Annotated in this window: 80 protein-coding genes, 1 tRNA gene, 1 pseudogene and 1 riboswitch (2 of these 83 only partly in view); of the genes and pseudogenes, 30 read left to right on the top strand and 52 right to left on the bottom strand. The window is 62.9% G+C overall.

What is annotated here, in order from left to right; translation table 11 throughout:
• The 4 genes from EKO19_RS25770 to EKO19_RS25755 form a co-directional block, all read right to left on the bottom strand.
• Positions 1-1770, bottom strand: partial view of a bifunctional aspartate kinase/diaminopimelate decarboxylase gene (locus EKO19_RS25770; protein ID WP_217705586.1) — the 5' portion only. The gene continues 849 nt to the left of window position 1, outside the view; the window shows 1770 of its 2619 coding nt (coding positions 1-1770); its start codon is at positions 1768-1770; the stop codon falls past the left edge of the window.
• Positions 1771-1911: 141 nt separating this feature from the next.
• Positions 1912-2133, bottom strand: a complete 222-nt coding sequence (locus EKO19_RS25765; protein ID WP_129779919.1) for a hypothetical protein — start codon at positions 2131-2133, stop codon at positions 1912-1914.
• 163 nt (positions 2134-2296) lie between these two features.
• Positions 2297-3100 carry an SAM hydrolase/SAM-dependent halogenase family protein gene (locus EKO19_RS25760; protein ID WP_129779917.1) on the bottom strand — a complete coding sequence of 268 codons (804 nt, stop codon included), beginning with the start codon at positions 3098-3100 and terminating at the stop codon, positions 2297-2299.
• A gap of 20 nt (positions 3101-3120) precedes the next feature.
• A complete protein-coding gene (locus EKO19_RS25755) occupies positions 3121-4005 on the bottom strand; it encodes a MaoC/PaaZ C-terminal domain-containing protein (protein WP_217705585.1) in 885 nt (294 codons plus the stop codon).
• Positions 4006-4098: 93 nt separating this feature from the next.
• A riboswitch (ZMP/ZTP riboswitch) is annotated at positions 4099-4191 on the top strand.
• A 24-nt stretch (positions 4192-4215) separates the two neighbouring features.
• Between EKO19_RS25755 and EKO19_RS25750 the strand changes: the two genes are divergently transcribed.
• Complete coding sequence (locus EKO19_RS25750) at positions 4216-5478, top strand: serine hydroxymethyltransferase (protein WP_129779915.1); 1263 nt, start codon at positions 4216-4218, stop codon at positions 5476-5478.
• Positions 5479-5699: 221 nt separating this feature from the next.
• Here the strand turns inward: EKO19_RS25750 and EKO19_RS25745 are convergent, their stop codons facing one another.
• On the bottom strand, positions 5700-6773 hold the full coding sequence (locus EKO19_RS25745; protein ID WP_129779913.1) for an ABC transporter ATP-binding protein: 1074 nt from the start codon (positions 6771-6773) through the stop codon (positions 5700-5702).
• 29 nt (positions 6774-6802) lie between these two features.
• Between EKO19_RS25745 and EKO19_RS25740 the strand changes: the two genes are divergently transcribed.
• A complete protein-coding gene (locus EKO19_RS25740) occupies positions 6803-8158 on the top strand; it encodes a GH1 family beta-glucosidase (RefSeq protein ID WP_129779911.1) in 1356 nt (451 codons plus the stop codon).
• 5 nt (positions 8159-8163) lie between these two features.
• Here EKO19_RS25740 and EKO19_RS25735 read toward each other — a convergent pair whose 3' ends face one another.
• From EKO19_RS25735 to EKO19_RS25680, 11 genes are all read right to left on the bottom strand, one after another.
• The gene (locus EKO19_RS25735; RefSeq protein WP_129779909.1) at positions 8164-11331 is read right to left on the bottom strand and encodes a discoidin domain-containing protein; all 3168 of its coding nucleotides are present in this window, start codon (positions 11329-11331) and stop codon (positions 8164-8166) included.
• Positions 11328-12149, bottom strand: a complete 822-nt coding sequence (locus EKO19_RS25730; protein ID WP_129779907.1) for a carbohydrate ABC transporter permease — start codon at positions 12147-12149, stop codon at positions 11328-11330. Before EKO19_RS25730 ends, EKO19_RS25735 begins: the two co-directional genes overlap by 4 nt.
• Positions 12146-13024 (bottom strand): carbohydrate ABC transporter permease, encoded by an 879-nt coding sequence (locus EKO19_RS25725; protein ID WP_129779905.1) that lies wholly within the window; start codon positions 13022-13024, stop codon positions 12146-12148. The genes EKO19_RS25730 and EKO19_RS25725 overlap by 4 nt, the downstream gene beginning before the upstream one ends.
• Positions 13025-13174: 150 nt before the next feature.
• On the bottom strand, positions 13175-14482 hold the full coding sequence (locus EKO19_RS25720; protein WP_217705584.1) for a sugar ABC transporter substrate-binding protein: 1308 nt from the start codon (positions 14480-14482) through the stop codon (positions 13175-13177).
• A gap of 10 nt (positions 14483-14492) precedes the next feature.
• Complete coding sequence (locus tag EKO19_RS25715; protein WP_217705583.1) at positions 14493-15938, bottom strand: glucoamylase family protein; 1446 nt, start codon at positions 15936-15938, stop codon at positions 14493-14495.
• A gap of 95 nt (positions 15939-16033) precedes the next feature.
• Complete coding sequence (locus tag EKO19_RS25710; RefSeq protein ID WP_129779901.1) at positions 16034-18931, bottom strand: TonB-dependent receptor; 2898 nt, start codon at positions 18929-18931, stop codon at positions 16034-16036.
• Between the two features lie 106 nt (positions 18932-19037).
• A complete protein-coding gene (locus tag EKO19_RS25705) occupies positions 19038-20285 on the bottom strand; it encodes an MFS transporter (protein WP_217705582.1) in 1248 nt (415 codons plus the stop codon).
• Positions 20286-20304: 19 nt separating this feature from the next.
• A complete protein-coding gene (locus EKO19_RS38930) occupies positions 20305-24312 on the bottom strand; it encodes a hydantoinase B/oxoprolinase family protein (RefSeq protein WP_217705581.1) in 4008 nt (1335 codons plus the stop codon).
• Between the two features lies 1 nt (position 24313).
• A complete protein-coding gene (locus EKO19_RS25690) occupies positions 24314-25531 on the bottom strand; it encodes a dipeptidase (protein ID WP_217705580.1) in 1218 nt (405 codons plus the stop codon).
• A 19-nt stretch (positions 25532-25550) separates the two neighbouring features.
• The gene (locus tag EKO19_RS25685) at positions 25551-27461 is read right to left on the bottom strand and encodes a diguanylate cyclase (RefSeq protein ID WP_129779899.1); all 1911 of its coding nucleotides are present in this window, start codon (positions 27459-27461) and stop codon (positions 25551-25553) included.
• A 206-nt stretch (positions 27462-27667) separates the two neighbouring features.
• Entirely contained in the window at positions 27668-30526 is a 2859-nt protein-coding gene (locus EKO19_RS25680) for a hypothetical protein (protein ID WP_217705579.1), read from the bottom strand.
• A gap of 166 nt (positions 30527-30692) precedes the next feature.
• On the opposite strand from EKO19_RS25680, the gene EKO19_RS25675 reads away from it, so the two are divergent.
• Positions 30693-33443, top strand: coding sequence for a LuxR C-terminal-related transcriptional regulator (locus EKO19_RS25675; protein ID WP_217705578.1), 2751 nt, complete (start codon positions 30693-30695; stop codon positions 33441-33443).
• 15 nt (positions 33444-33458) lie between these two features.
• On the opposite strand, the gene EKO19_RS25670 is transcribed toward EKO19_RS25675, so the two are convergent.
• The 4 genes from EKO19_RS25670 to dgcN all read right to left on the bottom strand — a co-directional run bounded on the left by EKO19_RS25670 (position 33459) and on the right by dgcN (position 36108).
• A complete protein-coding gene (locus tag EKO19_RS25670; protein ID WP_129779897.1) occupies positions 33459-33884 on the bottom strand; it encodes a hypothetical protein in 426 nt (141 codons plus the stop codon).
• A 257-nt stretch (positions 33885-34141) separates the two neighbouring features.
• Entirely contained in the window at positions 34142-34516 is a 375-nt protein-coding gene (locus EKO19_RS25665) for a hypothetical protein (protein WP_129779895.1), read from the bottom strand.
• A 42-nt stretch (positions 34517-34558) separates the two neighbouring features.
• Positions 34559-34918 carry a hypothetical protein gene (locus EKO19_RS25660; RefSeq protein WP_129779893.1) on the bottom strand — a complete coding sequence of 120 codons (360 nt, stop codon included), beginning with the start codon at positions 34916-34918 and terminating at the stop codon, positions 34559-34561.
• A gap of 182 nt (positions 34919-35100) precedes the next feature.
• Entirely contained in the window at positions 35101-36108 is a 1008-nt protein-coding gene (dgcN, locus tag EKO19_RS25655; protein ID WP_129779891.1) for an N-acetyltransferase DgcN, read from the bottom strand.
• A gap of 203 nt (positions 36109-36311) precedes the next feature.
• Here dgcN and EKO19_RS25650 point away from each other — a divergent pair, with 203 nt between their 5' ends.
• The 6 genes from EKO19_RS25650 (at position 36312) to EKO19_RS25625 (ending at position 45126) form a co-directional block, all read left to right on the top strand.
• Positions 36312-37415: a YkvI family membrane protein gene (locus EKO19_RS25650; RefSeq protein WP_129779889.1), complete on the top strand. Its 1104-nt coding sequence runs from the start codon at positions 36312-36314 to the stop codon at positions 37413-37415.
• A gap of 50 nt (positions 37416-37465) precedes the next feature.
• Positions 37466-38995 (top strand): N-acyl-D-amino-acid deacylase family protein, encoded by a 1530-nt coding sequence (locus EKO19_RS25645; RefSeq protein ID WP_129779887.1) that lies wholly within the window; start codon positions 37466-37468, stop codon positions 38993-38995.
• A 5-nt stretch (positions 38996-39000) separates the two neighbouring features.
• Positions 39001-40533 (top strand): alpha/beta hydrolase family protein, encoded by a 1533-nt coding sequence (locus tag EKO19_RS25640; RefSeq protein ID WP_129779885.1) that lies wholly within the window; start codon positions 39001-39003, stop codon positions 40531-40533.
• A 132-nt stretch (positions 40534-40665) separates the two neighbouring features.
• Positions 40666-42951 carry a TonB-dependent receptor gene (locus tag EKO19_RS25635; RefSeq protein WP_129779883.1) on the top strand — a complete coding sequence of 762 codons (2286 nt, stop codon included), beginning with the start codon at positions 40666-40668 and terminating at the stop codon, positions 42949-42951.
• 4 nt (positions 42952-42955) lie between these two features.
• Positions 42956-44365: an amidase family protein gene (locus tag EKO19_RS25630; protein ID WP_157995438.1), complete on the top strand. Its 1410-nt coding sequence runs from the start codon at positions 42956-42958 to the stop codon at positions 44363-44365.
• Between the two features lie 119 nt (positions 44366-44484).
• On the top strand, positions 44485-45126 hold the full coding sequence (locus EKO19_RS25625) for an FMN-binding negative transcriptional regulator (protein WP_129779879.1): 642 nt from the start codon (positions 44485-44487) through the stop codon (positions 45124-45126).
• Here EKO19_RS25625 and EKO19_RS25620 read toward each other — a convergent pair.
• The 5 genes from EKO19_RS25620 to EKO19_RS25600 form a co-directional block, all read right to left on the bottom strand.
• On the bottom strand, positions 45101-45802 hold the full coding sequence (locus EKO19_RS25620) for an aspartate/glutamate racemase family protein (RefSeq protein WP_129779877.1): 702 nt from the start codon (positions 45800-45802) through the stop codon (positions 45101-45103). The two genes, EKO19_RS25625 and EKO19_RS25620, sit on opposite strands and share 26 nt — an antisense overlap.
• 4 nt (positions 45803-45806) lie before the next feature.
• Positions 45807-46181, bottom strand: coding sequence for a nuclear transport factor 2 family protein (locus EKO19_RS25615; RefSeq protein WP_129779875.1), 375 nt, complete (start codon positions 46179-46181; stop codon positions 45807-45809).
• A 5-nt stretch (positions 46182-46186) separates the two neighbouring features.
• Positions 46187-47101 carry a 3-hydroxyacyl-CoA dehydrogenase NAD-binding domain-containing protein gene (locus EKO19_RS25610; protein WP_217705577.1) on the bottom strand — a complete coding sequence of 305 codons (915 nt, stop codon included), beginning with the start codon at positions 47099-47101 and terminating at the stop codon, positions 46187-46189.
• 10 nt (positions 47102-47111) lie between these two features.
• On the bottom strand, positions 47112-48539 hold the full coding sequence (locus EKO19_RS25605; protein WP_129779871.1) for an aldehyde dehydrogenase family protein: 1428 nt from the start codon (positions 48537-48539) through the stop codon (positions 47112-47114).
• A 108-nt stretch (positions 48540-48647) separates the two neighbouring features.
• The gene (locus tag EKO19_RS25600) at positions 48648-49769 is read right to left on the bottom strand and encodes a helix-turn-helix domain-containing protein (protein ID WP_157995437.1); all 1122 of its coding nucleotides are present in this window, start codon (positions 49767-49769) and stop codon (positions 48648-48650) included.
• A 316-nt stretch (positions 49770-50085) separates the two neighbouring features.
• Here EKO19_RS25600 and EKO19_RS25595 point away from each other — a divergent pair, with 316 nt between their 5' ends.
• Genes EKO19_RS25595 through EKO19_RS25585 form a run of 3 tightly spaced genes read left to right on the top strand, consistent with a single transcriptional unit; the run spans position 50086 to position 52512 of the window.
• Positions 50086-51027: a 2-dehydro-3-deoxygalactonokinase gene (locus EKO19_RS25595; RefSeq protein ID WP_129779867.1), complete on the top strand. Its 942-nt coding sequence runs from the start codon at positions 50086-50088 to the stop codon at positions 51025-51027.
• Positions 51028-51032: 5 nt separating this feature from the next.
• The gene (locus tag EKO19_RS25590) at positions 51033-51662 is read left to right on the top strand and encodes a 2-dehydro-3-deoxy-6-phosphogalactonate aldolase (RefSeq protein ID WP_217705576.1); all 630 of its coding nucleotides are present in this window, start codon (positions 51033-51035) and stop codon (positions 51660-51662) included.
• Positions 51663-51711: 49 nt separating this feature from the next.
• On the top strand, positions 51712-52512 hold the full coding sequence (locus tag EKO19_RS25585) for a FadR/GntR family transcriptional regulator (protein ID WP_129779865.1): 801 nt from the start codon (positions 51712-51714) through the stop codon (positions 52510-52512).
• Between the two features lie 67 nt (positions 52513-52579).
• Here the strand turns inward: EKO19_RS25585 and EKO19_RS25580 are convergent, their stop codons facing one another.
• Positions 52580-54940: a DNA polymerase II gene (locus EKO19_RS25580; RefSeq protein ID WP_157995436.1), complete on the bottom strand. Its 2361-nt coding sequence runs from the start codon at positions 54938-54940 to the stop codon at positions 52580-52582.
• A gap of 122 nt (positions 54941-55062) precedes the next feature.
• Here EKO19_RS25580 and EKO19_RS25575 point away from each other — a divergent pair, with 122 nt between their 5' ends.
• The 3 genes from EKO19_RS25575 (at position 55063) to glgX (ending at position 58651) form a co-directional block, all read left to right on the top strand.
• Positions 55063-55992, top strand: a complete 930-nt coding sequence (locus EKO19_RS25575; RefSeq protein WP_129779861.1) for a bifunctional helix-turn-helix transcriptional regulator/GNAT family N-acetyltransferase — start codon at positions 55063-55065, stop codon at positions 55990-55992.
• 43 nt (positions 55993-56035) lie between these two features.
• Positions 56036-56398, top strand: a complete 363-nt coding sequence (locus tag EKO19_RS25570) for a DUF3175 domain-containing protein (protein WP_129779859.1) — start codon at positions 56036-56038, stop codon at positions 56396-56398.
• Positions 56399-56461: 63 nt separating this feature from the next.
• Positions 56462-58651, top strand: coding sequence for a glycogen debranching protein GlgX (gene glgX / locus EKO19_RS25565; RefSeq protein WP_129779857.1), 2190 nt, complete (start codon positions 56462-56464; stop codon positions 58649-58651).
• 7 nt (positions 58652-58658) lie between these two features.
• Here glgX and EKO19_RS25560 read toward each other — a convergent pair whose 3' ends face one another.
• A complete protein-coding gene (locus tag EKO19_RS25560) occupies positions 58659-59921 on the bottom strand; it encodes a GAF domain-containing sensor histidine kinase (RefSeq protein ID WP_217705575.1) in 1263 nt (420 codons plus the stop codon).
• Between the two features lie 94 nt (positions 59922-60015).
• Between EKO19_RS25560 and EKO19_RS25555 the strand changes: the two genes are divergently transcribed.
• Positions 60016-60369, top strand: a complete 354-nt coding sequence (locus EKO19_RS25555) for a RidA family protein (RefSeq protein WP_129779855.1) — start codon at positions 60016-60018, stop codon at positions 60367-60369.
• 22 nt (positions 60370-60391) lie between these two features.
• Here the strand turns inward: EKO19_RS25555 and EKO19_RS25550 are convergent, their stop codons facing one another.
• On the bottom strand, positions 60392-61477 hold the full coding sequence (locus EKO19_RS25550) for a serine hydrolase domain-containing protein (protein ID WP_157995435.1): 1086 nt from the start codon (positions 61475-61477) through the stop codon (positions 60392-60394).
• 108 nt (positions 61478-61585) lie between these two features.
• On the opposite strand from EKO19_RS25550, the gene EKO19_RS25545 reads away from it, so the two are divergent.
• From EKO19_RS25545 to EKO19_RS25535, 3 genes are read left to right on the top strand one after another with little or no spacing between them, the layout of a single operon-like run.
• The gene (locus tag EKO19_RS25545) at positions 61586-63247 is read left to right on the top strand and encodes an MFS transporter (protein ID WP_129779851.1); all 1662 of its coding nucleotides are present in this window, start codon (positions 61586-61588) and stop codon (positions 63245-63247) included.
• A 31-nt stretch (positions 63248-63278) separates the two neighbouring features.
• Complete coding sequence (locus EKO19_RS25540) at positions 63279-64412, top strand: HlyD family secretion protein (RefSeq protein ID WP_129779849.1); 1134 nt, start codon at positions 63279-63281, stop codon at positions 64410-64412.
• A complete protein-coding gene (locus EKO19_RS25535) occupies positions 64409-65794 on the top strand; it encodes an efflux transporter outer membrane subunit (protein WP_129779847.1) in 1386 nt (461 codons plus the stop codon). The genes EKO19_RS25540 and EKO19_RS25535 overlap by 4 nt, the downstream gene beginning before the upstream one ends.
• Before the next feature lie 100 nt (positions 65795-65894).
• Here the strand turns inward: EKO19_RS25535 and EKO19_RS25530 are convergent, their stop codons facing one another.
• The 7 genes from EKO19_RS25530 to EKO19_RS25500 all read right to left on the bottom strand — a co-directional run bounded on the left by EKO19_RS25530 (position 65895) and on the right by EKO19_RS25500 (position 76513).
• Positions 65895-68465, bottom strand: a complete 2571-nt coding sequence (locus EKO19_RS25530) for a S9 family peptidase (protein ID WP_129779844.1) — start codon at positions 68463-68465, stop codon at positions 65895-65897.
• Positions 68466-68488: 23 nt separating this feature from the next.
• The gene (locus EKO19_RS25525) at positions 68489-70636 is read right to left on the bottom strand and encodes a S9 family peptidase (protein ID WP_129779842.1); all 2148 of its coding nucleotides are present in this window, start codon (positions 70634-70636) and stop codon (positions 68489-68491) included.
• 10 nt (positions 70637-70646) lie between these two features.
• On the bottom strand, positions 70647-73580 hold the full coding sequence (locus EKO19_RS25520; protein ID WP_129779840.1) for a TonB-dependent receptor: 2934 nt from the start codon (positions 73578-73580) through the stop codon (positions 70647-70649).
• Positions 73581-73711: 131 nt separating this feature from the next.
• On the bottom strand, positions 73712-74716 hold the full coding sequence (locus EKO19_RS25515) for a FecR family protein (RefSeq protein WP_175597189.1): 1005 nt from the start codon (positions 74714-74716) through the stop codon (positions 73712-73714).
• Positions 74717-74718: 2 nt separating this feature from the next.
• Positions 74719-75207: an RNA polymerase sigma factor gene (locus EKO19_RS25510; protein ID WP_157995434.1), complete on the bottom strand. Its 489-nt coding sequence runs from the start codon at positions 75205-75207 to the stop codon at positions 74719-74721.
• Positions 75208-75364: 157 nt separating this feature from the next.
• A complete protein-coding gene (locus EKO19_RS25505) occupies positions 75365-75952 on the bottom strand; it encodes a hypothetical protein (RefSeq protein WP_129779834.1) in 588 nt (195 codons plus the stop codon).
• Between the two features lie 111 nt (positions 75953-76063).
• Complete coding sequence (locus EKO19_RS25500) at positions 76064-76513, bottom strand: winged helix-turn-helix transcriptional regulator (RefSeq protein ID WP_246038970.1); 450 nt, start codon at positions 76511-76513, stop codon at positions 76064-76066.
• 177 nt (positions 76514-76690) lie between these two features.
• Between EKO19_RS25500 and EKO19_RS25495 the strand changes: the two genes are divergently transcribed.
• From EKO19_RS25495 to EKO19_RS25485, 3 genes are all read left to right on the top strand, one after another.
• Complete coding sequence (locus EKO19_RS25495) at positions 76691-77410, top strand: hypothetical protein (protein ID WP_129779830.1); 720 nt, start codon at positions 76691-76693, stop codon at positions 77408-77410.
• Positions 77411-77534: 124 nt separating this feature from the next.
• Positions 77535-78242, top strand: coding sequence for an SDR family oxidoreductase (locus EKO19_RS25490; RefSeq protein WP_129779828.1), 708 nt, complete (start codon positions 77535-77537; stop codon positions 78240-78242).
• A 399-nt stretch (positions 78243-78641) separates the two neighbouring features.
• Positions 78642-79097 (top strand): carboxymuconolactone decarboxylase family protein, encoded by a 456-nt coding sequence (locus EKO19_RS25485; RefSeq protein ID WP_129780303.1) that lies wholly within the window; start codon positions 78642-78644, stop codon positions 79095-79097.
• Positions 79098-79276: 179 nt separating this feature from the next.
• Here the strand turns inward: EKO19_RS25485 and EKO19_RS25480 are convergent.
• Both EKO19_RS25480 and EKO19_RS25475 read right to left on the bottom strand, forming a co-directional pair.
• A tRNA-Pro gene (locus EKO19_RS25480) sits at positions 79277-79353 on the bottom strand.
• A gap of 173 nt (positions 79354-79526) precedes the next feature.
• Positions 79527-81815 (bottom strand): DUF349 domain-containing protein, encoded by a 2289-nt coding sequence (locus EKO19_RS25475; RefSeq protein ID WP_129779826.1) that lies wholly within the window; start codon positions 81813-81815, stop codon positions 79527-79529.
• A gap of 94 nt (positions 81816-81909) precedes the next feature.
• On the opposite strand from EKO19_RS25475, the gene EKO19_RS25470 reads away from it, so the two are divergent.
• Positions 81910-82239 (top strand): hypothetical protein, encoded by a 330-nt coding sequence (locus EKO19_RS25470; protein ID WP_129779824.1) that lies wholly within the window; start codon positions 81910-81912, stop codon positions 82237-82239.
• A gap of 337 nt (positions 82240-82576) precedes the next feature.
• Positions 82577-84550: an acyltransferase family protein gene (locus EKO19_RS25465; protein WP_129779822.1), complete on the top strand. Its 1974-nt coding sequence runs from the start codon at positions 82577-82579 to the stop codon at positions 84548-84550.
• A gap of 24 nt (positions 84551-84574) precedes the next feature.
• On the opposite strand, the gene ppk2 is transcribed toward EKO19_RS25465, so the two are convergent.
• From ppk2 to EKO19_RS25440, 5 genes are all read right to left on the bottom strand, one after another.
• Positions 84575-85498: a polyphosphate kinase 2 gene (ppk2, locus tag EKO19_RS25460; RefSeq protein ID WP_129779820.1), complete on the bottom strand. Its 924-nt coding sequence runs from the start codon at positions 85496-85498 to the stop codon at positions 84575-84577.
• A 179-nt stretch (positions 85499-85677) separates the two neighbouring features.
• Positions 85678-86766, bottom strand: a complete 1089-nt coding sequence (locus tag EKO19_RS25455) for an alpha/beta hydrolase (RefSeq protein WP_129779818.1) — start codon at positions 86764-86766, stop codon at positions 85678-85680.
• A 10-nt stretch (positions 86767-86776) separates the two neighbouring features.
• The gene (locus EKO19_RS25450) at positions 86777-89215 is read right to left on the bottom strand and encodes a M20/M25/M40 family metallo-hydrolase (RefSeq protein ID WP_129779816.1); all 2439 of its coding nucleotides are present in this window, start codon (positions 89213-89215) and stop codon (positions 86777-86779) included.
• A gap of 2 nt (positions 89216-89217) precedes the next feature.
• Positions 89218-90804, bottom strand: a complete 1587-nt coding sequence (locus EKO19_RS25445) for an alpha/beta fold hydrolase (protein WP_129779814.1) — start codon at positions 90802-90804, stop codon at positions 89218-89220.
• A gap of 127 nt (positions 90805-90931) precedes the next feature.
• Entirely contained in the window at positions 90932-94012 is a 3081-nt protein-coding gene (locus EKO19_RS25440) for a TonB-dependent receptor (protein WP_175597188.1), read from the bottom strand.
• A gap of 139 nt (positions 94013-94151) precedes the next feature.
• Between EKO19_RS25440 and EKO19_RS25435 the strand changes: the two genes are divergently transcribed.
• The gene (locus EKO19_RS25435) at positions 94152-94718 is read left to right on the top strand and encodes an RNA polymerase sigma factor (protein ID WP_129779810.1); all 567 of its coding nucleotides are present in this window, start codon (positions 94152-94154) and stop codon (positions 94716-94718) included.
• Positions 94715-95746 (top strand): FecR family protein, encoded by a 1032-nt coding sequence (locus EKO19_RS25430; RefSeq protein WP_129779808.1) that lies wholly within the window; start codon positions 94715-94717, stop codon positions 95744-95746. The genes EKO19_RS25435 and EKO19_RS25430 overlap by 4 nt, the downstream gene beginning before the upstream one ends.
• A gap of 12 nt (positions 95747-95758) precedes the next feature.
• On the opposite strand, the gene EKO19_RS25425 is transcribed toward EKO19_RS25430, so the two are convergent.
• Complete coding sequence (locus EKO19_RS25425) at positions 95759-97885, bottom strand: TonB-dependent siderophore receptor (protein ID WP_129779806.1); 2127 nt, start codon at positions 97883-97885, stop codon at positions 95759-95761.
• 413 nt (positions 97886-98298) lie between these two features.
• Here EKO19_RS25425 and EKO19_RS25420 point away from each other — a divergent pair, with 413 nt between their 5' ends.
• Complete coding sequence (locus EKO19_RS25420) at positions 98299-99201, top strand: LysR substrate-binding domain-containing protein (protein ID WP_175597187.1); 903 nt, start codon at positions 98299-98301, stop codon at positions 99199-99201.
• Here the strand turns inward: EKO19_RS25420 and EKO19_RS25415 are convergent.
• The 6 genes and pseudogenes from EKO19_RS25415 to EKO19_RS25390 form a co-directional block, all read right to left on the bottom strand.
• The gene (locus EKO19_RS25415; protein WP_129779802.1) at positions 99187-100320 is read right to left on the bottom strand and encodes a threonine synthase; all 1134 of its coding nucleotides are present in this window, start codon (positions 100318-100320) and stop codon (positions 99187-99189) included. The two genes, EKO19_RS25420 and EKO19_RS25415, sit on opposite strands and share 15 nt — an antisense overlap.
• A gap of 98 nt (positions 100321-100418) precedes the next feature.
• A pseudogene (locus EKO19_RS39310) lies at positions 100419-100598 on the bottom strand (penicillin acylase family protein); the annotation flags it as partial.
• Positions 100599-100665: 67 nt separating this feature from the next.
• On the bottom strand, positions 100666-103809 hold the full coding sequence (locus tag EKO19_RS25405) for an amidohydrolase family protein (protein ID WP_129779799.1): 3144 nt from the start codon (positions 103807-103809) through the stop codon (positions 100666-100668).
• Entirely contained in the window at positions 103809-107042 is a 3234-nt protein-coding gene (locus tag EKO19_RS25400) for a TonB-dependent receptor (RefSeq protein WP_129779797.1), read from the bottom strand. The genes EKO19_RS25405 and EKO19_RS25400 overlap by 1 nt, the downstream gene beginning before the upstream one ends.
• A gap of 127 nt (positions 107043-107169) precedes the next feature.
• On the bottom strand, positions 107170-108174 hold the full coding sequence (locus EKO19_RS25395; RefSeq protein ID WP_175597186.1) for a FecR family protein: 1005 nt from the start codon (positions 108172-108174) through the stop codon (positions 107170-107172).
• A complete protein-coding gene (locus tag EKO19_RS25390) occupies positions 108167-108715 on the bottom strand; it encodes an RNA polymerase sigma factor (RefSeq protein ID WP_129779793.1) in 549 nt (182 codons plus the stop codon). Before EKO19_RS25390 ends, EKO19_RS25395 begins: the two co-directional genes overlap by 8 nt.
• Before the next feature lie 208 nt (positions 108716-108923).
• Here EKO19_RS25390 and EKO19_RS25385 point away from each other — a divergent pair, with 208 nt between their 5' ends.
• The 3 genes from EKO19_RS25385 (at position 108924) to EKO19_RS25375 (ending at position 113166) form a co-directional block, all read left to right on the top strand.
• Positions 108924-111809 (top strand): ATP-binding protein, encoded by a 2886-nt coding sequence (locus tag EKO19_RS25385; RefSeq protein WP_129779791.1) that lies wholly within the window; start codon positions 108924-108926, stop codon positions 111807-111809.
• A 406-nt stretch (positions 111810-112215) separates the two neighbouring features.
• Positions 112216-112509 carry a glycine zipper domain-containing protein gene (locus EKO19_RS25380; RefSeq protein WP_129779789.1) on the top strand — a complete coding sequence of 98 codons (294 nt, stop codon included), beginning with the start codon at positions 112216-112218 and terminating at the stop codon, positions 112507-112509.
• An 18-nt stretch (positions 112510-112527) separates the two neighbouring features.
• On the top strand, positions 112528-113166 hold the full coding sequence (locus EKO19_RS25375) for a DUF6515 family protein (protein ID WP_175597185.1): 639 nt from the start codon (positions 112528-112530) through the stop codon (positions 113164-113166).
• An 89-nt stretch (positions 113167-113255) separates the two neighbouring features.
• On the opposite strand, the gene EKO19_RS25370 is transcribed toward EKO19_RS25375, so the two are convergent.
• The 3 genes in view from EKO19_RS25370 to EKO19_RS25360 are tightly spaced (at most 17 nt apart) and all read right to left on the bottom strand, a layout consistent with a single transcriptional unit that may run on beyond the window.
• The gene (locus tag EKO19_RS25370; protein ID WP_129779787.1) at positions 113256-113978 is read right to left on the bottom strand and encodes an oxygen-binding di-iron domain-containing protein; all 723 of its coding nucleotides are present in this window, start codon (positions 113976-113978) and stop codon (positions 113256-113258) included.
• On the bottom strand, positions 113975-114931 hold the full coding sequence (locus EKO19_RS25365) for an NmrA/HSCARG family protein (protein WP_217705574.1): 957 nt from the start codon (positions 114929-114931) through the stop codon (positions 113975-113977). The genes EKO19_RS25370 and EKO19_RS25365 overlap by 4 nt, the downstream gene beginning before the upstream one ends.
• Before the next feature lie 17 nt (positions 114932-114948).
• Positions 114949-115343 carry the 3' portion of a c-type cytochrome gene (locus EKO19_RS25360; protein ID WP_129779783.1) on the bottom strand. The gene runs 172 nt beyond the window's last position, so 395 of the gene's 567 nt are visible here — the last part of the coding sequence; its start codon lies beyond the right edge, outside the window; its stop codon occupies positions 114949-114951.

Raw genomic sequence — 115343 nt, 5'->3', positions numbered from 1 at the left:
GAACAGAATCTTCTTCTTGTCGAGCGTCGGCAGCGTCTTCATGACGTGCTCGACTTCGAACTGCGACACGCACTCGAAGCCCAGCCCCTGCTCGGCGAACAGCTTCAGGATTTCCGGATGCCAGTTGGCCTTGAGCGCATAGAACACCCCTGCGATGCCCGGCAGCGCGCGCAGCGCCTTGGCCTTGGCAGTCAGCGTCGCACGGTCGTAAACGAATGCCGCGCCATGCTCACGTCCGAGCGCCAGCAGATCGTCGCGACGGCCATGCCACCACTGCTTCAAATCGAGCGCTGCCTTGTCCTTCGGGCCATACAGCTCTTCCCAGGTCGGGCCGAGCACCCGATCGGCGGTCATCTTCTGGATCGCGATGTCGTGCAGGCGCGAGACCAGGCGATCGCCCTGCTCCTCTTCCACCACGAACGTGATGTTCAGGTCGTTGGCGGCCTGAGTCACCAGATAGATCTTCTGTTCTTCGAACAGCTCGAGCGCCTCTCCCAGCCGATGCAGGATGGCGCGAATGTTTCTTCCGACCAGGCTGACTGCCGCGCACGGACCGATGACCTCGACCCGGCACAGCTTGCCGAGATCGACGACCAGCGCTTCGAGCGTGGCCTTATCCAGGGTATTCGCGGCCGGGTCGAGCGACACGGTGACGCTGGTTTCCGAGGTCGACACCAGATCGATCGACAACCCGTGATCCTTGAACACCTGGAAGGCATCGGCGAGGAAGCCCACCGAATGCCACATGCCGACGGTCTCCATCGACACCAGCGTGATGTTCTTCTTGATCGTGACCGCTTTCACCTGCGCGGCAACGTTGCCACCGTGCGTGGTGATGACGGTGCCTTCGAGCTTCGGCGTCTGCGTCGCATAGACGTAGAGCGGAATGCCGTACTGCTTCACCGGCATGATGCAGCGAGGATGCAGAACCTTCGCACCGCTGCTCGCAATTTCCTGCGCCTCATCGTATTCGAGCGCACGAAGCAGACGAGCCGTCGGCACGGAGCGCGGGTTCGCGCTGAACATGCCGGGAACGTCGGTCCAGATCTCCAGACGACGTGCGCCCAACTTCGCGGCGAAGTAGCTGCCCGACGTATCGGAGCCACCGCGCCCCAGCAGCACCGTGTCGCCCTGCTCATCGCTGGCGATGAAGCCCTGCGAGATGAACACCGTGCCCTGCGACGACCAGCGACGCTGCAGTTCCAGATCGGGCTCGAAGTTACAGGTGGCGGACAGATAGCTCGAACGCAGATTCGCGTTACGACGCTGCTCGGCCTTCAGCACCGTGCGAGCATCGACCCACTGCACATCCAGACCTTGCGCGGCAAGGAACGCAGCGCCGAGGCGCGTAGCCATCAATTCGCCCTGCGCCATCACGCGAGCCCGCAGACGCTCGCTCACTTCGCCGACCAGCGCGATGCCGGCAGCGATCTGTCGCAGACGTTTGAACTGTTCTTCCAGATCCGGGCTGGGCGTGACGCCGAGATCGCGCGCCAGATCGCGATGACGCTGCTCGATCTGATTCATCACTGCCTGCGCTTCGTTGCCGAGCGTGTTGTGACTGTCGAGCGAGACCGCGAGCAGTTGTTCGAGCCGGTCGGTAATGCCGGAGAGCGCGGAGTGAACGATCACCGGGCGCAGCCCTTCAGCGAGCCGGTCGCGGACCACTGCCGCGATGTTTTTCCAGTTGGCGACCGAGGAAACACTGGTGCCGCCGAACTTGAGCACTACCCACGGCGACGCCGCGGGCGTGGAATCAGCCATCGTCATTTGTGAGCTCTTCCAGGGTGTGTTGAAAGGATCGGGGTCGCGGGCCAGCGCGCACCATCCTGACTCCGGGCCTCGAGAGCTTGGCCGGAGTGGCGTTCAGCTGCAGGGGCGCGGTAGCCAGTGGCTTCGCGCGGCACCTTACTATTCTTCTTCGAAATCGTTCAGTTCTTTCTTCAGGCGCCGGTCGGCCAAGACATCCTCGAGTTTGCTCCAGGCTGCTTTACCTTTTTTCGCCGCGGCGTTGGCGTTGGGTCGGGCTCGTCGGGCGCCCGAATCGATAAACTTCTCGTAATTCGAGTCTTCGTCGCTCTCGGCGACGAAGTCATCATCGATATCGAAGTGATCGTCGTCTCTCTCCACCATGGCCTTTCCTGGAAAATCCAGCTAAATCAACTAGATCGGTAACCGGCGGGGCCGGAAGCCTGCGGACTATATACGAGTCGCGGCGGTTTTCAATGGCTTGGAGGACAGGCACTTCAAATAGTTCGTCCGGGATGGTACCGGGGTGCGCCGCGTTGGACTGAGGTTAAACGCCGTCGCTGACCACGACCGGCGCCCCCCGCCCCAGACCCAGCGCCTCGGCCGCGCTCTGCTCGGCTCGGGCGATTTCGACCACGCCGAAGGAGTTGACGAGGGCCAGGAACTCGCCCGGGCTCACGTCCCCATAGGTGCGTCTGAGGGCAAAGCTGTGACCGCCGGTCTTGACCATGGGACGGCGGAAGGACTCGATCAGGCTGGCGTCGATGTTGGTGATCAGATTGCCGAAATGATCGGTGGTGATGACCACCCCGGCCACCTGGTCGGCGGCGACGCTGGGTTCATCCACCCAGGAAGGCACGATGTCGTGAGTCTCCGGACCCAGGTCGGCCGGACTGGCTCGCCGGCCGGCGATCTCGGCCGCCAGCGGCGCGAAAATGTCCCGGCCGTGGAAGGTGGCGCTGGCCTGCGGCAGCTTGAATCGGATACCGGCCTGGGCCGCATCGAACCGATAGATCTTCGCCGCCGGCACCTTGGTCACGATGGGCGCCAGCAGTCCGTTGTCCGGCGCGAGAAAGGCATGTCCGTTGGCGACGACGGCCACGATGTCCCGTTTCGTGCCGACGCCCGGGTCGACGACCGCGACATGCACCGAGCCTTCCGGAAAGTAACCGTAGGCCCGCGCCAGCCAGAAGCCCGCCTCCGCCGGCCAGTACACCGGCACGTCGTGAGTCACGTCGATGATCCGCGCCTCCGGCAGCCGTGCCAGGATGCGTCCCTTCATGGTGGCGACGAACGGCCCCTGGGGACCGAAGTCGGTGGTGAGCGTGATGACGCCGCAGGCTGAGAACATGGTGATGAGGGATCTCGGGTTCAGGTGCGATATTCGCAGCGACCGAAGTCTTGCACGACGACGTTGCGTTCGCTCGCGACTACCCGGAATGACGCGTCACCGCCACTGATGTTCCAGAGGTCCACGCGCAACGCTTCGCCCGGATAGACCGGACTGGTGAAGCGGGTATCGAGTCTCAGCAAGCGCGACGGATCGTCGCCGCACAACGTCTTGATCAAGGCGCGCCCGGCCATACCGTAATGACACAGCCCGTGCAGGATGGGTCGGTCGAAGCCAGCGACGGCGGCGATCTCCGGATCGCTGTGCAAGGGGTTGTAGTCGCCCGACAAGCGATAGAGCAGCGCCTGGTTGCGTGGATTCGCCATCACGATCGAATGATCGGGCTCGCGATCGGCAGGCACCGGCCGCGGCTTCGGTGCCCCCTCGCTCTTGCCGCCGAATCCGCCATCGCCGCGCAGGAACGCGACGTTCCCCATGGTCGCGAGCAGATCGCCGGAGGCGGTATCGAAGATCTTGCGCGTCATGTACATGATCGCGCCCTTCTCGCCCTTGTCGTATATCTCGTCGATGCTGAACTCGCCACTGACCGTGCCTTCGGTCGGCAGCGGCTTGTGAACGATGAGTGTCTGCTCGGCGTGCAACAACAATTTGTAGTTGATGCCGAACGACGGATCGGCCAGCAACATCGGCACCGCCGCGAGCGTCACCGCCTGCATCGGCAGCGCCACCAGCGATTTCTCATAAACATATTTGAGATCGCCCGCATCCGTCGGATCGTCCGCGCCCACGCCCAAGCCCAGCGCATACAGCATCGTGTCGCGCCGCGTGTAGGTGTGGCGCACGGGTTCGAACCGCATGCCCGTCAGCCTGGCGTAGTCGATCGGCATGGTTGCTCCCTGACTCATCGAAGTTCATTGCTTGCCGGGATTGTCACCGAAACATTCGCACGGCGCCACGGTGCCAGCTTGCACAAGACGAAAACGTTGGCGTAGCATCGGCTCCGCGCATGTGACTGGCGTAGATGGAACAACCATCGGGAAGCATGCGTGCAGGGATCCTCCCTGCCGCGGCCGCTCGCCTGGGCAACCAAGTCCCCCCTTCACAGGAGCGCCGCCATGCAGATCTCATTCGACTTGCTGCGATCGTCCGACCCCGACGTGTTCGATGCCGTGCTCGGCGAGGAACGCCGGCAACGCCAGGGCCTCGAGCTGATTCCGTCCGAGAACTACGCCTTCCCCGAGGTTTACGCCACCAACGGCTCGGTATTCGCCAACAAATACGCCGAAGGCTACCCGGGCCGCCGCTACTACGGCGGCCAACGCTTCACCGACCGCATCGAATCGCTCGCCATCGAACGCGCCAAAGGTTTGTTTCGTGCCGAGCATGCCAACGTTCAGCCGCTCAGCGGCTCGCCGATGAATCAAGCGGTGTATTTCGCTTGCCTCACGCCGGGCGATACGGTGCTGGCGATGGATCTGTCCCACGGCGGGCATCTCACGCATGGCGCGCCGGTGTCGTGCATGGGGCGCATCTTCAATTTCGTTCGCTATAAAACGGTCGGATCGGAGGGTCACATCGACTACGACGCCGTGCTCGCGACTGCGCGCGAAGTGAAACCGAAGATCGTTCTTTGCGGACACTCGTCGTATCCCCGCGAAGTCGACTATGCGCGCTTTCGCGCGATTGGCGATGATGTAGGCGCGCTGTGCATGGCGGACGTTTCGCACGTCGGTGGCCTGATCGCAGGCGGCGCCTTGAAGAATCCCCTCGACGCCGGCTTCGACGTGATGACGACCACGACGCACAAGTCGCTTCGCGGCCCGCGCGGCGGAATGATCTTGAGCAAGGCGTCGCTTGCGCAGAAAATCGACTCGGCGGTTTTCCCTGGCATGCAGGGCGGACCGCACATGAATGCGGTCGCCGGCATCGCGGTGACCCTGAAGCTCGCGGCCGAACCGGCGTTCAAAGCCTACGCTTCGCAGGTGCTGCGCAATGCGCGTGTCTTGGCAGAGGAACTGCTGAATCAAGGCTGCACGCTGGTTACCGGCGGCACGGAGAATCATCTGATCGTCATCGACACCGTGCAGTCGTTCGATATCGATGGCCGCGTCGCGGAGACCGCGCTCGATCACGCCGGACTCACGGTGAATAAACAAGTGATCCCGGATGATCCGCGTCCGCCGCTGAAGCCGAGCGGCGTTCGGCTAGGCACGCCGGCGCTGACTACGCGCGGGATGAAAGAGCCGCAGATGAAACAAGTTGCTGCATGGATCGTTCAGGCACTGCGCGCGTCCGCCGATGAGAAGAAGCTGCAGGCCATTCACGACGAGGTGAAAGTGTTGTGCGAGGAGTTTCCGGTACCTGGGCTCGACGAATAACACACCAGCAGTTTCACTCTCGACCGCCACCGCCGTGTCGGCGGCGGCTGGCGGGGGAAGTGTTCTCCCGGCAACGTGGATCCGACATGGATGTCGGTCCCCGTAGCAGCCACAGGGATGTGCAGCAACGGCGCCCGCGTCAGCGGGAGCGAAGCGCAGCGCCGGCGTGTGTCGCGGTGCCGGGAGGACACTTCCCCCGCCAGACGCCGCTAACCACCGGCTCAAAGACGAACGCCGCTCTCCGCATCGAAAAAATGCAACCGCTCCGGTGCGACCTGAAGCGTGATCGTCGAGCCGAGCGGCGGCAGATGATATGGCGAGGATCTCACGATGATCCGCCACGTGCCGGCGCTGGCGTGAATGAACGATTCATTGCCCACCGTCTCGATCAGATCGACCAGTACGGACAACCTGATATTCCCTGGCGGGCTCGCGCCATCGACTCGTTGCAGATCTTCCGGCCGGATGCCGACCACGATCGACCGCCCCGTGGGCAAGCCGGGAGGCACGGAAAGCTCCGCCCCCTCGCCTCTCAGCACCGTCCCGCCCGCGTCCAACGACCCGCGGAAGAAATTCATCGCCGGATTCCCCAGGAAGCCCGCCACGAACAGATTCACCGGCCGCTCATAGATATTCATCGGCGTATCGATCTGCTGCACGATGCCCCGATCGAGCACCACGATGCGCTGGCCCAAGGTCATCGCCTCGACCTGATCGTGGGTCACATAGACCATCGTCGTTTTCAGCGAACGATGCAGCCGGGCAATCTCCGTCCGCATCGCCGAGCGCAGCTTCGCATCGAGGTTCGACAGCGGCTCATCCAGCAGGAACACTTTGGGATGCCGGACCAACGCCCGCCCCAACGCCACGCGCTGACGCTGACCGCCGGACAATTGCTTGGGCAGTCGATCCAGCATCGATTCCAATTCGAGCCGATCCGCCGCCGCCTTCACCCGCTCCGCAACCTCCGCATCCGAATGACCGCGCAGCTTCAAGCCGAACCCGAGGTTCTCCCGCACCGTCATGTGCGGATAGAGGGCATAGCTCTGGAACACCATCGCGATGTCCCGATCGCGCGGCTCCAGATAAGTCACATCGCGCTCGCCGATATGGATGGTGCCGCTGGTCGCCTCCTCGAGCCCCGCAATCAGACGCAACAGCGTGCTCTTGCCGCAGCCGGAGGGCCCGACCAGCACCAGCAACTCGCCATCGGCGATGTCGAAGGTGGCGCTGTCGACACCGACATGACCGTTGCTGTAAACCTTACGTACGGCTCTTAGTTTTACTGCTGCCACGCCCGCCCGCGCTCCTCTACACTCCCGCCATGACCAAGCCCAGCATTTATTTCCCCAAGGATTTCCTGTGGGGCTGCGCCACTTCCGCGTATCAAATCGAAGGCTCGCCGCTCGCCGACGGCGCGGGGCCGAGTGTATGGCACCGCTTCTCGCACACACCCGGTCGCGTGCAGGACGGCGATACCGGCGATGTTACCTGCGATCATTATCGGCGGTGGGAAAGCGACGTCGATCTGATGCAGTCGCTGGGCTTGAACTCGTACCGTTTCAGCATTGCCTGGGGCCGCGTGCTGCCCGAGGGCACCGGGCGCGTCAACGCCGCCGGCCTCGATTTCTACGAGCGCCTGGTCGACCGTCTCCTGTCGCGCGGCATTCAGCCCATGGTGACCTTGTTTCACTGGGACCTGCCGGCCGCATTGGACGATCGCGGCGGCTGGTTGAATCGCGACATCGCGCACTGGTTCGCCGAGTACGCCGACGTGGTGTTTCGCCGCCTCGACGATCGCGTCAACTACTGGACGACCCTGAACGAGCCCTGGGTGGTGGCCGATGGCGGCTACATGCATGGCGTGCTCGCGCCGGGTCATCGCAATATTTTTGAAGCACCACGGGCCGCGCATCATCTCATGATGGCGCATGGCGCGGCGGTGCAGGCGTACCGTGCGGTCGGACGCAACAACATCGGCCTGGTCGTGAACATCGAGCCCAAGTATCCCGCGTCTCAATCCGACGCGGACCTGGCGGCGACGCGCCGTGCCGAGGCGTACATGAACCGGCAGTATCTCGACCCGGCCCTGCTCGGCGCCTATCCCGAAGAGCTGCACGAAGTGTTCGGCGATGCGTGCCCCAAGTGGCCGGATGCCGATCTCAAACTGATCAAACAGCCGCTCGACTACATCGGCGTCAACTACTACACCCGTGCCGTCGTTCGCTCCGATCCCACCGCGTGGCCGCTCAAGTCCACCACGGTGAAACAGAAGCAGCACACGCACATGGAGACCGGCTGGGAAGTGTATCCCCAGGGCCTCATCGACACGCTGCTCTGGATCCGGGACAAGTACGGCAATCCGCCCGTATACATCACCGAGAACGGCGCGTGTTTCTTCGACCCGCCGCAAGTCGAAGGCCCGGTGCTCGAAGATCCGCTGCGCGTCGACTATCTGCGCAAGCACATCACCGCCGTCCACACCGCCATCCAGCACGGCGCGGACATTCGTGGTTACTTCGCGTGGTCCCTGTTCGACAACTTCGAATGGGCGTTCGGCTTCTCCAAGCGCTTCGGTCTGGTGCACATGAACTACGAGACGCTGAAACGAACGCTCAAGACGAGCGCGCACTTCTACTCGAAAGTGATCGCCACCAACGGCGCGGCGCTGGCGGAGTAGCGGCCTCATCGTGGGAAGACGATGGTGAACGGCAGCTCGCTGATACGCAGGTCCGTGCCGAGCCAGCGCGCAAAGCCCTTCTTGATCGAATGACTCTTGGGCGGTGCCTCGCCCGGCCAGGAGACCGCGACGCCGCCCACCGGCATCTGCTTCAACGGCTCGATGTGCAGCGTGGTCTCATCGTCGTCGATCTTCAGCGAGTAACTGAGCAGGCCGAACGGGGTGCGCAGGTTGCGCACCTCGAAGCCTTCCTTCTTGGTCCAGGCTTCGGGCACGCCGGCCATCAGCACCAGCGTCTCATCGGCCGGACGCTCATACGCAAACATATCGAGCAGTGAGCGTCCATAGTCGGAGGCGACCCAGCCATGCGGCATGTCGCCGATGAACCGGCTCTTGCGCGGCTCGCGGCCGATGACTTCCGCCCACTGATTCCATTCCTTCGGGCGGCGATCGTTCATGAAGAACTCGATCAGCTCCCCGCCGCGCTCACGCCAGCGCAGACGAATGAACGCGCCGAGATTGCGCCACTCATAGGGCGTGTATGCATCCCAGCCGGTGTCGGTGCGACGTTCGACGAACTGCTTCCAGTAGCGCTCGAAGGTCGCCTGCAATTCGGTCGGCGGCAGCATCTGCGTCTCGCCCACCGGGGCGAGCGCAATCGTGGTCGACGTCGCATCGAAATCGCCGAGCTCGGCCGAGCCCGGCAGATAGTCGATCTTGTGCTGGCGCATGGCGACGTGCAGCGAGCGATACAGATCCGAGCGGAACTGATCGCGCGACTCGATGAACGAGACCATCTGTTTCTTTTCCTTGAGCGCGCGGGCGATGCGGATCGACGCCTCATAGCCGCCGAGTGCCCAGAAGTTGTCCCAGTACGAATGCATGGGCTTGGCCGAGTAGCCTTCGTGACTGATCGAGGCCGGCATCACGCCGTAGAACGCCGCGCGCTCGCCTGTCTGATTCTCCGGCGTGCGCTCGGAGAGGCGCAGCTTGTCCATGTATTCCACTGCTTTGACGACGGCCGGCCACATGGAGCGCAGCAGCTCTTCATCGCCGGTGTAGCGGTAGATCTCATCGATCAGGAACAGGAACTCGCCGCCACTGTCGTTCTCCGGCACGGGGTCGGCGCCGCGACGATCCACGCAACACGGCACCTTGCCGTTCGCGAACTGATAGGGCGCGTACCACGCCAGGAATTCCTTCGCGGCGTCCTCGTGCCCCATGCGCAGGAGCATTTCCGAGGTCATCGCGCCGTCACGAATCCACGAGCGCTCATACGAGCGGGAACCAGGCTGAATCGCCGGGCCGTCTCGATTGATGAGTACGTGAGCCAGCGCCGTTCGGAGCGTGTCGTACAGCTCCTGATTGGCCTTCGGCAGAATCAGCTCGACTCGATTGAGCTTCTCGCGCCACTGCTGCTCGACCTCTGCCTTCGACTGGGTCGACTGCGAGCTGGTCGCGAGCTTCGTCTGCCGCTCGCCGATACTGCCTTCGCCTCGCGGATCGCCGACGTGCTGTGGCAGATCCAGAATGATGTCCCGGCTCTCACCGGCCGCAAGATCCAGCGTGTACAGCAACGCACCGGACGCGAAGCCTGCCTCGTCGATGATCTTCGTCGGACCGGCCGGCGCCGCGAGCCAGTCGCATGGTGTGTCCGCCCCGAGCGTCACCGCACGGAACGATTGCGGAGCCGTTCGCGGGAACACAGATGCAATCTTGTCGACACTGACCGCGCCATTCTCAAACGCCAGCTCTCGAATCGGACTGACGCCACCGGCCGTGTTCAGGAACTGCGCCGGTGGATTCACCTGAAACGGCCGCACCGTGAGCGCGAGCGTGTACTGACGCCGGCTCTTGGTGGGATTGCGAACCGTGTAGACGGCTTCGGTGCGCCCTTTGCCCGGCGTGCCGACGCTATAGGCCGTCGTCGACAACAGGACGTCGGAATGCTTCCAGTCCACGCTCGGGATGGGCAGATAATCCTCCGCCAGCGAGTGCTTGATCGAGACGTCCGCCCAGGTGATCCACTTGTCGCGCACCCGGACGAAGGGCTCGATGGAGAAACTGCCTTTGCGTACTTCGAGTGCGCCATCCTCGGAGAGCATGCTCTCCTCGGTGTCGCCATCGACGCCGATGATCGTCCAATACGTTTGCTCGTTGTAGTACGCACGCGGATAACAACCGCGTCGCGAGTCCTTCGCCAGCGACTCGATGAATGCATTCGGCGAGGCGCCGAATTGCAGATCACGAACGTGCAGTTCCGAGATGCCGACCGCGCGCCCGGGCTTCGGCATGGTCAGTCGAATGTATCGTGCCTCCGACTCGGGCAGCAGATGCGAGTCGCGGCCGCCGTTGCCGGCTTCGATGGTCCGAACCTTGTTCCAGGTCTTGCCGTCGAGCGAGAACTCGATGCTGTAACGCTGCGCGTACAGCTGCGGCGCCCAGTCGATCTCCAGCCCCCCGAATTCCTGCACGGCCTGCAGATCGAGCACCAGCGTCTGATCGTTGCCGCTCGCGTCACTCTGCCAGGCCGTTCTCGCCTGACCATCGAGAACGCGCGCGGCAACGTTGTCGCCCTCTTGTGAGGACGCAGTCACCGTGGGTTTGGCGACTTGAGACGGCTTCTGGATGGGCTTGAGCGCCAGTCGATCGAACCACAGATTGCCCTGGCCGCCATCCTTACCGGCCGCGACCACGAATTCGATGCCGGCAAAGGATTTGAGGGTGCGATCGCTGCTCGGCCCCCAGGCGAACTCGATCTGGCGACGTTTGATCCGGATCTGTTGCCAATCGCCGGACACCTCGAAATTCGGGCGCCGGAACCACCAGACGTTGTCGCCCGAGGCATCGACGAATTTCACCTCGAAGTGATTGCGACCCGCCTCGCCGCGCATCCAGAACGAGATCTCGTAGTCCTCCGGCAGCTCCACCGGCAACTTGCGAGTCGCCACGGCGTAGCCGGCGGTGTTGTTGAGGTTGTACTCCAACACCAGCGCATTGCCCTCGACACCCTTCGCGTTGTGCACGGAGGCGTCGACGCCGTCGGACGCCAGCGACTGCCACTCGGCCGCGTTCTCCATCTCATCGAGATAGCGCATTTGCAATTGAGGAACCTCCTCCGCCGCGAACGCGAGCATCGGCAACAACAGCAATGCCCAGCGCAGAAACCTCATCCCTTCACACTCCCCGCCAGAATGCCGGCGATGTAGTACCGCTGCAGCGCGAGGAACAGGGCCAGCACCGGCAACACCGTGATCACCGCACCCGCCATCATCAATTCGTTGTCCTGCACGTGCTCTCGTGACAACCCCGCGAGCGCCACGGGCAGCGTGTGCAGCTTCTGGTCCGTCAGCACGATCAGCGGCCACATGAAGTCATTCCAGGTCGCGAGGAACGTGAGAATCGCCAGCGTCACCAGGATGGGTTGCAGCAGCGGCACGACCAGCGACCAGAAAATCTTCCCTTCGCTCGCGCCATCGATGCGCGCCGCCTCGAGCAGCTCATCCGGCAGCGACAACGCGTACTGGCGAATCAGGAAGATGCCGAACACACTCGCGAGCGACGGCACGATCACCCCGCCATAGGTGCTGATCAGCCCCATCTGCTTCACCAGCGCAAACAATGGAATCATCGTGACCTGGGCCGGAATCACCAGCGCGCCGAGCAACGTCTGGAAGATGCGCTCGCGCCCCTTGAACCTGAGCTTGGCGAACGCGTAGCCCGCCATCGTGTTGAGCACCAGCGCGATCACCGTCGCGAGGCTCGCGACGATGGCACTGTTCAACATGTAACGGCCGGCATTGTGATTGGCGAACAGCTGCCGATAGTTATCCAGCGTGGGCGCCGCCGGCAGCAACGGCGGCGGATACGTGCTCGCCGCCCCTGTCGGCATGAACGACACCGACAGCATCCACAACAGCGGAAACGCCGTCAGCACGGCGCCCACGATGAGCAGCGTATTGACGATGATCGCCGGTCCTTTGCGCCTCATCGATCCCCCCGCTGCCGTCCGAGCCGCAACTGGAACGCCGTCACCAGGAACATCAGCACGAACAACAGGAACGCCACCGCCGAGGCGCGGCCGAGGCTCCACCACTTGAAGCCCTCTTCGTACATGAAATACAGCACGCTGAGCGTACTCTGCAGCGGCCCGCCCTCGGTCATCACATAAGGTTCGGCGAACAGCTGGAAGTAACCCGTCATGGTCAGGATGCTGACCAGCAACAGCACCGGCGCGATGCCTGGAATCGTGATGTGCCGGAACACCTGCCAGCCCGACGCGCCGTCGATGCGCGCGGCCTCGTAGAGATCCTCGGGAATGTTCTGGAGCGCCGCCAGCAGGATGATCATGTTGTAACCGAAGTTCTTCCACACCGCGAGAATGACGATCGCGGGCATGGCCCAGTGCGGATCGCCCATCCAGTCGATGGGACTGATGCCGAGGCCGCTCAGGCCATAGTTCAGAAAGCCGTAGCGCGTGTGAAAAATGTAGCGCCACACGACGGCCACCGCCACCAGTGTGGTCACGACCGGTGCGAAATAGACCGTGCGAAAGAAGCCGCGGAACCGTGCCAGCTTGGAATTCACCAGCAACGCCGCGCCCAGCGACGTGCCGATCGACAGCGGCACGCCGAGCACGACGAAGTACAACGTGTTCCACAGCGACTTCCAGAACAACGGGTCCTGCAGCAACGTCACATAGTTGTGGAAGCCGATGAACCGCAGATTGCGCCAGTCACTGAGCGCGTACAGATCGAAATCGGTCAGGCTCATGAACAGCGCGCCGATCACCGGCACGAAAAAGAACACGCCCAGCACGATCAGTGCCGGCCCGACGAACCACCACGCCGCCATGGAGCGCTTCATCGAGCCACCGCCACACAAAACGCTGGTGGATTTGCGTGCCGCACGACCAGCCACGTGACGCCGGCTGAGTGATTCATGTTGCCCCCGGCAGCGGGTGGAGCGCAAACGCCCAACGTCGTATCGCAAGCCCTGCAAGGTCAAGCGCGCGGCTCATGTCGCCCCCGGCAACGTATTGCGCTCGAGCATCCAGCGCCGTTTGGCCAGGATCTCATCCGTCTTGCGGTCGAGCGCCACGACCGCCTCATCGACGGTCTGCACCCGCTGCACGACCCGCTCGCCCGTCAGTCGCATCTCCTGAGCGATGCGCTCCCACTCCGGCACTTTCGGCGGCGAGCGCACTCGATCCAGTTGTTCCAGAAATGCCTTCGCATACGGAGACTCCAGCAGCGCCGGCAGTTGCCATGCGCTGCGTCGCGACGGCATGTCGCCGGTGAGCTCGTAGAAGCGCTGCTGTGTGCCGGGTTGCGACAAATACTCCGCGAGCAACCACGCCTCGGGTTTCACTTTCGACGACTTGAACACGACGAGGCTGGAGCCACCGGCGCTGGACAGCCCCGGCCCGTCCGGCCCGGGCATGGTCGCCGTCATCCATTCGTTCTGCACGGCCGGCGGCAGGCGTCGCTTGAACTCGGCGATGTTCCACGGCCCCGAGATATAGAACGAAAAGAAGCCGCGCCCGAACTCGTCCCAGACGTTCGAGATCTGGGTATTGGTCATGCGGGGCGCCCAACCGTGCTCGAACAGGCTGTTGTAGAACGTGAGCGCCTTGCGAAAATCCTGGCCGCGAAAATTGCCGTAGCGCCCGCCATCGCGCAGCAGTTCAGCCGGCAGCTGCAGCGCCAGCACCAGCAACGGCTCGAATTCATTCAACGGCAGCAGCACCGAGTACCGATCGGGCCCGACCATTTGCTTGATCGCGGCCAGCATGTCGCTCCACTGCTGCCAGCTCTGCGGAGGCGCATCGAAGCCGGCCTGCTTCAGCAAGTCACGGCGGTAATAGAGCAATCGCGTGTCGACATACCAGGGAATGCCAAACAACGTCTCATCGACCCGGTTGGAGGCGAGGATGCCATCGAAGTAATCGTCGAGCTTCACTTCGCTGGAGCCGGCGACGTAGCTGTCCAGCGGCTCGAGCGCGTCGAGCGCCGCGAACTCCGGAATCCAGGTGTTACCGAGCTGACACAGATCCGGCAACGTGTCGCCCGCGTACGCGGTCAGCAACTTCTCGTGCGCGACCGTGAACGGCATCTTCTGCACGTTCACGCTGATGTCGGGATGCTCCTGCTCGAACCCGCGAATGAGCTCGGCCGCGATGTCGCCCTCGCGGCCGGCGCCCCAGAACGTGATCTCTTTCCGGTTCGTCGAACGGCCACAGCCCGCAAGCGCGAGCGCCGCGCCCGAGAGCGTGGCGATCGCCTCGCGACGATTCATCCCGGCGACGAACGGCGTCGATGCCATGACGGCTTTTTTATGAGCTGGGTGGTGACGGCGCGGGTACATCGAGCCAGCCGCCCGTGAAGCCTGCCCGCTGCAGACCCCGGCGGATGTGCGGATTGGTGCGCATGATGCTCCAGATCAGACCGCTGCGATAGTTCTCGATCATGGCCACGATGGGACCCTGGTCGATGCCCAGATAATCGTCGGCGATCCAGCCGATGCCCTCGATGATCCGGCCATGGCGCAACGGCACGTCGCTGAACGTGAAGCTCGGGTTCACCGAATCCAGGAACCCGTACTTCTGATAGAGATGTTCGCCGAAGCGCGCCCGGAACGCACGAATCGCCGGGATCGCGATCTCCGGTGCAAAGGCAATCGAGGCCACCGACGCGGTCGGCGCGATCGTGCCGTCGTCGAGGATGTGAATCGACGCCGTGCTGCGAGCCGCGTAGGTGAAGAAGCCGCGCTCCTCGTTGTTATAGATCTGCACCGTATCTGCCGGGCCGTCGCAGGCGGTCAGGCCCCAGATTTCGCTGTCGTAACCGCGCCAGCGCATCGGGTTGGTTCGCGCATACTCGCGCTGAGCGTAGGACGCCCGACGGCTGTTCTCGAAATAGTCGTAGCCTTTCTCGCGATTCCACTCATCCATGATGCCGCGGAAGTCGATCCAGACATGCGAATACTGATGCCCGAACTGCGGGCCGAATGACAGGAACTCCTGCCCGTTGAACTTGCCGTACGTGTCTTTGTACGTGCGCATCCATTCGGTCCACGCTTCAGGCTCGATGGCATGCGTCGGCGAGCCCAGCGCGAGGATGTACATCAACATGCCTTCGTTGTAACCGCGCCAGTCGAAACGTAGAAAGCCACTTTCCGGTCGCCAGCCGTGCGACAGGATCGGCGGCCGGTTCTGTGCCCACTGCCAGTCGACGCGCGAGTAAATCTTCTCCGCCAGCTCACGAATCTCACGCTCGGAGCTGGTGTCCCGATCGAAGTAGCTTTGTGACAGCAACACCCCACCGAGCAGCAGCGCGGTGTCGACGGTCGACAGCTCCGAGGTACCGAAGCGCTGACCGTTGTGCATGTGAACGAAGTGATAGTAGAAGCCCTTGTAGCCGCCCATGCCGGTTTCATCCGGGCCTTGCGGCATCGACTCCAGGAATCGCAACGTGCGCAACGTCCGCAAACGCGCCTGCGAGCGCGACACGAAGCCCCGCTCCGATCCGACCACATAGGCCGTGAGCGCAAAGCCCACGGCCGCCGTGCTCGCGAACGACGGCGACGGAAAGCGATCCGGAGCGAGACCGTTTTGCTTGTTGGTCGTGTCCCAGAAGAAGCGGAAGGTGCGGCGCTGCAGATTGTTGATGACCGGATCGCCATCGCGCTCCGGATCGAATACGCGCGAGCGCTCCACCACCACTCCCGGCACCTTGGGCTTGGTCGGCTTCTGTTCGGCGGCGCCCGCTGCGCCTACCAACAATGCCGCCGCAAGGAGCCAAACGAGCCTGGGCCAGGAGAAGGAGTCATGCAACCTCATCGTGTACGAATGCCATGGTATTCCTGGTGGACGACTCAGAAACTATACGTCATCCCGACCTGAAAGCGGCGACCGGGCTCAATCAGCTCCGTGGGTTTGCCGAAGGCCTCGTTGACCCCGCCGCCGAAGGGGATGTTACCGTTGTACGAGCGCGGATCGTAGTTCTCGTAGTCGAACACGTTGAAGACCTCGCCCACCAGGCTGAATGCCTGCGAGCCGCCGAATTCGAAGCTCTTTTCCAGGCGGAAATCCAGGCTGCGATAGCCCCACGCATCCACGCCCGGAATCAGGAACGAGTGCTTCGCCGGCCGGGCCGTGTAGTAGCGATACTGGATCTCGCCGGGGCCCGTGCCCTGCGATTGATCGACGATCGTGTAACCGGTGCCCGAGCCCAGCGTCAGCGTCGAGGACAACTTCATGTCCCACGGCAGCGCCATGATGCCGGTCATCACGATGCGATGACGCTCATCGCCGCTGGTGGGATGCCGGGGATAATCGGAGACCTTCGGGTAGTCGAGGCTGAACAGATCGCCGCCCGTTTCCTCCGCCTCGCTGTAGGTGTACGCCAGCGTCATGCCCCACCGGGACGCTTCGCTGTAGGCCTTCTCCAAGGTCACGTACACGCCGTTGTACCAGGTCTGCTTGGCATCGCTGGACACCAGGATGTTACCGAACCCCCCGCTGACCGGCGCGCAGCAGCCTTCATCGGGCAGCGGACCGTTCAAGCCATCGGGATTGCGATTGCCGAAGATGTACGTGAAGCCGTGACGGCTGCGATTGCGCGCGAACGTGAGTGAGGTGAGCCAGTCGTCGCCGAGGCGCTGCCGAATGCCGAGGCTCGCCTGAACGGTTTCGGGAATGCGTGTCTTGCTGTCGATCAGGAAGATCTCCGGATTCGGCGCGACGCCCGAGGCGATCAGCTGATTCAGGCCATCGACACTGAGATAAGCATCGTTCCACACGATGGTGGGCTGACCGTTGCGCGGCAGCCCGTCCTGCGAGAACTGGAACTTGCGCACGCCCCACTGCAGACGGAAGCGCTCATCGAGAATCTCGTTGTACAGCACGCGATCGAAGTAACGGCCCACGCCGCCGAAGAGCACCGTGCGATTGTCGTCGAACATGTCGAACGAGAAGCCCAGACGCGGCTGGAACAGGTCGGTCGGGCTGTCGCGATCGTTACCATCGGTGAAGTAACGATCCGGCACGTACTGAGAGGCGGCCGCACGGATCCCGGCTGGCGTCACATAGTCCTTGCCGAGCAGATCGGTGTCGTAATCCCAACGCACGCCCAGATTCAACGTGAGCTTGGGCGTGACCGACCAGTCGTCCTGAACATAGAGCCCGTACTGCGTGGTCTTGCCCGACAGGTCCGGATCGCCGGTGCCGTATTCCGCTTCGGCCGGGAACGCGTAATTGCCGATCTCGGGACGGTAACGAAAGATTGGATTGGAGACCTGGTACTTCTCGACCTCGTAGTCGACCTTGCTGATGCGCAGGCCGGTCTTGACCGAATGCCCGCCCAGCCAGTCGAACTCCGTGAAGGTCACATCGTCCTTGAACGTCCACACTTCCTGACCGATGTTCTGCTTGGTCGAGCCGCCACCGATGCGAATGATGCCGACGTATTCGCGCCCGATCAGATCGTAGTTGACCGGCGTCGGATGCCACTCGTACTTCATGTACAGCAGCGTCGCTTCGTTGGTGAAGCTTTCCGCATCGTACGTGTGGCCGAACTTGAGGGTGCGCACCGTGTTCTTGATGTCGTTGGCGGCCTCGTAGCTGTTCTGGCCGCTGAAATCCTTGATGTCCGACTCCTCACGCAGGCTGAAGGACAGATCCATCGTCTGGTTGTAGGAGGGCTGGAAGTCGAGCTTGCCGAAGAACAGATCCTCGCGGAACGGCTGCACGAACGAGCCTTCATACTGACCGAAGATCGGCTGCGCCGCCGGATTGCCCAGCGTCACCCGCTCGGCCCGATCCTGATCGTTGCCCTCGTAGGCGACGAAGAAATGCAATTTGTCCCTGATGATGGGACCGCCGAACGACAGGCCGTACTGCTTGCGCTCGTACTGGGCCTTCGGCTCGCCGGGGCGCGCGAAGTCATCGTCCGCGACCAGGCTCTTGTCCTGGTAGTAAATGAACGTGTCGCCATGAAACTCGTTGGTGCCCGACTTCGTCTTGGCCGTGATGATGGCGCTCGACGCCTGCTCGTACTCGGCCTTGAAGTTCTGCGTGATCACGCGGAACTCCTGCACGGCGTTCTGCGGAAACGGATTGCCGCGACTGGAATCCTGACCGACCACGCCGCCGTTGATCACCTGGTTCTTGTAACTGACACCATCGATGTACACGTTCACGGCATTGGCGGTGAGCGCGCCGGCCTGGAATGTTTTCTCGGTGTCGCGATCGTTGATGCGCACGCCGGGGGCGAGCGCGGCGAAGTTCAGGAAGTTGCGATTGCCTTGAGGCAGCGATTCGATCTGCTCGACGCTGATGTTGGTCGACACCTCCGAGGTGCGCATGTCGACGAGCCGCTCGGCGGTCACGACCACTTCGTCACTGACCGTCGTCGCCGCTTCGGTCATCGCATTCAAGTCCAGATCGATCACTTGACCGATCGACACACGCACGGCGCGCGCCGTGGGCTGGTAGCCCTCGCCCTGAATCCTGAGTTGATACGTCCCCGGCACCAGACCGATCAACGCATAGGAGCCATTCTCCTGCGTCGTCGACTGTTTGGTGAAGCCCGTCTCCGCGTTGGTCGCAATTACTTGCACGCCCGCGGGCACGGGGTTGCCATTTGCCAACACATGGCCGCGTACCACGGCGCTGGTGACTTGAGCTTCGACGACGGTCGGCGCGATCGCCGAGCCCACCGCGACCACGGTCAAGCCCAGGGCCTGGAGAATCCCCCATCGCAACGTGTTCATTGTGTCTCGTCCTTTCGTCAGCAATCTTCTGCAAACGAATCTGAGACAAAAGAGTTCCGACGTGTTGTCGGAGTGCAACGGCGGGCACGAATGCGCTATCGAATTTTCAATTGAGTTGATCGCGCGCACGCTCGCGTACGAGCAGCAATATCACGCACGTGATCAACAGGGCGAGCGCTGCGTACGAAGAAACCGCAAGGGTTGTTCCGTAGTTTTGTAACAATGCGGTGGAGAGCATCGGCGCGATGCCACCACCGACGATACCGGCCAATGTATAGGCCAGCGATGCGCCGGCGTATCGCACGCGTGTGGGAAATTGTTCAGCAATGAATGCGGCCTGCGGCCCATACATCATCGCATGCACGGTCAACGCGACGACAATCGCCAGTATGATGAACGCCGATTGCTGCGTTTCGAGCAACGGAAAGAACGCAAACATCCAGATCAAGCCGAGCACGGCGCCCGCGCCGTACACGATGCGCCGACCGTAACGATCCGACAATCCGCCGAACAGCGGAATAGTGAATGCGTTGACGGCGCCACCTAGCGACAGTGCCGTCAATGCCAGCGTTCGTGACAGGCCGAGCACCGTCGTCAGGTAGCTCAGCGAGAACGCGACCGACAACGAGTACAGCACATCGGGCCCGATGCGCACGCCGCCCGCCACGACCAGGCTGCGCCAATGGCCGCGCATCACTTCGCTGATCGGCGCCTGCGCTTTGGACTGCTGCCGCTCGATCTGCTTGAACAGGGGCGTCTCGTCCACGCCGATGCGAATCCACAAGCCAAATCCGACCAGCACGACGCTCGCGAAGAACGGCACGCGCCAGCCCCAGGCGATGAACTCCTCGGGCGACAGGAGCCACGTGATCAAGGCGATCGAGCCGGTCGCGAGCAACGTGCCGAGCGACGGCCCCATCTGCGCCCAGGAAGCATTGCGTCCGCGACGCTGTGGGTCGCCGTGCTCGACACTCAACAACACCGCCCCCGCCCACTCGCCGCCTAATGCCGCCCCCTGAACGAATCTCAACAGGACGAGCATGATGGGGCTGGCGATGCCCGCGGTCGTGTAGGTCGGCAGCAATCCCATCAGCGCGGTGGTCACGCCCATCAATAGCAGCGTCGCCACGAGGACGAAGCGTCGGCCATAGCGATCGCCGAGATGACCGAAGATCACGCCGCCTACCGGTCGCGACAGATAACCGACCGCAAACGTCGAGAACGCGAGCAAGGTACCCGACAGCGGATCGAACGAAGGAAAGAACAGTTTGTTGAAGACCAGCGCGGCCAGCATGTTGTAGACCGCGAAGTCGTAATATTCGAGCGTCGTACCGACGATGCTCGCCGTCGCCAACCGGCCTGCTGCCGGCCGCTCAGCCAAAGCCGCCGCCTCCCGGCGTCTGAATGACGAACACGTCGTCTGTGTCGAGCTGCCCCGTGTAGGTGGCGCCGAAATGCTCGATGGTGCCGTTGGCGCGTTCGATCCAGTTCTTGCCGACCTGCGCGGGCTGTCCACCGTTCACGCCGAAAGGCGCGACGATTCGATGATTCGCGAGCAGGTTGGCGGTCATCGGCCTCAGAAAGCGGACGCGACGATCGACGCCATCGCCCCCTTTGTGCCTGCCTGCACCGCCCGAGCCGCGCCGGATGCTGAACGCGTCCAGCCGCACGGGGAAGCGCCATTCGAGCACTTCCGGATCGGTGAGGCGCGAGTTGGTCATGTGCGTTTGAACTGCATCCGTGCCATCGAAGTCCGGCCCGGCACCGGAGCCACCCGCGATGGTTTCGTAGTACTGATGCTGACCGTCGCCGAACGTGAAGTTGTTCATCGTGCCCTGGCTCGCGGCCAGCACCCCGAGCGCCCCATACAAACAATCGGTGACGACCTGCGAGGTCTCGACGTTGCCTGCGACCACCGCCGCGGGCGCCTGGGGATTCAGCATCGAGCCCGTCGGCACGACGATTTTCAGCGGCTTCAGGCAGCCGGCGTTCATTGGAATCTCGTCGTCCACCAGAGTGCGGAAGACATACAACACCGCGGCGCGCGTGACTGACACGGGTGCGTTGAAGTTGTTCTTTTGTTGTGGGCTCGTGCCGGTAAAGTCGATGGTGGCCGAGCGTGACTGCGTATCGATACGAATCGTCGCTTTCACGCTTGCGCCGTTGTCCATTGCGTACGTGAACTCGCCGTCGTGGAGCGCATCGATGACTCTTCGCACCGCTTCCTCGGCGTTGTTCTGGACGTGCTGCATGTAGGCCTGCACGACCGGCAAGCTGAAGTGCGTGACCATGGCTTCGAGCTCGGCGGCGCCCTTCTGGCAGGCGGCCACTTGAGCTCGGAGGTCGGCCAGGTTCTGCTCGACATTTCTCGCCGGATACCTTCCTGCCGTGAGCAGCTTGCGCATGTCCGCTTCCAGGAACACGCCGTTCGCGACCAGCGGCACGTTGTCGAGCAGCACGCCCTCCTCTTCGATGTGCGTCGAGTTCGCGGGCATCGAGCCTGGCGTCGAGCCGCCGATGTCGGCGTGGTGACCTCTTGCCGCGACGAAGAACGTGGGTTGCTTCGATTCGGCAATGAAGACGGGCATCACGACGGTGACGTCCGGCAGGTGCGTGCCGCCGGCATAGGGTGCGTTCAAGACGAACACGTCGCCTCGGCGCATCGTGCTCGCTCGACGCCGCAGGATCTCCTGCACGGACTCGCCCATCGAGCCCAGGTGCACGGGCATGTGCGGGGCGTTCGCGATCAGATGACCGGCTTCGTCGAACAGCGCGCAGGAAAAGTCGAGGCGCTCCTTGATGTTCACCGAGGTTGCGGTGTTGGCGAGCGTGACGCCCATCTGTTCGGCGATCGCCATGAAGAGGTTGTTGAAGACCTCGAGCAGGACGGGATCGGCCTGGGTACCGATCGCGTGCTCTCTGCGTAGCGGTTGCACCCGCCGCAGCACCAGATGATTGAGCGGCGTGACTTCGGCTTGCCAGCCGGGCTCGATCACGATGGTCGTGTTACGTTCGCGGATCACTGCCGGCCCGGGCAGCTTCGCGCCCGGCTGCAGAGAGGTGCGATCGAAGAACGGTGTCGAATGCCAGGTGGTCTCGAAGTAGACCGGGCGTGAGTCGATCGGCACTGGCAGCGCCGCCGCCTTCACTGCCGCCGTCGTTTGAGCCACGCTCTCATGCGACGCACCGATCGCCTCGACACTGATGGATTCGATCACGAGCGCTCGGCCGGACATCAGGAATCCGTAACGCTGCCGATACTCATCGTAGAAGCGTGCCGCCAGCTGTGAACTCGGCGACTGACTTGTTTCCTCAGCAGCGGAGTTTATTTTTTCAGTCGACGCTGGCCCGGACCGGAATGATCCGCTCGCTGTCGCCGGCGATATAGAGTCTTTGCCTGCAGTCGGCGCTGGCCCGGACCGGAATGATCCGCTCGCTGTCGTTGGCGAGATGGAGTCTTTGCCTGCAGTCGGCGCGGAAACGCTCGGGCTCGGTGACAGCTGCAAGGTACTATCAGTGCCCGCGTACTTGATCGCGAGCTTGCGCTCGACGCGAATGCGTTCGAGCGGCACGCCCTGCGTCAGCAGGGCCTCGCGGGCAGCGGTTTCCAGTGTGGCGAAGGCTGGCTGCAGGCCCGCGAGCACATCATCGCGCAACTCTGCTTCGACGGCCTGCTGTTTCATCGAGGTCACATCCGCAAGGCCGATGCCGTACGCGGACAACACACCCGCGAGCGGATGGATATAAACCGTCTGCATCCCGAGCGCGTCAGCGACCAAACACGCGTGCTGCCCGGCCGCACCACCGAAGCAGACGAGCGTGTACTCGGTGACATCGTGACCGCGCTGGACGGAGATCTTCTTGATGGCGTTCGCCATGTTCTCGACCGCGACACGGATGCAGCCAGCGGCGATGCTCTCTTCGGTGTGAGCCGCCGCGCCAGACTTATCCGTAGTGCCCGCACCGGGCTGAATCGAGCCTGCCTCCTCCGCGCCAGACTTATCCGTAGTACCCGCGCCGAACTGAATCGAGCCCGTCTTCTCCGCGCCAGACTTATCCGTAGTGCCCGCGCCGAACTGAATCGAGCCCGCCTGCTCCGAGCCAGCGCGCTTGCCGGCCTTCTCTAGCGACGTCGTAACCTGCGCTGCCAAGGCTACAAATTTCGCTTTGACGACCGCGGCATCGAGCCGCTCATCCCCACCGGCACCGAACACCGCAGGAAAAAACTCCGGCTGTATCCTTCCCAGCAACACATTCGCATCCGTCACCGTCAGCGGCCCGCCGCGACGATAGGCAGCCGGGCCCGGGTCCGCGCCAGCGGACTCGGGACCCACCCTCAACCGAACTCCATCGAAGCGACAGATCGACCCGCCACCCGCCGCAACGGTATGAATCTGCATGATCGGCGCCCGCAGCCGCACGCCAGCGACTTCGGTATCGAACGCACGCTCGTATTCACCCGCATAGTGAGCAACGTCCGTCGACGTTCCACCCATATCGAATCCAATGATCTTCCCAAACCCCGCCTCGTTGGCGGCGCGCACGGCGCCGACGATGCCGCCGGCCGGCCCCGACAAAATCGCATCCTTGCCTTGAAACTGATGCGCATCGGTCAACCCACCAGACGACTGCATGAACTGCAATCGCACGCCCGGCAACTGCGCAGCCACCTGCTCCACATATCGCCTCAGCACCGGCGACAGATAGGCATCGACCACCGTCGTATCGCCGCGTGACACCAGCTTCATCAACGGGCTGACTTCGTGCGACACGGACACTTGCGAGAACCCAACACGCCGTGCCAGCGCACCGAGCTGGCGTTCGTGCTCTGGAAAGCGATAGCCATGCATCAACACGATTGCACAGCTTCGAACGCCACGCGCGAAGACGGCACGCAGCGACTGCTCGGCGGCAACGAGATCCAACGGACGAACGACGGCACCATCCGCACCGACGCGCTCATCGATCTCCACGACCTCTTCGTAGAGCAGCGACGGCAACTCGATGTGCCGGACGAACAGCTTGGGACGATGCTGATAGGCAATGCGTAACGCATCGGCGAAGCCGCGCGTGATGAGCAGCACGGTGCGATCCCCCTTGCGTTCGAGCAAGGCATTGGTCGCGACCGTCGTCCCCATCTTCACGGCAGCGATGCGTTCCGAAGGAATCGGCGCATCGGCGGCGAGTTGCAGCAACTCGCGAATTCCCTGAACCGCAGCGTCACGATAACGCTGCGGGTTTTCGGAGAGCAGTTTGAGAGTGCGCAGCTCGCCGTCGGGACGGCGGCCGATCACATCAGTGAACGTGCCGCCGCGATCGATCCAGAACTGCCATCGACCGATGAGCCGGTCGTCGGGCCCGCGTTCCTTCGCGGCGCTCACTTTATTTCTTGCTGAGCTGCCGTGACACGGTCTCGGCCTGAGCCAGAGCACGCAGCACGTTCTCGCCGGCGAGCAGCGTCAGGTCCTCATCGCTCCACCCGCGGCGGATCAGCTCGGCGAACAGGTAAGGATACTTGGACACATCCTCCAGCCCCTTCGGCCACTGGGAATTGCCATCGTAGTCGCCGCCCAGGCCGATGTTCTTGACGCCGGCGACTTTGCGGATGTGCTCGATGTGATCGGCCACCATGGCGATGCTGGTCTCGGGCATCTTCAGCTTGCCCATCACCTCTTCGGAGATCTTCTCGGCCTCTTCGACCGACTTGCCCTGGCTGCGACGGCCGATTTCGGCGATGGCCGGGATCTGCACCTTGGCGACGGCCGGATCGATGAAGCCGGCGACGAACGTCACCATCACCACGCCGCCGTTCGCCGGCAGACGCTTCAGGATGCTGTCGGGCACGTTACGAGGCACATCGCACAGGGCGCGCGCGGATGAGTGCGAGAAGATCACCGGCGCCTTCGATACGCGCAGCGCGTCGTCCATCGTGTCATCGGACACGTGCGCCAGATCGACCAGCATGCCGATCTTGTTCATCTCGAGCACGACCTCTTCACCGAACTTGGTGAGACCGCCATGCTCCGGCGGCTTGGCGGCCGAGTCCGCCCAATCCAGATTCACATTATGGGTGAGCGTCATGTAACGCACGCCGAGATCGTAATAGGCGCGCAAGGCACCCAACGAGTTCTCGATGGCGTGACCGCCTTCCATGCCCATCAGCGACGCGATGCGCCCCTGACTGTGAGCGGCGCGAATGTCGGCGACCGTGGTGGCGAACTGGAGCTTCGGATAGCGCGCGATCACCTGGCGGGCAATGTCGATCTGCTCCAGCTGCGTGCGGGCGTAACCGGTGCCGATTTCGCCCGGAATATAGACCGACCAGAACTGGGCGCCGATGCCCCCCTGCTCCATGCGCTTCAGATCGGTCTGGAACGGCACCTTGCCGTTCAGATCGAAGGCGGCCACGTCGCTGGGATGATTCTTGTCGGTGCGGATGGCCCACGGCAGATCGTTGTGGCCGTCGACCAGAATCACTTTCTTGAGCAGCTGACGGGCGTGTACCAGCGCCTTGTCCTCATCGGCCTGGGCCGTGCTCAACGCCGCAAATGTCATCAAGCCACAAGCGGCCAGCAAGGCCCGTCGCAGTGTCGTCATCATGTCCCCTAATCGTTGTGGGTCAGGCGAATTCCACTTGCGCCGCTTTGAGCGGCGCGGGTATCTCACTCTCTGCCGCGGGCAACTGCACTTTCACGCAATTGCGACCCGCGCGTTTGGCGTCATACAACGCCGCGTCCGCCCGTTGCAACATGGTGCTGGGCGTATCGCCGCTCGGCTTCGACATGGTCAAGCCGATGCTGACGGTAATGCGACGATCGCTCAGCCATCGTCGCGTATCGATGCTCATCACGCCTTCACGGAAGCGCTCGGCGATGCGGTTGGCCCGGTCGAAGTCCGAGCCCGGGATCACCACCACGAACTCCTCGCCGCCGAGCCGACCGATGAACGCCGGTTCGTGCACGTCCTCGCGCAACTCCCGGGCCACCGCCTTCAGCGCCTCATCGCCTTCAGCATGGCCATGCTGATCGTTGATGCTCTTGAAGTGGTCGATGTCGATGATCAGCATCGCACAGCTGGGCGGATTTGGCTGTTGCAACAGTGGCGCGAGTCGCGACAGCACGGCGCGCCGGTTCGGCACCCCGGTCAGCTCGTCCGTCATCGCAAGCGTGTGCATGCGGCGGGTCGAACGCCATTGATGCCAGGCCAATGTTGCCAGCAACAGGGCCAATATGACGGTCAAAAAGATCACTGCTCTTTGCAGATTGCGCGCGCGCTGACCTTGCGCCAGGGCCAGCTGATTGGCGGCGTTCTCACGCACCAGCAAGGCATTCTCTTTTTCCTTGGAGACGGTGTCGAACTCCACCTTCAAGGTCGAGAAGCGCTGATCGACCTGATTGCGGAACATGCGCTCGGACGTTTCCTGGGCGTTCAGCAGCTGCGCGTAGCCTTCGCGCCAGTTGCCCATGTCCGAAAGCACGGCGGCCAGCTCGCCATAGGTGGCGCGCAGCTCGCTGAGCGAGTCGGCCTGACGAAATACTTCGAGCGCCGTTTCCAACGCATCGACACTCGCCGGCAACTGCCGCAGTCGATGCAGCGCCACGCCGCGCGCCAGCTGGATTTGCGCGTTGAGACGCGCATCCGGAGTCTGACGTTGCAGAGCCGCTGCTTGTTCGAGCGTCTGCAGGGCGCCTCTCGGATCGCCCTTCGCGTTTTTGACTGCCGCCAGACCTCGCAGCGCATACGCCTCACCGCGCACATAATTCAGCTGACGACTGATTTCGTACGACTCTTGAAACGCCGCTTGCGACGCATCCCACTCGCGCAGGTTTTCGTGGACCCGGCCGAGGTTGTGCAAGGTCACGCTCTGCTCGCGATACATGCCCGCGTCGCGCTGACGCTTGAGCGCCTGGTCGTACATGTGCCCGGCCTGGACGTAATCGCCCATGCGGTTGTAGAGAATGGCAATGCCATTCATCGCGGTGAGCGCGTGATCGGGCAGCTTCAGATCTTCGTAGAGCGTCTGGCCGCGCTTGAGATCGGCGAGGCCCGTGGCGAACTGGCCCTGCAGGCCCAGCAAATAACCGCGGGCGAACAGCGCCGCGGCCAGCATCTCGTCATCCCGGGCGCGGGTCGCGACAGCCACGGCCTGCTCATACAACCCGCGAGCTCGGGCATTCTCGCCGGCGGTCTCGAGGATGGTGCCTTCGCAATCGAGCACGCCGGCTTCCAGACCTCGACGGGTTGCCTGCGGCAGCAACGCACGAGCCTTGGCCACTTCAGCTTCGGCCGCCGCCTTGTCGCGTTCGGAGAGATGATCACAGAGCAACAGCCGGGCGCGGATTTCCAGATCCACATTGGGCTGCCCGACCAGGATCTTGAGCGCAGCTTCGGCGTCCCGGACGCTGTCCTCGGGGCTGCTGCGAACCGCGGCGGCGGCACGATCGATATAGCTCTGCGCCGGATGCGCCGTTTTGGACTCCGTTTCTCCAGGGCGCGACTCGGCCGCCCGCGCCGTCCCTGCCACAGTCATAAAGGCAACGGCCAACAGCAGGCACGCCGTTCGAGTGAGAGTGAGGAGTCGCAAGCCTGTGAATTTCGTCGAATAGTCCTGAGGCGAGCCGCGATGGTATCGGCTTCCCCGCCCCGGGACCACCTTCACCCTCACAGGGGCCAAAAGAAAAGCCCGTGCGCCGGTCCGGGGGCGCACGGGCTGGCAGGATTAAGTCACTTCGGCGGCTACAGCCCCAGGCCGATGCGCCGGCCCGAGCCCGGCGGCACACAGGTATATGTCACCTCCTGCCCGGTCGTCGCGGCCAGCGCCCGCAATGAGGCGTCGGTCCGACGAGTGCCGTCGGCGGCCACGAAGTCACCCGCCGCCGTATCCAGCAGATAGCCGGTCAAGCTGCCACCCACCGCCACCCTGGCCACCAGGTCGCACTCCTTGGTCGCGCCCCCCAGCTCCTTCGAGACGAAACCGGTCTTGGCCCGCGCAATCAACAGATTGATTCGCGGGTTCACCGCGCTGGCGTTGCCGTTCGTCAAGGTCACCTGCTGGCCCACGACGGGCGCAAGGTCGCTGTCGAACGCGAGCATGAACTGCACCACGTCGCGACGGGTCGCGTCCGGATTGAGGATGGGGAAGCCGGCATTCAACTGCGGATTGAACACCACCGCCGTGAAGAACCGGAACAACGTGTCGACCGAGCCGTCGTTGACGAAGCCGAAGCCCCGGATCTGATCGCCCATCGCGCCCGTGTCGGCGGCACCGAAGAAGTTCACTTTCGGCGCGCCGAACATGCCGACCTTTGCATACATGTTCCGCAGGTGGGGAATCTTGACGATCTGCGTGATGCCTTCGAAGCTCGCCGAGCCACCGGTGCCGAAGTAGCCTTGCGCCGGGTCGAGACGATGACAGCCTTCGCAGTTGAACGCGGTGTCGCCCGGAATGATGCCGCCGAGAATGGGAATCTCGATTCCGTCGGACGGACGCGAGCCGGTGTAGAAGCTCTTGCCGCGTGTCTGCGCGGCGTTGAGCGAGTTATCGAGCGCACGCACCGGATTCGGCGGCGGCAGTACTTTGAGCTGGAAGTTGGTGAAGCGCTGCATGTCCGCGTCGCTGGGCATGCCGTCGCGTCCCATCAAGCCTTCGAACGCCACGATGAAATTGTTGAAGGACAGATTGGCATCGAGCGGATCGCTGCCGAAATGCCCCGTGGCCCGGTCGCCGCGCCAGTGCATGGCGCCGGAGTTCCGCAGTCCCCGCAGCGTCTGCGTCGTCATCGGTCCCTTCATCGGATGGAATTCTTCGACGTCGTCGCTGCCGTTGATGGGCGTGCGGACCCCGAACAGCGTTTTGCCGATGGCGAGCTCCAGAGCGCTGGTCAGGTTCTTCGACAACGGATTGTGGGTGACGACGTCGTCGGGATTGCCCAGATCCCACGCCAGATCGTCCATGTCGCCGAAGATGTGACAGCTCGCGCACGACGCCTCGCCGTTCGCCGATAGCGTGGTCGCGTCGTAAAGCATCGGCCGGCCTTGCACGATCGCGGCTGGCTCGGGATTCGGCAATGTCACAGCCGCGACCTGCGCGCGAGTCGCGGTATCGATGACTTTCACCGAGTTGTCGAAGCGCGTCGTTACATACAACCGGCCACGAGTTTCATCCAACACCAGGCCGCTCGGACCACCGCCGCTCACACTGATGTAATTGGCGCTGGCCGTGCGCGGATTGAATGTATCCGCCTCGAGCGCGGCAGTACTGAAAACACCGATACGACTGGAGCCAAAGGCGGCGACGTAGAGCGTCTGGCCATTGCTGGTCACCGCCATGTCGAGCGGCGTCGACAAGCTGTGATTGCGCGCGGTCGGATCGAACCCCGACTCGTTGGCAAGCCTGGTGTAATCCAGATGTTTGTTCAGGTGCCGCGGCGTGACCGTCGAGGCTGAGATCACCGTGATGCGAGTCTCGGCCAGATGACCCTGCACGGTCGAGCCGCCGAACTGGCCGGGGCCTTCGAATCGCGTCAGGTTGAATGCCTCGGTGTTGGAAACATACAGCTTGCCGGTCGCCGGATTGGTGACCATGTTGAACAGCGTCGTGCCGACATGTGCGAAGCTCGCTGTCTGCGCGAGCGTGCGCGCGTCCACGGCGAACACGTCGAGATCCGGCAAGCGGAATCGCACGGCGTTGTTCCAGTTACGGCCGAGCTCGTCTTCCCAGCGATTGGTCGTGTTATTGAATTTCACGATCAGCCCCGTCTCCGGCGCGCGCTTGCCTTCGAAGTTCGTGCCCGGACCCGGGTTGCCGCCCGGCATGATGGAGAGGTTGTCGACGATACAGGGCACATTGGGCTTGAAGCCGTCGCACACCATGGGCTCCAGCACGGTCGTCGTTTGATTGCCCGACTTGAACGCGGCCACGTACACCGTGTTTTTATCCGGGCTCACCGCCAGCGCGCGCGGCGTATCGCTGAAGAAGTTCAGGATTCGCACCGGTGTCCCGCCGACGGTGTTGCCCAACGTGGACGGATCGAACACCCACACGTCATTGCGACCGACGCTCGGCGTGATCAGCTGAGGATCACCGGCGCCCGGCACGCTGCTGATGGATGCATCGGTCCGCTGTTGTCCGCGATGCGCGGTCGTGATGAATGCCCTCACAGGCGAGCCTGCGAACACGATGTCGCGAGGCTCGTCGCCGACGAGCAGCGTCCGTGTAACTCTGGGAGTTCCACTCAACGTGACCACACTGACGCTGTCGGAAAGATGATTGACGACCCAGACTTCGGAGTCGTTGCGGGCCGCGACCGCGACCGGTTCCAGGCCCACCGGCACCCGGGCCCGCAAGGCCAGCCCGGTCAAGGTGATATCGAAGACTTCGAGCGTGTTGTCGGGCGTGTTCGTGACGAACAGTCGAGTGCGATCGGGCGACATGGCGATGGGTCGCACCGGCCCCGACTCGAAGCCCACGAAACCGGGCGCCTGCGCGAGCGCCCCGAAGCTGACAAAAAGTGTTGCGCAGAACAGAACTACTGGTGCATACGCGCGCGCCCACACGCTCGAGGCGTGATGGGAGCACATGGCTTTGCTGCACATGGCTGGTGACTCCCCCTTCGATGGCGTCGTGATGTGATCGACCGCTGTGGTTCAGCGGATGACGCGGATGCTAGGCAGCTGCATAATCGGAGCGCCCCCTTCGATCGGAGGGGCGGCGCCGATGTTTTCCGGCCAATATCTAGAAACGGATGGTTCGGGGGAGCGCGTGGCACACCAGCTCACCAGCAGCGGCAAGGATCGAGCCGAGCGCATGACGCTTCGTTCAGCGTCACACGCCGTCAGCGATATCGCTCCGCACTACCTCATTCACGGCAAGTTGCAGCCCCCGCAATCCGCGACGACTTGTATCGAGCGAGGCGCCTTGCTCGCACGCCTGGATGCTGCTGCCAGACAGAAATTGACGTTGCTCGCCGCGCCCATCGGATCGGGCAAGACCACCCTGCTCGCTCAGTGGCACGAGCGCTCGCATGCGACGCACGCGGTGGCGTGGCTCTCGCTGGATGAGCAGGACAACGAGCCGGTGCGGTTCTTCTCTTATTTGATCGCCGCGGTCAGATCGGTTTGCCCGGCGTTCGATGCCTATCTTCCACATCAGCGCCGCGAGGACGAATCGCTCGACGCCGCCATCGCGGTGTTCATCGCAGGCCTCGCCCGGCTGAGCCGGCCCGTCTGTATCGTGCTGGATGATTTGCAATTGCTGAGCACGCCGGTGCTGGTGCGCGCGGTGGATGGGCTGCTGTTGCAATCGCCGGCCAGCATTCGATGGATCCTGTCCGGTCGCGGCCTGCCGGCTCTGCACATGAGTCAGCTGCGATTGAACGATCAGCTCATGACCCTCGCTGCCGTCGATCTGAACTTCGATCCGGCGGCCATCGTGCAGTTGGGCGAGCAGCTTTGCCATCGAACGCTGACGAGCGACGAGGTGAATGGCATCTGGCGCAGCACCGAGGGCTGGGTGGCGGGCGTCAAACTCGCTTTGCTGGCCGCCGCCGAATCACGCGATGGCATCGGCGACTTCAATGGCTCTCACTACGAAGTCGCGCGTTATCTTGGCAGCTCGGTACTGCAAGAGCAGGCACCGCACCTGCGCGAGTTCCTGATCGCCAGCAGCGTCGTGGACCGCATGACCGCCGAGCTTTGCAATGCCTTGCTCGGCAAGGCTCACAGCCAGTCGTTGCTCGAACAGCTGGAGCGCTCGCAACTGTTCATTCAACCGCTCGACAGCCACGGTCACTGGTACAGATATCACACGCTGTTTCTGGATTTTCTGCGCAGCCACTTGCGGCACGACACGCTCCGGCTGTCGCAATTGAATGAGCGCGCGAGCCGCTGGTACGCGGAACATCAACTCTACGACGAAGCGCTTCAGCATGCATTCGCCGCGACCAACGACGAATGGCGCCTGGAGCTGCTGGAACGATGCACGACCAACTGGCTGCGCGCCGGTGAGACCATCGCGGTGATTCATTGGGCCAGCAAGCTGCCTCACAACGTGATTCTCGGTCACGCGGGCATCTGCCGAGTCTATATCGCGAGCCTGATTCTCTCTCGACGTTTCAATGAGGCGGCAGCAACGCTGCGAGAGGTTGAGGGGAACGTCAGCACCCAGCGCGCACTCGGGTCGGCCCACCTTCGGCTGTTGCACGCCATGCTCACTGTCCTGGCCGATAGCAGCGGACAAATTGGCATTTCTTCTCCCGAGGCGTTGCGTGACCGCGGTGCCGACAGCTTTTTAATCGGCACGCTACTGACGTTGCAGGCTTACACCATGCTTCGCCTGAATCAGTTCGACAAGGCGTGGCGCCTCGCCATGCGGGCGCGTGACACGTTCGACTCGATCAGTTTGTACAGCCTCGGCTACGCAGAGGCGGTCGCGCTGCTGGCCGATCGCGCTCAGGGCGACATGAAGGCTGCCGCTGATCGATGCGAACGCATGTTTGCAATGGTCCGCGGCGGCCATCGCACGCCCGCGTGGGTGAATGCGGCGAATGCCCTCGCCTACATGCGCTACGAAGAAAATCGCCTCGATGAGGCGGAGGCGCTTTGCACGGAGGTGCTGCCCCTGCTGTGCGTCCAATCCACGGTCGAGAATGTCTCCACGGCGTATGTGACGCTGTCGCGGGTCAAGGCGATCAACGGCCGGCACCACGAGGCGTTTCAACTGCTCGACTACTTGCACAGCATGCTGGAGAGCGGCTCCCACGCCCGCTTTCTTGCTCAGGTGTGCGCGGAGAAGATTCGTCTCTTGTTATCTCAAGACAACTTGCAGCGTGCCCGAGCCGTGGCTCTGGAGTTCGGACTGCAACGGCGGGCACGATCCGGCGAGTGGCGTCGCTCGCGCACTTACGATGAAGCGTGGGAACGCTTCGGCTCCGGCTACGCAGCCCTGCTCATCAAGCAACGCCAATATGATGAGGCTCGTGCCATTCTGCTCGTGTTGCGCGATAGTGCTCACGAAGTCGGATTCGTATATCGCGAGGCGCCGCTCGAGGCTGCCCTGGCCTGCTGCTACTGGCACTCCGGCGACATCGAATCCGCCTTCGATTGCCTGAACCGCGGCTTCGCCTTGACCCGCGGCCATGGCTTCACTCGCGGCGTCTTCGACGAAGCCCCCTCGATGATCCAAGTCATCTCCGCCGCCCTCGCCAGCGGCCGCCTCCACACCCCGCTTCCGACCCACTACTTCGGCAAGTTCGAGAATGTTTTCTCCCAAGCCGACCCCGTCGTACCCCCCTCACCTCGCAAGCCCGCGCTGCCCTTGGAGCCCTTGACCGAGCGGGAGATCGATATGCTTCGGCTGCTCGCGTTAGGCCTGAGCAATCACGAGATCAGCGCGCGGTCGCAGATTGCCCTGTCCACGGCGAAGTGGCATTTGAAGAATGTGTTTGCGAAGTTGGATGTGAGTACCAGGACGGGGGCGATTGCACGGGCGCGGGAGATGAGGTTGATTGAGTGAATCGACGCCCATCCGTCATTCGACGGAGACCTTGGCGCTCCAGTCGACCTCCAGCGCAAAGTATCGACTTGCCCAAGTCCCTCCAGCAAGCGCCGGACACTTGCCATCGTAGGTGTGGCTCACCAGATAGTCATACTCGATGAACTTGAATTCCAAGGCTTCGAGCGAGCCCAGAATTCTGGAAAGCAGATCTGAATCGACACAGTCTTGAACCGTCGCCAGATCTCCAAAATGAGAGAGCACGATCCAAGCCAGGGCAGCATCATCGCTCGTCGAAGCGATGCGACAGTGAGCCAACCCGGTGCTGTCCTGGTATAGCGCGGGGGGATGCAATAGTCGCTCGTGCAATGCCCTTACGCGAGCCTCTGCAACAGCGTCGTCATAGCCCTCCGGAGCCAACGCTTGTATGGAATCAGCGCCGACCAACCATTCTTCTACCACTGTGGCATCAGTGAATCGACTGATGGGTCAGTGCGTGCCTCACATCCTCGATGATCTTCCGGAGCTGAGCTTTGGCCTCGAGACTGATTTTGCTTTCATCGCTTCTCCCGCAAAACCGGCAATGGTCTGTATTCCGCCCCCACATCCTGCGATGTCGGACCTAAGATCACGATTTTCATAAGAAGCAGAATGGAACAGAGACGATTGCGCTGACGGTGGCTGTCGCTCGTCCTCTTCGACTGCCGCCCGAACTAGTATTAAAAACACTGCCCCGAATATCCCCCCACGGAAACGATCTGCGCCGAGCAACTGGTTGCCGGGTCGTAGAAGACCATCACGCGAGTCCCGCTGGCCTGTGCGGTCAGCAGCTGCGCAAGAAATGTCTTCAGCGCATCGACCGTGGACCCGGGCGCCAGCTGCTGTAAGGCAAAGGACACGCCACCGGGCGCATCGCTCACGCACCCTGGAATACCGGGTGACAACGCGACACTGATGGAAGGATTGGTGGTGTTGAAACCGAGATAGTTGGTCACACCCGTCACGGTTTGACAGCCCGACCACTGGCCGGCGCCGAAGCTGAGGGAGGGAACGCTGCACGCGAGCAGCAGGGTTGCAAACTTGATGAGTCTCATGAGCCTGTCCTTGCTTGATTTGCGAACTAACGAATCGTTACATCAGCTCTCGACGACGATGTATTGCAATGTTTCGTAATTGGTATGCAGCAGACAGGTGCCGGTGCCGACGACCTGAAGCAGAGTTTGCGTGTACTGGGCCGCCAGCAGCTGCGCATAGATCGCCTTGCCGGTGGACTGGCTGATATCCAGCACAAAATCCCAGCTGGAGACGCTCGCACTACAGGTGGGCTCCTGCGAATAGGCGCCATCGATTTTGAGGAAGACCTTGTCGACGTGCTGTTGCGCCAGGTGCACGGAAGTGATGCGGCCGGTTTTTTCCCCAGCGCTCGCCGTTGCTGAGGCGATCATCGACAGCGCGCAGCTCGTCCTCAGGAGAGCAGTCATCCATTTCGAGCTCATGCGACTCTTCCCTGACTCGACTCGGTTGTTTGTTATTCAGTCAGGCGCAAAATTGCATTCGCGGCAAGCGACTGTCAACTGGTTTCACCGACCTTATATTTCGAATCAGGGTTTCACCCAACGCCTCGCGTTGACAATGAAACCCGTTCAACCGCCGGGGAGCGGAGACTCAGCCAGTGGCGTCAGGCTGGCCAGATCGTCTGAATGTGATCGACGATGCGGTCCATGCCATGACGGATCGGATCGCGACAAGGCAGGCCCGTCTGGCTCTCGATCTGGGCGATCGATTCCTGGATCTGCGCTTCGGTCATGCGCGATGTATTGATCGCTACGCCGACGGCGCGAGCCTTGGGGTTGGTCAAGCGAGCAGCGCGCACCGTGGCGGCGATGCACTCCTCGAGATCCGCGACCGGGTAGTGATCGAAGCCGACGAGCTGACGACGCACCGGCTCGTGACACACGACCAGCGCATCCGGCTGGCTGCCGTGGATCAAGCCGAGCGTGACACCGGCGTACGCCGGATGAAACAACGTGCCCTGCCCCTCGATCACATCCCAATGATCCGGGTCATTCGCCGGTGACAGCCACTCGGCCGCGCCGGAAATGAAATCGGCGACCACCGAATCGACCGCCACGCCGCGGCCTGAAATGAAGATGCCGGTCTGACCGGTGGCGCGGAAGTCCGCCTTCATGCCGCGGGCACGCATCGACTTCTCGATGGCGAGCGCGGTGTACTTCTTGCCGACGGCGCAGTCGGTGCCGACCGTGAGCAGACGAAGCCCGGGACGTTTGCGGCCATTGCCGGGCGGAAACGTTTGAGTGGGCTGACGCACGTCATGCAGCGTGCGGCCGAGACGCTTCGCGGTATCGCGAATGACCGGCATATCCGCCAGCCGCGTGTGCATGCCGGCGGCGATATCGAGCCCCGCCTCGAGTGCGGCGACGATGGTCGGAATCCAGCTGTCCGGAATGAAGCCGCCGGCATTCGCGATGCCGATGATCATGGTCTTCGCGCCCTTCTCCGCGGCGACTTGCGGAGTCATCTCCGGCAGCCCCAGATCCACAGTGCCGCCGGCCACGCGAATCTGGCCAACGCAGAATTCCGGCCGCCACTGCAGGATGCCGGCGGCCGTTTTCGCTGCGGCCAGCTCGACGACATCCCCCAAGAACAGCAAATATGGACTCAACATGCGATGCCCCTCCTAGTGGGCTCTCGATACAGATGCGCTACAGTAACCTGCCGCGAGCCACGAAACTTCTCCCCACGGCGCGGGCGCTTAGCAGATTGGCAGGCGGGTGGCGCCGATGTGCGAAGTGACCCATCCTGGCCGCCAAGCGAATCCAGCAACGGCACGCGCACGCTTGAACGCTACACAGTGGGGAGCTGCAGACTTTGTCGTTACGTCACTTTCTCGAGCGCTACATCGTCCCGGGCCTGGTCATCCAGGCGGTCATCGTCGGCGGCGGTTACGCCACCGGCCGCGAGCTGGTGGAATTCTTCGTCAGCAAGGGACCCGCCACCGGTCTGCTCGGCATGATCATCACGGCGGCACTGTTCAGCGCCGGTTCGATGATCGCGTTCGAGCTGGCGCGCCGCCATCGCACCTTCGACTACAAGAGCTTCTGCGCCGTCTATCTCGGCCGCTTCGGCTCGACGATTTTCGAGCTCGGCTACTTCTGCTCGCTGCTGCTGGTGCTGGCCGTGATCTCGGCTGCGGCCGCCAAGCTGCTCGCTGAAATGTTCGGCTCGCCCGAGCTCATGAACGCCACGGTGTTCCTGATCGTGGTCGCGGCGCTGGTGTTCTTCGGCAACCGGGTGATCGAGCGCCTGATCTCGGCGTGGTCAGTGCTGTTTTACGCGACCTACCTGACCATGTTCCTGTTCGTCTGGTCGAAGTTCGGCGATACCATGACGGCGTCCATCGATGCCGAGCCCATTCGCTGGGGGACCGCCATCGTCAACGGCGTGAGCTATACCGGTTACAACATTTCCGTGCTGCCCATTTTGATTTTCGTCGCACGCCACTTCACCTCTCGCTCCGAAGCGTTGATTGCCGGGGCGCTCGCGGGGCCGCTCGTGCTGTTGCCGGGCTTTGCATTTCTGCTGGCGCTATCGGCCTTTTATCCGCAGATCGTGAGCGCTCCGCTGCCCGTGTCCGTGGTGCTGGAGCAGTTGGACATCGCCTGGATGAGCACCGTCGTGCAGCTGGTCATTCTCGGCGCCTTGTTCAAGACCGGCGCCGGTTTGTTGCACGGCCTGAACGAGCGGGTCGCGCGCACTTACGTGGATAAGGGCGAGTCGATGCCGCCCTGGTTGCGTCCGGCCATCGCGGTCGGCGCCATGGTGATTGCCGCGTACTTCGCGACCACCATCGGCTTGATCGATCTCATCGGGCGCGGCTACCGCTACAGCTCCGCGTTCTTCCTGATCGTGTTCCTGCTGCCGTTGCTGACCCGCGGCGCCTGGCTGGTGCTGCGCGAGCAGCGCGCCACCTGAGCGCGATCTGTCGCATAATCGAGCACGCTTCTGGCTTGGAGAGGTCCCTCATGAAACGGCTGTTCGCACTCTTGCTCGCCGCTGCCCCGCTCCTGGCCTTTGCGGCCGAGACGCCGAATCTGGACAGCGTCGTCATTGCCGACGTCACCATCGTCGATGGCACCGGCGCGCCGGCTCGAAAAGGTTCGGTTCGCATCGCCGATGGCCGCATCGTCGCGGTCGGCGATGTGATCCCCGGCAACAGCGAGATCGTGATCGACGGCGAAGGCAAGACGCTCGCGCCCGGCTTCATCGACACGCACAGTCATCACGACTACGACATCCCCAAGTCGCCGGACATGGTGGCGGTCACCAGTCAGGGAGTCACGACCATCATCGTCGGCCAGGACGGCACCTCGCAATGGCCGCTGAAGGAGTTCTACGCCAGGCTCGAGAAGGACCCGATCGCCGTCAACGTCGGCTCCTATTCCGGTCACAACACGCTGCGCGAGCAAGGCATGGGCAGCGCGCGTCGCCCCGCGACCGATGATGAAATCGCCCGCATGAGCCAGCTGCTCGAAGACGACATGGCGGCCGGCGCCTTCGGTCTGTCGACGGGATTGATCTACGAAACCGGCAACTTCTCCACGCCGGCGGAAGTCGTCGCATTGGCCAGGGTCTCGGCGCGACTCGGCGGTCGTTACATCAGTCACATTCGCAACGAGGGCTTCGATCTCATGCCTTCGTTGCAGGAAGTCATCGACATCGGCCGTGCGACCGGCGCTCCCGTGCAGGTCTCGCACATCAAGATCGGTGTAAAGAAGCTCTGGGGCACCTCGGACAAAGTGCTGAAGCTGCTGAACGACGCACGCGCCTCCGGCGTGGACATCACGGCCGACATCTATCCTTACACGTATTGGCAATCCACGATGCGCGTGATGTTTCCAAACAAGGTGTACGACGATCGTAAGGGCCTGGAGCTCATGCTCAAGGAATCGACGCCACCGGAGGGGCTGCACTTCGCGCGCTACCAACCCGATCCGAGCATCGTGGGCAAGTCGCTCGCGCAGCTGGCCAAGGAACGCAACGCCAACCCGGTGGACTTGTATCTGACGCTGATGAAACTGGCCATCGACTACGAGAAGGCGCACCCCGAGGAGGAGCGGGTCGAGTCCGTGATCGGCGAGAGCATGCGGGAGGACGACGTGACTCACCTGATGACCTGGGAGCACGCGAACATTTGTTCGGATGGCCTGTCCATCGGCCATCCGCGCGGGCATGGCACCTTCCCGCGGGTGCTCGGTCACTATGTGCGCGATAAGAAAGCGATGACGCTGGAGCAAGGCGTCTACAAGATGACGGGGCTCGCCGCGAAACATCTGGGCATCACCGATCGCGGCACGATCGCCGAAGGCATGAGCGCCGACCTGGTGCTGTTCGATCCCGCCACCATCAACGATCGCGCGACCCTGCAAAACCCGACGGCGCTGTCTGTCGGCATCGAGAGCGTCTGGGTCAACGGCAGGCTCGTGTATCAGGACCGCCGTACGACCGGCATGCACCCGGGACAAGTGGTGCGCGCAGCCAAAAAGACCGAGTAGCCCGCTTGCTCATTACAGATGCGATCCTGATGGCGAGTTGCCTCGCCGCCCTGCTGCGTCCCCCGCGTCAGGCATTCATGCTGGCGGCGATCGGCACGATCGCCGGAGTAACGTCGATTGTCTGCAATAGCTGGCAGGCGACGCCCGCACTGCTCGCGGCGCTCATTGGCATGGCCGTCGCCGCCATGCCTGCTCATGCGTCGCGCTGGCCGATGCGTTGGGCCCGTAGAGCGCTCGTCGGCGTAGCGATCGGTTGCCTCGTTGCGAGTGCCGCACTGTTTTATTCCCTGCCGATTTTCTCCCTGCCGACGCCAGACGGCCCCCATGTCGTCGGCACCCGGCAGTTCGAGCTCATCGATCCGTCACGCACCGGCGTCATGGAAGATGCTCCGGGCACGCCCAGGAGAATCCTGGTGCGCGCCTGGTATCCGGCCTCCAATGTCGAAGGCCTGAGCACTCGACCGTATCTGACCGGACGGGAAGTCGACGATCACGCCATCGATGTGTTCAGCGACTTTGGCCTGCCGCAATTCGTCTACCGCCATTTCAGCCGGGTACGCACGCACAGCTACACGGATGCGCCGGCCGATGTTTCCGCCTCCTTGCCGGTGGTGGTATTCAGTCACGGCTACTGGTGCTGGCCCGGGCAGAACACGGCGCTGATGGAAAAGCTGGCGAGTCACGGTTATCTGGTATTCAGCGTCGGCCATCCCTACGACGGCGGCACCATGACCTTCGCCGATGGCACGAAGATTCCAGTGTCGCCGGGGAAGAAGTCGGCTCAGGTGCCTACCGCAGGCATGATCAAGTACTGGACCGGCGCGAATCACGATGCGCGCTATGCCGCGCTTCGCCAGTATCAGATCGACTTCGACCATCATCGGGTCATGCAAAGTTTCAACGCATGGCGCGACGATCTGCGTTTCTTCGTGGATCAATTGACAGCGAATCGTCTGCCGGCGGCTGCGCATGAGCTGCAAGAAGTCGCCGACGATCGGCGCCTCGGGTTTGCCGGCATGTCCTTCGGCGGCACCAGCTCGGCGTCCGCGTGTCATCACGACGCGCGCTGCAAGGCTGCCGTGAACCTGGACGGCGAAGAGTTCGACTGGAATTTATACAACGCGAATGTCCGCATGCCGCTCGGCGTACTGCATGCGGACTGGGTGCGGTATCCACCGTTCGGTCCGAACTCGGCGGACCCTGCTTTCAACCTCCTGTGCGGATACGCCTATGAGACGTGGAGCACCGCCGGAGAAAACAACGGCGTCACGCGAGCCCGACTCATCGGCGCGCGCCATCTCGGACTCACCGATCTGCCGCTATCGGCGCGAGGCCCTCTGGCCGAGCGCCTCTACGGTCATGGCGACGGCCAACAACTGGTCGCAGCGACCAACGCGTTCGTGCTGAGCTTCTTCGACGCTCACCTGAAACAAGTAACACAGCCGGCCTTCCCGCAGGCCGTTTTTGACCGGCACCCGACTCGACTGGCGCCGCACCGGAATAGCGCCGTGCGCGAGTGGTGGACCCGGCGCAGCTGAAGTCGCCAACCCCTTTTGCAAACTTCGCGGTCCTGGCCGCGAGGACGCTGCCGCCGCCCCTGTTACCCTCCCCTCGTCCTGACAACAGTCGCGGGCAGTCTGCTGGCACATAAGCCCGCCAGGGGAGAACAAATGCGTCAGTCTCAACTCATGAGCGCCGGATGGCTCGCCACGCCAATGCTGGCATTGGCGATCAACACACCGGCCAGCGCCGCTGAAGACACCGATAGCGTGGTCCTCGAAGCGGTAGTCGTCACCGCCCAGAAACGCCAGGAATCGATTCAATCGGTGCCCATCAGCATCACCGCGCTCGGCAGCGAACAGCTCGAAGCGATGCGCGTGCAAGGCGTGGAGGACTACGTCTACTCCATTCCGAATGCGACGTTCGTGAACTCCGGACCGTTCTGGGGCCAGACCGTGAGCTTTCGCGGCATCAGCCGCATCTCCGGCAAATATGAAGTCGTTTCCGTCGCGGTCGACGATGTGAGTTTCGGCGCGATCAGCTCCAACACCATTCTCGCTTCGCATCTGGTCGACTTCGAGCGCATCGAAGTGTTGCGCGGCCCGCAGGGCACGTTGAGCGGACGCAACGCGCTCGGCGGCTCGATCAACCTGGTCACCGCGCAACCCAATCCGAACGAGTATCAACTCAAGCTGACCGGCGATTTCGCTCGCTTCGGCACGACGCTCGGCAAGGCCGTGTTGAACACGCCGCTGAGCGACACCCTAGCCATGCGTGTGTCGGCCTATACGGAGCACAGCGACGGCGCCATCAAGAACATCGGCCCCGCCGGCGGCTCTTCGGGCTACGACTACAGCGGCGGTCGCGTCGCGTTCCGTCTGCTGGCGACCGATCGTTTGACGCTCGATGCCAGCTTCGGCACCGAGCAACGCAATCGTAACTTCGACAACTGGACCACCGGCGACTTCACCGATCCGGCCATTCAGGCGGCCAACACCGCCGCGCTGGCAAGCTGGGGCGGCACGTATCTGAACCAGGTCGACTTCTTCAAGGACGTGGGCAACAACGGCGCCAACGTCAAGAAAGACATCGGCGAGTTCACCCGCGTCGAGGACACGCTGGCCTCGTTCAAGGCGACCTACGATCTCGGTGAGCATCAGATCCAGCTCATCTACGGCCACTTCGACTACGAGGTGCGTTACCGCGAGGACTACGACCAGACCGAATACGCCTGGTGGATGACCGATCGCCGCAACGAGACCCAGACCGACAGCGCCGAGCTGCGATTCACCTCGAACTATGCCGGCCCCATCAACTGGGTCGCCGGCATCAGTTATCTCGACGAAACATTCAAGACGCGCGCGGAAGATCGTATCGGCGCGTGGGCGCACACCGGCGGCACGCCGAGCTACGGCGGCGTCGACGGCGGCTACGTGCCCGCTTATATCGGGCTCGGCTACGACCAGATGCAGAGCCTCGGCTTCTTCGCCAACCTGTCATGGAACATCAGCGACACGCTGCGGCTGTCGGCCGGCGGCCGTTACAGCATCGAGGACACGAAGTACGCCTCGACCAACGTGTTCGATATCGTCAATCCACCGCTGGTCGATCCGGTGATGCCCGCGACCACGGACGGCGAGATCAAGGAGTTCTCGCCACGCGTGGCGTTGAACTATGACTTCGCGCCCGATCAGACGACGTACGTGCAGTATTCGACCGGCTATCGCGCCGGCTATGGCAACGACTCGCGCACGGTCGCGCTCGGCAAGCCCGCCGACGTCGATCCGGAATATCTGGTCAATTACGAGATCGGCTACAAGGGCCGCCTGCTCGACGATCGGCTGACCGTCTCGGCCGCCGTGTTCTACATGGACTACGACGATCTGCAGGTGCCGCTCACGATTCCAAACGGCACCGAAGGCAACACCTCGGGCTTCACGCTCGGCTATGACATGAATGCCGGCAGCGCGCACACGCAGGGATTCGAGCTCGAGACATCGGCACTCGTGAGCGACGGCCTGCGCCTCGACTTCGGCGTGGGCTACACCGAAGCCGTCATCGATCAGGCCGACATCAACGGCGTGCGCTATCGCGACTTCGATATTCCCAACGTGCGCCCCTGGACGGTGAAGGCCGCCGCCACCTACACGACGCCGTTCACGAACGATCTGCAGGCCACGTATCGCCTCGACTATACCTGGCAGGACGAGCTGTACTGGCAAGGCCTGCTGACCAATGAGGGTTACTTCATCGACAACTTCCAGACGGTGGACCTGAGCGCGACGCTCAAGGCCAACCGGCACTGGTCGGTGAGTGCCTATGTCACCAACGCGCTCGACGAGAAGTACTACGAATCCATCGGCTGGGTCGAAGTGGGCTTCCGCGGGCGCATGGTCTACACCCCGCCGCGCCTGTTCGGCCTGCGGGTCACATACGAGATCGGTGGAAGCAAGTAGGTTCATGATGAATTCGACGGACGCATTGGCCATTGGCCGTTTGGATGCTCACGGACAGGCGGAACTGGTCCGTTCCGGTGAGCTCAGCGCCAGGGAACTCGTGGAAGCGGCCATCGCGCGCATCGAAGCGCTCGATCCAGCGCTCAACGCGGTGACACATCGCGCATTCGAACAGGCGCGGCAGAAAGCAGCGACCTCGAACGGCGATTCGGCACTCAGCAGCGTGCCGTACCTGTTGAAAGACGGCATGGACTACGCGGGCATGCCCAGCCGCAGCGGCTCACGTCTGAAAAAGAATGCACCGCCGATGAGCGCCGGCAGCGAATATTCGAATCGACTCGATCGCGCCGGTCTCATCCCGCTCGGCAAGACCAATGCGCCGGAGTTCGGCTTGCTGCCGACGACCGAGCCGGTGCTCTACGGCGCGTCTCGCAATCCTTGGAATGTCGCGTACTCCAGCGGTGGTTCGAGTGGCGGCGCGGGCGCGGTCGTCGCCGCCGGCATGGTGGCACTTGCTCATGCCGCCGACGGTGGCGGCTCGATTCGTATTCCCGCCTCGTGCTGTGGCGTCTTCGGCCTGAAGCCGAGCCGTGGCGCCAATGTTAGAGCGCGCGGTCCGCACATCATCGAGGATTTCCTCGTTGGCGACACGCTGCTGTCTCGCTCGATCCGCGATGCCGCCTGGGCATTCGCAGTCACGACGCCAGATCAAAAGCAACCGCTCACATTCAATCCCAAGTCACGCCGCCTGCGCATCGGCTTTGCGCTCGAGAATTTCAACGACGAGCAACCCTCGCCCGACGTCGCGGCGGTCATTCGGCGCTCCGCCGAGCTGTGCCAGCGCCTCGGCCACACGGTTGAAGAGATCAAGCGCCCCTTCGACGGCCCGGCGGTGGATCGCGCGTTCAAGCTGATCTGGGCGTATCTCGCGCAGGATCTGGTGAGCTCGTCGCGGGCTGCGCTTCGCGAAGGCCGGCTCGAAGATGTGCTGGAGCCGTGGACCATGAACCTCGGTGCCAGCAGCGAAAGCCTGACGCTGACCGACGTCGATCAGATCTTCTCCGAAGCGGCCACGGCCGGCCGCGCGCTGGAAGATTTCTATTCGCGCTACGACGTGCTGCTGACGCCGGTCCTGAAACATTCGCCGCTGCCGCTGGGCGCACTCGCGCCGACGCAGGCCTTCGAGCCCATGTATGCACGCATGTTTGATTACGTTTCGTACACGCCCCTGCAGAATCTGACCGGCACGCCGGCCATGTCGGTGCCGCTGTATATGAGCGATAACGGCCTGCCCGTCGGCTCGATGTTTGCCGCCGGTCGCGGCCAGGACGAGTTGCTGCTGCAGCTGGCCTTCGAACTGGAGCAGGCAGAGCCGTGGGCGGCACGCTGGCCCAAGTTTTCCGTGGGAGCCTGAGATCCGGGATGGCCGGCGGTCAGGAAGACCACCGGCCCTTCCCCCGTGGTGCAGCCGGATCACTACCCCTAGCACCGTAAGCAACCAGCTGCCCCAGAGCCGTGGCTAGACTGCTCTACATGAGCAATCCAGCAGCCGCCCGAACGATGTACGCGCCGAGCCACTTTGCAGCGGCCGATCCCGTCGCCATCGTCAGAAAATATCCCTTCGCCCATCTGATTACGGCCACGGGAGAAGAAACCTACGCGACACCGACGCCGATCTTCTTCGAGACCGACGACACGGTCACGACGCTGATCGGTCACATGACTCGCATCAATCCGCAAGCGCAGACGCTGCAGACCGGGCAGCAGGTGCTGGCGGTGTTTCCCGGCCCGCACACGTATATTTCCGCGAGCTGGTACAAGACGCTGCTGACCGTGCCGACCTGGGACTATGTGTCCGCGCAAATCCGTGGGCGGCTCGAGATCATCGATGACGATGAGGGTCAGATCAAAGTGCTACGTCGCGTCGCCGAGGTGCTGGAACGTGACAACGAGCACCCGTGGACGCTCGAACAGGCGCCGCCGGGCAAAGTGGCGCAGCTGTTGCCTCGCATACGTTCGTTCCGTATCAGGGTCGAGCGCATCGAAGGCGTGACCAAGCTGAATCAATCCCACCCGCTCTCCGATCGCATGCTGATCATTCAGCAGCTGCTGGCGCGTCAGGACTCGGACAGTCGTGAGATTGCGCGCCTCATGGCGCACCTGCCGTCAACATAGAGCGCAGCTGTTCAACTGCGGTACGCGGTGTCGTGAGCACAGGCGACGACACCGCAGCCTGCACCGCTGGCGCTGCCTGTGCCAGCGAGAACTGGCCAAGAATCAAACAATCCGTCGACGGCATGTCGGCGGCAACGGCCGCGGCCAGCTGATCGTGAGTCTCGCCATCGCCGCTCTTCAACGCGGCCAATGCACCATCGATCACACGACTCGCGATCGAAACTTCCACACCACGCTCGGCGGCCATCTGTCGCAACTCCGCTTCCAGCGCGGGCAGCGACGGAGGAAACGTCACCATCAATCCGATATTGCGCCCCATGTCGAGGGCGCGATTGAACGTCGCCTCATTGGGCCGCAGCACCGGCATCGGCAACGCAGCCTTCACCGCATCGATGGCTGGACCGAATGCCGAGCACGTGAAGAGGATGGCGGCCGTGCGACCGCCCTCACCCTCCGACGCCGCCGCATAGCGACCCAGCGTCAGGAAACGATCGATCATCGACTGATCGAGCTTGCCGGCATGAGCCAGATCGCGCGCGAGCGAGGAATCGAACACATCGAACGTGATCGCCTCCGGCCAATGCTGAGCGAACGCCTGGTGAATCGGCGGCAGCGACTCCGCCAACGCATGGATGAGCGCAATGCGCGGCCCGCGACAGGATTCACCAGGCTTCATGGGCTCAGGCGTCGACGTGCGTGAACAGCTTGTTCGTGATCAACCAGCGCTCGCCGTTGTGCATGAGGGCGAGATAGTCGAAGTAATTGAACCCGAGCATCGGGCAACGGGCGCGCACGTAGGCGATTTGATTGTGCAGCTGAACGTCCAGCGTCTCCATCTGGAACGACTCACCCTTGGCGTGCGGCGACGGACGGTTCGCGACCGCGTTCAACCAGCCATCCAACGTGTTCTGATACGGCGCGCCGCGCACTTCGCCGAACAGCTGCGCCTGCGGATGAAACACTTCGCGCAGACGCGCCGGGTCGCCGTGGTACAGACCGTCGAAGTAGGTCTTCAACAGCGTGTCGATGTCTTTGCGTGCTTGTGGCTCTTGCATGGTCTCTACTCGTCAATTGTCGGATGCTCGCGTCGCAGCCGCAGGATCTCCATCAGCTGGCGATCGCGCTGTTCCTCGAGCTGTGCGATGTCGCGGCCGCGCACTTCGGCTTGCACGCCGGCGGTGAGCGCCTCGCAGACCTCATTCGTGAGTTTTGGATTGCCCAGGGTCGACCAGCGCCGCTCCTGGCTCGGTCCCAGATGCCGCAGATAGTGTTCGATACCACCGTCACCGCCGCCCAGGTGATAACCCAGATGCGTGCCGATCACCGACCATCGCAGCCCCGGCCCATGAATCAACACACGATCCACATCCTCGACCGATGCAATGCCGTCGGCGACGATGTGCACGGCCTCGCGCCACAGCGCCGACGCCAGGCGATTGCCAATGTGACCGGTCGCTTCCTTCTTCATGCACACCGGCACGCGTCCGACGCCACTGAAGAACTTCACGGCGGCATCCAGCGTCGCCGCGTTCGGTGAGTACAGCTCCACCAGCGGCACCAGGTGCGGCGGATTGAACGGATGCGCGATGACGAAGCGATCGGTATGTTTCAGGCCGCTCGCGAGCTGCGACCAGGTGAACGACGACGTGCTGCTCGCGATGATGCATTCGCGCGTCACCGCCGCTTCGACGTGACTGAACAGCTGCGCCTTCAGCTCGGTTTTCTCGGGCGCATTCTCCTGCACCCAGTCGGTGCCCCACAGCGCCTCTTCGATGCGCTCGAATACCGCGACCGGTTCGCCAGCTTCCGCACCGAGCTCGATGAGCTGGCTCTCGGCACGCGCCACCTTCTCCGGGAATGCAGCTCGAGCTGTGGCCGATGGGTCCCACGCGCGCACTCGATGTCGGCCGACGGCAGCAAACAGCGCCGCCCAGCTGGCACCAATCAAGCCGCATCCCAGAATCGTGACGTTCACGGGAATTCCTTTAAGTGAAGTACCCCATCATGGCCTTGGTCTCGAGGAACTCCTTGAAGCCCTCGCGGCCCCACTCGCGACCATTGCCCGACTGCTTGTAGCCACCGAATGGCGCGAACATATCGCGAGCCGCGCCGTTCACGTGAATCATGCCGGTGCGCATCTTCGATGCCACGCGACGCGCATTGTCGAGATTCTTCGAGTGCACGTGGCCGGAGAGACCGTAGACCGTGTCGTTCGCAATTCGAATCGCGTCGGCCTCGTCTTGGTACGGAATGAGCACCATCACGGGACCAAAGATCTCTTCACGCGCGATGGTCATTTCGTTGTTGACGCCGGCGAAGATGGTCGGCTTCACGAAATAACCTTGGTCGATGCCTTCGGGGCGACCGACGCCACCGATCACCGGCTTCGCGCCCTCCTCGATGCCCTTCGCGATCAACGCCTGCACCCGTTCGAACTGCAATTTGTTCGCGAGCGGACCGGTGGTCACGCCGGCCGCCTTCGGATCGCCGACGACCAATTGCTCCGCGGTCTTGCGTGCGACTTCGACGGCCTCATCGTAACGACTCGCAGGCACGAGCATGCGCGACGGCGCGTTACAGGACTGACCGCTGTTCGTCATCATCCAATTCACGCCATGCGCCACCGAGGCGGCGACATCGGCATCTTCCAGAATGATATTGGCGGACTTGCCGCCCAGCTCCTGAGACACACGCTTGACGGTATCCGCCGCCGCCTTCGCGACGAGCACGCCGGCACGCGTGGAACCCGTGAACGACACCATGTCGATGTCGGGATGACTGGAGAGCGCCGAACCTACCCCCGGACCATCACCGTCGACCAGATTGAACACGCCCTTCGGCACGCCGGCTTCAGCGAGGATCTCAGCGAAGATATGCGCAGTCACAGGCGCAGCTTCGCTGGGCTTCAATACAACCGTGCAGCCAACCGCGAGCGCCGGTGCGACTTTGCAGCTGATCTGATTCAGCGGCCAGTTCCACGGCGTGATCAGACCGCACACGCCGATGGGTTCACGCGCGATCAGCGTCGTGCCCAGGCGTTCTTCGAATTCGAAGTCTTTCAGAATGGTCAGCGCGGTGGACAGGTGACGGAAGCCGCTGCCCGCCTGTGCCTGCACGGCAAGCGTCATCGGCGCGCCCATTTCATCGGAGACAGCCTGCGCGAGTCGATCGATGTTCGCTTCGTACACTTTGACGATGCGTTCGAGCAGCGCGATGCGCTCTTCCCGCGTGGTCTGCGAATACGTCACGAATGCGGCACGTGCGGCCTTCACCGCCACGTCGACGTCTTCGGCCGTGCCCAGCAGGATGCGCCCGACGGGCTGTTCGGTCGCCGGATTGATCACCAGCGATTCTTTGCGTCCAGCCGGAGTCAGCCACTCGCCATTGATGAAGAACTGCCTGCAATCGTACATGACACCCTCGAAGCAATGCTCAAGGATGCAGTACACCACACGGATGTCCCGATCGTGCTGACATCGGCGCGTGAGGCGTTGCGGCTGGAACACCGCCGCGAGGAAGGGTCAGATCTGAGGTGTCTCGGCGACTCGGGTCGTCAACGCCGACTGCTCGCTCAACCGACGCATGCGAGCCGGTGACACACCGAAGGCGGCCTTGAAGGCGCGCGTGAAGCTGGCGGGATGTTCGTAGCCCGCCTCCAGACCGATATCGATCATCGACAGCGTCGAGCTGCGCACCAGATTCAAGGCGCGCTCCATACGCACCTTGTCGCGAATGCGACCAACGGTGTCGCCGTACACGACGCGGAATCCCAGCTGCAAGCGTTGCCGAGTCATCCCGACGGCGGTCGCAAGCTCGGCGATGCTGAATGGCTCATCGAGGCTGCGACGAATGTACGCCATGGCCTTCTCGAGCTTGGCGTAGTCCGCCGCCGAGAAAGCAACGTCGCTCAACTCTTCGAGCGAGTCGTGCGCCATCGTGAACAGCACGTGACAGATCAGCTCGAGGGCCTTGCCATGCAGATACGCACGCTGCAGACCGCCTTTGAACGGACGCTCCAGCATCTGCTGAACCGTCAACGACGCGGCGTTCGACAGCGGAATGTTCCGATGCGGCAAGCGCATGCCGCTCTCGATGAAATCGCGCAGCGCCGGCGGCAGGTCCTGACCCTGCATTCGGGTCGCGTTGAAGAAGGCGTGACGGTCGATGAAGATGCTCACCCACTTCAGCGGGCGGCCGGATTCGTAGACGGTCTCGAACTCCTCGCCGGTCTGCATGCCGTAGATCGTGCAGTAACCGTTGCTGAGCTCGCCATGGACGCCGCAAGGCGCGGTGATCGGGCTGCTGCCTTCGATGACCGCGGAGATAACCAGGTGATCGCCCAGGCTGTGCAGCTTGGCGATCTTGCGACAGGCGACGAACTCGACCAGCGCGACCGACAGACCCTCGCCGACCAGATAGAAGTCCCAGCCGCCGCGCGCCACGTCGGCGTCGTAGTCGTGCCGGAAGCCGGAGCCGTCGGGGAGCGGATGACGCCAGCCATCGCCAGTGCGTACCCCCTCCGGCGACTGCTGTGCCTTGAGGGTAGCCAGGAGGTCCTCCATCGCCGTGATGCGCGAGGTACGGGCCTCGAAAGGCGACTGGGCCTCCGAACTCGGGGCGGCCGGAGCGGTAACATGAGCCATGTAAGACTCTCTATCATAGACGCCCAGCTCGGTCGAGATCGTCATTTTCATGCGCGCCGGCGTCCGCTTCACCGAGATCTCCCCAACCTCAAGTCAGGGCTGACAATCCTCCCCCGGCCGGCCCGCCGCTTGACCGGAAAGGCACGGCACTTTGCCGATCGGGCCGCGAGAACTTCAAGGTGAGGTCGACCAGGTAGCGCCGGCCGTACTCGTCATAACGCCCGATGCGATCGGCCCCCTGCCAATCCGTCGTTTTCAGGTCGGGCTTTACATGGAGAATATTAATCATATAAAAGGCCCACATGGAATCCCGCGCATGACCGATTCACCCACCCATATCGCCGGCGACTGGGGGACGACCCACTTGCGGCTGCATTTGTGCCGGGGCGGCACCGTCCTCGACAAAGTCGACGGCGCCGGCATCGGCTCGCTGACCCTCAGCGCCGAAGCGACCTTGTTCAGCGCCCTCGAAGGCTGGGCACGCCAGCACGGGGCGCTGCCCGTCTGGCTGGCGGGAATGGTCGGTTCACGTAACGGCTGGCGCGAAGTGCCGTATGCCTCGTGCCCCGCCGGCACCGCCGAATTGCGACGCGCGCTGTTGCGCTTCGAGGCCCGCGGCCATTCGATCGCCATCGCTGCCGGCGTTTCCTGCACGAACCCGCATGGCGCGCCGGATGTGATGCGCGGCGAGGAAACCCAGATTCTCGGCGCCATCGCGACCCATCCCTCGCTCGGTCACGGTCGAAGCATCGTCGCGCTGCCCGGCACCCATACCAAGTGGGCCCTGGTGGAAAACGGCAAACTGGTCTCGTTTCAAACCAGCCTGTCCGGCGAGTTGTACGCCCTGTTGAGAGATCGCAGCACTTTGCTCAAGGCATCGGCGGCCGAAACCAACGAAGTCGCCGAACGCCATGGCTTCGAAGCGGGCTTGCAACGCAGTCGCGAGCTGCGCGGCGTTCCCTTGAGTCATTTGTTGTTCGAAGTGCGCGCCCGCCAGTTGATTCAAAACATGACGCACGCGGCAGCGTCGACCTATCTCTCCGGCCTCATCATCGGCCAGGATGTGCTGGGTGCGCTGCCGTTGTTCGATGGCACCCTGAGAGCGGGCAAGGCCGTGCCCATCATCGGCGCGCCCAAGCTGGCGGAATTTTATGGCATCGCCCTGGCCGCGCACGGCATCGAAACCCTGCCGCTGGACGCCACCGCGCTGACCATCGCCGGTCTCAACGCCCTCGCCCATCCAGATATTTCGGAGTAGCTCTCGTGTCGACGCCTGTTGATCTGCCGCCACTGATCGCCATCCTGCGTGGCATCCGTCCCGACGAAATCCTGGAGGTCGCTCAGGCTCTGATCGACGCCGGCATTCGTGGCATCGAAGTTCCGCTGAACTCGCCCGAGCCGCTGCTGAGCATCCGCCGGCTGACGGAGCGATTTGGCGACCAATGTCTGTGTGGTGCCGGCACCGTGCTCAAAGCCGCGCAGGTCGATGCCGTCGCCGAGGCCGGCGGCAAGTTGATCGTGACGCCGAACATCGATCGGGCCGTCATCTCCCGCAGCGTGGAGTTGGGCTTGCAGGCCGTGCCCGGATTCGCAACCGCGACCGAGGCCTTCACCGCCATCGACGCCGGTGCGACCGCGCTGAAGCTCTTCCCCGCCTCCACCTATGGCGTGCAGCACGTGAGAGCGCTGCGGGCCGTGTTGCCGGGGACTAAAGTATTCGCCGTCGGCGGCGTCGGTGCTCGCAATCTGGCCGAATGGGCCGAGGCCGGCATCGACGGCATCGGCTTCGGCACGGATATATATGCGCCGGGCCGGACCGCGACTGAAGTGGCGGCACGCGCGAGCTCGATCGTCAGCGCCTGGAATCAGGCACGAGGTTCGACCAACGCGTGATCGTGATATGTTGCTGCTCTGATCCCGGAGCCGTTACAAGCCAGGCAGCATGCGCAAACCCAGCGGACAGAACCTGACCTACGCCATCGTCGAAGAACTGGGTCATGCCGTCGTCACCCAGACTTATAACGATGCCGCGCCGTTTCCCATCGAGGCCGAGCTGTGCAAACAGTTTGACGCCAGCCGCACGGTGCTGCGCGAAGCGGTCAAGATGCTCACCGCCAAGGGCCTGCTCAGCGCCCGCCCTCGCCAGGGCACCTGGGTCGAGCCGGAGAGCCATTGGAACCTGCTCGATCCCGATGTGCTGCGCTGGTTGCTGGAACGAAAGTTCTCGCTGGAGCTGCTCGCCGAGTTCACCGAAATTCGTTATGCCATCGAGCCGATGGCGGCGTCGCTGGCGGCTCGCAATGCCACCCCTGAAGGCATCGCGCGCATCCGTCGCGCCGTGGAGCGAATGAAAGTCGCGGCGCTCGGCGAAGACGATCCGCTCGAATCCGACATCGCCTTTCACGTCGCCGTGCTGCATGCCACGGGCAATCGCTTCTACGCGCAGCTCGAAGATGTCATCAACGCAGCGCTGCGTATTTCCATCCGACTCACCAACTCAGTGAAGGGCGTGCCGCAGGCCGACGTCGGAATTCACAAGAAAGTGCTCGATGCGATCGAGGCTGGCGACGCAGCCAAAGCGCGCAGCACGATGGAAGGCATCATCAGCGAAGTGCTGGATCTGATCAGCACGGCGCGACGGAAGAACAAGGCCGCGCCGGCGGCGGCGGCATCGTCTCGTGCGACCGCGACACGCGCTACCGCCAACGGCCGCAATAGCCCGGCGCGCCGCCGAACGCAATGATCGCCCAGCCAATGCGTAGCTCCGCCAGACTCAGCGACCGCCGAGGAGCGCGTCGATTCCGCTGGGCTCACCGATCCCCGAGTAGCGCGTAGAGGTCCATCTGTCGGCTGTCGCCGATGACCTGCTCGAAATCGAGCCCCAAGGTCCCGAGCACCGGCTCCGCGACCGGCTTGATCTGCTTGATCACATAGTGCTCGCGATCGAGCGCATGCTGGATGTTGTCGATGGGCTCCGGACCCGCGGTCGTGATCACATAGCTGATCAAGCGACCTAACGGCTGAGTCGATTTACGAGCGGCGACGACGTGCGGCGGCGTGGTCGCGGTGTACTCCTCGGTGTCTTTGCGAAGATTCTTCTTGTAGACCAGCTGATCGTCGAGCTTGCCATCGCGCACCCGACCGACGATGTCGGCCAGATACACGTCGACCGGCTGATCCGTAAACAAACGATGATAGAGCTCACGCTGCACTTGTTTGGCGAGCGCGGTCCAGTCGCGTCGCACCACCTCCATGCCGACGAACTGCACGCCGTCGATATCTGTGGCATTGAGCAAGCCCGCATATCGCTTGCTCGCGCCACGAGTGCTGCCGCGGGCTCTGGGCAGAAATAGTCGCAAATAGAGCTTCTCGAACTTCAGCTCCATCTTGCTGCTGACGCGCCATTCCTTCGCGATGTATTCCGCGATCTCGCGATTCAACCTGGCCGCAAGCTCTTTACCGGTGGCGCGCGCCTCGTCGGCATCGGGCATGCCGGAGCGAACGAACAAGCTGTCGGTGTCGCCGTAGAGCACGGTGTAGCCCGCGCTTTCGAACCACTGTTTGGACCACAGCAGAATCTCGCGCCCCGTACCGGTGATGGAGTTGGCGAGCGCCGGATTATAGAAGCGGCAGGCAGGCGTACCGAGCACGCCATAACAGGAGTTCATCAAGATCTTGATGGCGTGCGAAGCCACTTCGTCGCCGTTCTTCTTCGCGACATCACGTCGGGGAAACAACTCATCGAGCACGCGCGGCAGGATGGCCGGCTCCCTGCGGAACGCGCCACCCGGCGTCTCGATCAAGTCCTCCTCCGGCTGCGGCCGCGCGACGTAGGACAACGGGTCGATGTTGAACGTGCGAATGATGCTGGGATACAGGCTCTTGAAGTCGAACACCCAGACATTCCGGTGCAACCCGGTCAGCGGCTCGAGCACGTGGCCGCCCTGCTGAGCCTCATACACGCGTGAGTCGCTGGAGCGAACGGTGGGCGCGACGATGCCGAGCTTTTCCAGCTCCGACAGATACAGGAAGTCGAACGACGCGATGCTGGCCGCGACTCGATCCGGCGTCATGCCGGTCAGCTGACTGCGCGCCACGGCGAGATGAATCACATTCAACTTGCCGACGATCTCAAACACCAGCCGCGCGTCGGTGCGCGCATACAAGGCGAACGCGGGCAGATCGTTACGATAGTTGTGAATGATCTCGGCCAGACGGTCGCGCACATCGCCCGATACGGCCTTGCCCTCGCCGAGCACTTCGCGCGCGACCGCATCGAGCGAATAGTCGTCCATGCGCACGAACGCGCCGCGAAGCAGGTCGATGCCGTCCATGACGAGGCGCCCGGGGATGCTGGCCTGGCCGCTGCCGAAATACCCCTCGGCCTTACGGATGCGGATCGCACCGGTATCGCGGCCGAGGTTGAACGGATGCCGCAGCCGCTGCGCCATCTTCTGGAGCGCGGTCAAATCGAAGTCGACGATGTTCCAGCCGGTGATCACATCGGGATCGAGCCGCTGCACCCGTTCGCAGAACGCGGTGAGCGCGGAGTATTCGTCGACGCAACGCGTGGCCTGCTCCGGCATCGGTCGATCGCTGCCATCGACGATCAGCACTTCGTCGATCTGGTTCGAGTACATCGAGATCGCGAGCAGCCGCTCGCCCTTGCCATCGGTTTCGATATCGAACGACAACACGCGCGGTTCGATGCGAACGTCGGCGGGCCGCAGTTCGGGGTTGTCGAACACCCAGGTGATACCCTCGCCCGGCGTGGCCTCACCCTCGATCTCGCAGCCGCCCTTGATGCCGCGCTCGATCAGATAACGAATCGCAAACCGGACATCGGCTTCGTAGGTATCGATGCCCGCATCGTGCATGCGATCGCGCAGACCCGGCACGTCGGTCGGCGTCTCCATATCGAAACGCGACACCGGCTCGCCGTTGAAGGTGCGCTTCTCCAGAGGCACGGGCCGCTGGGACGTCAGTGCACTGGCACGCTCGACATCGGCGGTCTTGATGTAGAAGTGCGGTCGCTGCCGGTTGTCGCGGACCAGAAAGGTGCCGCCGTCTTCCAGACGACCATAAACGTGAATGACAGGAACGCGCGTTCCAGCGGCGCCGGAGACCACGCGATAACTGGCCTGAAGAATGAAGCCACGGAGCTTTGTCACCCGCGAATTGTGCGCCAAACGGGCCGCGGTCGCGAGCCGGAAAACCTGCCAGCAGCTGGCAGGCACTGATACTTGACATCGTCAAGTAATTGCGCGAACGTCTGGCGCAGGGAGAAACCGCCATGAACGCCGCGTCCGAGACCATCATCGCCGATATCCGTCAGTTCAACCGCTTCTACACCCGGACCATCGGCGTGCTCGGCAACAATCTGCTGGGCGGCGACTATTCCCTGGCCGAGATGCGGGTGCTCTACGAAGTTGCCAACAGCGAGGCCCTGACGGCGGCCGATCTGGTGCGAACGCTCGGCATGGACTTCGGCTATATCAGCCGCATCCTCGCTCAGTTCGAAAAACGCGGCTGGCTGAAGCGCGAGCGCTCCGAGAACGACTCCCGCAAATCTCACCTGTTACTCACGGCGAAAGGCCGCAAAGCCTTCGCCGCGGTCAATCAGCAAGCCCGCGACGAGGTCGCGAAGCTGCTCGAACCCCTGCCCTGGCATCAACAGGTCCAACTGCAAGCGCATCTACGTCAAGTGCAAACACTCCTCAGCGCGCGCCCGACGACGCCGACCGTCCGGTTGCGAACCCATCGAGCCGGCGACATGGGCTGGATCATTCAGCGCCACGGCGCGCTGTATGCCCGGGAATATCATTTCAACAGCGAATTCGAAGCGCTGGTCGCGGAGATCTGCGCGAAGTTTCTGCGCGAGTTCGACGCCGCCACCGAGCGCTGCTGGATCGCCGAACTGGGCGATGAGCCCGTCGGCACGGTCATGGTGGTGCGCGGACCGGAAGGCATGGCGAAGCTGCGCCTGCTGCTGGTCGAAGACACCGCTCGCGGTCATGGCGTCGGCCGCATGCTCGTGCACGAGTGCGTCAGCTTCGCGCGCGAGGCAGGTTACAAGGGTGTGACACTCTGGACCCAAAGCAACCTGCTCGCGGCGCGCAAACTCTACGCGGCGGCGGACTTCAAGCTCGACAAGAGCGAGCCTCACACCAGCTTCGGTCAATCGTTGATCGGCGAGACCTGGACGCTGCAGTTCGAGGAATGAGTCCGCGGCGGGAACGTTGGCGTGGCTGGATCATTGCGTCCCCATGGCCACCGCCCGCAAGAAACGCTGGTCGCAGCGAGTCACCGACACCAGCGATGCACTGACGCTGGAAGCAGGCGTGTTCACCCGCGCCAGCGCTCGCGGCATCGCGCTGTCCTTGAAGCGATCGGCCGATCGCAGTCATAAACGCAAGTCCTCGCCGTATCGATCGGCCATGTCCATGCTGACCTTCTACGGCAATCGTGCCGGTAAAACACTACCGGCCGCCAGCAAGCGCAAGCTCGAAGGCGCCAAGGAGGAGTTGCGCAAGCTGTACGGCAGGACTCCTAAGAAGAAGACCGCGAAGAAAAAGACGGCCCGAAAGAAAACCACCGGGCAGCGCGCCGCCAGGAAAGCCCGCGCTTAGGGAACGTTCCTACCCGCTGAGCGTTGCTCTGCGGTCGTTCCCCAGCTCGAATCGGGTGTCACTTTGAGCCGAAGCTTCGCCTCCCAGTTGCGTGAGGGCCTGCCTTATCCCAGAGGTGCATTCTGGGACGGGCAAGGCACCAACTTCGCCCTGTTCTCCGCCCATGCCACCAAGGTCGAGCTGTGCCTGTTCGACGCGGACGGCCAGAAGGAGCTCGAGCGCATCGAGCTGCCGGAGTACACCGACGAAGTCTGGCACGGCTATCTGGTCGATGTCGGTCCCGGCACGGTCTATGGCTATCGGGTGCACGGCCCGTATGAACCCGAGGCGGGCCACCGCTTCAACCCCAACAAACTGCTGATCGATCCGTACGCACGCGAGTTCGTGGGTGAATTGCGCTGGGATCACGCCCTGTTCGGCTACACCATCGGTGCCGAAGGCGACGACCTGACGTTCGATGAGCGGGACAGCGCCCCCTTCATCCCCAAGTGCGTGGTGGCGGACTCGACCTTCGATTGGAAACAATCGGTGAGCCCGCTGGTGCCCTGGGATCGCACCATCATTTATGAAACTCACGTGCGCGGCTATACCAAGCAGCACCCGCTCGTGCCAGAGGAGCTGCGCGGCACGTTCGCGGGGCTCGCCGTTCCCGAAGTCATCAAGTACATCAAGTCACTTGGCGTGACCACGGTCGAGCTGCTGCCGATCCACGCTTTCGTGAACGACAGCCTGTTGCTCGACAAGGGGCTGACCAACTATTGGGGCTACAACTCGATCGGCTTCTTCGCGGCCGACCCGCGCTACCTGATCGACCCCAGGCGCGGCGTACAGGAATTCAAGGAGATGGTGGCGCGCTTTCACGACGCGGGCCTCGAAGTCATTCTGGACGTCGTCTACAACCACACCGCCGAAGGCAACGAGCGCGGTCCGACGCTGTGCTTCAAGGGCGTGGACAACGCCTCGTACTACCGGCTGATGCCCGAACAGAAGCGTTACTACATCAACGACACCGGCACCGGCAACACGCTGAACCTGAGTCACCCGCGAGTGATCCAGATGGTCACCGACAGCCTGCGCTTCTGGGTGAACGAGATGCACGTCGATGGCTTCCGGTTCGATCTCGGCACCATCCTCGCGCGCGAGCCCAATGGCTTCGACAATCAGAGCGGCTTCTTGAAAGCCTGCTCACAGGATCCGGTGTTGAGCCGCGTGAAGCTGATCGCCGAGCCGTGGGATTGCGGCCCCGGCGGCTATCAGGTGGGCGGGTTTCCGCCGGGCTGGGCCGAATGGAACGATCAGTATCGCGACACCGTGCGCGATTTCTGGCGCGGCGAAGCGTCCGCCGGAAAAGTGTCGCCGCGTTTGTATGGCTCCGCGGATATCTTCAACAAGTACGGTCGCCGGCCGTACGCCAGCGTCAATTTCATCACGGCCCACGATGGCTTCACGCTCAACGACCTGGTGAGCTACAACGAGCGTCACAACGAACTGAACCAGGAGGACAACAAGGACGGTCACGAGCACAACCGTTCCTGGAACTGCGGCGCCGAGGGGCCGACTGACGACGAAGGCATCAACACGCTGCGTGCCCGGCAGATGCGCAACTTCCTGGCGACCCTGCTGTTGTCGCAAGGCACGCCGATGCTGCTCGCCGGCGATGAATTCGGTCGCACGCAGAATGGCAACAACAACGCCTACTGTCAGGACAACGACATCAGCTGGGTGGACTGGTCGCTGGCTGAAAAGAACGAGACGCTGGTGCGGTTCGTGCTGCAGATGACCGCACTGCGCATGAAGTTCCCCATCCTTCGCCGCAACCGTTTCCTGTCCGGGCAGGAAGACCCGCGCCTGGGTCTGAAAGAGATCACCTGGATCAACGCGAGCGGCAAGGAGATGGAGGACGAGCAATGGACCGATGACCGTATGCTGTGCTTCGGCATGTTGCTCGACGGTCGCGCGCAGGCGACCGGTCTGCGGCAACGAGCGCACGACGCCGCGCTGTTGATCGTGCTCAATGCCTTTCACGATCTGGTGGAGTTCACGCTGCCCGGAGATTCGCCCGATGCGCGCTGGACGTTGCTGATCGATACCAATCTTCCCGACCTGCCGACCGGTCGCAAAGCCATCTTCACGACCGGCGAAGCCTACGGCGTGACGGGCCGGTCGCTGCTGGTGTTCAGCCTCGAAGCCCATAGCGAGAATGCGATCGATCGTGCCGTGAAGCCCGGCAAGAAATCAGCGCAGAAACCGTAACACCGCCTCAGCCGGCGCGCTGTTGCACGACGCGCTCTTGCCCGACGCCGCACATCTGCATGCGGAACGTAAAGCGCGTTTCGTCCTTCGAGGATGTGGCCGTCAGCGTGCCGCCGTGCGCTCTGGCAATCTCGCTCGCGATATACAAACCCAGCCCGAGCCCATGTTGCTGGGATTGGGAGGCCATCCTGACGAACGGATGAAACAACTTGTCGAGCACGGCCGCCGGAATGGGCTCGCCGGTGTTGCTCACATCGATGAGCAGTTGACCGCCTTCGCTGCCGACGGAGATTCTCACCGGCGCCCCGGGCGCGCCATGAATCAGCGCATTCGATACCAGGTTCGTCACCAGTTGTCCGAGCCGGGCGCGATCGCAATCCACGAAGCCGATCTGCCCGAGCGACAGATCGATCATCCGATCCGGCCAGGCGGTCTGCAGCTCGTCGATGACGTGTAGCAAGGTCGGCTCGAGCGGCTCCTTCGCGTTTCGTTCGAGCACCAGTCCGCCGCCCAGCCGACCGCGGGCGAAGTCGAGCACGTTGTCGATCAAGCCTGTCATGCGCCGGACACAGCCCTGCATCAACGCGAGCACATCGTGCGCCTGATCGTTGAGTTCCTGCTTCATCAACACGCGGCTGCCCGCCGAGATCGCCGCCAGCGGATTGCGCAGGTCGTGGCCGAGCACTGCGATGAACTGCTCGCGCAGGTCCGAGCTCTGGCGCGCATCCATCAACAGCGCCGCGTTGGCATCGATCCTCTTCTGTGCATCGAGGTGAAAGCCCACCAGATCGGCGAACAGCTTGAACATGCTGAAGGTCTCGTCGCTGCTGACCTTGGCCGGCAGCGTATCCAGGGCACACAACGTGCCGAAGAACGTGCCATCGGGCAACACGATGGGCAGCGAGATGTAGCTTTGAAAACCGTACCTGGCGGGCACGGGATGCGAACAGAACCGCTCATCTTCGGCGACGTGGTCGATGACCACCGCGTGACCGCGTTGGCGGATGTCGTTGCAGATCGTGGTCTCGATCGGCAGCTCGCTGCCACGCGTCAGCCCGAGCCCGAGTTCGTCGCGCACCTGGCAGGCAATCCACCGATCCTCAGTGACCCGCGCCACCGCCGCGAAGCGCAACTTGGTTACGCGGCAGATCACGTTGAGAATGGCGGTGATCGCGTCGATCCGGCCCGCCATGGCCACGTCCGCCAGTAAATCTTCTGCCGATGGCGCATGCATGGCCGCGTCATAGCACGGATCGCCGCCGCAAGTCATGGGAAATATTTCCAGGGCCGCATTGCCGCGGCAGGCGCGGATGGCGAAACTACGCGCCCCTCGTGACTCCCGAGGCAACTCGAAGGTAAGACAAATGAGTGAGATCAAGCGTTACGAAGTCGGTCCGCGGATGAGCAGCATGGTGATCCACAACGGCACCATCTACTTGTCCGGCTATGTGGCCGAAAACGCGCCCGGCCAGTCCGTGGCCGCGCAGACCCAGGACATTCTCCAGCAGATCGAGGAATCCCTCGCCGAAGTCGGCAGCGACAAGACACGTCTGCTGGAAGCGACGATCTGGCTGGCCGACATCAGCACGTTCGCCGAAATGAACTCGGTGTGGGACAAGTGGGTCAGCCCGGGCAACACGCCGACGCGTGCGACCGTGGAAGCCAGGCTCGCTTCGCCCAAGTACGCGGTGGAGATCCGCGTCCTCGCGGCTCAGTAAGCGCTGTCTCGAATGGCAGCGCTCATTCGTGAGCGCTGCCGAACAGCGCGTCGAGCATTCGGGCTCGCAGTTCGCCTGTGCCGTTTTGAGTGTTGGTCAGGATGACCAGGGTCAGTTTGCGTTCGGGCAGATAGACCAGATTCGATTCGAAGCCGTCGATGCCCCCGTTGTGACTGATCAACGGATGGCCCTGCTCCGGTTTCAGCCACAATCCCAGCCCGTAGTACACATCGTTCTTGCCCGGGACCTGGGCCACGGTCGTCATCTCTTTATATGAAGCGGCATTGAGTACCCGACCGCCATGCAGTGCCTCGGTCCACTTGATCAGGTCCGACGCCGTCGTCCGAAGCGCGCCCGCGCCTCCCGGCACGCTCATATCTGAATAGACCGCATTGACGTAGGTGCCCGGCTTCGCACGATCCCGCTCGTAGCCCGTCGCCCGGTGCGGCACGACGTCCTGGTTCCTATCGATCGCGGTCTGAGACAAGCCCAGCGGTTGAAACAATCGTTCCCTCGCAAAGTCGCGCAACGTTTGACCGCTCACCTTTTCGATGATGGCGCCGATCAGGAAATAATTGGAATTGCTGTAGTCCCAGTTCGTGCCCGGGTCGAAGTCATACCCCAGGCTGCCCAGATGCTTCACCATGTCAGGCACCGAGATGCCGGCGCGCACGATCGTCGCCTCGGTCCGGCCGGGATAACTGTGCACGCCGGAGGTGTGATTCAGCAGCTGACGGATACTCACTTCAGCCGCGCGCGGGAACTCCGGGAAATATTTCGAGAGCTTGTCATCCAGCGTCAGTTTCTTCTGCTCGGCGAGCAGCAGGATGCAGGCGGAGGCGAATTGTTTGGTGATGGAACCGACCCGGAAGACGGTATCGACCGTGGTCGCGGCCTGCCATTCCAGATTCGCGACCCCATAAGCATGCACGACCGGCGCCTTGCCCACCTCGCCCACGGCGACGACCAGCCCGGCCGTCTGACCCTTGCTGACCGCGTCCTTGGCGAGCGTATCGAGAGCCGCTTCCTCGGCCGGCTTCAGCGCAGCCCCAGCCGGTGCGACCACGCCCAACCACGCGACCAGCAACCACGCCGCCCGCTTCACCATGACTCGACACTCCCCACGCAACTCGTTTACGCCCGATGATACCCACAAGAGGGAATCCCCCGGTAGTTCACTACTGCAGCCCGCCAAACGACCCCGTACGATGTCCCCATGACCGACGAGGCGGGCGAATACCAATTCAAGCCGCATGAACGGCCCATGATGCCGGGCTCGCCCGCATCTCCCGACCATCCCACCGGGCGCCGCGTCGGCTACTTCCTGATCGGACTGCTGATCGGCATCACTGGCGCCATGGGCAATGCCCTGGTCTCGGCGAATCTCCAGAACATCCAGGGCGCGCTCGGTCTCTATAGCGACCAGGCTGCGTGGATGACCACGGTCTACACCATGACCAACGTCTCCACGAGCCTGCTGCTGGTGAAGTTTCGCCAGCAGTTCGGTCTCGTGCCCTTCGCGCGAATCTTCCTTGCCGCCTATATCTTCCTGACCGCTGCGCACGTCTTCGTTCATGAGTACGCGACATCGCTCATCGTGCGCGGAGCCAGCGGCATCGCCGCCAGTGCGCTGTCCACGCTAGGCCTGCTGTATATGATTCAATCGATGCCGGCCGCGCATCGACTCAAGGGCATCGTGCTCGGCATCGGCGTGCCGCAACTCGCAACTCCACTCGCGCGTCTGTTCTCATCCGACTTGCTCGAGCTCGGACAATGGCGCGCGCTGTACATATTCGAGCTGGGGCTGTCGATCCTGTGTCTGGCCGCGGTCTTTCTGCTTCGCCTGCCGCCCAGTGAGCGCATGAAAGCCTTCGAGAAGCTCGACTTCGTGACGTTCGCGCTCTATGCGCCGGGCGTCGCTTTGTTGTGCGCCTTCCTCGGGCTCGGCCGGGTCCTGTGGTGGACGGAGGCACCGTGGCTCGGTTACGCCCTGTGTGGCGCGATCGTATTGATCACCGCTGCCCTGTTGATCGAGCACAATCGTGCCAATCCTTTGTTGAATACGCGATGGATGGGCAGCGGGATCATCGTTCGCTTCGCACTGGTCGCAACCACGGTACGAGTGCTGCTGTCGGAACAGACCTATGGCGCCATCGGCCTGCTGACCGCGCTCGGCGTGAACAACGATCAGCTGTTCAATCTGTTCGTCGTGATTTCCCTGGTCACCGCGCTCGGCATCGCCGCCAGCGCGCTCACGGTGAATCCGGCCAATCTGGGCCGGCCCATTTTCTATTCGGTGCTGCTGATCGCGATCGGCGCCTTCATCGACGCCCACTCGACCAATCTGATCCGTCCCCAGAACATGGTCATCAGTCAGTCGCTGATCGCCTTTGCCGCCGTGTTCTTCATGGGCCCGACACTGCTGATCGGTATCCTGCAGGCGATGGCGCGCGGGCCGAATCACATCGTCACTTTCTCCGCCATCTTCAGCATCACTCAGGCACTCGGCGGGCTGGCGGGCTCGGCCTTTCTGGGCTCCTTTCAGATCATGCGCGAGAAGTTCCATGCGCATTCCATCGTGCAATCGTTGACGCTGACGGATCCGCAAGTCGCAGCTCGCCTGCAAGCATTGGGCGGCGCGTATGGCGGCGCCGTCACCGATCCGACGCTGCGCTCGGCCCAAGGCGCGGCATTGCTGTCACAGCAAGTGACTCGCGAGGCGAACGTGCTGGCGTTCAACGATGTGTTTTTGACCATTGCCGTGCTGGCATGCCTGACCCTGATATGGATTGGCACGCGACAGCTACGCATGTACATCACAGGCGTGAACCCGATGGCCGGCGCCCTCGCAGCCATCGCGAAGAGACGCGCCCAGTAACCAGTGAGCCTATATCAATGAGTCCAGCCTCGTGAGCGCAGCCCCTCCCCCAGAAGAACCGCGGGTCACAGAGCCCATCGAAACACCGCTGCAAAAGAATGCACCGACGGGCTGGGCGCCGGCGAAGCACACGCTCGCGACGACGCTCATCGTCATCGGCGCCGCGCTCGCCGGCATATTGATCGTGCTGTATGCGTGGGAGCTACCGCCATTCTCGCGGTCGATTCAGATCACCGACAACGCCTACGTTCGCGGACAGACCACGCTGATCAGCCCACAAGTGAGCGGCTATGTCGTCGCCGTGCCCGTGCAGGATTACGAAACGATCAAAGCTCACGACGTGCTCGCGCAGATCGACGATCGCATTTACCACCAGCGCGTCGATCAGGCCCGCGCGAATCTGGCCGCAGCCACCGCCAATCGCGCCAACTCCGAACAAACGCTGCGCTCCAAACACGCGACCGCCGCCGCGCAGGCCGCCTCGTTGGAAAACGCAAAGGCACAGCTGCTGCGGGCGCAAGCTGATGCAAAGCGCGTTGAGGAACTGATCGCCGATGGCTCAGTATCGTTCAGAGAGCGCGACCAGACTACCGCAGCGCTGCGAGCGGCAGAAGCCGCCGTCGACCAATCACGCGCGGCCGGAGAGATCGCCAAGCAGGACATCGTCGCCGTCGAAGTGGGTCGCGGTGGTCTCGATGCTGCCGTCGAGTCGGCGCAAGCGGCGCTGAAGCTCGCGGAGATCGATCTGTCGAACACGACGATCCGCTCGCCTGTGGACGGACAGCTCGGCGATGTGGGCGTGCGCGTCGGCCAGTACGTCACTGCCGGCACGCAGCTGATGTACGTCGTGCCTGAGAAATTCTGGGTCACCGCCAACTTCAAGGAAGCGCAGACCGCGCACATGGCCGCGGGCCAGCCCGCGGTGTTCTATGTCGACGCATTGGCTGGCGCTCGCCTCACCGGGCGCGTCGAGCGTCTCGCTCCGGCCACAGGCTCGGAGTTCGCCGTGCTGAAATCGGACAACACCACCGGCAACTTCGTGAAGGTCGCGCAGCGAATGTCGGTGCGTATCGCTGTCGATCCTGATCAGCCGCTCGCGAAGCGGCTGCGTCCCGGCATGTCGGTGGAGGTAGAAGTCGATACGCGCGAGAGACCGCAACGATGAACCGCTGGAGCGTGCACCTGACGATCCTTGCGCTCGTCGGCGCATTGTCCGGCTGTGCGCTCTCCAGTCGTCCGCCACCACCGGGCGCCACCATTCAGCCACCCCAACAATGGCGAGTCTCGACCGGCCCGACGGTTGCGATCGAGAAGGAATGGTGGCACCGCTATGGCGATCCGGTGCTCGATGAGTTGATCGAGCGCGCGTTGGCCAATAACGCCGATGTCGCCATCGCCGCTGCTCGCGTTCGAGAAGCACAGGCCCAGGAGCGTCAAGCACGCTCACGTTTGATTCCCTCCCTGGACCTGGCTGTTGGCGGCGCGCGGGCTCGCTCATTGAGCGCCTTCGGCACGCCTTCAACAGGCTCCTCGGTCGAGCCGCAACTGCAAGCGGCATGGGAAGTGGACCTGTTCGGCCAGGTCCGCAACCTCGCCGGCGCCGCGCGTCAGCAGTACTTTGCGAGTGAGGCCGCTCATGATGCCGCCCTCCTCTCCGTCGCCTCGGCGACTGCCAGCGCATACATCACCTTGTGCGCACTCGATGCGCGATTGAAAGTCACGCGCGAGACTCTCGGCGCTCGCACCGAGGCACTGCATATCGCAGAGTCGAGAGCACGCGTCGGCTATTCCTCGCGCCTCGACCTCGCGCAAGCCCAAGCCGAATATGAATCGACAGCGCAGTCCGTTCCTCAACTGGAGCTCGCGATCGCTCAGCAGGAGAATGCACTGAGCACTCTCATCGGCGAACCGCCCGGCACGATCGAACGCGGTGTCGCATTGGCCGCGTTGAATATCCCACCCATCCCCGAGGGGCTGCCCGCGGAAGTACTGCGTCGTCGCCCTGACATCGCACAAGCCGAGTATCAACTCGCCGCCTCCGATCTGAATCTCGCCGCTTCGCGTAGGGCGTTCCTGCCTAAATTGCAACTCACGGGCGCGGCCGGCGCGGTGTTTGCGAGCGGGCTGGAAGACGATCCCATCAGTTTGTTTTCTATCGGCGCCAGCGTGCTCGCACCGCTCTTCGACGGCGGCCTCGCATCCGCTCAACGCGACGAAGCCGCGGCCTTGCGCGATCAGGCGGCATTCAACTATCGCGCAACCGTCCTCGACGCTCTCTCCGAAGTCGAGAATGGACTCATCGCGCTTCAACGACTTTCCGAGCAAGCCGAACACGTGGAAGCCCAACGTAACGCACTTGCCGAAGCACTACGTCACGCGACGAATCGTTACCGCGCGGGCTACTCCCCATTTCTCGATCAACTGGATGCGCAGCGTGGCTTGCTCTCCGCGGAGCTTGCGATGGTTCAGATTCAGGCTGATGGATTGAATGCGAGCGTGAATTTGTATCGGGCGATGGGTGGGGGGTGGCAACCCATCGCCCGATAGCCACCGCCCCCACTCCGTCAGAACTGCCCATCCCGATGACATGGCTCTCCAGGGAAGCGTGAAACTCGGCGTGCTGCCGGGATCTATGCAATGCTCGTTCTCAGCGAACGTACTCCGCGAGCCACTCGAAAATCTGTTCCCAGCTATGACGCGCGTTCGCGGGCGACTGCAGTACATGATCGTCGCCGATGTATTCCACCAGCCTCGCCCGTTTGCCGAGACGCTGCATGGCCGTGAAAAACTCCTGCGCCTGCGCGATCGGCACGCCGTCGTGATCGCCATGCAGCTGTAACAGTGGCGTCTGCACGAAGTCCACGTGCGAGATGGGGCTGTTTCGATGCGTGACGAGGCTGTTCCAAGGCAAGCCGAATTCCATGCGCGTCTCCAGCAGGTCGAAGCGACCGTAGGTCAACCCCACCTCGGTGGCCCCCGGGCCGAGATAGTCGCCCTCGAACTCCATCGCGATGGAAGAGAAATCCGTCATGCCGGCCAGCGCAATCGCCGCTTTGAATCGATTCGTCTGGGTGATCAGGCCGTAGGTAGAGAAACCGCCGTTGCTCTGGCCCATGACCGCGAGACGATCCGGATCGGCGATGCCCATCTCGACCGCCTTGTCGATGGCGGGCAGCACCCCGGTCGTGAGTCGTTTGTAGTCATGCGTCAGCCCGGGCATGCTGGGCAACAGCACGGCATAGCCGCGTGATGCCAGGGTCTGCAGGTTCAGCGGATTGAGCATTGAAATCGATGCGAGCCGCGGCGGCTGCGCAGTCTGCACCAGACTCTGATAGACCCAGGTCACCATCGGATAACGGCGCCCCGGCTGATAGCCCACCGGCAGCACCAGCCAGGCCTTCAAGGGCTCGCCGCGCAAGCTCACATAGTCGAACGAGCGCAACTCGCCTTCGGCAATGTCGTTCAGAAACAAATTTGCCTGGAACACCTGCTTTGCCGAGGCCGCACCGGCTGCCGACAGCCACACACGCGTGCCGGTACGATCGTTATCGACCAGCACGGCTGCATCGTTGGCACCGGAGAATGAGAAATAGGTGCTGCGATCGCTCGGCAGAGGAATGCGCTTGGACTCGCCCTGCCGCAGATCCAATCGATACAAGGCCGACGCCGACTCCGCGTTCTTGGCGATGGACTTGCCTACCTCGCCTTGCAGGTCGTACACCACGCGAGCGACGCGCCCCCCGCGACTTTCGTCGGCATCCGTCCAATGGATGCGCGGCGCCATGTTTGTGTCCGGATGAGAAGTGAGCCGCTTCACCGCCCCGTTTGTCGACAGCAGCCATAGATTGCCATTGCGCGCGAACAACCACGCGCGGCCGTCGAGCGCCGGATACAGACGCTCCGGAACGAAGTCCAGAGTGGCAGTGAGATTGCGCGGCGCTGCCTTGCCATCGAGCACCCACCAACCCGATTCGGCTCGAGCGGCGCCCGTTGCCGAGGGCGGGATCAGCTTTTCCGCCGCGAGCAGCAAGCGACGATTGTCGATCCAGCTCATCTGATGCCGACAAAACATGCCCCAGATCTGGCGTGCGCCCGGACGCAGCGCCGGCAATGCGATCTTTTCCAACGTATCCGTCGCGGTGTCCAGCACATAAATGCCCATCGAGTCGGTATCGACGCATTGCTTGCCGTCCGCCAGGTTCACTTGCGGGTCGTAACTGCCGATGAACGCCAGGCGGCGGCCATCGGGCGACCAGCGCAACGACGGCAGCGCGACGTTGGTCATGCGTCGAAGCGATTGGAAGACGCGGCGTCCGTTCTGATCGAAGAAGTCGAGGCCGTAGACGTTGCCGGTGTAGCGTCCGAGCGGTCGTGCAGGATCGGGCTTCGGCCGTTGCGCGATGGCCAGCGTCGCCACCAAAGTACCCTCGGGCGATGGCACAGTCGTCGAGCCCAGGTATTCGTGCATGTAGGAGTAGAGATGGGAATCCAGCAACTGCTCGCAGCGATTGCTTGCAACGTTGCAACTGACCCATCCCTGTCCTTGCGACAACTGCTCACGAGATAGAGGAATACCGCTCTCGAAGACGGCAGCGGTCGGCTGTCGCCCTTGCAGAGAAGCCTGCCATTGCGCGGTCTTGATGCGTATGAATTCACGATTGGTACGCGGCTCCGCCGTTGCCAGCGTCGCCGGAATCGATGGAAAGACGAGCTGCGACTCGGACAGCCAGTACAGCTTGTGGTCGGCTTCGCTGGCCATTGCGTCGTTGTCGATCCCGGCGAATTGCTCGCCGAGTTGTCGCGACTCGCCGGTGGCGCGATCCCAGATCCACACGTGCGCACGACCATCCGACGCACCGCGCGTCGACACCATCGCAAGCTTCTTCCCGCTCGGCGACCATGACGGGTACCAGAACGACGCGTGGTCGCGCGCTCCCTCAGTGATGTTGCGAGACGTGCCCGTCGCGCGATCGTACAGCCAGATATCGGAACGATCGTTCGAGAAGATGTAATGCTGCTCGATCTCGTCCCGCACCGGCCGCCGCACCATGAATGCCATTGCCGTGCCGTCGGCAGTGAAACGGAAGGACGTACCCAGATCCTGCAAGCGATAAATGTCATCGATGACGAACGGCTCGGGCCGCGCATCGGCGACACAAGTCATCGCGAACAGGCTCAACGAGCCGCCCAGCAGTGCACGACGGAAACTCCGCAGCATGTGTCTCACCTCGAAGAAAACGGTCAGGATCGTGGGTCGATTCGAGCGGCGGACCAGCGCCGATACTGTTCTGCCTTGACGGGCGCGGGGTCGACGCGGCCGAGCATCCAGAACTCGAACCAGTCGAGATTGCGCTGCGCGACCTCGCGCTGAATCCGCGTCAGAAACGGATTGTGGCTGGTCCGCGGATAGATGATGTATTCGGCCGGCAAGCCAAAATGTCGAGCCGCTTTCGGTGCGCTCATCAGCCCGATGCCCAGACTGGTCGCGCCGGCCTCGAACAGCACCGCGGTCGACAGCCCCCGAAACGCGAGCTCCGGGCTGTCTTCGAGATAGCGCCCGGGCGCATCGAAGAAGCTGCCACCGCTGAGCGGGTCGTGGACCTGGCGATTCAGGTCGCCACTCATCAGCGCATACATCATGACCCGATTGGTCATGCCTTCGGCGAATGAGCCGGCCAGGAATCTCAGGCCTCGCTGCTGCCCGCGTGCCAGGGCCAGCGGCCCGAGCCAGCCGCCGTGACTGTGGCCGCTGATGCCCAGAATGTCTGGATCGGCGATGCCGCGGTCGAGCAGACTTTGAATGCCGCTGAGAATGTCCTCCACCGGCTGTTTGTTGTTGGCGCCAGGCTGAGCGAACTTGCGTCCAAACGTCATGGTGCCGCGATAGTTCGGCAGGAACACGGCGATACCACGCTCGGCCAGCATTTCCAGCGGATAAGTCCACAGCGCCGCGTAGGGCCCGAACGAATCGGTCATCGCGACACCCGGACCGCCATGTACGTGAGTCAGCATCGGCCAAGGACGCTTCGACGCGGGCGGTTCCAACAACCAACCTTGCGCCACCGTGCCATCGTCGCTCGCCCACGTGACCTCGCGTGCCTCGAACGTCACGCGCCTGGAAATCTCGTCATTGAGCCGCGTGAGCTTGCGCGCCCGCCCCTGCGCGTTGCTGACATAGATCTCCTGCAGCCTGGTGAGACTCGAGTTCACGAAGGCGACCGTCTTTGCGTCCGCGCTGAACGAGAACATCGAGTTGCTGCCATCCACAGCGGCGACATACGAGGCCGGTTGCACACTGGCGCCCGATAGCTGATACAGCGAGGCGATCCCCCGATGCGTGGTCTCGTGCAGGATGCGCCGATCGCTCAAAGCAAAGAACGTCGAGTGATAGGTTTCGACGTTGTGCCAACTGGTAGGTGTCTGCGGCAGCGGCTCACGCGCACCGATGACCGTCCAGTCCGGAAACGTCTCGCCGACCCAGGGATCGGACTCCATCTCGAATGCGCGAAGCACCAGCAGGCGATGCTCACCAGGAATCCATTCGCCGCCACGGAATATCACGCCGGGCGTGGCGCCCTTTGGATCGGTTGCCTTGCCGATGATGCGAAAGTCACCCGAGGCGCGCTCGAAAACACCCAGGCTGGTGCGCGTGTATCCGCCCATCAGCGACTTCGGAAGATCGGCGGACACATACATCACCGACAGCAGCGCTCCGTCCGAGGACAGCTGAAATGCGCCGCTGAAGCCGCCCGGCTCGCCCGGCACCGGTACCCGCGATACTTGCCCGCTCGCATCCTTGATCCATAGCGTCGCCGGCGGCGGAAATTGCGCCGTGGCATGAGTGGGGTCGACGAAGTCGTAGACCGACAACGTATCGGTGTCGATCACGACCCCGGGCTCATCATTGAGCAGGCGTCGGTAGAGCGATGTCGTCGGCTCGGCGGCTTGCCTCGACATATAAGCCAGCGTCTTGCCGTCCGAGGAGAACGAATACTTCTCCACCGCCTCGTCGCTGTCCGTCAGCACCGTCGTCCTGCCGCTCGCGATATCGTATGAGCATAGCTGCGCCGCTTTCGGCTGCTTGCAAACAAACGACAGCTGACGTCGGCCAGGGATCCAGCGCAGCTTCGCCGCGCCGGACAATGCCGCGACCACTGTGGGCTCGGAATCGCCAGCCAGCGCCTGGAGATATACCGTCGCTGCCGGCGCATCGCTGGCGGCCATGACTCCATTCGCAACGGCGTAGATCAACTCCTTGCCATCCGAAGACAACGCCACGTCGGTGACCCGACGACCCGTGAAGTAGTCGTCGAGCTCGAACGCGTGCGCCGGCAAACCGAGCGCGCACGCGAGCCACACGATCCCATACCGTGCAATCGAGTCCTTCATCGCGGGCTCCTTACAGCTTGAACCCGAAGTTCAGCGAGACGAAGCGCCCGCGGATGTCGTACTGCGTGGGGTCATAGCCTTTGCTGCCGGCATTGAATGCCGACCAGCGCGGCAGCGAATTCGCCAGGTTCACCACCGACAGCTGCACGAAGGCGTTCTCGATGAAGCGATGCGCCAGGTCGAGCTCGTAGCGGGCGGCGAGATCGAACATCCAGAAATCGCCGAGCTGACGCGTCGTCGGGCCGAGGTATTGATAGTCGGTGTAGCTGCTGACGTAGCGTGCGTTGGCGTTGGCGGAATACGAACCCATCGACCAGCCCAGCGACACCGAGCCTTTGCGACGCGGCGCCCAAGCCTCGGTTTCATCCGCATGACCGAGTCGATCCCTGGCGGGCGCGCCCGGAACGAGCTCGCTGCGATACTCGAAGATCTCCGCCAGCGCCACGGCCGGCACGAAGTCGCCGGCTCGCGTCCGCCACCGATAACTCACATCGACGTCCAGGCCCTCGACATTCACCTCGCCGAAGTTCAGGAAGCTGAGGTCGATGGTCTGAATCTGGTTGGTGACCGGATCTCGAATGACCCGGCCTGGAAACAGATCGGGATAATCGACGAACGTTTGCGGCGTGGACAGCTGCGTGGCCCGGTTGCTCTGTTGCAGCTCCCAATAAGTGACCGAGGTCGTCAATCCATCGATGGCCGTCGGCGACCAGACGAAGCCCAGCGCGCGCGACTCGCCCAGTTCCGGCTGCAGATCCGGATTGCCGCCCGAAATATCGTCGAACGACACCGAAGCGCCGCCGTTCAACGGATCGATGACGCAACAATTGCCCTGATACAAACGCAGCGGTCCGTACACCTGCACCAGCCCCGGTGCCTTGAATGCTTCGGCGTACGAGGCTCGCAACAGCAGCGTGTCGAACGGACGCCATTCGAGCGCGTATTGAGGAGTCACGTTGCTGCCAAAGTCGCTGTAGTCGTCGTAGCGTGCCGCCGCCGTGAGTGCCATCACATCGCCGGCCAACGGTCGTTTGCTGCCAATCAGCGGCACACGCACTTCGGCGAAGACCGACTTCGTATCGCGGTCATATCTGAAGTTGGATTGGGCGTTACGGTCGTTCAGCCAGATCAATTCGTTGCTGGTGTATTCACCGCCGAATGCCATCTCCACCGCCCCGCCCGGCAGATCGAACAGCGAGCCTTTGACGAACGCGTTCACCACCTGCGCCTCGCCGCGGTTCTCGGTGTGATCGTCCTGATAGATCGAGCGCAACAGCGCGACCGAACCCGGATTCGAGTCGGAGAACATGTTCAGCGCCGTCGTCGGCTCGGCAGACGCCAGCGCCTGAGTCAACGCAACGCTGTCGAGATAGTTACCGGCCTGTGTGTAATTGCTCTTGTCCCGAGACTCCCAGGCCGCCGCTTCCCAATGCCAGCTCCGCCCGAACTCGCCGCGCACACCGAGCAACGGGCGGACGAACTCCGCTTCACCGTCATAAACCCGCTTGGTACCCGGCGAGACCAGCTTGTTACTGACCAGCACGTCGACGCCGAACGGATTGAAAGCGTTGGAAGCCGGCACCCGTCGATTGATCTGCGTCGGATAGTAATACCAGGTGGTTTGCTCGCTGTGCGAGTACATCAGCTCGGCGAACAGCTCGACGTTCGACGCCAGACGCAACGTACCCGAAGCGAACACGCTGGCGCGCTCCGCCGGAGGAATGACGTTGCCGTCCGCATACAGGCGACAATCGGCGCGCGTGCCGGCGGTGAAATCGGCGAGCGTCGGCTCACCGCTCACGCCCGGCGAAATTGCCGCGAACGATGAACTCAGTCCGGGCAAAGCGCCGCCGTTCGTCGACGTCACCGTGCCAGGGCTGCAACGATCGGTGCGTACGCCCAGAGCATCGTTACCCGTCACGTAGCGCTCCGAGTTGGCCAGCTCGGAACGCTCGTAGTACGAGCCGATGAGCGAGAACGAAGCACGATCCCAGCTTTGGCCGAGCGCGAAATCCAGGGATTTATCGTCGATGCCCGAACCGCCACCATAGTGGGCGTTGGCCTGCACGCCATCGAAATCCTTCTTCAGGATGATGTTCACGACGCCGGCCAATGCATCCGAGCCGTAGATCGCCGAGGAGCCCTGCGGCACGATCTCGATGCGCTCGACGGCGGCCGCGGGAATATTGTTCAGATCGAAATAGCCGCCGTAGTACGCCGTGGCACCGCCATTCTGCAACCGGCGGCCGTTGATCAACACCAACGTGGTTCCCTTCGGCAGTCCACGCAACTGGATGGTCGTCTGCCCCGCATACACGCCGGAGTTCTCCGGCGTGGAGACCGACACTTGCGGCAGAGTATTCAAGAAATCGGTGACGGTCGTCTGGCCGCTGCGCTCGATCCGCTCGCGATCGTATACCTGCACCGGTACCGCCCCTTCCACGCTGCTGCGTCCGAGGCGCGAACCGGTGACGACGATTTCTTCCTCCTCGCGGTGCGCGGCTCCACGAGTCTCGCTCGTCGCACTCTCATCGGCCTGCGCCAACCTGAATCGCCCGAAGCTTTGATTCAAGCTCGTTGCGGAGGCCGGCACCGTCGCGGGTCCGCTGCTGCCGCCGCTGCCCGCTTGCTGTTGAACGATGGTGATCGTGTTGTCGTCGAGGTAACGGAACGTGAGCCCGGTGCCTCGCAAGAGCTGCCCAAGCGCCTGCCCCACAGTGAGCTCGCCATCGAGCGCCGGCGCCTGATAGTCCGCGACCAGGCGCGGCTCGAAGAAAACATTGGTCGATGCCCGCCCGCCGACGGCGCGCAACGCGTCCGCCAGCGACTGTGCCGGCAATTTGAAAGTCCAGGTGCCATCGGCCTGAGCCGTGCATGGCGCCGAAGCCAGCAGCGCGCTGCAGATCGCAGCAGCCAGCGAACGAGATGCCAATCGCGTAATCATCGTCACCCTCCCAGCGAATGTTTTTATTTGCTTCGCTGTGCCCCTAGACACGGGCGCGGTGACAAACCTCAGCTCGGAAATGAAACTTTCTCGACAGCGTCCTCCTTGACCTCGACTCGCGGTCTCGGCGCTCACTCTTGTTTCGACGCGGCCCCGGACTTTTCATCGCCTGCCGTGGCGTGCGTACCGGTCAACACGATGCGCGTGCTGTCTTCGACAACCTCCAATCCATAGGTGAATGCGACGGCGCGTGCGAAGCTCGCTGAATCGCCGAGCCGGAAGATGCCACTCACCGGCAGGTCGGCCATCGCGGGATCGGCGACGGCTAACGGCATCACGCCGTTGTATCGGTTCATCTCCGCGATCGCATCGACGAGCCGAATGTTGTCGAAGACTGCCTGGCCGCGCTGCCACGCCACGATGCTGTCCAGGGGTGGTTTGTCCCGCTGCGGTTTGCGGTCGGCGGCAAAGATCATCCGCTCTCCGGGCTGCAACGTCGCCAAAGGCGCGCTGGCGGGCCGCTCGCGTTGCAAGTCGTCGATGGCAATCTTGCCTTCGACCAGTGTGACGGCCACGCGCTGTTCTTCCTTGCGCACGACGAACGCCGTGCCGAGCGCAGTCACGGTTCGCGTGCCCGCTTCGACGACAAAGGGCCATGCAGGCCGCTTGGCCACCTCGAACAACGCCTCGCCGGAGAGCAGAGTCACATTGCGAACGTCACGAGTCATTTTCACTTGGACGCGCGTATTGGTGTTCAAGGACAGACGGGTACCGTCCTGCAAGGTCATGACACGTTGTTCGCCGACCGCGGTCGAGATGATGGGATTGCGCTGAGAGATTGCAGCGACCATGAGAATTGCCACGACGACAGACGCCGCGGCTGCATACCACACGCGGAGACGCGACCGCGCCGCCGGCGGGACAGCTGCAGCGACATTCAGCGACAAGCGATTCGCGTTCTCCCACATGTCCGAGGCCATCGCCCACGCACGGCCATGCGAAGGCTCTTCCTCCAGCCAACGGCGAAAACCCGCATCGTCCTGGGGCGTGCGTCGCGGTCGATGCAATCGCGCGAGCCAGGCCGCCGCCTCGGCCAGCGCCTCTTCCGAGGGCTGCATTCGATCTTGCCTGTCCATAGTCATTCCTGCTTTCCTCTCGCTGCATCGAGCAGGATCAGCGACGCTTTGGCGATTTGCTTTTCCACGGCGCTCTCGGTGATGCCCAGCCGGCGCGCGATCTCGCTGTAGCTCCAACCTGCGACCCGATGCAATAGAAACACCTCGCGAGTGCGCTCGCTGACCGAGCTGAGCGCCGCTTGCATGCGCGCCAGGCACTCGTCCGCTGCAATGATGTCCTCGGGCAAGGGATTCTGGCCGACGAGCGGCAGATCCTCGACGGCTTCCGCCACGAACAGATGGCGGCGTGAGCGACGATGCTCGTTGATCGACAGGTTCATGGCCGCACGAGCGACCACAGCCTCCGGCGCCTGCACCTCGCCCCCGCGTTGGCAGTACTCGAGAACGCGCAAGATGGCTGCCTGCGCCAGGTCCTCCGCCTCCTCCCGAGTGCGACCTCTGCGACGCAGCCTCTGACGCAGGCTATGAAGATGACTGACGAATCTGTCCACGCCCGGAATCGACCTCAATCCCCCCGAGAACCCGTTTGTTCTGGCAACACGGTACCCGTTCGACCGTCTGGCCACCCAGCCGAATTCGGCCAGGACAGAGGTAGGACACGCGGGGAATCGAAAACCTCAGCAGCAGGATGATAGAAATGCTGCCCTGTCACGATCTCCCCATAGAATCTCCGAGCTTCGGCAAGCGCCACCCTTCTGCAAGTGCCCACACGGCCGCCATGGTAACGGCGATCGTGCGTACCAAATGCGAGGTCTGGAGTTGCAAGTAGGCGTGCTCAGTGTATCCGTGAGCTTGCATTTCATCCTGTGCCCCCGCAGCCCACGGAGTGCTGATGATCGAGACTACACAGAGCGTGGCTATGCCCCAAAGTGCTCGGCGGGAGATCCGGGCAGGCGCGCTCCATAGCGCGAGCACCCACGCCAGACAGGCCGCGCCGTAAGGCAGCACCACGATCGGCAGCCGCCTCGTGTAGCCGCGACTAAACGCCTGGAAGGCCAAGTCGCCGAGCGCGCTCATGTCGACATGGATGCGGTACACGTTAAAAAACAGCAACCAACCAACGCCAACGTTGACCCATAGCAAGGCAATCCCCACAGCCTGCAGTTGGCTCGCGGCAAACTCTCCGTGAATGAATCGTGGCAGCGGTCGTTTGATCACCACAGATACTAAAGCCCACACATACAGGAGGAGCGAGACGGCGAGCGTGGCCAGGAATGTTATAAAGTACAGTGGCATATTCACAGTCTCGGTTCGCGTAGGCGGACGGTGCGTCCTGACGCTGGCTACGATGGTCTCGAGCTTGTGGCTCGTTTGGGTGACGAGGTCGCTGCCGGCACGGTCGGGAGTTTAGGACCGGGTCGCTCCGGTCTTGCGACGCCCGATGGACTCGCGAGAAGCGTGAGAGATTGCGGCGGCATTGCGCGGCAATAGGCGAACGTCGCGTGGCCGCAGAACTCGGCCGTCCTGACTCGTCGGCTGCATCTTGAGGAGCGCCTTACCCTGCACCGCATCGGCCATGACGAACTTGAGCTCGTCTCCTTCGAAGCAATGCTCCTCGCCCCATTGCCAGAGCGCAACGAGAATGGGGTGGAGCGATTCGCCTTTAGGCGTCAGCACGTAGCGGTGACTCGCTGATTCAGCATCCGCTTCGACCGACAGAATCTGCGCGTCGACCAGCTTCTTGAGGCGAGCCGATAGGATGTTCTTCGCCAGCCCAAGACTCTTGTGAAACTCGCCGAACCGTTTGTGGCCTCGGAATGCATCCCGGATGATGAGCAGCGACCACCAGTCGCCCACGATCTCCAAAGAGCGCGCGATAGCGCAGTGGACCCCACTCAAGTCGGTGCGTTTGCCTTTCATTGGAAGCCCGTTCGACATGATCGCCTGGTTGCAAATTTAAACCACCTGTGCCACGCTGTCGACAGGTTGCAAATTTAAACCTATCTGCGGCGCCTGGACATTGGGTGGGTGAACATGAGCGATCTACTGGAACTTGCCATCGCGGCACATGGGGGCTGGGAGCGGTGGCAGCTGTTGAGGAGTATCAACGCGCACGTCTCAGTTGGGGGCACGATCTGGCAACTCAAAGGATGGCCGGATGCGTTCGCCGAAGCGCGCTTCGAGATCGATCCGCACAGACAGCACACGGCGTACTCGCGACCGGGCGGTGACGCGCGGCATGGCGTCTACGAGCCCGATCGCACCATGCTCGTGTCCGACGATGGAAAGATCATCGAACAGCGCGAGGCGCCCAGGAGATCTTTCGAGGGGCACAGCATCGCGACGCGCTGGGACACTCATCAATTGATCTACTTCGCGGGCTACGCAATGTGGACCTACTTGACCACGCCGTTTCTCTTCAAGCTTCCCGGATTTCGAACTGAGGAAATCGAGCCTTGGGATGAGGACGGTGAAACATGGCGCCGCTTGAAGGTGAGGTTTCCTTCGAACGTGCACAGCCATAGCACCGAACAAACGCTCTACTTTGACCGCTCCGGCCTCCTCAAACGCCACGACTACAGCGTCGAGATCATGGGTGGCACCGCGAGCGCGAATTACGCGACGGATCCTGCCTCATTTGGCGGGATCGTCATTCCGACGCGGCGCCGGGTGTTTGCTTGTGGACCCGACAATCGTCCGCTTCGCAACCGCGTGGCGGTCGCGATCGATTTTCTGAGCATCGAGGTGGCTTAGCTGAAGGGGTCCGTATGGCCAGGCCTTGCAGTCAACGAATCGCGGCGTCGGCGCGTTCTCGCCAACAGCTGAAGCCTCGCCACCGCGATCGAGTTCGTCAATATCACGCATGAGGTCATCTGTGATGAAGATCAAAAGTTCGGTCGTCCTGGTGACCGGCGCCAATCGTGGGCTCGGCGCTGCGTTCGCTCGTGGGCTGCTCGCAAGTGGCGCGGCTAAAGTTTACGCGGGGGCGCGCGATCCCAATACAGTCAACGTGCCGGGGGCCGTGCCGGTGCAATTGGATGTGACACGCCCGGAGCAGATCGCCAATCTTGCGCGGGAACTCACCGACGTTACGCTGCTCGTGAACAACGCCGGCATCAGCGAGATGGGACCGGTGCTGGCAGCAAACGCCGTCGATTCTTTGCAGCGGCTGTTCGATACCAATACGATCGGCCCGTTGCGATTGGCGCAGGCGTTCGCACCAGTGCTCCTGGCGAACGGCGGTGGTGCCGTTATCAATGTGCTCTCCGTGCTAAGTTGGGTCACGCTGCCGGGCCGCAGTGGCGCCTACAGTGCGTCGAAGGCCGCGGGTTGGGCAATAAGCAACGCGCTCAGGCACGAGCTGAAGGCACAGGGCACGCAGCTTCTGTCGCTGCATGCCGGATTCATCGACACTGACATGACGCGCAACGTTCCCGGGCCGAAAAGCACGCCGGAAGAAATCGTGCAGCAAACTCTTGCAGCGCTGGAAGCCGGTGAGTCCGAGGTGCTCGCCGATACCGTGACTCGCGATGCTCACCGCGGACTAACGGCCGAATGGCCCGTCTACTTGGGGGCGCGTGAGTAACGGCGGCCCGCACGTGTATCGATCGGAGGCATCCAGGAAGGCGCCGTCGGGATCCACGGCCGATGCGCAGCCCGCGCAAGGTGGACAATCTGATTTATATGTTGCGTCAGCCGTGCGACCGGAATCGAGACGGCAGTCATGCTACGCAAGGCAACCGAGAGACGATAGCGGGCTCGGCCTTTCGGCGATTAGTCAGGGATAAAGGATTGGACATGGCGATGGACGCTTGAGCCTCAGCATAGCCGGCGCCGCCTGGCACGACTCCCTGATTCGTGCCTTCAAAGAAGAGCGCGCTTTTCCTAGTCTGGCCCGTCACAACGCCCTACCCTCGCTCGTCTAGCAGTTGGATCGACTGGCATGTGCCAACTCATCAACTTCTCTGAGCAAGGCTGTGAAAGCATGAAACGCGCTAACTGGTTTTCTGTCTCTCCCGAGGGTGCCAAGGCCGTAGGGGCGCTCCATCACTTCGTCACGACGGGTACGGCACTGCCCGCCAGGCTAATCCACTTGGTGTTCCTGCGGGTCTCTCAGATCAACGGCTGCGCACATTGCATCGACATCCACACGCGCGACCTGATCAAGGAGGGGATGTCGGTCGATACTGTAGTTCTCGTGCCAGTCTGGCATGAGGCTGCGTACCTGTTCTCGGAGCAGGAGCGCGCTGCTCTAGCCTGGGCCGAGGAAGTGACCCGCGTCAGCGAAACGCACGCCTCTGACGAAGCGTATGCGGCAGCGGCGGCGGCCTTTTCGGAGAAGGACCTGGTGGACCTTACGCTGACCATTGCCGCGATGAACGCGATCAACCGCCTCGGCATCGGCTTCCGCTTGAAGCCACGCGCCAAGGCCGACGCGTAGTGCACTGAGCGACTTGCCCATAGTGCCTTGAACGCTCAGTCGTGGCCTCTGGCCCGGTGTTGGGTGCGTAGTGCTCTTCGCGGTCGAGCGTGAGATGAGCGAAGGCAGGAGCGGACGACTCTGTACCCTTGGCTGAGAGATACCGCGAAAAGCTCGTCGTTCTAAATCGTTGAATGAATTGGTCGGGACGGCGAGATTCGAACTCGCGACCCCTTGCACCCCATGCAAGTGCGCTACCAGGCTGCGCCACGTCCCGACACTGAAATCGATGCTACACGGCCGCACACTTTACGACAACTTTGGGGACTAAGTCATTGTTGTGCGGAGAGTTCCGCGTTGAGTCGATGAGCACGGCGCCGATCGGGGCGACCGCTGACTCGTTCGCGGGCGCGGGATATTACACTTTTTGAGCGATGGGTGGCAGCTGAACTACAGCGCCTTCCCCCGACAGCTCTTGAAGCGCTCCAGCAGCTGTAAGTACGTGCCTTCTTCGATGGGGCCAACGGCCAGCCATTCGAGGGTTAGCGCATCGAGGCCTTCCTCGGATTTGATGCCTTGACCCATGCTTTGCATGAGGCGCTTCACTTGATACTCGCGACGAAGCGTCTGGTCGGCGGAGGGTGTTGGTGAATCGGTGAGGATCTCGGCGCGCACGCAGAGGGTTCGCAGTGCCAGCTCGCTCGTGGCGAGATCGGTGCTGCCGGGTTGAGCGAGCGCGTGCTTCAACACGTCCAGCCCCCGCTTGGGCCACTTGATGGGGCGAGTCAATTGAGCCTCGGCGGCCTCCCTCAGCGAGTCGCGGTCAGCGGCATCTTGAACGAGCGCCAGTCGATGAGCGCGCACGGCATTTGAGGCATCGAGCAAAGCGGCCCAGCCCTCCTCTGCTTCGCGGGCATGCTGTTGAGCGACGGCCTTGCGACAACGCTCGAAGGCACGCTCGAATCGGGACTGCAGTTGACGCGCATTGGCCTTGGGCAATTCCTCGATTGCATCGAACGAGGCGCGCAGGTCGGGGAGTTTTTTCGCACCCTCGAGCAGTTCCTGACCGGAGAGCTCGGCGATCTTCTCCACCTCTTCACACAAGCCGACGGCCTGCGACTTGTTGGAATCCAGCGCCGCGTGCTGGGTGGCGAATTCCTGCTGTCGCTTCTGAAACAACGCGTCACAGTGTTTCCGGAATTCCTCCCAGAGCTTGCGATCGTCGTCGCGCGACACCGGGCCGATGTCCTTCCACTGCTCCTGCAGCCGCTTGACCTCGTCGATGGCCCGGCGGGTCTCCGCTGAACCGGCCAGCGCGCGAGCGCGTTCGATCAGGGACTTCTTTTCCTTGACGTTGCGTGCGTACTCGACGTCGATTCGGCTTTGCAGAGCCGCCGTCAACGCATTGAAACGCCCCTGCAGTTCCTCGGCTGCCACGGGATCGACGGGTGAGTGTTCACGCCAGAGCTGTCGGGATTCGCGGACCGCGGTAATCACGTTGCGCCAATCCGGCTGCTCCCAATTGTGTTGCGCCTCGAAAGCGGCGAGCCGCTCGAACAACAGGCCGCGCAGGCGCAGATTCTCTTCCTTGACCTTGTCCTGGGCTTCGAAAAACTCACGGCACGGCTGAAACGCCTTCTGTGCGGCTTCATGGAAACGCTGCCACTCCGCCTCGCCGTTCTCGCCCGCGCCTTTGCTCAGCGTGCGCCATTGTTCCTGCAGGTCCTTGATGTGCCCCGCGAGCGCCGTGGGATGCAGGGTGGCGCCGATCAGCGACTCCATTCGTTCGATGAGCTCGATGCGCTTGGGGGCGACCGAGAAGCTCTTCCAATCCTTCAGCTCCTGCAGCTTCTCATCGAGCTGGCGGAGCTGATTGGCGAGATGCGCCGGCAGCGCCGGTGCGTGCGCGAGCTTGTCCTCGATGCCTCGACGCAGACCCGCCGCCGTCTTGCTGCTGCCGGCCGCGAGGGCACCGTGGGCCTTGCGAACCAATCCGCCGATCTGGCGGAGTGCCTTGGCCTCGGCGTCGTGCTTCTCCGTTTCCGCCTTATGCTCGGCTTCCTGAACCTGAGCACGCTCGGTAGCAGCGGCTGCGGCCGCCTTCTCGTCCTGCTCCCGCTGGAGCTGAGCCTGGGTGGCCGCGTTGGCGGCGGCCAGCTGGCGTGCGGCTTCGGCCGCGATCTGTCGCAAATGTTGAGCGATGGTTTCTCGCGCCCTGTCGATGGCCTGGCGAGCTTTCTCGGCGATATCCGGAGCTGCATGTTCGGCCACCGCCTGCCAGCGGCTCTCGAGCTGCTCCAGAGTCGGCGTGAACATGGGATCGAACGCGCGATGGCTGTGCTTCTCGATGGCGGCGGCCGCGGCGGCCACTTCGGCGTGCAGGTGCTCGACCTCGCGTTCCTGTGCCAGGAGCAGATCGCGCTTATGAGTCAGAATCTTGTAGACGCTCTTGTCCTTGCCGCCGCGGGCATCCCGGATGAGCTGGCGGATCTGCGCCGGATCGTCGATGGCTTCCGCCGCCAGTTGTCTGATCTTTGTCGACGCGCCGTCGATGACCAGCCTGGCGATCGCCTGCGTATCGCCGGCCGCAATGGCGGCCTGCAAACTCTGCTCTTCCTGCGCGGAGGCCAAGGCGGCCTCAGGCGCGAGCGGCTCTGGAGCCTTGGGCGCGACAGTCTCCGGCGGTTTCACGGGAACTGACGGTGATGGCGGCTTGCGAAAGCGTGAGAACAACGACATCGATCGATCCTGACTCCCCTCCCCCAGACGCCTACTTTAGCGGATTTCGAGCGACCAAAGCGTTTCTTCATGGCCGGCCGGCTAGAATCGGCGCATGGGACATCTCATCGAACTCAACGACACGCTCAAGCTCGAGCGCGGCGCCGGCTTTCCCGTCGACATTCGTGTCGGTGGCGTTTATGACTTTTCGATCGCGGGCCGGCGGCTGTACAACCTCAGGCCCACGCGCGTATTCCTGGTCGAGCAGATCGAGGGCAAGTGGAATCTGCGAGGCCACGCGATGATTCTGCGACAGACCATCGATGCGGTAACCGACCGCACCAGTGGCCAGTTCGAAGTGACGCAGCTGTACCCGCCCGAGTACGCCAGGCTGGCGAATCAGTTCGACACACCGGCCGGTAAAGGATACGACGCGCCCGTGTAGATAGATCGCCGCCCGCACAACGTGCAGGAACCTTCGCGAAGAGGAGACGTTGCACGTTTCATGACGAACTGCGCACCTCAATCGATCATCTGTGTGCAGCTGCTGCGCAAATCGATCTGGCGCCGACGCAAAGGCCGCCATACCCTTCGTGTCCCTGCCCGCTTCTCCACCATCGGTGAACAGCATCGCTCGCAAGATCGTCCGATGCTGAGCAACACCAGCTGTTCGGCACTGCTCGCGCCCGGCTCTTCTGGCGCCGCGTGCCTCTCCTCGCCACCGTAGTACACGACTCTCCGCGCTCTCGAAACTTTCTCTCGCGTCGAAGAGGGTCCTGGCCATGCGCCCTGACGTCCAGTCAGCGGGGCACGCCAAGTACTTCCACTATCGTCCCGCAGTCGACGGGTTACGAGGGGTGGCGGTGCTCGCCGTGCTCGGATTTCATGCGTTCCCGGAAACCGTGTCCGGAGGCTACGTCGGTGTCGACGTATTCTTTGTCATCTCCGGTTTTCTGATCACCAGCATCATCGCGCGCCAGCTGATGCACGCGGACTTCTCGTTCGCCGACTTTTACTGGCGGCGTGTGCGGCGTTTGTTTCCTGCGCTGATCCTGGTGCTGGCAACGACGCTGGCGCTCGGCTGGTTCTTGTTGTTGCCGAATGAATTCAAACAACTCGGCAAGCATGCAACGGCAGCCGCCGCGTTCCTCGCGAACTTCGCACTGTGGCGTGAAAGCGGCTACTTCGATACCGCCGCTGAGTTCAAGCCGCTGTTGCATCTGTGGTCGCTGGGCATCGAAGAACAATTCTATCTGGTGTGGCCCGCCGTCCTGGTCGTGCTCTGGAAACGCAAGAGCGCCCTGCTCGTCATTCTCTCGATCCTGGTGCTCGGCTCCTTCGTGCTCAGCGTGGGCCTGTCGCAAGCGGCGCCGGTTGCGAACTTCTATTGGCCCGTGTCTCGCTTCTGGGAGCTGGGCGCGGGTTGTCTGCTGGCATTGGTGATGGAGCGATCGAAGCGTGCAGTCGCCTCCGGCAATCTTCTGCCATTGACCGGACTGGTATTGATCCTCGCCTCGCTCGTGGCATTCGACACGACCACGCCATTTCCAAGCTGGCCCGCGCTGCTGCCGGTGACCGGCAGTCTGCTGATTCTGGCGACGCCGGGCGAGAGCTGGTTTCAACGCAAGGTGCTCGGCTCACGACCGTTGGTGTGGACCGGACTGATCAGCTATGCGCTGTACTTGTGGCACTGGCCACTGCTGTCCTTCTTGAACATTCTGGCGGCGGGACTGCCGCCGTTGGCGCTACGTTGGCTCGCGCTGGGCTTGAGCTTCCTGCTCGCGTGGCTCACCTATCGTTACATCGAGCTGCCGATCCGCAGACACAAAGAGCTGCGCTTCAATCTGCGCCTGGCAGCGGCGGCAGCCATCGCGGGGCTGGCAGGTGTAGTCGTCTATGTCACGGGCGGCGTCGCGCAGCGATTCGACGCGGACATTCGGGATCTGCACGCTGGCCCGAGACGCGACGCGTTGTGTCCCACTCGATTCGACTCCAAAGCCCCCATCAACTATTGCCGCACGACCAGCGAGCAACCGCCGTCCATCCTGTTCATCGGAGATTCGAGGGCACACGCCATTTATGAAGTCGCCGCGCCCCTCCTCGCGCCGGCAAATTCAGTCATGCTGCTCGGTCGCGGCGGATGCCCGCCGATGCTGAATGTCCGGCTGAGCGGCTACGACCCGAACGAGCAGGAGTGTCAGGAAGTCTGGGAGACTTTCGTCCAGTACGTGCATCGAACCCGGCCCAAGGTGGTCGTGGTCATCGGCAACGATTCATCGCTGATCAACGATCCCAAAATCCATTTGACGCGCATGGGCGCGAGCGTCGACGAGTCGAAAGAGGCCGCGCTCGAGTTCGGGCTGCGCAGCCTGTTGAGCGAGCTCACCCGATACTCCCGCGTCATTTACCTGGGTGAGATTCCAGTGTTCTCAACCGCGCCGGCCTGCTTCCTGCGCGCGTTCAGATTGCCGAGCACGCGTTGCCACCCCGAGCGCGATCGCGTGCAGGTCGAGCGCGCCACGGCGCCCTACAGTCGCGTGCTGAGCCGGTTGCAGACAACTTTCCCGCAAGTGCAGCTGGTCGATGCCATCGCGGTGCTGTGTGCGTCGAATGTTTGCTCGCAACGTCCGCCCGGCAAACCCATCCTGTACAGCGACGCAATTCACCTGAGCCCGGCCGGGGCCCGGCTGCTCGTCGAGAACACCGGGCTGACCCGGCTCATCTCGCGGGATGTGACGAGCCCGGACTCAGGTTAGCGACCCGCGTCATGCCTGCGTGGGTCAATAAACCTCCGGCACCAGCATTTCCGGCGGCACGGCCTGCCGCGAATAGTCTTCGTGCCGCTCACGCTGCGGTAGCGAGACCGACGGCTTCTGCACCTCTGCGTAGGGGAACTGCTTCAACAGATGATCGATGCAGTTCAAGCGGGCGCGCTTCTTGTCGACGGCCTGCACGACCCACCAGCGCGCCTCGGGGATGTGCGAACGATCCAGCATGATCTCTTTCGCCTTGGTGTAATCCTCCCAGAGGCGGCGCGACTCCAGATCCATGGGACTGAGCTTCCATTGCTTGAGTGGGTCGTGAATGCGGCCGAGGAATCGCAGGTGCTGCTCCTCATCCGTGATGGAGAACCAGTACTTCAGCAGATGGATACCCGATCGCACCAGCATGCGCTCGAACTCCGGCACCGAGCGGAAGAACTCTTCGTATTCCTCCGGCGTGCAAAAGCCCATCACGTGCTCGACGCCGGCGCGGTTGTACCAGCTGCGGTCGAACAGAACGATTTCACCGGCGGCCGGCAGGTGGGTCACATAGCGCTGGAAATACCACTGTGTGCGCTCCCGATCGTTCGGCGCCGGCAGCGCCACCACGCGACAGGCACGAGGATTGAGTCGTTGCGTGATGCGCTTGATCGCGCCACCCTTGCCCGCGGCGTCCCGCCCTTCGAACAGAATGACGATCTTCTGCCCGGTGGCGACCACCCAGTCCTGCAGCTTGACCAGTTCCGCCTGCAGGCGGAGCAGTTGCCGGAAGTAATGACGTCGATACTCCTTTTCCGCCTCGCCATGCATCGGGCCCTGGCCCTCGGGCAGCGGATGATGGTCCTCGAACTCCATCTCCAGCTCTTCGTCATAGCTGTCGGCCAGATCGCGGCCGATACGCAGTATCAGCTCGTCGTGGTCGAGCTCCGGCAGGTCGTTCATGGCAGTCTCACTTGCGCAGGTAAGCATCGCAGATGCGCATCGGCACGGGGGTAGACCAGTATCCCAGCGCGTCGAGCACTTGGGTATAGGATCTGGGGCTGTCATGCATGCGGCTGCCGAATAGTTTCACGCCCCTATGTCATATTGATGACTGGCTGTGGACGTCTACATCGCCCTCATCAGGGTGCCTCGGCCAGCTGATACGCCTTGTTCAACGCTTCCAGCGCCTCCTTCTGGCGACCAGCCGCGGTCAGCGCGGTGGCCAGGCTCCCGTAGACCCGAATCGAAAGCGGATTCAGCTCGACGTTGTGTCGGAACACATCGACGGCCATCTCCGGCTTGCCCTGCTGCATCAGGTAATAGCCGCACCAGTCCACCATGCCCAGCGGCAGCGGAATATCGAACCCGTAGCGGCCAGGCAAAGCGGCGTAGTGCTGCTCGATGCCTTTCAGCCCCTGAGCACGCAGCAGGTCTCGCGGCACCTGCATGCCGGAGAACATATTTTCCAAGCCATCGTAGATGGAACGATGCGGCGTGCTCATATGCTCTTCGTTCTTCAGCCGCGTGTAGTGCCACTCGAGGTTATTCGGCGCCGCGCGTTCGAGCACAGCCACGCTCTTCGCCACCGAACTGGTGAGCTGTTCCGCTTCATCGCCGTCGGTCATGTAAAGAAACCGGCGCGGCGGCAACCGTTTGAGCTTCGCCTCCATGTCGCCGAGCACCGCTTGATTGTTCCACCACAAGGCGGGGCTCATCGCGATGTAGCCGTTGAATGCCTCGGGATGATTCAGCAGTGTATTCAAAGTGAACAACCCGCCGCGCGAGTGCCCTGCGATGATTCGGAACGGCGCGGTTTGATAGCGACGCTCGACCCACGGCGCCAGCTCCGTCGTGAGAAACGTCAGGAAGCGGTCGCCGCCCGTCGGGCCCGGCGTCAGATCCTTGCCGCGATCGAGGTTGGGAATGCCGACGACGATCATCTCCGGGATGCGTCCGGTCCCGATGAGAAAATCCACGGCCGCGGCGGTGTGAACAAAGTTGTTCGCACCGTCCAGCAGATACAGCACGGCGGCCGGCGCCCGGCGCTCCTGTTGTGATGGCGGTGTATAGATCCGCAGCGGCCGGTTCTCACCGAGCGTTTGCGACCAGATCGATGTCTCGACGCCGATCTGGATCGATTTACTGGCGCCCGTCTCATCGGCCATCGCGGCCAGCGGCGCGCACAGCACAGCGAACAGCAGCACAACGAAACTCTTGCGTCGGATCATGCGGCGATACTCAGTTGCGTCGATCTTCCAGCAGCGGCTGAGTCACTCCATCGACCCCCACCAGTCCCAACACCGTCAGCAGCGCGACCTGCGGCCCGACCCAGGCGTCCTTCGGATCGAACCATTCGCCCGGCGAGTGCAGATCGCCGGCAAGGCCGCCACCCGACAGCATGATCGCGGGCACGCCGAGCGCGACCGCCGCGTTCGTGTCCGTGCTGACGGTGGCCAGATTCGCATCGGGTCGCTGCAGGGCTACATACGATTGCCGGGCGGCGCTGACGAGCGCTGAATCCGCACTCGTCGTTCCCGCCGGACGATCACCCGCGAGCTCCCGGTCGGCGGAGATCTGCTGACTGTGCCAGCGCAGATTCTCTTCCTGCACGCCACGATCCACCGCCGCGAGCACTTGTTTCTCGAACCCAGCGAGCGCTGCGGCGCTGTCGGAACGGATATCCACTTCCATCACTGCTTGCGAGGCAATCGTATTGATCGAAGTACCGCCCGACACCACCCCGACGGTGAACGTGGTTCGCGGCTGCACTGGCGGCTGCAGATCCGAAATGTGCGTGATGGCTCGACCCATGGCGTGAATCGCGCTGGCGACGCCGAAGTTCACCGAGCTGTGTCCGCCCGGGCCTTTGAATGTGACTTTCCAACGGCGGCTGCCGGTCGCGCCGACACCGATACGATCGCCACCCGGCTCAATCGTGATGAAGCCATCGATGTTCTTGTTCTGCTGAAGCAGCGCTTTGACACCGCGCAGATTGCCGAGCCCCTCCTCACCGACGGTGCCGACGAACATCACATCACCACGCGTACGAATGTTCGCATCCTGCATCGCTCGCAACACCGCGAGCACGGCAACCAGACCGCGAGTGTCATCGGCGAGCCCTCGACCGTAGTAACGCTCGCCCTGCTTGCGCACCGTCACATCGGTGCCTTCGGGAAAGACCGTATCGAGGTGAGCCGAGAGCACCAGGGTGCCGCCCTGCCCCGAGCCTTTGCGGGTGGCGATGACATTGCCTTCCGAGTCGATGCTCGTCTGCAACCCGAGCTTCTGCAAGCGTGCCTGGAAGTCGCGAGCGCGCGTTTGTTCCTTGAACGGCGGCGCGGGAATCTCCGCGATCTCGATCTGCTCTTTCAGCGTCTGTTCGTCGTTCTTCTTGATGAAGTCCAACGCTCGGCTGACACGCTCGTTGGCGAGCAGCGATTGGTAAGTCGTCGCGACGTTCGCGCCGATGGCCGGAGCGACGTATTGCTCGGCGAAGCGGACCGCCAGCGTCGCGAACTCGGACTTGTTGGCGACGTGAGATGCCGACGTCGGCACGTCGCCCGCATGCATCGTGCCCACGTTGCTGGTAACCGCGACCACGGCATCGCCGTGCTCGGTCCAGTAGAAGCTCCCGGTAAAGCCGAGCACGCTGCCGTTGTGACCAATGACAGTGCCGGCGGCGGTCCGTGTTCGGAACAATCCATGACCGACCTCGGCGGCACGCTCGGATATCGGCTGCCACTGCGTCATGAACTTCAGGCTCGCCGGCGCGATGATGCGAGCATCACGCAACGCCACGGCCAGTCGCGTGAGATCGGAAGGCGTCGACACCATGCCGCCCGCGGTCCACTCCACCGAAAGATTCGAGCCGGTGGCATCGATCAGATCCGGGCGCACACGCTTGAAGCCCTTGGCAATGCCCGCGGTCTGTTCGAAGGTCGGGGTCGCCCAGTGATAGCGATGCGGCAGCTTGCTGGTATCGAAGCTCTCGAAACCTTCGAGGAACGTGTCCCGCATCCCCAGCGGTTCGAGCACTCGTCGACGGATCTCCGATTCCGCGGTGTTGCCGGTCACCTTCTCGATCACCAGCCCCAGCAAGGTGTAGTTGGTGTTCGAGTAATTGTGCTGCTCGCCCGGCTCGTTCAGTGCCGGATGCCCGGCACCGCGAATGTAGTCGAGCGTTTCGGTCTTGCCCCACACGTGCGCCGGCTTGAGCTTGCTGCCGCGGCCTTCGCGAATCCAGCGAGGATCGTCTTCCCAACTGGCAACGCCGCCGGTATGGGCCAGCAACTGCGCGAGCGTCGCGCGATCGGCATTGGCGATGCCCTTGGTGACGTCGCCGCCGAGAATATCGGCGGCCGTGCGATTCAGATCGAGGCGCCCTTCCTGCGAGAGCTGCATGATCACCGTGGTGACGAACACCTTGGTGATGCTGCCCACGCCGAACAGGGTCGAGGTCGTGAGCGGCGTCTTCACCTTCACGTCGGCATAGCCCGCCGTGCCGGTCCAGATGATGCCGTCGCGAGTGGCGATCGCGGCCGACACGCCTGGCGCCCCTTGCTCCACCGCTTTCTCCAGTGCGGCCTGCAACTGCTGAGGAGTAACATCCTCAGCCGAGGCAACCGTAGAAATACCGAACCAAACGGTGACGCTCAAACACCAGGCGAGTCGTTTCATCGTCAAAGCCGATCGTACAAAGCCGTGGATTGCGGCGCCTCGAACTGTAACGGCAGGTTGACCTCGGAAGGAAATGATTTCAGCAGGGTTGCAGCGTCAAGCGCGCTCTGGGTATCGAGATCGATGAACGCGGCGACCTTCTCGGCCAGCTCGGGCTGAAACTGCTGCAGCTCGTAGCCGACGATGTGAGTGCCGGTGTGCACCGTGATCACCGCGCCGGTCTGCAGGTGCTTGCCCAGGTCCAGCACGTTGTCCAACGGCGTGCTCCAGTCCATGTCGCCCTGAATCAGCAACGTCGGGATCGAGATGGGATAGAAGTTGCGGAAGTCGTCGTCGACCACCTTGGTCGGGGTCACCGACGCCCAGCTGCGATAGAACGAATTCGGATCGCCGATGAGCGCAACCGCCGGCTCCTTCTTCAGCCTGGCATCGCGCCTGGCGGTGATGCCGAGGCTGATATCGACCAGCGGCAGATTCACGTTGCCATTGAAGGGAAACAAGCCCTGCAGCTTCCGAGCCCCGACGTAGCGATAGTCGCCGTTGTAAACTTCGGTGACGAACTTCGGCCACATCGCCGGAGAGTCGCGCAGCGACTTGCCACGCCACGGGCTGAACAGCAGCGCACGAAAATCGTCCGCACGCACAGTGACCGTCACGGCCTTGCCCGTCGCCGGATCTTTCACTTCCACCGTCGCCAGCGCCTTCTCCAGGCGTGCGAGGATGGTCTTGACCGCGAGAATCAAGCCGCCCTTGGGCAGCTGTGAGGCAACGGGTGATTTCTCCGCGGCCGAAGCAATGCGCTCGAGCACTCCCCACAGGGCTTGCGGCGAATCGTATCCATAATCCACCGGCTCCACGCCGCTGAACATGGCACGGCTGACATTCTCGGGATGCACTCGCATGTACGAGAGCCCCCACTGCGAGCCGAAGCTGATCCCGCTCATGATGACCTTGCCGTAGCCGAGCGCGACACGCACTTCCTCGACGTCCTCGACCATGTTGATGATGTCGTAACCCGACAGGTCGACGCCGCCGGCCGCGAGCGTCTTGAACGTCTGATCGATGGATTGTTTCCAACGCTCGGTGGCCTGCTCTCGGGTCTCGTCGTTGCCCGGCACCGGCGTGGGCCGAGGCGCTTCGAAGCCGCCATTGTTGCCGAGCGCCCAGAAGTTGCCGCGCTGGTTCACGACGACGACATCGCGATGCGCGGTGTGACGATAGAGCGATGCTCGGATGAGCGAATGCGGATAATGTTTCTTGGCGAAGTCACGACGATCCAGCAAATCGCCCGGGCCGCCGGGAAGCACGAAGAGTGGCTCGCGCCCCGTCTCGCCGCGCGAGCGGAAACGCAGGTAGTTGACCAGGATGTCGCGGCTGTCGGCCTTGCCGCGGTTTTCCTTGACGACGATGAACCCTTCGTCGGCGAGCAGCGGTCCCTGCTCGGTCGGCAATTGGATCGGGTTGGAGAACACCGGCTGGCTAGGCGCCGCCGCGGCGTGGCTGACGGTGCTCAATGCCAGGGACAGCGCCAGGGTCAATGCCAGAGCCGCGCCTTGCAAACGCCCGGTCCCATCGAATTGTCTTTGCATGTTGATCTCGATCACGAACGCCTCTGGGGGACAGACCTATGGTGGAGGGGCCCACCCAAACGTTAAGCGATGGGCGAATCCCGAGAAATTCAATTGTTCTGAAGTGACGCTTTTACGACTCAACGAGTCAGAACCGTTTGCCCAGCGAAGCCCACACAGTGCGCAACCGCGAGTCCCCGAAAGGGCTGGAATAGAGATACGCGGGAAAATAAACATCGAGCGGCGGCCGCTGGTTGAAGAGGTTCTTCACGCCGAATTGCACAGCGACGCCGGCCAGCGCGCCGCGCGTCGCCGCGAAACGATAACTTCCCGAGATGTCGTGGTAGCTCTGGCTGTCCACTTCGGTGTCGCCCTGGGCGCGCACATAAATATCGGTGCCGACGTTGTATTGCGGATAGGCGCCGAAGTAAGACACCACCCAACCCGCGGACCACGGACCGCGATACCAGATCAACGCGGCATTGCTACGAAATTTCAGCGGCGCACCGTAGGCCACCTGATTGGCGATCTCCTGCAGCGGCGAGCCGAGCGAGCTCTGCACTTTGTAACTGTCGATGCGCGTGGCTTGCGCGGTGAACAGAAACGAACCATAGCGCTGGGTTCGCCAGCGATAGGAGGCGGTGAAATCGAAGCCGTCGGTGCGCGACTCAGTGGCGTTGACCAGGCTGTAGTCGACCAGTGTGATCGGACCGACCTGGTAGGGATCTCCAGCCGCCGGCGCAGCGCGCTGCACGCGTCCTGGAAACTGCGCTTCGCTGTCGATGATCTGCTGCGCCGTCGGCGTCAGAATCACATTGGACTGATCGATGCGGTACCACTCCAGGTTGAAGCGCGCCCCTGGCAGAAACGACGGCTGGAAAATCACACCGACATTCCAGCTGGTGGACTCCTGCGGCTTCAGGTCTGGATTGCCGCCTCGAATACGATTGACGGTGACGACAGTCAATCCGCGTCGCGGATCGATCACTGTCAGCGGCACCGGATCGAGCGTGCCTGCGACGATCTGCGAATACGCGGGCGGCAGGAACGCGGTCGCATAGCTGGCACGGAACGTCAGACTGTCGATGGGTTTGTAACGCAGCCCGAGCGTGGGATTGGTCGAGGTGTACTCGACGGTGTTGCGATCTATCGCGGACCAGTCGACTCGCCGGTCGGGACCGGTGTTCTGCGACCCCGTGCCCGTATCGACGTCGTAGCGTTCGGTGCGTACGGCAACCTGCAAATCCAGCGCGCGCACGCCAGGCACGTCATTGCCGCGAGACACGATCGGAAACGAGGTTTCCAGATAGACGCTGTCGGTGGTCTGCGATTGATTCAGGAAAGTGGTGTAACGGGTGTATCCGCTGTCCGGAAAGTCCGGCGAGACCCGTTGGAAATAGCCGTTATCCAGTCCCTCCTTGCGATGACCGATGCCGATGGCGAGCGTCGGCGAGCCGGCCCACAATGCTGGCAGCGGACCGGCGAGGCGCACGGCATAGTCATCGAGACGCGAAGGCGCCGTGTAGGCGAACGGTGCGTAGTACGCCGACAGCTCGAGCGGTGAACGCAGCGTGTCGACGAACGGATTCACCACGCCGGTGTTGAGTGCGGTTTGCAGAGCGTTTGCGTCGAAACCCACGCTGCGATAATTCGCGCGACTCGAGCTCCAGGTGTAGTCCGCCTCGCCCCGCCAGTCGTTCGGCAGATCCACGACCGCACCGACAACGGCGCGCCGCGTGATACTGCCCGTTTCATAAGGCTGGGTGATGTCGACGGGGATACTGACGTTGACTGACTGTTGAAACGGATTGGTGGGCGCGGTGCCGGCGATCCGATAGTTGTCGGCCATCGGATTGGTCACCGTGCTGGTGGCGTTACCGGCGTAGAAATATTCGGCGAACGCTTCCAGGTTCTCCGTCATCTGCCGCCGTGCCACCACGCCGAAGGATTTCACGGCGGCTTCCGCACCGATTTGTCCCTTTAGCGAAGCGACGTTGCCGATCCGGCTCATGATGTCGGGGCGCGTGTAGTTGACGCCGCCTGCATTGGCCAGCAGCGCGGCGGGATCCGATCCGGCAGTGAACCCGGCGGGAATATAGGTCATCGCCGAATTGAGCGGCCTGCCATCGCGCAGCGTGAGCAGGCCGCCATCGCTCGCGACGATGTTCGGCGTCGTGCCGAAGCTGTAGGGCAACGTCGTCGAGGAGATCAACGACGGATTGTTATTGATGATGGTATCGAGACCCCGCGACGCCAGCTCCGGCCGATCCGCGATTCGCATCGCGTCGGATTCGGAGTAGTAGCCGCTGACCATCACGCTGGTCTTGCCGTTCTCGAAGGCCATGCCATAGGCACCGTCGACGGCACTGCGCGCGGCGGCACCATCGCTCGACATGTCATGGAACACCTTGAGATCGCCGCCCCGATAGTCGTGCTTGAGCACGACGTTGATCACGCCACCGAGAGCCGCGCCGCCATAGATCGCCGACGCCGAGGTCGGCAACGTTTCGATACGATCGATGGCCGCCAGCGGAATGCCGTTGATGTCGGGCTGATTGACGGCGCCGAAGAACACGGGGGCAGCGGTGCGCCGGCCATTGATCAGGATCAGCGTCTGGTTCGCCCCCAGTCCGCGCAGGTTGATGGAGCTGGTGTTGCCGAGAAAGTTGTTGGCCTGCGCGCCGTTGGTCTGCGCGGTGGCATTCATCGTCAGGTTCTGTTTGAGGAACTCCTCGACATTGCCCGCGCCGGACCGCTCGATCTTCTCGCTGCTCAGAATCTGATAGGGCTGCACATCATCGGCGGTGCGCACGATGTCCATGTTCTGATCGGTGAACGGCCGCCGGCTCTGCACCAGCACCTCGGTCATGTCCTGCTCTTCGAGCAGCTGCGTCGAGGGGCCGGGCGCGGGCGCGATCCGCACCGTGCGCTCATTGATGAGCTCGTAGCTCAGCCCGGTGTGCTCCAGCAAGCGCTGGAGCGCCTCCATCGGCGGCAGCTGGCCGGCCACTGCGATCGACACCGTCTCGTTCAGAGCGGTGTCCAGATTCCGATGCAACACCTGCAGACCGGACTGGCGCGCCCACTCCGCCAGCGCTCCACTGAGCGGCTGCTTGGGAATGTCAAAGCTCACCCGGCCGGGTGCCGCGTCCCGCTCCTCGGCCAGTGCAATGCTCAGCATGCCGAGCGCGAGCAGCGCCGCGGCCAGCCGAGTTCGATTGTTCAGCACCAGATGTTGCCTCCCCATATCCGTTGAAGAGCGCCCGACGGGTCATTTCATGGAGGGCGTGAATTTCCCATCTATGAAATGACCCCGACCGGCCTCTTTAATAACGCCAGCCCCTCGTTTCAGGTTTTGCACCGTATCGATGAAGGCACCTCGATTCCAGGCCAATGCGACCACCGCACCGCTGTCCGCAGCGGCGCTCAGCCGCTATGCGCAGACTCTGCACCGCTACCTGACCAAGCGCGTGCGCAGCCGGGAGGACGTGGCCGATCTGACCCAGGAAATCTTCGAGCTGTTCCTGCGCCGTAAGGACCAGAGCGAGACGGTTCGCAATCCGCTCGCCTATCTGTTCCGGATCGCCTTTCACGTGGTCGGCGACTCGCTCAACGACGCGCGCCGCAATCCAGTCACCTTCGACTCCGCCCTGACCGGCGACGGCGCAGCGCGCGAAGGGCACTCCTCCGATCAGGATGCCGAACAGCTTGCCGTGCAGGAAGACGTGCTTGCGGCACTCAACCGCCTGCCGGCCCAGTACCTGACCGCGCTGCTGCTGGTCGAGGGTCAGGGCATGTCCTACAAGGAGGCGGCCAAGGCCAGCGGCTTCACTCCCAGCACCATCGCCACCTACGTCATGCATGGACGAGCGGCGTTGAAACTGGCGCTCGACGGCCAGCGCCCCGGACGCGACCGCAAGGACTCGCAGCGATGACATTGCAACGACAAATCGACCGCCTGGTCGCTCACCAGGCCGCCGAATGGTACGAGACGCTGCGGCTCGGCAACGAACGGCAGCACGCCGACTTCATACGCTGGCTGAGCGAATCGCCCCGTCACCTGGAAGCTTTCCTGGCAATCGCGAGCGAAGCTGCGGCGATGCGCGCCATCTTTGCCGGCAACACATTCGATCTGGACACCCTGCTGAAGCAGGCCTCGCCGCACACCCTGCCCCTGCCGGGCTCGCTCGCCGCAATGGCATCGGCGCCGGACGCTCCGGGCTCGCGTCGGCGCTGGCCATGGGCCGCAGCCGCTTGTCTGGTGGCGACGGTCGCTGCCTTCTGGTTCGGACTGCGCCCCGATCAGCGGATCGAAACCGGAATCGGCGAACAGCGCGTCGTGCCGCTCGCGGACGGCTCGGTCCTGAATCTCAACGCGCAGTCCCGGGTCGAAGTGCGCTTGAGCCGGCACACGCGCGACATCGAGCTGTCGCAAGGCGAAGTGTTGTTCAAAGTGGCGGCCGATCAGTCGCGACCGTTCCGCGTGCACACGCCCAAGGCGCTCGTGCAGGCGGTCGGCACGCAGTTCAACGTTTATGTGAAAGCGGATGGCACCGCGACCGTGTCCGTGGTGGAAGGCAAAGTGAGCATCCAGCCAACCGCCGCGACTGGCTCCAACGCCGCCGTGCCCGCGACCGCGCCACCATTGATTGCAGGACAGGCTGCGGAAGTTGCCAAGACCGGCAGCATCGAGCGCGACGAATCCGCCGACATCGATGACGCCATCGCGTGGCAGCGGCGCAAGCTCATCTTCAAACGAACCCCGCTCGAGGACATCGCGGCGGAGTTCAATCGCTACAACCGAACCTTGCGACTGCGAGTGGAACATCTGCCACCGGGCTCGTTCATTTTCTCAGGGGCGTTCGACGCGGACGATCCCGCCTCGCTCGCCGATCTGCTGAGGCGCGAGCCGGATCTGTCGATCCAGCGGACGGAGCACGAGATCGTGATCCGTCCGCGCTGACCCGAGTCGACTTCAGTAGCTGTAGTTCAAGCCGAGCGTCCACGCGCGGCGGTTGCCGTAGTACGCGTAGCTGTTGGCATTGAACACCGCCGATACGTACGTCTTATCGAGCACGTTGGTGCCATTCAACGCCACGCGCCACTTGCCGAACGTGTACGACGCCATCACGTCCAGCAGCGTGCTGGCATCGGATTCGACCGTGTTGGTGCTGTCCAGGCTCTCACCGACGTAACGCACACCGCCGCCGAAGCCCAGGCCCTGCATCGGCCCGTTCTCGAACTCATAGTGCGCCCAGACCGAGCCATACCAATCCGGCACGCCGAAGGGGGTGAGGCCGCGATCGCCGTTGTTGCTCTTGGTGATCTCGACGTCGTTGTAGGCCGCCGAGGCCACCAGATCGATATTGCCGATGCTGTAGGAGGTCTCGAATTCCACGCCCTTGGAGGCGATCTCGCCGCTCTGGACCGTGTTCTGCGGATCGTTCGGATCGGCGGTCTGGATGTTCTGACGACGCAGGTCGAAGGCCGCGAGCGTGAACGACACCGCCTTGCCCACCGGCTGATACTTCAGGCCGACTTCGACCTGTTCACCGGATTCCGGATCGTAGCTCTCGCCACGCAGGTTGGTGCCGAACAGCGGCGTGAAGCTGGTGGCGTAGCTCACATACGGCGAGAAGCCGTTGTCGGTGAGATAGACCAGACCGACGCGATAGGTGAACTCGCTCTGATCGTCCTTGGCCGTATTGGTCTCGCGCTCGACCTGATCGTAACGCCCGCCCAGCAACACCACGAAATGATCGGCGATCTTCAGATGCTCCTGCGCATAGAAGCCCAGCTGATCGACGCTCTGATCGACGAAGGTGGTGTAAGCGGGCCGCGTGATCGACACGCCATAGCTCGGCGTGAACAGATCCAGTGCCGGCGCCGTGCCCATGCCGATACGGTAATCCAGATCTTTCTTCTGATAATCGATGCCGGTCACCAGCGTGTGATCGAAGATGCCGTGCGACCATTTGGCTTCCAGCGTGGTGTCGGTGGTCAGGATGTCGGTGTCCTCCTTCGAGACCACCGCCTGGCGATTGAAGAAGCGCTGGTTCGCTTGCAGCCCCGCCGGGTTCACCGTCTGATAGTCGAGCTTCATGTTGGCGAAGCGCGTGTTCTGACGCAGCGTCAGCGCGTCGGACAGGTGCCAGGTCAGCAGCGACGTCCCCGCCACCTGATCGCGATCGAAATTGTCGAAGCTCGGCTCGCCGACGAAACGATTGGTCGGCACCCGGCCGTTGACGTTCGGCAGCAGAATGCCCCGCGTGGGATAGGCATTGGCCTTGCCGAGCTCGTCGACCTGGTATTCGCCGAGCAGCGTCCAGATCAGCTTGTCGCTCGGACGGAAGGTCACCGCCGGCATCAGGTATTTACGCTTGTTGTCGACGAAATCGACCTGCGTTTCAGCATCGCGCAGCACGCCTATCCCGCGCACCAGCACGGTCTCATCGGCATTGACCGCTCCGCCCAGATCGAAGCCGGCCTGCTTGCTCTCGAAGCTGCCGTACTCGACCTGAAAATTCGCCACCGGCTTCGCGGTGGGCCGCTTGGACATCTGATTCACCAGGCCGCCGGGGCTGTTCGCGCCGTACAGCATCGAGCTGGGCCCGCGCAGGACTTCGACGCGCTCGAGCGCGAACGGCTCGCTGCGCCAGTTGCCGTATTGGCCGTTCGGCGTCGTGAGGCCGTCGCGATACAGGCCGGAGGTCGTCTGGTTGAAACCGCGAATGAAGAACGTATCGTTGCGAGGATCGTTGCCGTAAGGCGAGGTCTTCACGCCCGCCGCATAGCGCAGGGCATCTTCGACGTTCTGGATGTTCTGCATCTCCATCCAGTCGGAAGTGATCACGGTGATGGCTTGCGGCGTTTCGTTCAGCGGCGTCGTGGACTTGGTGCCGGTGGTCGAAATGCCGGTGTACACGCTGCGGGCGCGCTCGGCCTCGACGGTGATGGTTTCCAGCAGCTCCCGATCCTGCTCGCTGCTCGACGCAGCTTGCGAAGTACTCTGTGCCAGCGCCTCGTTCATCTGAGCGCCGCCCGCCAACAACAGCGCGAGCGACACTGCACGCGCGATCGAGACGTTTCGAATTGGTTGCATCGATCTCTCCCCGTAACTGTCAAAACCGCCCAGGCCAGCGGGCGGGTGTGACCGGAAATTACGAGCGATGGGGTATCGGACTTTGCCGCGCAGATCGCGCTTTTGACAGTTAGGGAGGGAGCGCGATACAGGCCATGCGCGCACGACTATGCTCGATGCGGCGCCGGTCGAGCGCGCCGCCCCGGCTTGCTGGAGCAGATATCTCGGGAAAAATGCCGCCAAAGCCCTCGCTATCGCTCCCCCATGCGCACCGCTGGATGAACGCCCGTTAGTCAGAACCCCTAGCGATCGATCCGGGGTCAGGGACTTATTGATGTTTTTTTGTTTGACACCGTACTCCCTGGGCTTCAGGCGTCTTTGCCCCTCGGGCGCGCGATTGACTCACTTGCGAGCGCTGTCGCACGATGCCCGCCATGAAGGTCAATCTCGATCTGGATTTGCTTCGGACCCTGGTCGCATTCGCCGATTCCGGAAGCTTCAAAGGAGCCGCGCAGCTGGTGTTTCGCTCCCCGCCCGCGGTCAGCATGCAGATGCGGCGGCTGGAGGAACTGGTCGGTCATCCGCTGTTCGCCCGACGCGGCCGGGATACAGTTTTCACCGACAAGGGCGAGCAACTGGCGCAGCAGGCGCGACAGATCCTCACGCTGCACGACAAGCTCGTCACCACCTGGCGCGGTAGCGACGCAGGTGGACGCGTCGTGCTCGGCTTGCCCGATGACTACGCCGCCCTGCTGCTGCCGGACATCTTCGCCGAGCTCGCCAAGAGCTGGCCGGGCGCAAACGTCGAAGTGATCGTCAACACCACGCCGATCCTGATCGAGCAGCTCGACAACGGCCAACTCGATCTCGCCATCCTCGCCACTCAAGCGCCCAAGCGCACCGACGTGGTGCTGCGAACCGAGCAAGTGGTCTGGACGAGCTCGCCCACGCACGAGACGCATCGACAGCGGCCGTTGCCGCTCGCGGTGTTCTCGGACGAGTCTCCGGTATATCGCGCGACCATTGCAGCGTTACGCGACAGTGTTCGTGAGCGCGGTGAAGCGCTCGACTTTCGAATCAGCGTCAAGAGCAAGAGCTGGACGGTGCTGGTCGCCGCGGCCAAGGCAGGCTTCGCCGTGACGACCATGGCCAAATGCGTCGTGCCGGAGGGCCTGCGAATCCTGGGCCCCGAGGACGGCTTTCCGGAGCTCGGTAAGATTCACATCATCATGCGAGGGACGCCGGACACTCAGTCCATCGCCACCTCGCATCTGGCCGAGCGCATCCTCGAAGCGTTCCGGATGAATCAGCCGGTGGCCGAATCAGCCACCGAATAGCTTGGTGACGAACGCACTCGCCTTCAGGCCGGAGCCCGACAGCAACGCGACCGTGGTTTCGCCCGACTTGATCCTGCCGCTCGCGTACAGCTGATCCAGCGACGCGCCGACGATGGCCGAGGTCGGCTCGACGAACAGGCCCATGCTCGCGAGTCGATGCAGGGACTTCAGGATCTCGTCCTCACCGACGCTGACGATGCCGCCGTCACTGCGACGCAGGGCTGACAGCACTTCCTTCAATCGCACCGGTTTGCGAATCGACGCGCCCTCGGCCATGGTCGTGCTGAACTCGGTGGGCACCAGCTCGTCCACACCGGCATCGAAGCTCGCCTTGATGGGCGCGCACGCGGCGGGCTGTACGCCGAAGATGCGTGGCAGTTTCTTGATCTGACCCGCGGCCAGCAGCTCGCAGAATCCCAAGTCACAGCCGAGCACGTTGCTGCCCGCGCCGACCGGCACGATCACATTATCGGGCGCGCGAAAGCCCAGCTGTTCCCAGATCTCGTACGCCGTCATCTTCGTTCCCTGCAGGAAGAACGGATGCCAGTTGTGGCTCGCGTAGAAGACTTCCGAAGCCTGCTGTAACGCTGCGTTCTCCGTATCCTGACGCGTGCCCGGAATGAGCCGCACGTCGGCGCCAAAGATTTTCATCTGCGCCACCTTGGCGGGCTGCGTCGATTCCGGACACAGAATGCGCACTTTCATGCCCGCCGCCGCGCCGTAGGCCGCGATGGCCGCGCCGCCGTTACCCGAGCTGTCCTCGAGAATGGCCTCGATGCCCAGATGGTTCAGGAAGGACACCATCACCGTCGCGCCCTTGTCCTTGAAGCTGCCGGTGGGCGAAATCCAGTCGAGCTTGAACAACAGCTGTTCCTTGCCCCAGGGCTTCTCCACCAGCGGCGTGCAGCCCTCGCCCAACGAGATCGGCTTCGGCAGATCGAGCGGCAGCGAGGCGCGATAGCGCCACAGCGACTGGGTGCCGGTATCGACGTCGTCCTTGCCGATGCCCGGCAGGGCTTCGACCAGCAGCGGCCCCTGATCGTCCGAGCGCCAGCGGGGCTCGAGGAGCGGGTAGCGTTTGCCGGTGCGAGGGTCCAGGAGCTGTACGGAATTGGCCATGAGGTGCCTTTTTCTAATGAGCGTCGAGCCGACGCTTATTACAGCGTCGGCACGCCGGGCAACAAGCTCATTTTCCAAAAGTCACAGTTCAGCGGCACTCACTGCTCGGCGATGCGAGCGGTGTTCTTCGCGTCGGCGCGAATCTGCGCCGCCGTGAAAGGCAGCGTCTGCCACTGCTTCTTCTCGAACAGCAGGGTCTGATCGACATAGTGAGGCGACGCCGGATCGGTGGATTGCGAGCAGCTCAGCAGCCCCTTCGCCCCCGTGAACCGGAATGTCGCCGCCGTCGCGCTTGATCTTCTGCACGTCATGCAACGGCTTGCCCGGCCGCGGCGAAGACTTGTTTCATTTGCCCGCCGCAGGCGCCGACAGCGTATCGCCGTCGTACAGCACGCCATTGCGCATCACGTATTCGATGGAGTTCGCGTTGGCGATGTTGTCCAAGGGGTTCGCCCCGAGCACCACCAGATCCGCCAGCTTGCCCTTCTCGAGCGAGCCCAAATCCTGTTCGACACCGATGATCCGTGCGCCATCCCGCGTCGCCGCTCGCAGAATCTCGGCCGGCTGCATGCCGCCCATGGCCATCATCTGCAGCTCCCAGTGATAGCCCAGCCCCTGCACTTCACCGTGGTGGCCGACGCCGACCAACCCACCGGCGCGCTGAATCTTCGCTGCCTGCGCCGCCATCGTCTTGAATGTGAACTCATCCTCTCGCGCCCACACCCGACGCCGCGCACTCAGTTCCAACAATCGACTCCGCGGATAAAAGCGGTTGAGCTTGGCATCGTTCTGGATGTCGACCCGCGCCAGGAAATATTCGACGCCAGCCAAACCATAGTGCGTGATGTTGAGCGTCGGCGTATGTGATGTCTGCATTCGCGCGAACACCTCGACCACGTCTGCGTAGAGCGGCGAATCGATCAGCGCATGCTCGTTGCCGTGCATGCCGTCGAGCGCATGCGTGATCGCGAGGAACGGATCGCCAAAGCCTTCGTTCGTCGGCATCAGGCCCAACTGTTCCGACGCCAGTACGATCCATTGCCGCTGCCGCCGGTTGCCGGGCAGGTACGCCTTGAGGTTGCCGGTCCGGTAGTCCTGCTTGTAGCGACGCAGATAAGCCAGCGTCTCTTCGTAAGACTGGAAGTTGGTCTCGAACGTCTTGTAGTTGTTGATCCCGAACACGCCGGGGCCGACCATGAACGCGCGCGGACCGATCGTTTGTCCGGTCTCCACCATGTCCTGGTACACGAAGTTCTCGGCGTGATTCGTCTGCACGTCGAGGCCGGTCGTGACGCCGTACGCGAGATTGGCGCGCAGACTCCAGTTATTCGGATCCTGGATCTCGCGGCTGTTGAATTTCCAGTGCGAGTGCACGTCGATGAAGCCCGGGACGATGAACTTGCCTGCAACATCGATGACACGAGCGTCGCTCGGAATCCCGATGCTGCCTCGTGGCCCGACGCCGACGATTCGATTGCCGTCGATGACCACGTCGGCATTCGTCACGACGTCCGCCGCCGCCGGCGCCATCGGAATGACATTCGCCCCCCGAAGCACCAACCTTCCCTTCGGCGTTGCCCGCGGCAGGCTCAGCTTGACCGGAAAGGTCTCGGGCGCATTGCTACCACCGACAGGCTTGCGATACACAGTCGAACCGACTGCCCAAGCGACCGACTTGCCGTTCTGCGTCCAGTCGAAGAAATCCGCACCGAACTCGGTCAAACGAACGGCCGTGGGATGGTCTCCATGCACATCGATCGCCAGCGTGGGCTCGCCCTGAGGCAGCGACTTCACCCACCAGACTTGTTTATCGATGAGGGCCAGCGCCGCATCCGCTCTGGGACTCACAACGATCCGCTCCGCCGTCGGCTGACTGTTGCTTCGAGCATCGAAACGACCTGTGATGCGCAGGTGCGTGCGCTGATCGGTGCCGTCGTAGCGAATCGAGTACAGCGCGTGACCGTCCGTCGTGTAAACGCGCTGCGGATCGTTCGCGAAGTGCGGATAGCGACTCGAATAGGACGCGGCAATCACATTCGCGGCGCCGCCACTCGCCGGGATCCAGATCAGATCGAGCGGAATCCGCAGCAACGCGCTCTCCGCCGTATTCGCCAGCATGCGCGCGTTGCCTCGCATGGCGAGCACGCGCTGACCATCGGGAGAGAACGCCAGATCGGTATAGAACGCGGCATTCGTAGTGAGCTGCCGGGCATCGCGGCCGTCGGCACGCACCTTCCAGATCTGTCCGCTATCGTGTGACCAGACGACGTACGCCAGCCACTCGCCATCCGGCGACCATACGGGCTGATATTCCAAAGCGTCGCCGCGGGTCAATCGCTTTGGTGTCGCCCCCGCCCGCGCCGGCATCACATACAGCTTGGTCAGCATCGACAGGGCGATGCGCTGTCCATCGGGGGAGAAACCGGGCGACTGGGCGATGCGCGCCCTCACCGGCCCCTGCTCCACGCGCTGGGGCTTGTGCAGCTGGGGCCCGACTTCCAAAGAGACCTCGGCCCTGAACCCAACCTCTCTCGACATGCCGTCGCGCAATCGAACGCGACGGATCTTTCCACCCGCGCTCAACAGCAGCGACTGGTCGTGATTCGTGAGCACATAACCAGGCAAATGATCACCGCGAAGCACGCGGCCATATTCCTGTCGGTCCTGCTGGACCGTTCCAGTCAGTAGTGCGTCGGCGCCTGAGACGAGATCGCGCCGTCGCAGAACCGTCTTGCCTTCTTCACGGGATGCATAGATCAGGAGCTTGCCGTCGGCGGACAGCACCGGCCGGGTACCGCCACCCCGCCCATTGGTCAATATTTCCAATGTGCCGCGCGCCAGCTCCAGGCGCCGGATCTGCGCAATGGGCATGCCGAAGCGCGTCTCATCCGACGGATCTCGCTGCGCGAAATAGAGATATTTGCCGTCTCGAGACAGCACGCCGCCCGAGCCCGTCACCGGCTTGCCGTCTTTGTCCTTGATGTCGGTGACTTCGCCGGACAGCGAATAGAGACGAAACTTCGCTTCCGCTGGCAGATGCGCCGTCGCTTCGGCGACCAGCACCTGCCGACTGTCCGCCGTCCAGGACGGCGCAATCGCAATCCCCTGCGGATTGCGAGACAGCTGGCGAACCGTGCCATCCGCCCGACGCATGAGCCAGAGATTGTCGTCGCCATCGCGATCGCTGATGAAGGCGATCCACTGGCCGTCGGGCGAAATGCGCGGCTGGCTGTCAAAGGGAATGCCCCGGGTCAATGCGACGGCCGTGCCTCCGGCCGCCGGCATGCGATACAGGTCGCCGAGCAGATCGAACACCACCTGCTCGCCGTTCGGTGTCTGGTCCACCGACATCCACGTGCCCTCTTCGACCGTGAAGCTCAGCGGTCGCGTGTGCCCCTGCAGAGGCAACGAATCGCCATCGGCGCCGGCTTGCGCCAGCGCCGACAGAGCAAGAAGCCCGCAGATCGTCGCGATCTTCGCCAGACGCATCAGAAACGCTTGCTCAACGTCAGATAGTAGTTGCGCAGGCGCCAGTCGCCGAACGGGCTGTAGTAGTTGCTGTTGAGGTAGTACGCATCGAACGGCGGCGTCTTGTCGAACACGTTCTTGATGCCGGCCTGGACCGTCATCCCGCCCAGCATGCCCTCGCCCTCGAACTCGTAACCGGTGTAGATATCGTGATACATCTGACTCGGGATGGTGTTGCCGCCCTGGGCCAGAGTGTAAGTGGTCACGCCGCCGATGCTGTACTGGTCGTAACCGCCGTAGTACGTCGTCATCCAGCCGGCGTTCCAGTTGTTACGGGTCCAGTTGAGCGACAGATTGCCGCGATACTGCAGCGGCCCGAGATACGCGATTTGATTCACGATATCCAGCATCGGCGCATCGAGCGCGGCCTGCGTCTTGAACGACAGTACCTTGGTGCCGCCCAGGCCGATGGCCAGCGCACCGAATGAGCCCAGGTCCAGCCGATAGCTCATGCTCAGATCGACGCCTTCGGTCTCGCCCTTGTTGGCGTTGAACATGCTGTAGTCGACGAACGTGAGCACGCCCACACCGTACGGATCGCCGGCTTGCACCGGTGCGCGCACGATGCGATCGCCGAAGCGGCTCTCGTTGTTCAGAATGATGTTCGGATTGCCGGGATTGATGATGACGTTGTCCTGTTCCAGCCGATACCACTCCACGTTCATCCGAAAGTCGGGCAGGAACGTCGGCTCGAAAATCAACCCGACATTGAGGTTCTTGGACTCCTGCGGCTTCAGATTGGGATTGCCGCCCGAGGTGTACTCGATCGTGGTCAGCTGATTGCCGCGACGAGGATCGATGACGTTCGTGGTCTGCGGCACGCCCGCGGACAGCACCAGAGACACGTTGCCCGGCACCAGTTGGCTGTAGGTCGGCGGCAGGAAGGACGTGCCGTAGCTGGCACGCAATGTCACATCGTCGATCGGCTTCCAGCGCAAGCCGATGGTCGGATTGGTGGACTGCAGATCCGTGTTGAAGCGCACGCGCTCCTGATTGGTGGCGATGAACGATGCCGCCGAGGGTTCGACGTATTGAAACGGCGTGCCCGAGCCGATCGAGAAATCTTCCGTGCGCACCGACAACTGCGCATCGAGCAGGCGCACCGCCGGAACATCCATGCTCTCGCTCACCAGCGGAATGTTGGCTTCGGCGTAGGCGCTCTTGATGGTCTGCGACTGTCCGAAATATTTCCGGTACTGAGTGTCGTTCGGATAGTTCGGCTTCTGGTTGTAGAAGTTGCCGTCGCGCAGACTTTCCTTGCGATGACCCAGGCCGATGGTCAGCATCGCGGCACCGGCGGGCAGGTCGAACACGGGACCCGCGATGCGCAGGTTGACGTCGCCCAGCGTGCCATCCTGCGAGCTGCCGAACGTGCCGCGATACTTCGACAGATCGAGCGGCGCGACATTGGTATCGACGAATGGATTGAGCGTGCCGTTGAGCAGATCGGCGTTCATGCCGACCAGGCTGTAGATGAAGCCGCCGTACTTCATGCGGCTCTCGCTCCAGGTGTAGTCGCTCGACAGCATCCATTTACCCGGCAGCTTGAGCGTGAAGCCCACGGTCGCACGACGGTCGAGGCTCTTGGCTTCGTAGTCCTCGGTGTAGCCGTCGGGAATCGATACGATCACGGCTTGCTGGAAGGGATTGATCGGCGAGGCCGCCGGCACGGTCAGCACGTTGTTGAACGAGCTGTAACCCGACGTGACCGCAGTGTTGCTGCTCCAGTAGAAGTCGGCGAACACATTCAATGAGTCCGTCATTTCGCGTTGAAAGCTCGCCATCACCGTGCTCAGCTCGGGCGCCGAGCCGACCGAGCGTCGCAGACCCGTAGTCGGATGCGCCGTGTTGGGCAGATTGGTGTTGTACGCGCCGGCGGTCGCCGCCAGCAGCGCAGGATTCGACGTGGAGGTGTAGCCCGCCGGAATCGACGCGATCGTCGAGTTCAATGGCGTGCCGTTGTCCAGGACCAGGTTGGCGGTCGTGGCCGAGCCGATATTGGGGGTCGCCCCGAAGAACGGGCTGGTGCGCAGAATCAGCAGCGACGGATTGTTCTGGAGAATCCGGTTGACGCCCCGCTGCAGCAGCTCAGGTCGATCCGCGTTGGTCAGCGTGTCGCCTTCGGAATAAAGACCGCTGAAGGAGATGTGCGTACGGCCCTCTTCCAGAGAAAAGCCGTAGCTGCCGCCGACGGTGCTGGTCGGCGCATCGCCGTCCAGCACGTTCGCGTAAGCCGCACGAACGTCGCCGCCCTCGAAACCACGTTTGAGCACGACGTTGACCACGCCGCCGACGGCACTGCCGCCGTAGATCGCGGCGGATGAAGATGGCAGCACTTCGATACGCTCGATGGCGCTCGGCGGAATGCTGTTGAGGTTGGGCTGATAGGTGCCGCTGAACAAACCGGGGCTCGCCGTGCGACGACCGTTGATCAGCACCAGCGTCTGGTTGTCCCCCAGGCCGCGCAGATTGATCGAGCTGTTGTTGCCGCGAAAGCTCGCTGACTGCTGCGAGAAGGTCAGCGCGGCCGTATTCATCGACAAGCCACGCTTCAGGAAATCCTCGACGTTCACCGCGCCCGACTGTTCGATCTTGCCGGAGTCGAAAATGTAATAGGCCTGGGCATCGTCCTCGGTGCGCACGATGTCGACGTTCACCGAACGCGAGCCCATCACCAGAATTTCAGGCACGCCACGCAACGCCGGATTAGTGGATTCGTGCTCGGTCGTGTCGGCAGATGGGTTCGATTCCGAGGCGCTGCTGATTTCCGCAGGCCCACCCGACGTGATGGCAGCAGTGCGAGTGAAGCGCGCGTCGCCGGCGTGCAGGCTCGTTACTGGAGTCATGGCTCGCGGGCGAATGGTCGCCGCGTTGTCCTGGCTGTAGACCACTTCGAGGTTGGTGCCGTCCAACAGTCGCAACAGCGCGTCCTGCTTCGGCATCTCGCCGCGCACCGGATGCGCCGTCAACTTGTCGACGACGTCGGGGTTGTACAGCAGTTGCATGTTCGCCTGATCGGCGAACGCCTTGAGCGCGGCCTTCAGCGGCTGCGCGGGAATGTTGAATTGAATGGGCTGCGCGGCCTGCGCGAATACAGTCGCGGAAATTCCGAGCGCCGTCGCCAATACGCTTGCCTGCAACGCGCGGCGGACACTCTCGCGGACTGTGCCAGTCGTACCCGTCTTCTGGTTCATCGACCTGTCTCCCCGTTTCTTGTCATGCCATAAAACGGTCCATCTGATGAACCGCCTTGCTGACCAAGAACCGCGGCAGGTCCGAATCCCCCAATCCCAAATAGATCAGTTGTATTGATCCTTGAGATCAGTCGACATAAATCCTGTTGTCACCTTCGCTGCGCACTTGCAGGCCGAAGCCATCGCGCAGCATGCTCAGCAGCGCATCGACGCCCTGCGGATTGGTGCGGAACGTGCCACCCACCGGCAGGTCGCGAGTGCGCTCGCTCAATTCGATGCGCAGCGGCGAGTAACGACTCAACTCGTCGACCACCTCGTGCAGCGGCCGATTCTCAAAGTAGGCCGTACCGCCACGCCAGGACACTTCGCGAGCAACGTCCGTTACTGCGAGGGCACGCATATGAGTGACGGGCCCACGCAGATCCGCCTGTTGTCCAGCATCCAGCTGTGAGGTCTGCATCTGAGACAGCGCGCCGTCGGAAGGCGCATCGACGATCGGCGTGCCGGCCGCCACTTTCACTCGTCCTTCGCTGACCGTCACGCGCACGTCGTTATCGCGCTTATAAACATTGAACGCGGTACCGACCGCTCGCACCCAGGTTCGATCGGCGACCACCCAGAACGGTCGGGAGGTATCATGCGCGACCGTAAAGAACGCTTCACCGCGATCCAGTCGGATCACACGCGCCCCGTCGCTGTATTCGATTCGAGCCGCGCTATTGCTGTTGAGCTCGAGCACCGAGCCATCGGACAGCTTGATCGACGCTTGCTGACCGATATCCGTGGCAAACGTCGCCGGCAGACGCAAATGCCACCAGCCCAGCAATGCGATCGCGCAGATCATCGCGGCAGCGGCAATCGCAGCTCCATACCGTCGCTTCGGCGTCTGTGTCGCCGACTGCATGGCGTTACCAAACGATACCGCGCGCACGGTGCGCCCGGCGAAGACGAATTCGCGCCAGGTGCCCATCAGCTCATCATAGGCCCGCGCATGACGGGCACTGGCCCGTCGCCATTCCTCGAAACGTGCGTAGTCCTCCGCACTCACGTCGTCGGATTGTAGACGCGCGATCCAGTCACTGGCCTCGCGCTCGGCCTCCTCGACACTCGGGAGCCGATGAACTTCACTCATGGCGGTCCATCTCCTGCCTTCCTGACATCTCATAGCGGCGACGCAGAAAGGCGTGCGTGTCACGCAGTCCCCGCGAGATGTGCTTCTCCACCGTCTTGGTGGAAATACCCAACTGATCCGCGATCTCCTTGTAAGAGCACGCGTTGAACACTTTCAGCGCGAACGCCGCCCGGCATTGCGGCGGCAGATGTTCGATCGCCGCCTTCAACAGCGCCGCCGCCTCGTCCGCGACCAGCCGGTCTTCGGTCGAAGCACCATCGCTGTGGAGCGCGCCCAGGTCATCGACGTCGGCCACCGAATCGGTCTCGGCGACGCGTTGATGCCGGCGCGCATTCCAGACCAGATTGCGCGCCGTCACGAACAGGAAAGCTTTGGGCGTGCGTACTTCATCGCCCTGCTCCAGGGTGCGGGCATAGGCCTCCTGCACGATGTCCTCGGCCGAGTCGTTGGATCGGGTCAGACGACGGACGTAACGAAGCAATCCCGAGCGGGTTTCGGTGACGAAGCTGGAAAAGCGGGCGTGGGGGGTCTTCAACGGCATGATGCGTGGCCAACTTTGAGCCGAACGACGCCCCCAAATCAATACCTTATCGGACTCCCGCGACCGCCCTGCCAGGCCTGGCGCACGGGCGTCTTCGCAGATAGGACACCTGAGCGGAGTTTTTCCCCCACACTATATTGAACGGGCCCGGTTCCGGACTCAGTCTGCGGGCGCTATCCTCGCCCCTCCCCAGCCGGATGCCCCGGTCATGAATTCTCAACACAGCGGGATCACAGCGTTCGGGCCGTTCCGACTGTCGCCGGTGGCTCGCGTCATCGAGCGCGATGGTGTGCCGCTCGCGCTGGGCGATCGCGCGCTCGATATCCTGATCGCCCTGGTGGCACGCGCCGGTGAAATCGTCAGCCACCGGGACTTGATTGCCCACGTCTGGCGCGATCTGGTGGTCAGCCCCGGCACCCTTCGCGTCCACATGAGCTCGCTGCGCAAGGCGCTGGGGGACGGCGATGGCGGCGCGCGTTACATCGAGAACGTGACCGCCCAGGGCTACTGTTTCGTTGCCCGGGTTACTCATGAGCCCACAGCCCCACCGCCAGCGGCGCGGGCCGAGTTCCCCGATGTCGCCCGCAAACGGCTGCTGCTGCCGTCGAAACTGAGCAACATGGTCGGGCGGGAACATATGGTGCGCGAGATCGGCGAAGACCTGATCGCCGAGCGCTTCATCACCATCATCGGTCCAGGCGGCATGGGCAAGACCACGGTCGCCATCGCCGTCGCCCACGACATGCTCAAAGAGTTCTCGGACGCGGTGTGCTTCGTCGATATCGGCGCGATCGAAGATGCGAAGCTGGTCGCCGCGACCGTCGCGGCGTCGCTGGGTCTGTCGGTACAGACCGCGGATCCGACGCCAACGCTCATCGAGTACCTGCGAACGCTACGCATGCTGCTGGTCATCGACAATTGCGAGCACGTGATCGATGCCGTCGCGACCTTGCTCGAAACCATTTTCAGGCAAGCCCCGGGCGTGCACCTTCTCGCCACCAGTCGCGAAGCTTTGCGCGTCGAAGGCGAGCACGCCTGCTGGCTGCCGGCACTCGCAAACCCTTCGCCCGAGTCCAGCATGAAAGCCTGCGACGTGCTGCAGTTCCCAGCCGTGCAACTGTTCATGCAACGAGCGAGCGCGAGCGGTCATCGTTTCAAGCTGGACGATGAGACCGCACCGCTCGTCGCCGGCATCTGCGGCAGGCTCGAAGGGATTGCGCTCGCCATCGAGCTCGCCGCCGGGCGCGTCGGCAGTCATGGCATCGCGGCCACCGCCGATCTGTTGAACAGGAATCTCGGCCTCGATTGGCACGGACGACGTACCGCACTCCCGCGCCATCAAACATTGCGTGCGTTGCTCGACTGGAGCTACGGGCTTCTGCCCGAGACCGAACAACTGGCGCTGCGCCGGCTATCGGTGCTGGTCGGTGCCTTTACTCTCGACGCCGCTTGCGCCATCGCGCAGGGCAGACCGTCAAATCAGGCGCCGATGCTGAGCACGCTCGATGCGCTGGTCGCCAAGTCCCTCCTGTCGGCCCTGGTCGGCGACGATGGCACTGAACGCTATCGGCTGCTCGAAACGACGCGCATGTATGCCCGGGAAAAACTGCAAGAGAGTGGCGAGTTCACGCTCGCCGCTCAACGTCACGCCGAGTATTTCGCGAAGCTCCTGAACGCTCGCCATGGTGGGTACGTCGATCTCGAGTACACGGGCCGCGCGCACACGCTGAGAGAACATCTTGGCAACGTGCGTGGCGCGCTCGAATGGTGTTTTGCGCGAGACGAACGAGCGGCGGATGCGACGCTCGCGGTCGACCTCGCCGCGGCGGCCGCTCCCGTGTTCTTCGAGCTCTCTTTGTTGAGTGAAGCCTATAAGTGGAGCGCCGCTGGACTCGAAGCGCTCGATGCAGCCACGCGCGGCAGCCGGCGCGAGATGCTATTGCAAAGTACCTGGGCCATTTCCTCGATGTGGCTGCGAGGGAACAGCGAAGACGTGCTGACCGCCCTCACGCGTGGCATACAGCTGGCGCACCCTCAGGATGAACCGGAGCAGCGCTTGCGGATGCTCGCGACACGACACTTGTTTCTAACACGCATCGCCGACTTTCGCGGCGCGCTGGCCGCGGCGAAGGAATGGGATGTCGCGGCCCGCCAGGCTCGCGATGTGACTTGCCTGGCGATTGCGGATCTGATGCAAGGTGTGGCCAGACACTTCCGCGGCAATCAAGCAGCGGCGAGAAGGCACTTCGACTCGGGATTTGCTCGAGCCGGTGAACGGAATCTGCAATTGTGCGGTAACGATCATCGGGTGCGAGGCCTGATCTCGCAATCCCGCACGCTGTGGCTCTCAGGCCTGCCGGAGCGCGCGATCGCAACTGCCCGGCTCGCCGTCGCCACTGCATCGAGATCCGGGAAGCCGCTCGATACCTGCTTCGCACTGGTCTTCACGACGCCTGTGTATTTGTGGTGCGGCGAGTGGGATGCCGCGCACGGCGTTCTCGAACAACTGATCAACCACACCCATTGGCCCATGCTGAAACCCTTCCACTCCATCGCGGCGGCGATGCAAGGCTCTTTGCTCATCGGTCGCAAAGACCCCGAGCAAGGAATACCGATGGTCCAGGCCGCGCTTCAGGTGATGAAGAATGAGCGACAGAACGTCGCCAGAACGCTTGCTGCGTGCTCGCTCGCGGAAGGATTGATCATGACGGGTCGATGCGAGGAAGCACTCGTCGTCATCCGCAACACGCGACGCGATGCTGTGCTCGGCGCAGAAGGCGCGTTCTTGCCCGAGCTGTTACGCCTGCAAGCTCGGACGCTGCTTGCCATGTCTGAAGCCAACGAAGCGCAGGCCGAGCGTCTGCTGGCTCGATCCTGCATGATCGCGCGTCGGCAGTCCGCATCGTCCTGGGAACTGCGCTCGGCGATCGATCTGACCCGCATTCGTGCGCGACGAGGCGATGGCGTAGCGGCTCGTCAATTCCTCTCGACCCTCTACGATCGATTCACCGAAGGGTTCGCGACTCAGGATCTGCAGGCAGCAGCACAGTTGCTGGGCGCACTCGAGCCACTCGCGTCGCGGGCCGCCGTCTAGGCTTCGACAGCGCAAAGCTGCGCAAGTTGCCTGAACGAAAAACCCGCCCGAACAATTGTTTACAACCTGTCGCACGCGCCTGCGCGATGCTTGCAGTCACGATGTCACGCCCCAGGTGAACCTCGTGGACACTGTGAAACAAACTTTACTTTCCATAGCCGCATGCCTGAGTCTCGGCGCATGCGCATCGACACCTCCGACGGTCAGTAGCCCGCCGCCGCCACCGGCGCCTGCCCCCGCGCCACCACCTCCTGCGCAGGACTCCGTCGTCTACGCATACCCGCTCCGGGATCAGACGCCGGAACAACAGGACCGCGACCGCTACGAGTGTCATCTCTGGGCCGTGAAGCAATCCGGCTTTGATCCAAGTGCGCCGAATCTTCCAGAACGCTCTCGCATTCGAGTAGTGCGAGCGTCCGGACCGCCCAGCTCGATCCCCGGTGCCGCCATCACCGGTGCCGTGCTCGGCGCCATCATCGGCGGCCCGCACGCCGGTGGCGAGGGTGCCGCGGTCGGCGCCATTGCCGGCGCTGCGGTTGGAGCAGCGACGGACGCACAGCGCGACCAACGCACTCAGGAGATTGAGCAGGCACGCAGCGATGCGCAACGAAGCCGCGACGCCGCGGTCGAACAGAAAGCGGGCGACTATCGCCGGGCGATCGCCGCCTGTTTCGCCGGCCGCGGCTACAGCACGAATTGATCGAGAGCAGTTCCCGTCATGAATACGCGAATGAGTTTCAGCTGGTTGGCGTGCGCGGCGTTGTGTCTCACTCAGATTGCTCACGCCGCGCCGGGCCGCGGGCGCGACGACGGTCCCGACCGTCATTATCCCCGCGAAGGCCACGTCGTCCGCTCGCTACCGTATGAACGACACGTAGTCGTCGCTCCTGGCGGCAGCCGTTATTTCTATTCTCGCGGCGTCTGGTACGCACCTCGTGGACCGAGCTACGTCGTCGTCCACGCGCCCATCGGCCTGTACGTGCCGGTGCTACCGCCCTTCTACACCACTCTCTGGTTCGGCGGCGTGCCTTACTTTTACGCCGACAACAGCTATTACCTGTGGCGCGAGCAACAGCACTCCTATGAAGTGGTCGATCCGCCCGAGCAAACATCGGGCGCCGCGAGCTCGAGCAGCGCCGGCAGCGACGAGATCTTCACCTATCCGAAGAGCGGCCAGTCGGCGGATCAGCAGGCCAAGGACCGTTATGAATGTCATCGCTGGGCGAAGGACGAAACTCAGTTCGACCCGACGCAGCCGGGCGGCGGCGTCGCCGACAATCAGAACGCCAGCAAGCGCGCCGACTATCGCCGGGCGATGACGGCGTGTCTCGAAGGACGCGGCTACAGCGTCAAGTAACGGCCGGCAACCCGAAGGACTCACCACGCGAGGTCCGTTTGTCCCTGCACCTCGCAGGACCTGCAGCACCGCCATCGCTTACCAATCAGCTAGACCAGCCGGCTGCCCAACGCTCGCAACAGTCCGGCGCCGTCGCCCTGCCACGCACTGCCGTGCATGCACGCCAGCGTCGTGGGCTGCTGATCGGCCAGTTTGTCCAGGACGGTTGCGGTTTGTGGCGCGTGGGCGAAGTAATCCATCGGGCGACGGAACGCTTCGCTCGGCTCCAGAATGTCATCGGTGGTGAGCGCTCGCTCGCCCTTGCCGCCCTGAGTAAACAAGTCGCCGCAGAAGAACGTCCGCGTCGTCATTTCCATCAACAAGCCGCACTCCCACGAATGCGGAACGTGCGGCGTGTAAAACCAACGGAACCGGCGCCGGCCGGTGACGAACTCCTCACCATCGGCCAACGCCCGTGCCGGCCGATCGGAGAAATCGCCGATGCTGGTCATGGCCGCCACCTGGCTGCAGAAAGGCACGGCCTGCGGGGCCGCCGCGAGGAATGAATTCAGAGCACCGCACTCATCCGCCTCGAAATGCGACAGGCCGATGTGCCGGAGGCTTTGGATCGGGACGACGCTGGCAACCGCCGCCTGCACGACCGGAAACAAGCCGCGCTGGCCGGTATGAAACAACACCGGCTCATCGTCGACGACCAGGTATTGATTGAAGTTGAAGGCCCGGCCCGGACCGATGGCAACGGGCGTATTGATCCGATAGATGCCCTCGCCGATCTCCTGAATATTGGTGCCGGTGGTAGTGTCGGTAATCATGGTTTCTCCTGCAGCGATGCTCGCAGACCATCGCGGTGAAGGGCGAGCCATTGGCCGAAGCTCAGCAGCCCCGGATGCAGCTCGCGCGATAATGCCACTGGCCGCTGCGCACGGAACTCCGCGTTGAAATCGCACTTGTATTGAAACATGTTGGCCAGATCCTCCGCGCCTGGAAAGCCGAGTTGCGCATAAACGGCGTGGGGCATCGTCACATGTCGTACCGGCTCTCCCAAGACCTTGGACAGTTCGGCACTCATTGCACTGCCCGTCAGGTGTTCGCCGGCAATGCCCACCGTCTGCCCGATGAACCGCGACCCGCGTTTGAATATCCCGAACGCACAGGCACCGATGTCCACGGCCGCGATACCCGGCAGCGGGTGCTCGCCCATCGGCAACAGAAAAATCAGCGAGCCTTCCTCACCCCGCCTTGGCCCCATCCCGAAATGAATCAGGTTGTCCCAATAGAAAGAGGTCCTCAGCAACGTCGTTGGCAATCCGCGAAACAACGCGTCGGCCTCCCCCTTGGCATCGAAGTGCGGCACCTTGTAACGCTGCATGAGCGTGGGCATGCGCTTGTCGTGCAGAGGCACCCGTTCGCGCGTGTCTTCGAGCGTCGACCAGACGACGTGGGCCACGTCAGCCCGACGCGCCGCGTCCACGATGTTCTGGGCCTGGGAATATTCACGCTCCGGTGAGAAGTGCTCCCAGAAATTGGTCACCGCAAACAGCCCGTGCGCCCCTTTGAATGCACGCTCCAGGCTCGCGGGATCGTCCAGATCGCCGAACACGACTGCCGCGCCCTTCGCAGCCAGCTCACGAGCCGCTGGCGAATCGGTCTTGCGGCTGATCGCCCGCACTTCGAACTCGCGATCGGGATCGGCAAGGATCGAGCGCACCAGACCGCCACCTTGTGCACCGGTGGCTCCAACGACGGCAATGATCGGCTTGGTCATGATTGAATCCTCGGACGTTAGTGTTCCGTCGCCGCGGCGGTCCCAGTGGCCGGCGGCGGCAGCGGCTGAGGCACGCGGTTGCTGATCGCAGGAATCGTCTGCAGATAGGCGAAGACCGCTTCCAGATCAGCATCGGTCATTTGTTTGTACATAGGAATGGGCATGGGCGGCAGGATGGGCCGGCCGCGACCGAGATGACGGCCGCTGCGAATCGTGTCCTTGAAGTTGCGCAGCGTCCAACGCCCCAGCCCGGTTTCCGGATCGGGCGTGAGATTCGCGGTGAAGCTGACGCCCCACGGCCCGGCCCATGCGGTGTTGGTCGCTGCGAAAGACGATGTCCACGGGCCTGGCGGCAAGCTCGGCGCGGTCGGCATCTGCAGCGATTCCGGGTGACCGGACAGCATCAGACTCA

Source organism: Peristeroidobacter soli, assembly GCF_004138485.1.
In the GTDB taxonomy this organism is placed as follows: domain Bacteria; phylum Pseudomonadota; class Gammaproteobacteria; order Steroidobacterales; family Steroidobacteraceae; genus Steroidobacter; species Steroidobacter soli.
This window is presented reverse-complemented; position numbering and strand designations above follow the sequence as displayed.

What these genes read in the sequence shown, in the direction of transcription:
- EKO19_RS25465 (WP_129779822.1), top strand. Translation starts at nt 82,577, where the DNA reads ATGCGCCCTGACGTCCAGTCAGCGGGGCACGCCAAGTACTTCCACTAT.
- EKO19_RS25400 (WP_129779797.1), bottom strand. Translation starts at nt 107,042, where the DNA reads ATGAACCAGAAGACGGGTACGACTGGCACAGTCCGCGAGAGTGTCCGC.
- EKO19_RS25530 (WP_129779844.1), bottom strand. Translation starts at nt 68,465, where the DNA reads ATGCTGCGGAGTTTCCGTCGTGCACTGCTGGGCGGCTCGTTGAGCCTG.
- EKO19_RS25445 (WP_129779814.1), bottom strand. Translation starts at nt 90,804, where the DNA reads ATGCAAAGACAATTCGATGGGACCGGGCGTTTGCAAGGCGCGGCTCTG.
- EKO19_RS25535 (WP_129779847.1), top strand. Translation starts at nt 64,409, where the DNA reads ATGAACCGCTGGAGCGTGCACCTGACGATCCTTGCGCTCGTCGGCGCA.
- EKO19_RS25545 (WP_129779851.1), top strand. Translation starts at nt 61,586, where the DNA reads ATGACCGACGAGGCGGGCGAATACCAATTCAAGCCGCATGAACGGCCC.
- ppk2 (WP_129779820.1), bottom strand. Translation starts at nt 85,498, where the DNA reads ATGAACGACCTGCCGGAGCTCGACCACGACGAGCTGATACTGCGTATC.
- EKO19_RS25505 (WP_129779834.1), bottom strand. Translation starts at nt 75,952, where the DNA reads ATGCCACTGTACTTTATAACATTCCTGGCCACGCTCGCCGTCTCGCTC.
- EKO19_RS25630 (WP_157995438.1), top strand. Translation starts at nt 42,956, where the DNA reads ATGATGAATTCGACGGACGCATTGGCCATTGGCCGTTTGGATGCTCAC.
- EKO19_RS25755 (WP_217705585.1), bottom strand. Translation starts at nt 4,005, where the DNA reads ATGAGTCAGGGAGCAACCATGCCGATCGACTACGCCAGGCTGACGGGC.
- EKO19_RS25490 (WP_129779828.1), top strand. Translation starts at nt 77,535, where the DNA reads ATGAAGATCAAAAGTTCGGTCGTCCTGGTGACCGGCGCCAATCGTGGG.
- EKO19_RS25370 (WP_129779787.1), bottom strand. Translation starts at nt 113,978, where the DNA reads ATGATTACCGACACTACCACCGGCACCAATATTCAGGAGATCGGCGAG.
- EKO19_RS25730 (WP_129779907.1), bottom strand. Translation starts at nt 12,149, where the DNA reads ATGAGGCGCAAAGGACCGGCGATCATCGTCAATACGCTGCTCATCGTG.
- EKO19_RS25620 (WP_129779877.1), bottom strand. Translation starts at nt 45,802, where the DNA reads ATGAAGCCTGGTGAATCCTGTCGCGGGCCGCGCATTGCGCTCATCCAT.
- EKO19_RS25750 (WP_129779915.1), top strand. Translation starts at nt 4,216, where the DNA reads ATGCAGATCTCATTCGACTTGCTGCGATCGTCCGACCCCGACGTGTTC.
- EKO19_RS25455 (WP_129779818.1), bottom strand. Translation starts at nt 86,766, where the DNA reads ATGATCCGACGCAAGAGTTTCGTTGTGCTGCTGTTCGCTGTGCTGTGC.
- EKO19_RS25635 (WP_129779883.1), top strand. Translation starts at nt 40,666, where the DNA reads ATGCGTCAGTCTCAACTCATGAGCGCCGGATGGCTCGCCACGCCAATG.
- EKO19_RS25760 (WP_129779917.1), bottom strand. Translation starts at nt 3,100, where the DNA reads ATGTTCTCAGCCTGCGGCGTCATCACGCTCACCACCGACTTCGGTCCC.
- EKO19_RS25415 (WP_129779802.1), bottom strand. Translation starts at nt 100,320, where the DNA reads ATGGCCAATTCCGTACAGCTCCTGGACCCTCGCACCGGCAAACGCTAC.
- EKO19_RS25690 (WP_217705580.1), bottom strand. Translation starts at nt 25,531, where the DNA reads ATGATGACGACACTGCGACGGGCCTTGCTGGCCGCTTGTGGCTTGATG.
- EKO19_RS25710 (WP_129779901.1), bottom strand. Translation starts at nt 18,931, where the DNA reads ATGAACACGTTGCGATGGGGGATTCTCCAGGCCCTGGGCTTGACCGTG.
- EKO19_RS25555 (WP_129779855.1), top strand. Translation starts at nt 60,016, where the DNA reads ATGAGTGAGATCAAGCGTTACGAAGTCGGTCCGCGGATGAGCAGCATG.
- EKO19_RS25680 (WP_217705579.1), bottom strand. Translation starts at nt 30,526, where the DNA reads ATGTGCAGCAAAGCCATGTGCTCCCATCACGCCTCGAGCGTGTGGGCG.
- EKO19_RS25475 (WP_129779826.1), bottom strand. Translation starts at nt 81,815, where the DNA reads ATGTCGTTGTTCTCACGCTTTCGCAAGCCGCCATCACCGTCAGTTCCC.
- EKO19_RS25740 (WP_129779911.1), top strand. Translation starts at nt 6,803, where the DNA reads ATGACCAAGCCCAGCATTTATTTCCCCAAGGATTTCCTGTGGGGCTGC.
- EKO19_RS25425 (WP_129779806.1), bottom strand. Translation starts at nt 97,885, where the DNA reads ATGCAACCAATTCGAAACGTCTCGATCGCGCGTGCAGTGTCGCTCGCG.
- dgcN (WP_129779891.1), bottom strand. Translation starts at nt 36,108, where the DNA reads ATGTTGAGTCCATATTTGCTGTTCTTGGGGGATGTCGTCGAGCTGGCC.
- EKO19_RS25570 (WP_129779859.1), top strand. Translation starts at nt 56,036, where the DNA reads ATGGCCACCGCCCGCAAGAAACGCTGGTCGCAGCGAGTCACCGACACC.
- EKO19_RS25495 (WP_129779830.1), top strand. Translation starts at nt 76,691, where the DNA reads ATGAGCGATCTACTGGAACTTGCCATCGCGGCACATGGGGGCTGGGAG.
- EKO19_RS25365 (WP_217705574.1), bottom strand. Translation starts at nt 114,931, where the DNA reads ATGACCAAGCCGATCATTGCCGTCGTTGGAGCCACCGGTGCACAAGGT.
- EKO19_RS25375 (WP_175597185.1), top strand. Translation starts at nt 112,528, where the DNA reads ATGAATACGCGAATGAGTTTCAGCTGGTTGGCGTGCGCGGCGTTGTGT.
- EKO19_RS25645 (WP_129779887.1), top strand. Translation starts at nt 37,466, where the DNA reads ATGAAACGGCTGTTCGCACTCTTGCTCGCCGCTGCCCCGCTCCTGGCC.
- EKO19_RS25685 (WP_129779899.1), bottom strand. Translation starts at nt 27,461, where the DNA reads ATGACTGTGGCAGGGACGGCGCGGGCGGCCGAGTCGCGCCCTGGAGAA.
- EKO19_RS25735 (WP_129779909.1), bottom strand. Translation starts at nt 11,331, where the DNA reads ATGAGGTTTCTGCGCTGGGCATTGCTGTTGTTGCCGATGCTCGCGTTC.
- EKO19_RS25615 (WP_129779875.1), bottom strand. Translation starts at nt 46,181, where the DNA reads ATGCAAGAGCCACAAGCACGCAAAGACATCGACACGCTGTTGAAGACC.
- EKO19_RS25405 (WP_129779799.1), bottom strand. Translation starts at nt 103,809, where the DNA reads ATGCGTCTGGCGAAGATCGCGACGATCTGCGGGCTTCTTGCTCTGTCG.
- EKO19_RS25470 (WP_129779824.1), top strand. Translation starts at nt 81,910, where the DNA reads ATGGGACATCTCATCGAACTCAACGACACGCTCAAGCTCGAGCGCGGC.
- EKO19_RS25420 (WP_175597187.1), top strand. Translation starts at nt 98,299, where the DNA reads ATGAAGGTCAATCTCGATCTGGATTTGCTTCGGACCCTGGTCGCATTC.
- EKO19_RS25725 (WP_129779905.1), bottom strand. Translation starts at nt 13,024, where the DNA reads ATGAAGCGCTCCATGGCGGCGTGGTGGTTCGTCGGGCCGGCACTGATC.
- EKO19_RS25515 (WP_175597189.1), bottom strand. Translation starts at nt 74,716, where the DNA reads ATGGACAGGCAAGATCGAATGCAGCCCTCGGAAGAGGCGCTGGCCGAG.
- EKO19_RS25720 (WP_217705584.1), bottom strand. Translation starts at nt 14,482, where the DNA reads ATGGCATCGACGCCGTTCGTCGCCGGGATGAATCGTCGCGAGGCGATC.
- EKO19_RS25390 (WP_129779793.1), bottom strand. Translation starts at nt 108,715, where the DNA reads ATGCCGTTGAAGACCCCCCACGCCCGCTTTTCCAGCTTCGTCACCGAA.
- EKO19_RS25665 (WP_129779895.1), bottom strand. Translation starts at nt 34,516, where the DNA reads ATGAGACTCATCAAGTTTGCAACCCTGCTGCTCGCGTGCAGCGTTCCC.
- EKO19_RS25450 (WP_129779816.1), bottom strand. Translation starts at nt 89,215, where the DNA reads ATGAAACGACTCGCCTGGTGTTTGAGCGTCACCGTTTGGTTCGGTATT.
- EKO19_RS25600 (WP_157995437.1), bottom strand. Translation starts at nt 49,769, where the DNA reads ATGGCTCATGTTACCGCTCCGGCCGCCCCGAGTTCGGAGGCCCAGTCG.
- EKO19_RS25765 (WP_129779919.1), bottom strand. Translation starts at nt 2,133, where the DNA reads ATGGTGGAGAGAGACGACGATCACTTCGATATCGATGATGACTTCGTC.
- EKO19_RS25435 (WP_129779810.1), top strand. Translation starts at nt 94,152, where the DNA reads ATGAAGGCACCTCGATTCCAGGCCAATGCGACCACCGCACCGCTGTCC.
- EKO19_RS25550 (WP_157995435.1), bottom strand. Translation starts at nt 61,477, where the DNA reads ATGGTGAAGCGGGCGGCGTGGTTGCTGGTCGCGTGGTTGGGCGTGGTC.
- EKO19_RS25585 (WP_129779865.1), top strand. Translation starts at nt 51,712, where the DNA reads ATGCGCAAACCCAGCGGACAGAACCTGACCTACGCCATCGTCGAAGAA.
- EKO19_RS25595 (WP_129779867.1), top strand. Translation starts at nt 50,086, where the DNA reads ATGACCGATTCACCCACCCATATCGCCGGCGACTGGGGGACGACCCAC.
- EKO19_RS25385 (WP_129779791.1), top strand. Translation starts at nt 108,924, where the DNA reads ATGAATTCTCAACACAGCGGGATCACAGCGTTCGGGCCGTTCCGACTG.
- EKO19_RS25485 (WP_129780303.1), top strand. Translation starts at nt 78,642, where the DNA reads ATGAAACGCGCTAACTGGTTTTCTGTCTCTCCCGAGGGTGCCAAGGCC.
- EKO19_RS25605 (WP_129779871.1), bottom strand. Translation starts at nt 48,539, where the DNA reads ATGTACGATTGCAGGCAGTTCTTCATCAATGGCGAGTGGCTGACTCCG.
- EKO19_RS25660 (WP_129779893.1), bottom strand. Translation starts at nt 34,918, where the DNA reads ATGAGCTCGAAATGGATGACTGCTCTCCTGAGGACGAGCTGCGCGCTG.
- EKO19_RS25430 (WP_129779808.1), top strand. Translation starts at nt 94,715, where the DNA reads ATGACATTGCAACGACAAATCGACCGCCTGGTCGCTCACCAGGCCGCC.
- EKO19_RS25525 (WP_129779842.1), bottom strand. Translation starts at nt 70,636, where the DNA reads ATGAAGGACTCGATTGCACGGTATGGGATCGTGTGGCTCGCGTGCGCG.
- EKO19_RS25625 (WP_129779879.1), top strand. Translation starts at nt 44,485, where the DNA reads ATGAGCAATCCAGCAGCCGCCCGAACGATGTACGCGCCGAGCCACTTT.
- EKO19_RS25560 (WP_217705575.1), bottom strand. Translation starts at nt 59,921, where the DNA reads ATGACTTGCGGCGGCGATCCGTGCTATGACGCGGCCATGCATGCGCCA.
- EKO19_RS25575 (WP_129779861.1), top strand. Translation starts at nt 55,063, where the DNA reads ATGAACGCCGCGTCCGAGACCATCATCGCCGATATCCGTCAGTTCAAC.
- EKO19_RS25395 (WP_175597186.1), bottom strand. Translation starts at nt 108,174, where the DNA reads ATGAGTGAAGTTCATCGGCTCCCGAGTGTCGAGGAGGCCGAGCGCGAG.
- EKO19_RS25520 (WP_129779840.1), bottom strand. Translation starts at nt 73,580, where the DNA reads ATGATTACGCGATTGGCATCTCGTTCGCTGGCTGCTGCGATCTGCAGC.